At 73.2% G+C, this 115,343-nt stretch carries 93 protein-coding genes, 2 pseudogenes and 1 riboswitch (2 of these 96 only partly in view); of the genes and pseudogenes, 48 read left to right on the top strand and 47 right to left on the bottom strand.

The window, feature by feature from the left end; genetic code table 11:
* The 4 genes from OC439_RS04130 to OC439_RS04115 form a co-directional block, all read left to right on the top strand.
* Positions 1-523, top strand: the 3' portion of a protein-coding gene (locus tag OC439_RS04130; protein ID WP_262012413.1) for a succinate dehydrogenase cytochrome b subunit. Its footprint begins 161 nt before the window's first position; only the last 523 of its 684 coding nucleotides appear in the window; its start codon lies off the left edge, out of view; it ends in the stop codon at positions 521-523.
* 1 nt (position 524) lies between these two features.
* On the top strand, positions 525-2,459 hold the full coding sequence (locus tag OC439_RS04125) for a fumarate reductase/succinate dehydrogenase flavoprotein subunit (protein ID WP_262012270.1): 1,935 nt from the start codon (positions 525-527) through the stop codon (positions 2,457-2,459).
* Entirely contained in the window at positions 2,456-3,208 is a 753-nt protein-coding gene (locus OC439_RS04120; RefSeq protein WP_013285329.1) for a succinate dehydrogenase/fumarate reductase iron-sulfur subunit, read from the top strand. Before OC439_RS04125 ends, OC439_RS04120 begins: the two co-directional genes overlap by 4 nt.
* Before the next feature lie 135 nt (positions 3,209-3,343).
* Positions 3,344-4,051: a TetR/AcrR family transcriptional regulator gene (locus tag OC439_RS04115; RefSeq protein ID WP_262012269.1), complete on the top strand. Its 708-nt coding sequence runs from the start codon at positions 3,344-3,346 to the stop codon at positions 4,049-4,051.
* On the opposite strand, the gene OC439_RS04110 is transcribed toward OC439_RS04115, so the two are convergent.
* Genes OC439_RS04110 through OC439_RS04095 form a run of 4 tightly spaced genes read right to left on the bottom strand, consistent with a single transcriptional unit; the run spans position 4,037 to position 8,169 of the window.
* The gene (locus OC439_RS04110; protein ID WP_262012268.1) at positions 4,037-5,170 is read right to left on the bottom strand and encodes an acyl-CoA dehydrogenase family protein; all 1,134 of its coding nucleotides are present in this window, start codon (positions 5,168-5,170) and stop codon (positions 4,037-4,039) included. The genes OC439_RS04115 and OC439_RS04110 overlap by 15 nt on opposite strands.
* A gap of 22 nt (positions 5,171-5,192) precedes the next feature.
* Entirely contained in the window at positions 5,193-6,221 is a 1,029-nt protein-coding gene (locus OC439_RS04105; RefSeq protein WP_262012267.1) for an LLM class F420-dependent oxidoreductase, read from the bottom strand.
* Positions 6,221-7,381, bottom strand: coding sequence for a CaiB/BaiF CoA transferase family protein (locus tag OC439_RS04100; protein ID WP_262012266.1), 1,161 nt, complete (start codon positions 7,379-7,381; stop codon positions 6,221-6,223). Before OC439_RS04100 ends, OC439_RS04105 begins: the two co-directional genes overlap by 1 nt.
* Positions 7,378-8,169 (bottom strand): enoyl-CoA hydratase-related protein, encoded by a 792-nt coding sequence (locus OC439_RS04095; RefSeq protein WP_262012265.1) that lies wholly within the window; start codon positions 8,167-8,169, stop codon positions 7,378-7,380. Before OC439_RS04095 ends, OC439_RS04100 begins: the two co-directional genes overlap by 4 nt.
* Before the next feature lie 31 nt (positions 8,170-8,200).
* Between OC439_RS04095 and OC439_RS04090 the strand changes: the two genes are divergently transcribed.
* The gene (locus OC439_RS04090) at positions 8,201-8,881 is read left to right on the top strand and encodes a GntR family transcriptional regulator (protein ID WP_013285323.1); all 681 of its coding nucleotides are present in this window, start codon (positions 8,201-8,203) and stop codon (positions 8,879-8,881) included.
* 1 nt (position 8,882) lies between these two features.
* On the opposite strand, the gene OC439_RS04085 is transcribed toward OC439_RS04090, so the two are convergent.
* The gene (locus tag OC439_RS04085) at positions 8,883-10,373 is read right to left on the bottom strand and encodes an aldehyde dehydrogenase family protein (RefSeq protein WP_262012264.1); all 1,491 of its coding nucleotides are present in this window, start codon (positions 10,371-10,373) and stop codon (positions 8,883-8,885) included.
* 77 nt (positions 10,374-10,450) lie between these two features.
* Between OC439_RS04085 and OC439_RS04080 the strand changes: the two genes are divergently transcribed.
* The gene (locus OC439_RS04080) at positions 10,451-11,602 is read left to right on the top strand and encodes an acyl-CoA dehydrogenase family protein (protein WP_262012263.1); all 1,152 of its coding nucleotides are present in this window, start codon (positions 10,451-10,453) and stop codon (positions 11,600-11,602) included.
* Between the two features lie 55 nt (positions 11,603-11,657).
* On the opposite strand, the gene OC439_RS04075 is transcribed toward OC439_RS04080, so the two are convergent.
* Positions 11,658-13,805: a 3-hydroxyacyl-CoA dehydrogenase NAD-binding domain-containing protein gene (locus tag OC439_RS04075; RefSeq protein ID WP_262012262.1), complete on the bottom strand. Its 2,148-nt coding sequence runs from the start codon at positions 13,803-13,805 to the stop codon at positions 11,658-11,660.
* 9 nt (positions 13,806-13,814) lie between these two features.
* The gene (locus OC439_RS04070; protein WP_262012261.1) at positions 13,815-15,029 is read right to left on the bottom strand and encodes an acetyl-CoA C-acetyltransferase; all 1,215 of its coding nucleotides are present in this window, start codon (positions 15,027-15,029) and stop codon (positions 13,815-13,817) included.
* A 163-nt stretch (positions 15,030-15,192) separates the two neighbouring features.
* On the opposite strand from OC439_RS04070, the gene OC439_RS04065 reads away from it, so the two are divergent.
* Together OC439_RS04065 and OC439_RS04060 are read left to right on the top strand one after the other, a co-directional pair.
* Positions 15,193-16,395 carry a TetR/AcrR family transcriptional regulator gene (locus OC439_RS04065; RefSeq protein WP_262012260.1) on the top strand — a complete coding sequence of 401 codons (1,203 nt, stop codon included), beginning with the start codon at positions 15,193-15,195 and terminating at the stop codon, positions 16,393-16,395.
* Positions 16,396-16,458: 63 nt separating this feature from the next.
* Positions 16,459-17,652 (top strand): TetR/AcrR family transcriptional regulator, encoded by a 1,194-nt coding sequence (locus OC439_RS04060; RefSeq protein ID WP_262012259.1) that lies wholly within the window; start codon positions 16,459-16,461, stop codon positions 17,650-17,652.
* Between the two features lie 12 nt (positions 17,653-17,664).
* Here OC439_RS04060 and OC439_RS04055 read toward each other — a convergent pair whose 3' ends face one another.
* The gene (locus OC439_RS04055) at positions 17,665-18,882 is read right to left on the bottom strand and encodes an oxygenase MpaB family protein (RefSeq protein ID WP_262012258.1); all 1,218 of its coding nucleotides are present in this window, start codon (positions 18,880-18,882) and stop codon (positions 17,665-17,667) included.
* A gap of 153 nt (positions 18,883-19,035) precedes the next feature.
* Here OC439_RS04055 and OC439_RS04050 point away from each other — a divergent pair, with 153 nt between their 5' ends.
* Positions 19,036-20,007 carry an oxygenase MpaB family protein gene (locus OC439_RS04050; RefSeq protein ID WP_262012257.1) on the top strand — a complete coding sequence of 324 codons (972 nt, stop codon included), beginning with the start codon at positions 19,036-19,038 and terminating at the stop codon, positions 20,005-20,007.
* Here the strand turns inward: OC439_RS04050 and OC439_RS04045 are convergent.
* Both OC439_RS04045 and OC439_RS04040 read right to left on the bottom strand, forming a co-directional pair.
* The gene (locus OC439_RS04045; protein ID WP_262012256.1) at positions 19,915-21,777 is read right to left on the bottom strand and encodes an AMP-dependent synthetase/ligase; all 1,863 of its coding nucleotides are present in this window, start codon (positions 21,775-21,777) and stop codon (positions 19,915-19,917) included. The genes OC439_RS04050 and OC439_RS04045 overlap by 93 nt on opposite strands.
* 205 nt (positions 21,778-21,982) lie before the next feature.
* A complete protein-coding gene (locus OC439_RS04040) occupies positions 21,983-22,750 on the bottom strand; it encodes an SDR family NAD(P)-dependent oxidoreductase (RefSeq protein ID WP_262012255.1) in 768 nt (255 codons plus the stop codon).
* Positions 22,751-22,887: 137 nt separating this feature from the next.
* On the opposite strand from OC439_RS04040, the gene OC439_RS04035 reads away from it, so the two are divergent.
* The 7 genes from OC439_RS04035 to OC439_RS04005 all read left to right on the top strand — a co-directional run bounded on the left by OC439_RS04035 (position 22,888) and on the right by OC439_RS04005 (position 29,594).
* Positions 22,888-24,111, top strand: coding sequence for an oxygenase MpaB family protein (locus tag OC439_RS04035; protein ID WP_262012254.1), 1,224 nt, complete (start codon positions 22,888-22,890; stop codon positions 24,109-24,111).
* Positions 24,112-24,133: 22 nt separating this feature from the next.
* Positions 24,134-24,706, top strand: coding sequence for an isoquinoline 1-oxidoreductase (locus OC439_RS04030; protein ID WP_262012253.1), 573 nt, complete (start codon positions 24,134-24,136; stop codon positions 24,704-24,706).
* A gap of 74 nt (positions 24,707-24,780) precedes the next feature.
* Entirely contained in the window at positions 24,781-25,965 is a 1,185-nt protein-coding gene (locus OC439_RS04025; RefSeq protein ID WP_262012252.1) for a zinc-dependent alcohol dehydrogenase, read from the top strand.
* Positions 25,962-26,906: an SDR family NAD(P)-dependent oxidoreductase gene (locus OC439_RS04020; protein ID WP_262012251.1), complete on the top strand. Its 945-nt coding sequence runs from the start codon at positions 25,962-25,964 to the stop codon at positions 26,904-26,906. The genes OC439_RS04025 and OC439_RS04020 overlap by 4 nt, the downstream gene beginning before the upstream one ends.
* A 114-nt stretch (positions 26,907-27,020) precedes the next feature.
* Positions 27,021-28,166 (top strand): MBL fold metallo-hydrolase, encoded by a 1,146-nt coding sequence (locus tag OC439_RS04015; protein WP_262012250.1) that lies wholly within the window; start codon positions 27,021-27,023, stop codon positions 28,164-28,166.
* A 181-nt stretch (positions 28,167-28,347) separates the two neighbouring features.
* Positions 28,348-28,953: a sugar transferase gene (locus OC439_RS04010; protein WP_410054885.1), complete on the top strand. Its 606-nt coding sequence runs from the start codon at positions 28,348-28,350 to the stop codon at positions 28,951-28,953.
* Positions 28,950-29,594, top strand: a complete 645-nt coding sequence (locus OC439_RS04005) for an acetyltransferase (protein ID WP_262012248.1) — start codon at positions 28,950-28,952, stop codon at positions 29,592-29,594. The genes OC439_RS04010 and OC439_RS04005 overlap by 4 nt, the downstream gene beginning before the upstream one ends.
* 7 nt (positions 29,595-29,601) lie before the next feature.
* Here OC439_RS04005 and OC439_RS04000 read toward each other — a convergent pair whose 3' ends face one another.
* A complete protein-coding gene (locus OC439_RS04000) occupies positions 29,602-31,113 on the bottom strand; it encodes a deoxyguanosinetriphosphate triphosphohydrolase family protein (protein WP_262012247.1) in 1,512 nt (503 codons plus the stop codon).
* A gap of 49 nt (positions 31,114-31,162) precedes the next feature.
* Positions 31,163-32,623 (bottom strand): D-glucuronyl C5-epimerase family protein, encoded by a 1,461-nt coding sequence (locus OC439_RS03995; protein ID WP_262012246.1) that lies wholly within the window; start codon positions 32,621-32,623, stop codon positions 31,163-31,165.
* A 208-nt stretch (positions 32,624-32,831) separates the two neighbouring features.
* Here OC439_RS03995 and OC439_RS03990 point away from each other — a divergent pair, with 208 nt between their 5' ends.
* Both OC439_RS03990 and OC439_RS03985 read left to right on the top strand, forming a co-directional pair.
* Positions 32,832-35,264, top strand: a complete 2,433-nt coding sequence (locus OC439_RS03990) for a Tex family protein (RefSeq protein ID WP_262012245.1) — start codon at positions 32,832-32,834, stop codon at positions 35,262-35,264.
* A gap of 77 nt (positions 35,265-35,341) precedes the next feature.
* Positions 35,342-35,776 carry a hypothetical protein gene (locus tag OC439_RS03985; RefSeq protein ID WP_262012244.1) on the top strand — a complete coding sequence of 145 codons (435 nt, stop codon included), beginning with the start codon at positions 35,342-35,344 and terminating at the stop codon, positions 35,774-35,776.
* Here OC439_RS03985 and OC439_RS03980 read toward each other — a convergent pair.
* Positions 35,739-36,749: a DUF389 domain-containing protein gene (locus OC439_RS03980; RefSeq protein ID WP_262012243.1), complete on the bottom strand. Its 1,011-nt coding sequence runs from the start codon at positions 36,747-36,749 to the stop codon at positions 35,739-35,741. The genes OC439_RS03985 and OC439_RS03980 overlap by 38 nt on opposite strands.
* A 180-nt stretch (positions 36,750-36,929) precedes the next feature.
* Between OC439_RS03980 and OC439_RS03975 the strand changes: the two genes are divergently transcribed.
* Genes OC439_RS03975 through OC439_RS03965 form a run of 3 tightly spaced genes read left to right on the top strand, consistent with a single transcriptional unit; the run spans position 36,930 to position 40,485 of the window.
* Positions 36,930-38,060 (top strand): DegT/DnrJ/EryC1/StrS family aminotransferase, encoded by a 1,131-nt coding sequence (locus OC439_RS03975; RefSeq protein WP_262012242.1) that lies wholly within the window; start codon positions 36,930-36,932, stop codon positions 38,058-38,060.
* Positions 38,057-39,265, top strand: a complete 1,209-nt coding sequence (locus OC439_RS03970; RefSeq protein ID WP_262012241.1) for a glycosyltransferase family 4 protein — start codon at positions 38,057-38,059, stop codon at positions 39,263-39,265. Before OC439_RS03975 ends, OC439_RS03970 begins: the two co-directional genes overlap by 4 nt.
* The gene (locus tag OC439_RS03965) at positions 39,265-40,485 is read left to right on the top strand and encodes a glycosyltransferase (RefSeq protein WP_262012240.1); all 1,221 of its coding nucleotides are present in this window, start codon (positions 39,265-39,267) and stop codon (positions 40,483-40,485) included. The genes OC439_RS03970 and OC439_RS03965 overlap by 1 nt, the downstream gene beginning before the upstream one ends.
* Positions 40,486-40,539: 54 nt before the next feature.
* On the opposite strand, the gene OC439_RS03960 is transcribed toward OC439_RS03965, so the two are convergent.
* The 6 genes from OC439_RS03960 to OC439_RS03935 form a co-directional block, all read right to left on the bottom strand.
* On the bottom strand, positions 40,540-41,874 hold the full coding sequence (locus OC439_RS03960) for a glycosyltransferase (RefSeq protein ID WP_262012239.1): 1,335 nt from the start codon (positions 41,872-41,874) through the stop codon (positions 40,540-40,542).
* Positions 41,875-41,936: 62 nt separating this feature from the next.
* Positions 41,937-43,235 (bottom strand): lipopolysaccharide biosynthesis protein, encoded by a 1,299-nt coding sequence (locus OC439_RS03955; RefSeq protein ID WP_262012238.1) that lies wholly within the window; start codon positions 43,233-43,235, stop codon positions 41,937-41,939.
* Positions 43,236-43,258: 23 nt separating this feature from the next.
* On the bottom strand, positions 43,259-44,539 hold the full coding sequence (locus OC439_RS03950) for an O-antigen ligase family protein (RefSeq protein ID WP_262012412.1): 1,281 nt from the start codon (positions 44,537-44,539) through the stop codon (positions 43,259-43,261).
* A gap of 38 nt (positions 44,540-44,577) precedes the next feature.
* Positions 44,578-45,585 carry an SDR family NAD(P)-dependent oxidoreductase gene (locus OC439_RS03945; protein WP_262012237.1) on the bottom strand — a complete coding sequence of 336 codons (1,008 nt, stop codon included), beginning with the start codon at positions 45,583-45,585 and terminating at the stop codon, positions 44,578-44,580.
* Complete coding sequence (locus tag OC439_RS03940) at positions 45,582-46,520, bottom strand: NAD-dependent epimerase/dehydratase family protein (RefSeq protein ID WP_262012236.1); 939 nt, start codon at positions 46,518-46,520, stop codon at positions 45,582-45,584. Before OC439_RS03940 ends, OC439_RS03945 begins: the two co-directional genes overlap by 4 nt.
* On the bottom strand, positions 46,517-47,245 hold the full coding sequence (locus OC439_RS03935; protein WP_262012235.1) for a sugar phosphate nucleotidyltransferase: 729 nt from the start codon (positions 47,243-47,245) through the stop codon (positions 46,517-46,519). Before OC439_RS03935 ends, OC439_RS03940 begins: the two co-directional genes overlap by 4 nt.
* Positions 47,246-47,395: 150 nt before the next feature.
* On the opposite strand from OC439_RS03935, the gene OC439_RS03930 reads away from it, so the two are divergent.
* Entirely contained in the window at positions 47,396-48,325 is a 930-nt protein-coding gene (locus OC439_RS03930; RefSeq protein ID WP_262012234.1) for an NAD(+)/NADH kinase, read from the top strand.
* 6 nt (positions 48,326-48,331) lie between these two features.
* Here OC439_RS03930 and pgm read toward each other — a convergent pair whose 3' ends face one another.
* A complete protein-coding gene (gene pgm / locus OC439_RS03925) occupies positions 48,332-49,975 on the bottom strand; it encodes a phosphoglucomutase (alpha-D-glucose-1,6-bisphosphate-dependent) (protein WP_262012233.1) in 1,644 nt (547 codons plus the stop codon).
* Positions 49,976-50,010: 35 nt separating this feature from the next.
* Complete coding sequence (gene glgC / locus OC439_RS03920) at positions 50,011-51,243, bottom strand: glucose-1-phosphate adenylyltransferase (protein WP_262012232.1); 1,233 nt, start codon at positions 51,241-51,243, stop codon at positions 50,011-50,013.
* 102 nt (positions 51,244-51,345) lie between these two features.
* Here glgC and glgA point away from each other — a divergent pair, with 102 nt between their 5' ends.
* Positions 51,346-52,575, top strand: coding sequence for a glycogen synthase (glgA, locus tag OC439_RS03915; RefSeq protein WP_410054888.1), 1,230 nt, complete (start codon positions 51,346-51,348; stop codon positions 52,573-52,575).
* Here the strand turns inward: glgA and OC439_RS03910 are convergent.
* On the bottom strand, positions 52,536-52,991 hold the full coding sequence (locus tag OC439_RS03910; protein ID WP_262012230.1) for a type II toxin-antitoxin system VapC family toxin: 456 nt from the start codon (positions 52,989-52,991) through the stop codon (positions 52,536-52,538). The genes glgA and OC439_RS03910 overlap by 40 nt on opposite strands.
* Complete coding sequence (locus OC439_RS03905) at positions 52,981-53,220, bottom strand: AbrB/MazE/SpoVT family DNA-binding domain-containing protein (protein WP_262012229.1); 240 nt, start codon at positions 53,218-53,220, stop codon at positions 52,981-52,983. The genes OC439_RS03910 and OC439_RS03905 overlap by 11 nt, the downstream gene beginning before the upstream one ends.
* Before the next feature lie 61 nt (positions 53,221-53,281).
* Here OC439_RS03905 and OC439_RS03900 point away from each other — a divergent pair, with 61 nt between their 5' ends.
* The 7 genes from OC439_RS03900 to glgB all read left to right on the top strand — a co-directional run bounded on the left by OC439_RS03900 (position 53,282) and on the right by glgB (position 62,926).
* Positions 53,282-54,010 (top strand): class I SAM-dependent methyltransferase, encoded by a 729-nt coding sequence (locus OC439_RS03900; RefSeq protein ID WP_262012228.1) that lies wholly within the window; start codon positions 53,282-53,284, stop codon positions 54,008-54,010.
* Positions 54,011-54,086: 76 nt separating this feature from the next.
* The gene (locus OC439_RS03895) at positions 54,087-54,704 is read left to right on the top strand and encodes a TetR/AcrR family transcriptional regulator (protein WP_262012227.1); all 618 of its coding nucleotides are present in this window, start codon (positions 54,087-54,089) and stop codon (positions 54,702-54,704) included.
* Positions 54,701-55,930 (top strand): NADH:flavin oxidoreductase, encoded by a 1,230-nt coding sequence (locus OC439_RS03890; protein ID WP_262012226.1) that lies wholly within the window; start codon positions 54,701-54,703, stop codon positions 55,928-55,930. The genes OC439_RS03895 and OC439_RS03890 overlap by 4 nt, the downstream gene beginning before the upstream one ends.
* Before the next feature lie 32 nt (positions 55,931-55,962).
* Positions 55,963-57,678: a 3-ketosteroid-delta-1-dehydrogenase gene (locus tag OC439_RS03885; protein WP_262012225.1), complete on the top strand. Its 1,716-nt coding sequence runs from the start codon at positions 55,963-55,965 to the stop codon at positions 57,676-57,678.
* A gap of 101 nt (positions 57,679-57,779) precedes the next feature.
* On the top strand, positions 57,780-58,625 hold the full coding sequence (locus OC439_RS03880) for an SDR family oxidoreductase (protein ID WP_262012224.1): 846 nt from the start codon (positions 57,780-57,782) through the stop codon (positions 58,623-58,625).
* Positions 58,626-58,715: 90 nt separating this feature from the next.
* Positions 58,716-60,836 (top strand): alpha-1,4-glucan--maltose-1-phosphate maltosyltransferase, encoded by a 2,121-nt coding sequence (locus OC439_RS03875; RefSeq protein WP_262012223.1) that lies wholly within the window; start codon positions 58,716-58,718, stop codon positions 60,834-60,836.
* Positions 60,824-62,926 (top strand): 1,4-alpha-glucan branching protein GlgB, encoded by a 2,103-nt coding sequence (glgB, locus tag OC439_RS03870; RefSeq protein ID WP_262012222.1) that lies wholly within the window; start codon positions 60,824-60,826, stop codon positions 62,924-62,926. The genes OC439_RS03875 and glgB overlap by 13 nt, the downstream gene beginning before the upstream one ends.
* 240 nt (positions 62,927-63,166) lie before the next feature.
* Here the strand turns inward: glgB and OC439_RS03865 are convergent, their stop codons facing one another.
* Entirely contained in the window at positions 63,167-64,243 is a 1,077-nt protein-coding gene (locus tag OC439_RS03865) for an App1 family protein (protein ID WP_402808103.1), read from the bottom strand.
* Between the two features lie 82 nt (positions 64,244-64,325).
* On the opposite strand from OC439_RS03865, the gene OC439_RS03860 reads away from it, so the two are divergent.
* From OC439_RS03860 to OC439_RS03845, 4 genes are all read left to right on the top strand, one after another.
* Positions 64,326-65,930, top strand: a complete 1,605-nt coding sequence (locus OC439_RS03860; protein ID WP_262012220.1) for a hypothetical protein — start codon at positions 64,326-64,328, stop codon at positions 65,928-65,930.
* 16 nt (positions 65,931-65,946) lie between these two features.
* The gene (gene yaaA, locus OC439_RS03855) at positions 65,947-66,750 is read left to right on the top strand and encodes a peroxide stress protein YaaA (RefSeq protein WP_262012411.1); all 804 of its coding nucleotides are present in this window, start codon (positions 65,947-65,949) and stop codon (positions 66,748-66,750) included.
* 109 nt (positions 66,751-66,859) lie between these two features.
* Positions 66,860-67,507, top strand: a complete 648-nt coding sequence (locus OC439_RS03850) for a hypothetical protein (protein WP_262012219.1) — start codon at positions 66,860-66,862, stop codon at positions 67,505-67,507.
* A 96-nt stretch (positions 67,508-67,603) separates the two neighbouring features.
* Positions 67,604-68,527, top strand: coding sequence for a TAXI family TRAP transporter solute-binding subunit (locus OC439_RS03845; RefSeq protein WP_402808555.1), 924 nt, complete (start codon positions 67,604-67,606; stop codon positions 68,525-68,527).
* 7 nt (positions 68,528-68,534) lie between these two features.
* On the opposite strand, the gene OC439_RS03840 is transcribed toward OC439_RS03845, so the two are convergent.
* Positions 68,535-69,923: a sensor histidine kinase gene (locus OC439_RS03840; protein WP_262012217.1), complete on the bottom strand. Its 1,389-nt coding sequence runs from the start codon at positions 69,921-69,923 to the stop codon at positions 68,535-68,537.
* Between the two features lie 10 nt (positions 69,924-69,933).
* On the bottom strand, positions 69,934-70,590 hold the full coding sequence (locus OC439_RS03835) for a response regulator transcription factor (RefSeq protein WP_262012216.1): 657 nt from the start codon (positions 70,588-70,590) through the stop codon (positions 69,934-69,936).
* A gap of 84 nt (positions 70,591-70,674) precedes the next feature.
* Between OC439_RS03835 and OC439_RS03830 the strand changes: the two genes are divergently transcribed.
* Together OC439_RS03830 and OC439_RS03825 are read left to right on the top strand one after the other, a co-directional pair.
* Entirely contained in the window at positions 70,675-71,013 is a 339-nt protein-coding gene (locus tag OC439_RS03830; protein ID WP_262012215.1) for a DUF952 domain-containing protein, read from the top strand.
* Positions 71,014-71,080: 67 nt separating this feature from the next.
* Positions 71,081-71,623 (top strand): acyltransferase, encoded by a 543-nt coding sequence (locus OC439_RS03825; RefSeq protein WP_262012214.1) that lies wholly within the window; start codon positions 71,081-71,083, stop codon positions 71,621-71,623.
* A gap of 55 nt (positions 71,624-71,678) precedes the next feature.
* On the opposite strand, the gene OC439_RS03820 is transcribed toward OC439_RS03825, so the two are convergent.
* The 4 genes from OC439_RS03820 to OC439_RS03805 form a co-directional block, all read right to left on the bottom strand.
* Positions 71,679-73,427 carry a CDP-glycerol glycerophosphotransferase family protein gene (locus tag OC439_RS03820; protein WP_262012213.1) on the bottom strand — a complete coding sequence of 583 codons (1,749 nt, stop codon included), beginning with the start codon at positions 73,425-73,427 and terminating at the stop codon, positions 71,679-71,681.
* Positions 73,428-73,618: 191 nt separating this feature from the next.
* A complete protein-coding gene (locus OC439_RS03815; RefSeq protein WP_135239225.1) occupies positions 73,619-74,902 on the bottom strand; it encodes a nucleotide sugar dehydrogenase in 1,284 nt (427 codons plus the stop codon).
* Between the two features lie 3 nt (positions 74,903-74,905).
* On the bottom strand, positions 74,906-76,474 hold the full coding sequence (locus OC439_RS03810; RefSeq protein ID WP_262012212.1) for a glycosyltransferase family 2 protein: 1,569 nt from the start codon (positions 76,472-76,474) through the stop codon (positions 74,906-74,908).
* Complete coding sequence (locus tag OC439_RS03805) at positions 76,471-78,039, bottom strand: glycosyltransferase family 4 protein (protein WP_262012410.1); 1,569 nt, start codon at positions 78,037-78,039, stop codon at positions 76,471-76,473. The genes OC439_RS03810 and OC439_RS03805 overlap by 4 nt, the downstream gene beginning before the upstream one ends.
* A gap of 280 nt (positions 78,040-78,319) precedes the next feature.
* Between OC439_RS03805 and OC439_RS03800 the strand changes: the two genes are divergently transcribed.
* Positions 78,320-79,510, top strand: a complete 1,191-nt coding sequence (locus OC439_RS03800; protein WP_262012211.1) for a hypothetical protein — start codon at positions 78,320-78,322, stop codon at positions 79,508-79,510.
* 3 nt (positions 79,511-79,513) lie between these two features.
* Here the strand turns inward: OC439_RS03800 and OC439_RS03795 are convergent, their stop codons facing one another.
* A complete protein-coding gene (locus OC439_RS03795; RefSeq protein ID WP_262012210.1) occupies positions 79,514-81,427 on the bottom strand; it encodes a hypothetical protein in 1,914 nt (637 codons plus the stop codon).
* Positions 81,428-81,866: 439 nt separating this feature from the next.
* Between OC439_RS03795 and wecB the strand changes: the two genes are divergently transcribed.
* The 3 genes from wecB to OC439_RS03780 are packed head-to-tail and all read left to right on the top strand — an operon-like array spanning position 81,867 to position 86,519.
* Positions 81,867-82,952, top strand: a complete 1,086-nt coding sequence (gene wecB, locus OC439_RS03790) for a non-hydrolyzing UDP-N-acetylglucosamine 2-epimerase (protein ID WP_262012209.1) — start codon at positions 81,867-81,869, stop codon at positions 82,950-82,952.
* A gap of 34 nt (positions 82,953-82,986) precedes the next feature.
* Positions 82,987-84,399, top strand: a complete 1,413-nt coding sequence (locus tag OC439_RS03785) for a glycosyl transferase (protein WP_262012208.1) — start codon at positions 82,987-82,989, stop codon at positions 84,397-84,399.
* Complete coding sequence (locus tag OC439_RS03780; RefSeq protein ID WP_262012207.1) at positions 84,396-86,519, top strand: glycosyltransferase family 1 protein; 2,124 nt, start codon at positions 84,396-84,398, stop codon at positions 86,517-86,519. The genes OC439_RS03785 and OC439_RS03780 overlap by 4 nt, the downstream gene beginning before the upstream one ends.
* Before the next feature lie 61 nt (positions 86,520-86,580).
* Here OC439_RS03780 and OC439_RS03775 read toward each other — a convergent pair whose 3' ends face one another.
* The 5 genes from OC439_RS03775 to OC439_RS03755 all read right to left on the bottom strand — a co-directional run bounded on the left by OC439_RS03775 (position 86,581) and on the right by OC439_RS03755 (position 92,869).
* On the bottom strand, positions 86,581-88,173 hold the full coding sequence (locus OC439_RS03775; RefSeq protein ID WP_262012206.1) for a glycosyltransferase: 1,593 nt from the start codon (positions 88,171-88,173) through the stop codon (positions 86,581-86,583).
* Positions 88,174-88,271: 98 nt separating this feature from the next.
* Entirely contained in the window at positions 88,272-89,954 is a 1,683-nt protein-coding gene (locus OC439_RS03770; RefSeq protein ID WP_262012205.1) for a glycosyl transferase family 1, read from the bottom strand.
* Positions 89,951-90,982 carry a Gfo/Idh/MocA family protein gene (locus OC439_RS03765; protein ID WP_262012204.1) on the bottom strand — a complete coding sequence of 344 codons (1,032 nt, stop codon included), beginning with the start codon at positions 90,980-90,982 and terminating at the stop codon, positions 89,951-89,953. Before OC439_RS03765 ends, OC439_RS03770 begins: the two co-directional genes overlap by 4 nt.
* Positions 90,979-92,085, bottom strand: coding sequence for a DegT/DnrJ/EryC1/StrS family aminotransferase (locus OC439_RS03760; protein WP_262012203.1), 1,107 nt, complete (start codon positions 92,083-92,085; stop codon positions 90,979-90,981). Before OC439_RS03760 ends, OC439_RS03765 begins: the two co-directional genes overlap by 4 nt.
* Before the next feature lie 151 nt (positions 92,086-92,236).
* Positions 92,237-92,869, bottom strand: a complete 633-nt coding sequence (locus OC439_RS03755) for a TetR/AcrR family transcriptional regulator (protein WP_135239215.1) — start codon at positions 92,867-92,869, stop codon at positions 92,237-92,239.
* A gap of 155 nt (positions 92,870-93,024) precedes the next feature.
* Here OC439_RS03755 and OC439_RS03750 point away from each other — a divergent pair, with 155 nt between their 5' ends.
* The 4 genes from OC439_RS03750 (at position 93,025) to OC439_RS03735 (ending at position 98,024) form a co-directional block, all read left to right on the top strand.
* The gene (locus OC439_RS03750) at positions 93,025-93,927 is read left to right on the top strand and encodes an ABC transporter permease (RefSeq protein ID WP_262012202.1); all 903 of its coding nucleotides are present in this window, start codon (positions 93,025-93,027) and stop codon (positions 93,925-93,927) included.
* Positions 93,920-94,720 (top strand): ABC transporter ATP-binding protein, encoded by an 801-nt coding sequence (locus OC439_RS03745; protein WP_135239213.1) that lies wholly within the window; start codon positions 93,920-93,922, stop codon positions 94,718-94,720. The genes OC439_RS03750 and OC439_RS03745 overlap by 8 nt, the downstream gene beginning before the upstream one ends.
* A gap of 105 nt (positions 94,721-94,825) precedes the next feature.
* Positions 94,826-96,328 (top strand): bifunctional cytidylyltransferase/SDR family oxidoreductase, encoded by a 1,503-nt coding sequence (locus OC439_RS03740; protein WP_262012201.1) that lies wholly within the window; start codon positions 94,826-94,828, stop codon positions 96,326-96,328.
* Between the two features lie 19 nt (positions 96,329-96,347).
* Complete coding sequence (locus OC439_RS03735; RefSeq protein ID WP_262012200.1) at positions 96,348-98,024, top strand: CDP-glycerol glycerophosphotransferase family protein; 1,677 nt, start codon at positions 96,348-96,350, stop codon at positions 98,022-98,024.
* Positions 98,025-98,061: 37 nt separating this feature from the next.
* Here the strand turns inward: OC439_RS03735 and OC439_RS03730 are convergent, their stop codons facing one another.
* The 5 genes from OC439_RS03730 to OC439_RS03710 form a co-directional block, all read right to left on the bottom strand.
* Entirely contained in the window at positions 98,062-98,808 is a 747-nt protein-coding gene (locus tag OC439_RS03730) for an alpha/beta fold hydrolase (RefSeq protein ID WP_262012199.1), read from the bottom strand.
* Positions 98,809-99,071: 263 nt separating this feature from the next.
* Entirely contained in the window at positions 99,072-99,914 is an 843-nt protein-coding gene (locus OC439_RS03725) for a C39 family peptidase (protein ID WP_262012198.1), read from the bottom strand.
* A 193-nt stretch (positions 99,915-100,107) separates the two neighbouring features.
* Positions 100,108-100,250, bottom strand: a riboswitch (cyclic di-AMP (ydaO/yuaA leader).
* 307 nt (positions 100,251-100,557) lie between these two features.
* The gene (locus tag OC439_RS03720; protein WP_262012197.1) at positions 100,558-101,322 is read right to left on the bottom strand and encodes a hypothetical protein; all 765 of its coding nucleotides are present in this window, start codon (positions 101,320-101,322) and stop codon (positions 100,558-100,560) included.
* A 134-nt stretch (positions 101,323-101,456) separates the two neighbouring features.
* On the bottom strand, positions 101,457-101,801 hold the full coding sequence (locus tag OC439_RS03715) for a hypothetical protein (RefSeq protein WP_262012196.1): 345 nt from the start codon (positions 101,799-101,801) through the stop codon (positions 101,457-101,459).
* Between the two features lie 80 nt (positions 101,802-101,881).
* Entirely contained in the window at positions 101,882-103,099 is a 1,218-nt protein-coding gene (locus OC439_RS03710) for an acyltransferase family protein (protein ID WP_262012195.1), read from the bottom strand.
* Between the two features lie 156 nt (positions 103,100-103,255).
* Between OC439_RS03710 and OC439_RS03705 the strand changes: the two genes are divergently transcribed.
* The 3 genes from OC439_RS03705 (at position 103,256) to OC439_RS03695 (ending at position 106,689) form a co-directional block, all read left to right on the top strand.
* Positions 103,256-104,581 carry a polysaccharide pyruvyl transferase family protein gene (locus tag OC439_RS03705; protein ID WP_262012194.1) on the top strand — a complete coding sequence of 442 codons (1,326 nt, stop codon included), beginning with the start codon at positions 103,256-103,258 and terminating at the stop codon, positions 104,579-104,581.
* A gap of 40 nt (positions 104,582-104,621) precedes the next feature.
* On the top strand, positions 104,622-105,257 hold the full coding sequence (locus OC439_RS03700; RefSeq protein WP_262012193.1) for an alpha-ketoglutarate-dependent dioxygenase AlkB: 636 nt from the start codon (positions 104,622-104,624) through the stop codon (positions 105,255-105,257).
* Between the two features lie 94 nt (positions 105,258-105,351).
* Entirely contained in the window at positions 105,352-106,689 is a 1,338-nt protein-coding gene (locus tag OC439_RS03695) for a uracil-xanthine permease family protein (RefSeq protein ID WP_262012192.1), read from the top strand.
* A gap of 319 nt (positions 106,690-107,008) precedes the next feature.
* Here the strand turns inward: OC439_RS03695 and OC439_RS30260 are convergent, their stop codons facing one another.
* The 4 genes and pseudogenes from OC439_RS30260 to OC439_RS03685 form a co-directional block, all read right to left on the bottom strand.
* Entirely contained in the window at positions 107,009-109,333 is a 2,325-nt protein-coding gene (locus OC439_RS30260) for a DNA topoisomerase (ATP-hydrolyzing) (RefSeq protein WP_315985907.1), read from the bottom strand.
* A 441-nt stretch (positions 109,334-109,774) separates the two neighbouring features.
* Positions 109,775-110,548, bottom strand: a pseudogene (locus tag OC439_RS30255) (LAGLIDADG family homing endonuclease); the annotation flags it as partial.
* A pseudogene (locus tag OC439_RS30250) lies at positions 110,537-110,797 on the bottom strand (DNA gyrase subunit A); the annotation flags it as partial. The pseudogenes OC439_RS30250 and OC439_RS30255, both read right to left, overlap by 12 nt.
* A 32-nt stretch (positions 110,798-110,829) precedes the next feature.
* Positions 110,830-112,887: a type IIA DNA topoisomerase subunit B gene (locus OC439_RS03685; RefSeq protein ID WP_410054884.1), complete on the bottom strand. Its 2,058-nt coding sequence runs from the start codon at positions 112,885-112,887 to the stop codon at positions 110,830-110,832.
* 348 nt (positions 112,888-113,235) lie between these two features.
* Here OC439_RS03685 and OC439_RS03680 point away from each other — a divergent pair, with 348 nt between their 5' ends.
* The gene (locus OC439_RS03680; protein ID WP_262012189.1) at positions 113,236-114,492 is read left to right on the top strand and encodes a hypothetical protein; all 1,257 of its coding nucleotides are present in this window, start codon (positions 113,236-113,238) and stop codon (positions 114,490-114,492) included.
* Between the two features lie 78 nt (positions 114,493-114,570).
* On the opposite strand, the gene OC439_RS03675 is transcribed toward OC439_RS03680, so the two are convergent.
* Together OC439_RS03675 and OC439_RS03670 are read right to left on the bottom strand one after the other, a co-directional pair.
* On the bottom strand, positions 114,571-115,203 hold the full coding sequence (locus OC439_RS03675) for a class I SAM-dependent methyltransferase (RefSeq protein WP_262012188.1): 633 nt from the start codon (positions 115,201-115,203) through the stop codon (positions 114,571-114,573).
* Positions 115,203-115,343: the 3' end of an RrF2 family transcriptional regulator gene (locus tag OC439_RS03670; protein ID WP_262012187.1), read on the bottom strand. It continues 297 nt past the right edge of the window; the window shows 141 of its 438 coding nt (coding positions 298-438); its start codon lies beyond the right edge, outside the window; it ends in the stop codon at positions 115,203-115,205. The genes OC439_RS03675 and OC439_RS03670 overlap by 1 nt, the downstream gene beginning before the upstream one ends.

Here is a 115,343-nt window from a genome sequence, read left to right as displayed (position 1 = left end):
GGACATCGGCACGCCGCTGCTGCCGACGACGTGGTTCCTGTGGATCCAGCGCACCGTGCTCACCGTCGCCGTCCTCGGGCACATCGGCGCGGCCACCGTGCTCGCGATGCGATCCCGGGCCGCCCGCCCGGTCCGGTACGCGCACCGTCGCAAGATCCACGTGAACTACGCGGCCCGCACGATGCGCTGGGGTGGTGTGATCATCCTGCTCTTCGTGATCTACCACATCCTCGACCTGACCACGGGTCACCTGAACCCGCAGGGCGACCCGTCGAACCCGTACGGCAACGTGGTCGCGGACTTCGCGCCGGAGCGCTGGTACGTCACGCTCTTCTACACCCTCGCGCTGGTGGCCCTCGGCTTCCACCTGCGCCACGGCGCCTTCAGCGCGTTCCGCAGTCTCGGCCAGCAGACGCCGAAGGGCGAGCGCCGGGCCCGGATCGCCGCGCTCGTCTTCGCCGTCGCGCTCGTCGGCGGCTACCTGCTGGTCCCGTTCGCCGTGATCACCGGATTGGTGTCCTGACATGGATCTGTACCGCGAAGGCGACCCGATCGCCGACACCCGGGCCCCGGACGGCCCGATCGAGACGCGGTGGGAGCGCCACCGCTTCGAGATGAAGCTGGTCAACCCGGCCAACCGCCGCAAGATGACGGTGATCGTGGTCGGCACCGGCCTGGCCGGCGGCTCCGCCGCCGCCACGCTGGCCGAGCAGGGCTACCAGGTGCGGTCCTACTGCTACCAGGACAGCCCGCGCCGGGCCCACTCGATCGCCGCGCAGGGCGGCATCAACGCCGCCAAGAACTACCGCAACGACGGCGACTCGGTGCACCGCCTCTTCTACGACACGGTCAAGGGCGGCGACTTCCGCTCCCGCGAGTCGAACGTGCACCGGCTGGCCGAGGTGTCGGTGAACATCATCGACCAGTGCGTGGCGCAGGGCGTGCCGTTCGCCCGCGAGTACGGCGGCCTGCTCGACACCCGTTCCTTCGGCGGCGCGCAGGTGCAGCGCACCTTCTACGCCCGGGGCCAGACGGGTCAGCAGCTTCTGCTCGGCGCGTACCAGGCCCTGGAGCGGCAGATCGGCCTGGGCAACGTGGAGATGAACGCCCGCCACGAGATGCTCGAGCTGGTGATCGTCGACGGCCGGGCGCGCGGCATCGTGGTCCGCGACATGGTCACCGGCGAGATCAGCACCGAGATGGCCGACGCGGTCGTGCTCGCCACCGGCGGGTACGGCAACGTCTTCTACCTCTCCACCAACGCCAAGGGCTGCAACGTCACCGCCTCCTGGCGGGCGCACCGCAAGGGCGCGTACTTCGCGAACCCCTGCTACACGCAGATCCACCCGACCTGCATCCCGGTCTCCGGCGACCACCAGTCGAAGCTGACCCTGATGAGCGAGTCGCTGCGCAACGACGGCCGGGTGTGGGTGCCCAAGGCCAAGGGTGACCAGCGCAGCCCGCGGGAGATCCCCGAGGACGAGCGGGACTACTACCTGGAGCGGATCTACCCGTCCTTCGGCAACCTGGTCCCCCGCGACATCGCCTCCCGGGCCGCGAAGAACGTGTGCGACGAGGGACGCGGCGTCGGCCCGACCGGCCTCGGCGTCTACCTGGACTTCGCCGACGCGATCAACCGGCTGGGCCGCAAGGCCATCGAGGCCAAGTACGGCAACCTCTTCGAGATGTACGAGCGGATCACCGGCGAGGACCCGTACGAGGTGCCGATGCGGATCTACCCCGCCGTGCACTACACGATGGGCGGCCTCTGGGTCGACTACGACCTGCAGTCGAGCATCCCCGGCCTGTTCGTGATCGGTGAGGCCAACTTCTCCGACCACGGCGCGAACCGGCTCGGCGCCTCGGCGCTGATGCAGGGTCTGGCCGACGGCTACTTCGTGCTGCCGAACACGCTCGCCAACTACCTGGCCTCCGGCCCGCTGGACAAGGTCGACGCGAGCCACCCCGAGGCGGTCGCGGCGCGGACCGACGTCGAGGACCGGATCAAGCGGCTGCTGGCGATCAACGGCGACCGCACCGTGGACTCGTTCCACCGCGAGCTGGGCCAGATCATGTGGGAGCACTGCGGCATGGAGCGCTCCGAGGCCGGGTTGCGCAAGGCGATCGACGAGATCCGCGCGCTGCGCGAGCAGTTCTGGCAGCGGGTGCGCGTGCCGGGTGACGGCGAGGGCCTCAACCAGTCGCTGGAGAAGGCCGGCCGGGTCGCCGACTTCTTCGAGCTGGCTGAGCTGATGTGCATCGACGCCCTGCACCGCGAGGAGTCCTGCGGCGGCCACTTCCGGGCCGAGCACCAGACGCCCGACGGCGAGGCGCAGCGCGACGACGACCGGTTCGCCTACGTGGCGGCCTGGGAGTTCACCGGCACCGGTGAGCCCGTGCTGCACAAGGAAGACCTGACCTTCGAATACGTCCACCCCACGCAGCGGAGCTACAAGTGAACCTGACCCTGCGCATCTGGCGCCAGACCGGCCCCGAGGACAAGGGTCGGATGGTGACCTACCCGGTGCAGGACGTGTCCCCGGACATGTCCTTCCTGGAGATGCTCGACGTACTCAACGAGCGGCTCATCCTCGACGGCGAGGAGCCGGTGGCGTTCGACCACGACTGCCGCGAGGGCATCTGCGGCATGTGCAGCCTCATGATCAACGGTGAGGCGCACGGCCCGCAGCGCGGCACCACCGCCTGCCAGCTGCACATGCGGCAGTTCTCCGACGGCGACACGATCGACATCGAGCCGTGGCGGGCCCGGGCCTTCCCGGTCGTCAAGGACCTGGTGGTCAACCGCAACGCGTTCGACCAGATCATCGCCGCCGGCGGCTACGTCACCGCGCCGACCGGCAGCGCCCCGGAGGCGCACTCGGTGCCGGTGCCGAAGGCCGACGCGGACGCGGCGTTCGAGTCGGCTGCGTGCATCGGCTGCGGCGCCTGCGTGGCGGCCTGCCCGAACGGCTCCGGCATGCTGTTCACCGCCGCGAAGATCACCCAGCTCTCGCTGCTGCCGCAGGGCCAGCCGGAGCGCTACACCCGGGTGATCGGCATGGTGGACGCGCACGACGAGGCCGGCTTCGGCGGCTGCACCAACATCGGCGAGTGCGCGGCGGCCTGCCCGAAGGGCATCCCGCTGAACACCATCGGCCGCCTCAACCGGGACTACCTCAAGGCGACCGCCAAGCGCTCCGGTTCCTGACCGGACACCGCACCACAGACGCGACCGCCGCGTCCCGCATCCGGGACGCGGCGGTCGCGCTTGTCCAGGGGTACGCCCCGGCGATTGGTACGGTGAAGCGCCAACCGCGTCACCGTCTCTCCCGGGAGGGCACCCATGGCCCGGACCGCTCCCCCGCAGGCGTCCTCCCCCGAGGCGGGTAACGACGAACCGGCCGGCCCGCCGGAGTCGCTGCTGGAACGCGCCTTCACCGAGGCGTTGCACAGCGCCGACGACAGCGACGAGGTGGCGACCCGGATCCTCGACGCCGCCTACGAGCAGTTCTGCCGGATGGGCATCCGCCGCTCCACGATGGAGGACGTGGCCCGGCGGGCGGGCGTCTCCCGGATCACCGCGTACCGCCGGTTCGCCACCAAGGACCGGCTGGTCGAGCAGGTGGTCCGCCGCGAGTTCCGCCGCTACTTCGACCGGTTCCTGGTCGACATCCAGCAGGCGGCCACCGTGGGCGACCGGGTGGTGCTGGGCTTCGTCAGCGCGCTGGACGCGATCCGCCGCAACCCGCTGATCGGCGGGCTGATGAGCGTCGAACCGGACGTGCTCATCCCCTCGATGATCAGCGACGGGGGGCGCACGCTGGCCACCGTGCAGCGGTTCGTCGCCGGGCAGCTGCGCCGCGAGCAGCGCGCCGGCACCATCGCCGCCACAGTCGACGTGGAGGTGGTGGCCGAGCTGATGACCCGGCTGTCCTGCTCCTTCCTGCTCACCCCGAGCCATGTCATCGACCTGGACGACGCCGACGAGCTGCGGACCATGGCCCGCCGCTTCCTCGTACCCATGCTGGAGCCCGGCTCACAGGCCGAGTGACCGGCCGATCACCTCCTTCATGATCTCCGTGGTGCCGCCGTAGATGGTCTGGACGCGGGCGTCCAGATAGGCGCGGGCCACCGGGTACTCACGCATGTAGCCGTAGCCGCCGTGCAACTGGAGGCACCGGTCGACGACGCGCTGCTGCAACTCGGTGCACCACCACTTCGCCATCGCCGCCGTCTCCGCGCCCAGGTCCGGCGCGACCAGGCAGTTGTCCACGAAGACCCGGCCCAGGCGCAGCTCGGTGGCGAGTTCGGCGAGCACGAACCGGTTGTGCTGGAAACTGCCGATGGGACGGCCGAACGCCTGGCGCTGCCTGCAGTAGTCGAGCGTCTGCGCGAACACCGTCTCGGCGCCGGCGAGCGCCGCGACGGCTATCGACAGCCGCTCCAGCGGCAGGTTGCGCATCAGGTGGGCGAAGCCCTCCCCCTCGACGCCGAGCAGGTTGGCCGCCGGTACGCGGACGTCGAAGAAGAACAGCTCGGCGGTGTCCTGCGCCTTCTGACCGAGCTTGTCGAGGTTGCGGCCACGCTCGAACCCCGGCATGCCGCGCTCGGCCACGAGCAGGCTGATCCCCCGCCGCCCGGCGCCGGGGTCGGTACGGGCCACCACGATCACCAGGTCGGCCAGGATGCCGTTGCTGATGAACGTCTTCTGCCCGTTGAGGACCCAGTCGTCGCCGTCGCGTACCGCTGTGGTGGTGATGCCCGCCAGGTCGCTGCCCGCGCCCGGCTCGGACATGGCGACGGCGGTGACGATCTCGCCGGAGCAGAAGCCCGGCAGCCAGCGCTGCTTCTGCTCCTCGGTGGTCAGGTCGGTCAGATACGGGCCGATGATGTCGTTGTGCAGGCCGAACGCGGGCCCGCTCGCACCGGCCCGGGCGAGTTCCTCGGTCAGGACGGCGTGGAAGCGCCGGTCGGTGACCCCGGCGCCGCCGTACCGTTCGTCGACGAAGAAGCCGAGCAGCCCGGCGGCGCCGGCAGCCCGCCACACGCCGCGGTCGACGATGCCGTCGGCCTCCCAGCGCTCGTGGTGCGGAGTGATCTCCTTGTCGATGAAGGCGCGCACCAGTTCGGCGAACGCCAGGTGGTCGGCGGTGAAGATCGCGCGGTCCATGTGTGTCGGCTCCTCCCCTGCGCTATCGGGCCATGTCCGCGACGGCGGCGACGAGACGCCGGGGGTCCTCGCCCAGCGGCGCGACGTTGAGGATCGTCACGCCCGCGTCGCGGTACTCCTGGACCCGGTCGCGCACGTAGCTCTCCGGTCCGATCAGGCTGGTGCGTTCCAGCAGTTCCGCCGGCACCGCGGCGGCGGCCTCGGCCTTGCGGCCGGCCAGGTAGAGGTCCTGGATGCGGTCGGCCTCGGCTTCGTAGCCGTAGCGGCACAGCAGGTCGTGGTAGAAGTTGCGGCCCTTCGCGCCCATCCCGCCCACGTACAGGGCGATCAGCGGCCGGGCGAGGTCGCGCAGCCCGGTCACGTCCGGGCCGATCGCCAGCGGCCCACCGGCCACCACCTCCAGCGGCCCGAGGTCAGCCGGCCGTTTCGCCCGGCCGGCCGCCAGTGCGGCACCCCAGACGTCGCCCGCGCGCCGCGGGTCGTAGAGGAACGGCAGCCACCCGTCGGCGATCTCGGCGGTCATCCGGACGTTCCGGTCCCCGAGGCTCGCCACGTGGATCGGGATGCGGTCGCGGACCGGGTGGGTGAGGATCTTCAGCGGCTTGCCCAGCCCGGTGCCCTCGCCGGGCGGCAGCGGCAGCCGGTAGAGGCCGTCGTTCGTCAGCGTCTCGCGCCGCCACACCCGTCGGCAGATGTCGATCACCTCGCGGGTGCGGGCCAGCGGCCGGTCGTACGCGACGCCGTGCCATCCCTCGATCACCTGCGGTCCGGACGCGCCGAGCCCGAGGATGGCCCGGCCACCGGACATCGCGTCCAGGCCCGCGGCGGTCTGCGCCAGCAGAGCCGGGGTACGCGAGAAGATCGGCAGGATCGCGGAGCCGATGTGCACGCGGCTCGTCCGGGCGGCGAGGTAACCCATCACCGTGGGCGCGTCGAAGCCGTACGCCTCGGACACCCAGACCACGTCCAGGCCGTCCTGTTCCCAGGCGGCCACGTGGTCGGCGCCGCTTCGGGGGTCGGCGGCGTACGCCAGTGTCGTCCCGATACGCATCAGTGCGCTGCTCCCTGCTTCCGGCCGACGACGCCGTCGTCCAGCCACCGCGGTAGGTGTTCGCCCAGGCCCCAGTCGGTGAGGACGGGCTCGGTGTCCGCGCCGGGCGCGGGCGGCGGGCCGCCGACCCGGCCGGGTGTCCCGGAGAGGCGGGGTGCCACGGCGGGTTGCCGGACGCCGAAGTGCTCCTCGTATGTGCCGCGCGCGGCCAGGTGCGGGTGGCCCGGCGCCTCGGCCAGGGACAGCACCGGCGCGACGCAGGCGTCGGTGCCGTCGAACACCGCCGTCCACTCGGCGCGGGTACGGCCGGCGAACACCTCGGCGAAGCGGGCGCGCAGCACCGGCCATCCGGCCACGTCGTGCTGTGCCGGCAGGTCCGCTTCGGCCAGCCCGAGCAACCGCAGCAGTTCGGCGTAGAACTGCGGTTCCAGCGCGCCCACCGCCATGTGCCCGCCGTCGGCGGTGGCGTACACGTCGTAGAACGGCGCACCGCCGTCGAGCAGGTTGCGGCCCCGCTCGGGTCGCCAGGTGCCCTGCGCGAGCATCCCGGCGAACGGGGTGGTGAGGTGGGCCGCGCCGTCCACGATGGCGGCGTCGACGACCTGCCCACGGCCGGTGGCGGCGGCGACGTGCAGCGCGGCCAGGATGCCGACGACCAGGTAGAGCGAGCCGCCGCCGAAGTCGCCGACCAGGTTGAGCGGGATCTGCGGCGGGCCGCCGGCGCGGCCGATCGGGTGCAGCGCCCCGGCTACGGCGATGTAGCCGATGTCGTGGCCGGCGGCGCGGGCCAGCGGCCCGTCCTGTCCCCAGCCGGTCATCCGCCCGTAGACCAGGCCCGGGTTGCGGGCCAGCGCGGCCTGCGGGCCGACGCCGAGCCGCTCGGCCACGCCGGGACGCCAGCCCTCGATCAGGATCGCGGCCCGGCCGGCCAGCGCGAGGACCACCTCGGCGCCGTCGGGGTGCTTCAGGTCCACCACGATCGAGCGCTTGCCCCGGTTGAGCAGGTTGCGCCCGGGGTCGCCGGCCGGGAGCGCGCCGGGTTCCGGCCGGTCGACCCGGACCACGTCGGCGCCGAGGTCGGCGAGCAGCATGGCGGCGAACGGGCCGGGTCCGATGCCGGCCAGTTCCACGACCCGGACGCCGTCCAGCGGGCCGCTCACGCGCCGCCCCGGGGGGCGAAGCGGGGTGCGCGGCCCTGGGCCCGGCTGAGCAGGGCCTCACCGAAGTCGGCACCGGCCAGGGACTCGACCATGAGCCGGATCGCGTCGGCGGCGGCCTCGGCGGCGCCGGTCTCCAGGCCCGACCACACCTGCCGCCGGATCACCGCCATGGACGCCGGTGAGCAGTGCTGCGCCAGGGCCGCGGCGTAGGCTTGTGCCTCGGCCAGCACCTCGTCGCGCGGGAGCACGCGTTGCACAAGTCCGATCCGGAGCGCCTCCACCGCGTCGACCTTGCGGCCGGACACCAGCAGGTCCAGCGCGGCGCCGACGCCGATCAGCCGGGGCAGCAGCCAGGCGCTGCCGTACTCGGCGACGAGGCCGAGCCGGCTGAACGAGGTGGACAGGCGCGCCTCCGCCGCCATGAACCGCACGTCGGCGTAGAGCGCGTGGACCAGGCCGAGGCCCGCCGCGCCGCCGTTCACCGCCGCGACGATCGGGGTGCCGAGCGTCAGCGGCAGGTGCGGCGGGAAGCCGAACTCGCCCGCGAGCAGGTCACGGTTGCGCTCGTCGAGCAGCGCGGCGAGTGCCTCCGGGTCGGCACCGGAGCAGAACCAGTCACCGGAGCCGGTGACCACTACCGCCCGGATCTCCGGGTCGGCGTCGGCCGCCACCAGGGCCGCGTAGTAGTCGCGGAACATCTCCAGCGACATCGCGTTGCGCCGGTCGGGCCGGTCGAACCAGATGGTGCGGACGCCGTCGGCGGTGGCGGCCCGCAAGCCGGCGCCCATCGTGACATTTGACATTTGATACCCTTAACTGGTGGCGGACCGCGGCAGGATCCAGAACGTCTCTCAGCCCCAGCTCTCCGAGACCGTGGCGAGCCTGCTGCGCGACCGGATCATGTCCGGCCAGCTGCGCCCCGGCGAACGCATCCGGCTCGAAGAGGTCGCCCAGGAGACCGGGCTGAGCATCACACCGGTACGCGAGGCGCTGCTGATGCTGCGCGCGGAGGACATGGTCGAGCTGCAACCGCGCCGCGGGCACGTGGTGGCGCCGCTGTCGAGGCAGGACATCATCGACGTGTTCAGCCTCCAGGGCCACATCGCCGGTGAGCTGGCCGCCCGGGTCGCCGTCAGCATCACCCCGGAGCAGCTCGACGACCTGCGGCAGCAGCACGAGCGGCTGCGCCGCGCCGCCCAGGCCCGGCAGGTCAGCCGGGTCGAGCAGCTCGAATACGAGTTCCACCGGCGGATCAACCGGCTCGCCGACGCGCGCAAGCTGTCCTGGCTGCTGCGCACCGTCACCCGCTACACGCCGTCGCGGTTCTACGCCGCCGACGCGGAGTGGCGAGCCGGCATGGTCGCCGATCACGAGGCGCTGCTCGACGCGCTCGCGGCGGGCGACCCGGAGGCGGTCCGGCCGGTCATGGCCCGGCACTTCACCGACGGCGCGGAGCGGCTGGTCAAGCACCTCGACGGCCTGGGCGTGTGGAACGAGTGAGTCACCGGCGGCCATGACGCCACGCGAACATCGCCAGCGAGCGCTTCATCGCGGCGGCGGACGGCTGAAGCGTCATCACCTCGATCAGCGGGCGGAACCGCTGCCACGTCACCGATCGCGCCCGGGCGAACTCGCGCAGGCCGTCCGCGCCGTGGACCCGCCCGAACCCCGAGTCGCCCACGCCGCCGAAGGGCAGTGACGGCACGCCCGCGTACCCCAGCACCGAGTTGACCGACACCGCACCGGCCCGCAACCGCCCGGCGAGCGCCAGGCCACGACGGCGGTCGCGGGTGAAGATCGAGCCGGAGAGCCCGTAGCTGGTCGCGTTCGTGCGGCGTACCGCCTCGTCGGCGTCGGCGACCGGGTTGACCACGAGCACCGGGCCGAACGTCTCCTCGGTGACGGCGGTGCTGTCCTCGGGCACGTCGGTCAGCACGACCGGCTCCACGAACGGCGGCCGCACCGAAGCCGCGTCACCGACCACCGCCCGGCCGCCCCGGTCGAGCGCGTCGGTGACGTGGCGCCGGACGACCTCGGGCTGGGTGGGCGTGGTCATCGGCCCGTACGGCGCGTCCGGCTCGGCACCCGGCCGGACCTGCCGCGCCAGCTCGGTCAGCGTGGCCAGGAACGGCTCGTAGACGGACCGTTCGACGTAGACGCGCTCGACGCCGGCGCAGGTCTGCCCGGCGTTGCCCAGGCCGCCGAAGACCGCCGCCTGCGCCGCCGCGTCGAGGTCGGCGTCGGCGGTGACGATCAGCGCGTCCTTGCCGCCGCCCTCGATCACCACCGGGGTCAGGCTCTCGGCGCAGGCGGCCATGACGGCGCGCCCGGTCGCTGCCGAGCCGGTGAACGCGATCTTGTCGACCGAGGCGCGGCACAGCGCGGCGCCGGTCGTGCCGTCTCCGGTGACCACCTGGAGGACCGGATGGTCGGGAAGCAGCTCGTGCCAGCGCTCGGCCAGCCACACCCCGACGCCCGGGGTGAACTCGCTGGGCTTGAACACCACCGCGTTGCCGGCGGCGAGCGCGTGCGACACCGCGCCCATCGGGGTGTAGACGGGGTAGTTCCACGGGCCGATCACGCCGACCACGCCGTACGGCACGTACTCGACGGAGGCGGCCTGGTTGAACGCGAGCAGGCCGGAGGAGACCGAACGCCGCCTGAGCACCCGGGCGGCGTGCCGGGCCGCCCAGTCCAGGTGCTCGACGGCGAGCATCACCTCGAGCTGGGCCCCGGCGAGGCTCTTGCCGGTCTCGCTCCGGACGATGCCGGCGAGTTCCTCGATGCCGCTCGCGACCGCCGCCTTGTACGCCAGCAGATGGCGGCGGCGCTGCTTGGCGTCCAGACCGGCCCACCAGCCGGCCGCCTCGCGGGCCCGCGTCACGGCGGCGCGCACGGCGGCGTCGTCGGCGAGGTCGTAGTCGGCGCGGTGCTCACCTGTCACCGGGTCGACGACGCTCAGCCGGCGAGGGTGCTCCACGAGGGACGTCATCGGGCAGCCTCCTGACATTTGATATTCGATAGTCTAGCCTTGCTGTCAATCCCTGCTGACGCGCTGGAGGTACCGCGGTGGAGTGGAGCGACGAGCAACGATCCCTGGTCGAGGCGGTGCGGGACTTCTGCCGCCGCGAGGTGGGCACCCGCGAGCAGCGGCAGAAGCTCACGAACGGCGGCCGGGAACCGCACAGCCCGGAGCTGTACCGCAGGATGGCCGACCTCGGCTGGCTGGGCCTGTCCCTGCCGGAGGAGTTCGACGGCGGCGGCGCCGGCATGACGGAGCTGTGCCTGTTCCTGGAGGAGACGGCCCGCGCGATGGCTCCGATCGGCGGCTTCACCACCTCAATCATCGTGGCCGCCACCTACCAGCGGTTCGGCACGCCGGCGCAGAAGAAGCTGATCCTGTCCGGGGTGGCCCGCGGCGTCATCGAGGCGGTCGCGATGTCCGAGCCCGAGGCCGGCTCGGACGTGGCGAACCTGAGCTGCCGCGCCGAGCGCACCGACGACGGATACGTCGTCAACGGCCAGAAGACGTGGTGCTCGAACGCCCACCTGGCCGAGCACATCCTGCTGGTCGCCCGCACCTCCGGCCGGGCCGGCGACCACCACGGATTGACCATGTTCCTGGTCCCCGCCTCGGCGCCCGGCCTGACCGTCTCCGGCATCGACACCATGGGCGGCCGGGAGGTGAACGACCTCTACTTCACCGACTGCGTGCTGCCCGCCGACGCCGTGGTCGGCGAGGTCGACAACGGCTGGCGGCAACTGATGGCCGGGCTCAACATGGAACGGCTCATCCTCGCCAGCGTCATGCTCGGCACCGCGCAACGGGCGTTCGACGACGTCGTGGAGTACGTGAAGAACCGGCGGCAGTTCCGCCGGCCGATCGGATCGTTCCAGGTGCTCCGGCACCGACTGGCCGACCTGGCCACCGAGATCGAGTGCGCCCGGCTGCTCGTCTACGACACCGCCGCGAAGGCCGACAAGGCGCCCGACACGGTGCTGCCCCGGGAGAGTTCGATGGCGAAGCTCAAGGCCACCGAGACCGCCCGCCGGGTCGCCCTGGACGCGATGCAGATGATGGGCGGCTACGGCTACACCACCGAGTTCGACATGGAGCGCCTGGTCCGCTCGTCGATCGTGTCCACCGTCTACGGCGGCGCCAGCGAGATCCAGCGCGAGATCATCGCCAAGACGTACGGCCTGTCCGAACAGATGTCCTGACACGAAGTGGCCCGGCCGGTGAGGGGCATACCCACCGGCCGGGCCGCGTCGTCGTCTACTCGAACCGCTCGCCCCGCTCGGCCATGGCGACCAGCAGCGGCGGCGGATCGAACCGCTCGCCGTAGCGCTCGGCCAGCACCCGGGCGCGGGCCACGAAGCCCGGCAGCCCCCCGTCGTACTGGTTGACGTACTGCAGGACGCCGCCGGTCCAACTCGGATAGCCGATCCCCAGGATCGAGCCGACGTTGGCGTCGGCCACCGAGGTCAGCACACCCTCGTCCAGGCACCGCACCGACTCGATCGCCTCGATGAAGAGCATCCGCTCCTTGAGGTCCTCGAACGGCGTGTCCAGGTTCGTGCCGCCGAACTGCTCCCGCAGGCCCGGCCAGAGCCCGGCCCGCTTGCCGTCTCGGTAGTCGTAGAAGCCGGCGCCGCCGGAGCGTCCGGTCCGGCCGCACTCGTCGATCATCCGGTCGATCACCGCGTCGGCGGCGTGCGGCTGCCAGGTGCCCCCGGCGGCCACCGTCGCGGCGGCCGTCTCCAGGCGGATCTTCCGGGGCAGGGTGAGGGTCAGCTCGTCCATCAGCGCGAGGACCGGCGCGGGATACCCGGCCTGACTGCTGGCCTGCTCGATGGTCGCCGCCGGGATGCCCTCGGCCAGCATCGCCACGCCCTCGTTGGTGAACGTGCCGATGACCCGGCTGGTGAAGAATCCCCGGCTGTCGTTGACGACGATCGGCGTCTTGCGCAGCTGACGGACGACACCCAGCGCCCGGCCCACCGTGGCCTCGTCGGTCCGCTCCCCGCGGATCACCTCGACCAGCGGCATCTTGTCCACCGGGGAGAAGAAGTGCAGCCCGACGAACTCCTCCGGCCGGCTGACGCCCTCGGCGAGCAGCGTGATGGGCAGCGTGGAGGTGTTGGAGGCGATGAGCGCGTCCGGCGCGACCTGCTCGATCTCGGCGTACACCTTGTGCTTGAGCGCCGGGTCCTCGAAGACCGCCTCGATCGCGAGGTCGACGCCGGCCAGGTCGGCGAGGTCGCCGGTGGCGTGGATGCGGCCCAGGATCTCGTCCCGCTTCTCCGGCGTGGACCGGCCCCGGGCGACCGCCTTGTCGAGCAGGCCCGCCGAGTACGCCTTGCCGCGCGCCGCACCCTCGGCGGTGACGTCCTTGAGCACCACCCGCATGCCGGCGCGGGCGCAGACGTACGCGATGGCGGCGCCCATCATGCCCGCTCCGACGACGGCGACGCTGCGTACCGGCTGGTGGTCGCCACCGGCGGTGCGGGACCGGGCGGCCTGGAGGTCGAAGAAGAGCGCCTTGATCATGTTCTTGGCGATCTGGCCGGTGGCCAGCTCGGTGAAGTACCGCCCCTCGATCGTGAACGCGGTGTCCAGGTCGACCTGGGCGCCCTCGACGGCGGCGGCGAGGATGTTGCGCGGCGCCGGGTACGGCGCGCCCTTGAGCTGCTTGCGCAGCAGCGCGGGCATGGCCGGCAACTGCATCGCGAGTCCCGGGCTGGACGGGGTGCCGCCGGGCATCCGGTAGCCCTTGCGGTCGTACGGCTGGGTGGCGTCCGGGTTCGCGGCGACCCACTCGCGGGCGGCGGCCATCAGGGCGTCCCGGTCGGCGGCGAGTTCGTCGACCAGTCCGTGCGCGAGCGCGTCCTGCGGCCGGCGGCGCTGGCCGCGCAGCAGCCAGTCGGTCAGCGCGGCGGTGACGCCGAGCAGCCGGACGGTACGCACCACGCCGCCGCAGCCGGGCAGCAGGCCGAGCGTGACCTCGGGAAAGCCGATCTCGATGCTCGGGTCGTCGAGCACGATGCGGTGATGGCAGCCCAGGGCCAGCTCCAGCCCGCCGCCGAGGGCGGAGCCGTTGACGGCGGCGACGACCGGACGGCCGAGCGTCTCCAGCCGGCGTACGGCCTGCTTGAGCGCGGCCGCGTCGGCCGCTGACGCCTCGGCGTCGGCGGGCGTGAGCCGTACCAGGGTCTCCAGGTCGCCGCCGGCGAAGAACGTCTTCTTGGCCGAGGTGACGATCACGCCGGTGATCCGGTCACGCTCGGCCTCGAGCCGGTCCACCGTGGCCGCCAGGCTCTCGCCGAACTCCGCGTTCATCACGTTCGCCGAGCGGCCGGGGTGGTCGAGGGTGAGCAGCACGATGCCGTCGTCGCCGTGCTCCCACCGGACGGTGTTTGCCATTCGTGCTCCTCAGATTCGTTCGATCACGGTCGCGATGCCCATGCCGCCGCCCGCGCAGAGCGTGGCCAGGCCGTAGCGGCCGCCGCGTCGTTCCAGTTCGTCGACGAGCGTGCCGAGGATCATGGCGCCGGTCGCGCCGAGCGGGTGGCCCATCGCGATCGCCCCACCGTTGGCGTTGACGATGTCCGGGTTCAGGCCGAGGTCGGCGACGAACCGCAGGACCACCGCGGCGAACGCCTCGTTGATCTCGACCAGGTCGAGGTCGTCGACGCCGAGGCCGGCCCTCGCCAGCGCCTTGCGGGCGGCCGGTGCCGGGCCGGTGAGCATGATGGTGGGGTCGGCGCCGCTGAGCGCGGTGGCCACGACGCGGGCGCGCGGGGTGAGACCGGCGGCGGCGCCTGCCGCCTCGCTGCCGATCGCGACGAGCGCGGCGCCGTCGACGATGCCGGAGGAGTTGCCCGCCGTGTGGACGTGCTCGATCCGCTCGACCCAGTGGTACTTCTGCAACGCGACCGCGTCGAAGCCGGCCTTCTCGCCGATCTCGGCGAACGAGGGGCGCAGCGCGCCGAGGCTCTCCGCCGTCGAGTCGGCCCGGATGTGCTCGTCCCGGTCCAGCACGGTGAGCCCGTTGCGGTCGCGGACCGGCACCACGGACCGGGCGAAGTAGCCGTTCGCCCATGCCTTCGCGGCCCGCGCCTGCGACTGGAGCGCGTACGCGTCGACCGTCTCCCGGTCGAAGCCGGCGATGGTGGCGATGAGGTCGGCGCTGATGCCCTGCGGCACGAACCCGGTGGTGAAGTTGACCTCCGGGTCCAGTGCCCACGCCCCGCCGTCGGAGCCCATCGGCACCCGGGACATCGACTCGACGCCACCGGCGAGGACGAGATCCTCCCAGCCGGAGCGCACCTTCTGCGCGGCGATGTTCACCGCCTCCAGGCCGGAGGCGCAGAAGCGGTTGAGCTGGACGCCGGCCACCGTGTCGGGCAGGCCGGCGGCGACGGCGGCGGTCCGGGCGATGTCGGCGCCCTGGTCGCCGAGCGGGGACACCACCCCGAGCACGATGTCGTCGATCAGCGCCGGATCGAGGCCGGGCATCCGCCGCAGGGTCTCCTCGATCAGGCCGGTGATCAGCGAAACCGGCTTCACCCCGTACAGCGATCCGGTCGGCTTGCCCCGCCCGCGCGGCGTACGCAACGCGTCGTAGATGAACGCATCGGTCGTCATGCCAAGCTCCTCATTGCTCACCCGCATGCGAATTTCGCCTAACTTTTCTTGAGCCTGCTGCCGCTTGTCAAGAAGCGTCAGGCGCTGCCCGGCTTCAACCTCGGCGACGGAAACCGCCGAGGGGCGCCACGGGATCCGCGCGAGGGGGCGCTAACGTGTAGCTGTGCGACGAGCAGCAGGCGACACCGCCCCGGCACCGGCCCGGCGGCCCAAGGACCGCAAGGCCCGGATCGCGCTCGCCGGGGCCGAGCTGTTCTGCGAGCGGGGCTACCACGGCGTCTCGGTGGACGAGATCGCCGCCGCCGTCGGCATCAGCGGGCCGGCCGTCTACCGGCACTTCCCGAACAAGTACGCGATCCTCGTGCACGCCACCCGGGAGGTCGTCGGCGCGTTGCTCGCCGCGACCGGAGAGCCGGCGGCGAGCAGCGCGGAGGGGCTGCTCGACGAACTGCTGCGCGCGCTCGCCGAGGTCGCGGTGAGCAGGCGGCGGGTGGCCGGGCTGTACCAGTGGGAGGGCCGCTACCTGACGCCCGAGCACCGGCAGGAGTTCGGCGCGTCGATGGCCACGCTCGTCGGCCGCGTCGCCGCGCCGCTGCGCGAGCTGCGCCCCGAGCTGACCGCCGCGCAGGCCGACCTGCTGGTGAACGCGGCGCTGAGCGCGTTCGGCAGCGTGACCACGTACCGGACCGCCGGTGCCGACACCGAGCACCTGCTCACCCGGGTCGCCTGGACGCTGCTGCGGACCGACGCGCCCACGGTGCCGCCCCGGCGGCGTACCGCCCCGCAGGACACGCCCGCCACCGGGCCGGTGCGCCCGGTCTCGCGGCGCGAACTGCTGCTCGTCGAGGCCATGCGCCTGTTCCACAGGCACGGTTACCACGCCGTCGCGGTGGAGGACATCGGCCGCGCCGCGGGCATGCAGGCCTCCAGCGTGTACCGCTACTTCCCCGGCAAGGCCGACCTGCTCGCCGCCGCCTACTACCGGGCCACCGACCGGCTCACCGGGGCCACCACCGCGGCGATCGCCGAGGCGGCCGACCCGGCCGACGCGCTGCACCGGGTGGTACGCGCGTACGTCGACTTCGCCTTCGGTCAGAGCGATCTGATCGCGGTGTACCTGGCGGAGAACAACAACCTGCCGGACCGGGACCGCCACCAGTTGCGCGGCGCGCAGCGGCTGCACGTCGAGGAGTGGGTGGGCCTGGTCCGGGCGGTACGACCGGACCTGCCGGCCGGCGACGCCCGTGTGCTCGTGCACGCCGCGCTGAACGTGGTCACCGACGTGGGGCGGCTCGGCCGCTTCGACCGCACCGCCGGCTACGACGACCAGACCGCCCGGCTCGCGCTCGCCGTCCTGCACGCCTGACCGGCGTCACCGCGAGCGCGCGGGCGGCGTGAGGCGCTGTGGTTGACTGACACCCATGGTTCCGTGCCCGTCCGCGTCCGCCCGGACGACCCGGTGACCACCGGGCCGGCCGCGGCCACCCGGCCCCGCAACCGCAGACAGGTCATCGTCGAGTCGGCCGGGCAGGTGTTCAGCGAGCGGGGCTACCACGGCGCCTCCATGGAGGAGATCGCCGCGGCGGTCGGGATCAGCGCACCAGCGCTGTACCGGCACTTCCCGAACAAGTACGCGTTGTTCGCCGAGTGCGCCAACGTCATGGTGGACAACCTGGTCGGGGCCGTCGACGAGTGGCCGCCGGACGCGGCGCTGGCCGACGTGCTGCTGGCCCTCACCCGGGTCACCGTCGCGCACCGCGCCTCCGGCGGCCTATACCGGTGGGAGGCCCGCTACCTCGGCCGCGCGGACCGCCACCTGCTCCGCGCGAAGTTCGGCCACGTCGTGGGCCGGGTGACCGAGATGGTACGGCGGGAGTACCCGCTGCCCGACGAGCGGCTGCGGGCGGTGGCCGCGCTCGGTGTGATCGGCTCGGTGACCATGCACCGCACCTCGATCGCCCAGCGCCGGATCGAGGATCTGGTGCTGCGGTCCGCGATGCGGGTCGTAGCCACCGATCCGACCACCGCCGCCGGGACGGCGCGGCTGGTCGAGCTGCCCGCCCAGCCGGTGCCCCGGACGCGACGCGCGGAGATCCTGGCCGCGGCCGTGCCGCTGTTCGCCCGGGACGGCTTCGCCACCGTCACCAACGCGCAGATCGCCCAGGCGGTGGGGCTCGCACCGTCCGCGATCTACCGCCACTATCCCGGCAAGGTGGACATCCTCGTGGCCGCCTGCCTCCAGGCGGCGGAACTGCTCGCGCAGGCGGTGGACCGCAGTCTCCAGCGGGCGGCCGACCCGCGGCAGGCGGTCGTCGCGCTGGCGGCGGCGTACGTGGCCTACTGCTTCGAGCACAACACCCTCAACAGCGTCGCCGAGGCGGAGGTGGCCGGCCTGCCGGACGACGTACGGCGTCCGCTCATCCTCGCCCAGCGGGAGCACATCGCGGTCTGGGAGCAGCAGTTGCGGGCGGTCCGGCCGGACCTGGACCGGCGGCAGGCCCGGCTGCTCGTGCACGCCGGGTTCGGCGTGGCGGTGGAGGCCGGGCGCGCCCTGCGCTGGCAGGACTCGCCCGGCCACCGGGACGCGGTCACCGCGCTGGTCACCGGCGCCCTGACGCTGTGAACCGGCACGGACTCAGGTGCCCGGCCGGTTGATGACCGGGATCGTGATCGGGGTGTGCGACGCGGACGAGCCGTTGTTGAGGAACAGCATCGCCAGCCCGCGGATGAACCTGTCGAACAGGCCGAACGTCTCCGGCATGAGCGGCGAGAGCCCTTCGCGGAACATCACGTACGTCGGCCAGCCGGCCTCGATCACGCCCCGGGAGATGTAGTCGCGGGGCAGCCGCAGCCAGTCGCCGATCCGGTCGGTGAGCACGTAGCGCGCGAACTCCCGCTGGAATCCCCGGGTGACGCCCAGATCCACCGAGGACGTCAGGTTCAGCAGGATGTCGGCCAGGTCGATGCCCTCGGGCGTCGGTGCGAGGAGCGGGGACAGCGCGTACCGGGACTGCTCCTCGGCGGCGGCCCAGCTGTTCGGGATGAACTCGTCGCGGACCCCGAGCAGATGCAGCGCGACCTGCCACATGTGCAGGTAGGCCTCCTCCTCCGCGGCCGACATCCGCAGTCCCCAGCGACGCCAGTCGAGCAGCTTGCGGTGCACGTACGTGCCGAGGCTGTGGAAGGTGATGAGGATGTCGCCGTTGCTGATCGGGATCGGGTGGTCGGTGACGCCGCGCCACGGCGCGGACCGCGGCAGCAGGTGCCGTACGGCCGCGTGGGTGAGCCGCGTCTTGTGCGAGGTGACCACGAAGCTGCCGGTGGCCTTGAACGCGTCGGGAGCGCTCAGGTCGTACCCGTAGGTGAAGGTCTTCGCGGCGCGCGACTTCATGTCCGCGCCGCCCTCGGACCAGTAGACGTTGCGGGCCTCGCGCGGGATCACCGTGCTCATGATCCCGCTGCCCAGGCCGTAGAGCAGGAACAGGTACATGCTCATGCGCTTGTTGAACTGGGCGGCGCGGTCCAGCTTGGCCTGGTCGGCCCAGGACGGCAGCGTGTTGACCCGCCGCAGGTAGGTGGTGAGCGCCGGGGGCAGGCCGGCGGGCAGCGCGTCGCCGTTGCGGATCCAGGACGCGAACGCGGTGTTCACCGCCGGGATCTGACCGGCGTCCAGCATCGAGGCGACGAGCGGGTCGGTGTCGTCGTCCCAGACGTCCCACGGGTCGGTGACCGTGTCGGTCCCGGCGATCGAGCCGGACGACGACCACGCCCACGCCTTCGGGGCGTCCGCCACCGCTACCAGTCCCAGCGCGGCGCCGAGCGTCAGGACGCTTCGTCTACTGAGATTCTCCATTAGCACCACTTCCCGGTTTCGACCGGACATCACCCTGAGCACCGGCTCGTGAGGTGCGCACAAGCAGGTTTCGAGTTATCCGGGGATGTGATTTTCTATTAACATAGAGGAGCTTGACTACATCGGCAAGGGTGGACGGTGGGGGTGGTGGCGATGGCTCGTGAGGGGCGGTACCGCTGGTTGCGCCGGATCGAGACGCTCGATCCGGTCCGCGACCACCACGAGATCTACCGGCTCTCCGCCGGGTACGAGTTCCCCTTCGACTACCAGCGGGCGCTGGAGGTGGCGCTGCTGCGCACGTACTGCGTGCCGAGCATCTCCGCGCTGCTCGACGCGACAGGCGAGTTCCGGCTGCGGGCGCAGCAGCGCTACGACGACACCGCGCTGCTGATGGCCGAGCTGCTGGAGCACGGGTACGACTCGCCGCGCGGCCGGGAGGCGCTGCGGGTGGTCAACCGGGCGCACGGCCGGTACGCGATCTCGAACGACGACATGCGGTACGTGTTGTCCACGTTCGTCTACGAGCCGATCGACTGGCTGGACCGGTACGGCTGGCGCCCGCTGCACGAGCACGAGCGGCTGGCCGCGTTCCACTACTACCGCGCCGTCGGCGCGCGCATGGGCATCCGGGACGTCCCGGCGGACTTCGACGCGTTCCGCGCCTTCAAGGACGCGTACGAGCGGGAGACGTTCCGCCGCACGCCGAGCAACGAGCGGGTCGCGGCGTACACGCTGGACCTGTTCGCGTCCTGGTACCCGGCGCCGCTGCGCCCGGCCGCGCGGCTCGCGGTGCGCGCGCTGCTGCCGCCCGAGATGCGGGCCGCCTTCGGGCTGCCGGCCGCGCCGCGACCGCTGCCCGCGCTGGTCGGCGGTGCGCTGCGTGCCCGGGCCGCCGTGGTGCGGCTGCTGCCCGCGCGGACCGTGAGCCGGCTGACCCGCGCGCCGCGCAACCGCACCTATCCCGGCTACCCGCGGGGGTACCGGCCCGCCGACCTCGGCGCGCCGCCACCCCCGCCCGGCATCGACCCGGCGCTACTGGGTGACGGGCTCCGTCGCCGCGTCGCCCGGCCGGTAGAGGGCGTCGATCCGGTCGCCGTACCTGTCGACGATGACCCGGCGCCGTAGCTTCAGCGTCGGGGTCAGCTCGCCCGACTCCGGCGTCCACGCCGACGGCAGCACCTGGAACGTCTTGACCTGCTCGGGCCGGGCGAGGCGCGCGTTCGCCGCGTCCACGGCGGCCTGGATCTCTGCCAGCAGCACCGGGTCCGAGGCCAGCGCGGGCAGCCGCGGGTCGCTGACGCCGTGCGTGCGCGCCCACTGCGGCGCGACCTCCTCGTCTAGCACGATCAGCGCCGTGACGTACGGCCGCCGGTCGCCGATCGCGACCGCCTGACCGATGAGCGGGTGCGCCCGCAACAGGTTCTCGATCTGCGCCGGCGAGATGTTCTTCCCGCTGGACGTGATGATGAGTTCCTTCTTGCGGTCGGTGATGGTGAGGAAGCCGTCGTCGTCGAGCGCCCCGACGTCGCCGGTGGCGAGCCAGCCGTCCGCGTCGACGACCGGCTCGACGCCGCCGTCCTCGCGCAGGTAGCCGGAGCACACCAGCGGACCCCGGACGAGGATCTCGCCGTCGTCGGCGAGGCGTACCTCCATGCCCACGTTCGGCCGGCCGACCGTGCCGGTGCGGAAACAGTCGGGGGTGTTGAGGGTGGCGGTGCCGGTGGTCTCGGTCAGACCCCACACCTCCAGCACGTCGACGCCGAGCCCGGCGAGGAACCGCAGCACGTCCACCGGGATCGGGGCGGCGCCGCTGCCGGGCCAGGTCATGTTCTGCAGGCCCAGGGTGGCCTGCAACGGCCGCAGCACGGTGTCCCGGGCCTGCGCCACCCGGGCGGCAAGCTCGTCCGGCACCGGCTTCCCGGCGGCACGCAGCTCGTACGCCTCCAGTGTCACAGCGGTCGCGGCGGCGACGGCGGCGCGGACCGCGGGCTCGGCGGTGGCCAGGTGGGCCTGGACGCCGGCGGCCATCTTCTCCCAGACCCGTGGCACCCCGAAGAACGAGGCGGGGCCGACGGTGCGCAGCGCCGCGACGAGCTGCGTGGCGTCGGGGCAGATCGTCACGTGCCCGGCGCGGTGGATCGGGTTGTAGATGCCGAGGAACCGTTCGGCGATGTGGGCCAGGGGCAGGTAGGCAACAGTCGGCGCGTGGTCGGGGACGGACACCATCGCGTCCAGCGCCACCGCCTGGTAGATCACGTTGTGGTGGCTGAGCACGACACCCTTCGGGTTACCGGTCGTGCCGGACGTGTAGAGCAGCGTCACCGGCTGCTCGGGCCGGATCGTGCGCCAGCGCCGCTCGAAGGCGTCCGGGTCCGCCTCGCGTGCGGCCCGGCCGAGGGTACGCACGCGCGACAGCGGCACCGCGTCGGCGGCCGGATCGGCGGTCTCGTCCACCAGCACCACCCGCAGCAGGTCGGGCAGGTCGGCCAGGATCGGCCGCCAGCGCTCCAGTTCGGCCGGACCCTCCAGCACGAGCACCTGGGCGGCGCTGTGCCGGGCGAGGTAGCGCATCTGCTCGGCGCTGAGCGTCGGGTAGATCGTGGACGGCACCGCGCCCAGGTGGACCGCGGCGAGGTCGACGAGCCAGTGCTCGGTGCGGCTGGACATCATGATCAGCATGTGCCGCCCGGCCTCCAGGCCGATCTCGGCCAGGCCGGCGGACAGCTCGGCGACCTCGTCGCGCAGCTGCGCCCAGGTGCGGGTGTCGTCGCGGCCGAGCGTGGTCAGCGCGGGCCGGTCGGCGTACTCGGTGGCGTTGCGGTGCAGCAGCGCCGGGACGGTCAGGTCGGCGGCTTTCTTGGCGCAGTCCTCGGCGAGGACGTGGGCGGGGTCCATGGGCTACTCCTTCACACGCAACCGGGCCTGGTGGTGGCAGGGCTGGCCGCACCCCTCGCCGTGGTGCCCGCGCGGGTTTCCGCAGCCGATGGCAGCACTGTAAACGAGGGTTAACTTTCTGGGAAGGAGTGGCCTTGATCCGGCGTGGTATCGCGCCGAACCGGCAAGCTGGTGAAGAACGTGGACTAACCAAACGGCTCGCCGGTCACTGCGCGGTCCAGCCGCCGTCCACGTGCAGCACGCTGCCGGTGACGTAGCTCGCGGCGTCCGAGGCCAGGAACAGCACCGCGCCGACGACCTCCTCGGGACGGCCGAACCGGCCCATCGGGATGCGGTCGCGCAGCCGCTTCGACCACTGTTCGTGACCGCGCAGCCCTTCGGTCATCGGCGTCTCCAGGTAGCCGGGCGCCACCGCGTTGACGCGTACGCCCGCCGCCGCCCACTCCAGCGCCAGCGTTCGGGTGAGCTGCTCGACGCCGCCCTTGCTGGCGCTGTACGCGGCCAGGCGCGGGAAGCCGACCTGACCGTGCACGGAGGACATGTTGACGATGCTGCCCGCGCCCTGCTCGACCATGAGCGCGCCGGCCGCGCGGGCGCAGACGAACACCCCGGACAGGTTGGTGTCGATCACCTGCTGCCAGTCACCGAGACTCAGCCGCTCGCTGCGGTGCAGCGCCGGGCTGATACCGGCGTTGTTGACCAGGACGTCCAGCCGGCCCCAGCGCTGCCGGGCCAGTGCCACCACGGCGTTCGCGGCCGCCTCGTCGGCGACGTCCCCGGCGACCACAGCCGCCGTGCCGCCGCCGGCCGCGATCCGGTCCCGCACCTCGTCCAGCGCGTCCGGCCGCCGGGACTGGAGGATCACCGACGCGCCGGCCCGGGCCAGCCCCTCGGCGATCGCCGCGCCGACGCCCTGACTGGCGCCGGTCACCCACGCCACCTTGCCGGACAGCATCCCCTCGACCAGCGCCACCGTGGACTCCCCTCATCGCAAACCATCGACAGTTGTCGTCATGGGCCTTGTGGACACCGGTACCACGTGCTCTCATGTGATACACGGGCGCAACATTCGTTTCACCGTATCAGCGGCCTCGACCCCGAGGAGTGGACGTGGAACCGGTAAGCAGGCGCAAGATGTTGAAGGCCGGTGGGGCACTCGGCGCGCTCGGCGCGCTCGGCGTCGCCGCGCCGGCACAGGCCCGGTCGGCGTGGACCTGGTCTCCGACGGGATCAGTGGCCGGCGCCGGCGCGGGCGTGGACCCCCGCTGGGTGTGGGACGAGGAGGCCGACCCGCTCGTCGCCTCCCTCCTGGACCGGGGCGAGGCGCCACTTGTCAACCAACTGCTGCGGACGTGGACGAAGAACGGCCAGCCGCTGCCGTCCGGCCTCCCGGCGGACGTCCGCGCGTTCATCGAACGCGCCCGCGTGCTGCCGTCCTGGGTGGACCAGGGCAAGCTGGCCACCGCCGTGCGCTTCAACGAGAAGCGCGGCCTCTACCTCGGCGTGCTCTACGGCCTGGCCAGCGGCATGATGAGCACCGTCATCCCGAAGGAGGCGCGCGCCGTCTACTACTCCAAGGGCGGCGCGGACATGAAGGACCGCATCTCCAAGACCGCCAAGCTCGGGTACGACATCGGCACCGCCAACGCCTACCAGCCCGACGGCTCGATGATCGTGACCGCCGTGAAGACCCGGCTGGCGCACGCCGGTGTGCGTCACCTCCTGCCGCAGTCGCCCGAGTGGGCCGACGTCGCGCCCGAGGACATCCCGATCAGCCAGCGGGACATGATGGTCACCTGGCACAGCCTGCCGACCACAGTCATGCGGAAACTGACCGACTGGCGGGTGCCGATCCCCGCCGCCGAGTCGACGGCCTTCCTGCACCTGTGGCAGGTGGCCGCGCACATGCTCGGCATCAGGGACGAGTACATCCCGGCCACGTGGAGCGAGGCGAACGCCCAGGCGAGCGAGGTCCTCGACCCGATCCTGGCCCCCACCCGCGAGGGCAACGCGCTCGCCGACATCCTGCTCGGTCTCGGCAAGGAGATCGACGCCGGGCTGCTCAGCAAGCCCATCCTCGGCTCGTTCACCCGGTTCATGCTCGGCAACCAGATCGCCAACTGGCTGGAGATCCCGCGCGACCTGCTCTGGGACACGCTGCTGCGGACGAGCTGGGGCCCGTTCATCGCGGTCCGGGAGGCGCTGCTGCCGTTCCCGCTCGCACCGGAGTGCTACTGGCTGTTCGACGAGTTCCTCCGCAAGCTCGCCCTGCTGTTCCTCTCCGAGGGGCAGTCCATAAACATCGAGATCCCGCTCGGCAACCGCGAGTTCTGACCACCGCGTCGCGGTGGGCACCATGACCGCGCCCCTCCCCCCGTTCCTGGGGTACGTGCTCGCCGCGCCGGTCCTCGTGGCCGCGGCCGAACTCAGCGCCGCGTACCCGGCCGCCCGGACGCCGTCGCCGGACGTGGCCGGACTGCTCGGCCTCGGCGAGGTCATGACGGCGGCGGCCCTGCCCGGGGCGGCACTGATCTCCGTCGAGGTCGGCCCGGACGGGACCGTGTCGTTCACGCTGCCGCCGGACCGGTACGACGGTGACACCTCGGCCGCCGAACTGATCGCCGACGGGCTGTCGGTGCCGCGCCGGCGCGTCCGCGTGCCACCGCCACGGCCGGCAGCGGGCCGGACGCGTGGCGCACCCCATCCGGCCGTCGGAACCCGTACCCCGGTCCGGGTCGCCGTGGCGGTCGCCCGGCGGCGGCTGCTGGAGGCCGCGTCGGCGACGCTCGGCACGCCCGTCGGCTGCCTGCGGCTGACCGCCGGCGCCGTCACCGACCGCGCCGGCCGCCGCCTCGACATCGGCGCCCTCGCCGCCACCGCCGCCAGCACCAGCACGATCGCCGTGGCTGTCGACCTCACGCCACGGTGAGCGGCGCCGCCGATTCAACGGCCCGCTGCCGGGTAGCAGTCCGATGGACGGCACCGGAGAGGGGACATACAGGCATGAAGGCACTGACCTGGCACGGCAAGCGGGACGTCCGCGTGGAGGACGTCCCGGACCCCCGGATCGAGGAGCCGACCGACGCGATCGTCCGGATCACCTCGACCGCCATCTGCGGTTCCGACCTGCACCTGTACGAGGTGCTCGGGCCGTACCTGAAGCCCGGCGACATCCTCGGGCACGAGCCGATGGGCGTCGTCGAGGAGGTCGGGCCCGGCGTGACCCGGCTCAAGAAGGGCGACCGGGTGGTCGTCCCGTTCAACATCTCCTGCGGCTCGTGCTGGATGTGCGAGCGGCAGCTCTACGCGCAGTGCGAGACCACGCAGGTGACCAGCCAGGGCAAGGGCGCGTCCCTGTTCGGCTACACCTCGCTGTACGGCTCGATCCCCGGCGGCCAGGCCGAGTACCTGCGCGTCCCGCAGGCCCAGTTCGGCCCGATCAAGATCCCGGACAGCGGCCCGGACGAGCGCTGGCTCTACCTCTCCGACATCCTGCCCACCGCCTGGCAGGCGGTGAAGTACGCGGACACCCCGCCCGGCGGCACGCTCGCCGTGTTCGGGCTCGGCCCGGTCGGGCAGTTCAGCGCCCGGATCGGCCGCCACCTCGGCGCCGGCCGGGTGATCGGGCTCGACCTGGTGCCGGAGCGGCTGGAGATGGCCCGCCGCCACGGCATCGAGGTGCTCGACGTCAGCCAGCTCGACGACGTACCCGGCACGCTCATCGACCTGGTCGACGGGCGCGGCCCGGACGCGGTGATCGACGCGGTCGGCATGGAGGCGCACGGCGCGCCGCTGGGCAAGATGGCCCAGACCGCCGCCGGGCTGCTGCCGGACAAGCTGGCCCAGGCCATGACCGACAAGGCCGGCGTGGACCGGCTCGTGGTGCTGCACGCCGCGCTCAAGGCCGTGCGGCGCGGCGGCACCGTGTCGATCTCCGGCGTGTACGGCGGCGAGCAGGACCCGATGCCGCTGATGGAGATGTTCGACAGGGGCATCCAGCTACGCATGGGCCAGTGCCACGTGCGGCGCTGGGTCGACGAGATCATCCCGCTGCTGGAGCGCGACGACGACCCGCTGGGCGTCGAGGACCTGCGGACCCACCGGCTGCCGCTGACCGACGCGCCGCGGGCGTACGAGATGTTCCAGAAGAAGGAGGACGGCTGCGTCAAGGTCGTGCTCGCGCCGTGACCCGGACGGTGGTCGTCACCGGCGCGACCAGCGGGATCGGCCGGGCGACCGCCAGGGAGCTGGCGGGCCGCGGGGACCGGCTGGTCCTCGCGGCCCGCTCCCCCGCCACGCTCGACGAGGTGCGCGACGAGTGCCGGGCGGCGGGCGCGCGGGCGATCGCCGTACCGATGGACGTGACCGAGCCCGGCGCGGTGGCCGCGCTCGCCGACGCGGCGCAGGCCGAGTTCGGCCGCGTCGACGCCTGGGTGCACACCGCCGCGGTGATGTCCTACGGCCGCTTCGACGAGACCCCGGCCGAGGTGTTCGAGCAGGTGATCCGCACCGACCTGCTGGCCGCCGCGGCGGTGGCCCGGGAGGCGCTGCGCCGGTTCCGGGCCGCCGGTGGCGGCACGCTCGTGCTCACCGGCTCGGTGCTCGGGCACATCACCGCGCCCTACATGAGCGGCTACGTTGCCGCCAAGTGGGGCCTGCAGGGACTGGCCCGCACGCTCCAGCAGGAGGCGCGGGAGACGCCGGGCGTCGCGATCTGCCTGGTCAACCCGGGCAGCGTCGACACTCCCGTCTACCGGCAGGCGGCCAACTACCTGGGCCGGATCGGCCGGCCGCCACCCCCGATCGCCTCGCCCGAACGGGTGGCCCGGGCCATCGTCGGATGCCTCGACCGGCCGCGCCGGGAGGTGTCGGTGGGCCGCCTCAACGTGGTCATGCGCTTCGGGTTCACCGTCCTGCCCGGCATGTACGACCTGCTGGTCGGGCCGCTGATGCGCCGGGCCGGGCTGACCCGGCAGCCGGTCGCCGCGCACCAGGGCATCGTGTTCACGCCCAACCCGGCCGGTGAGGCGGTCCGGGGTGGGTGGCTGCCCGACGTGTCCCAGGTGGTCCGGGCCGTGGGCGGCCGCGCGGCGGCGGTGGCGTCCGCGGTACGCCGCCGGGTGCCCTGACCCTCGCGGCGAGTCGTCGCGCGGTCCGACCGTCGCCGCGGGCGGGCCGTCGCGTGGGCGGGCCGGGACGACTGTGGTTACCGTGTACGACGGGACACGGCGGAGGGGACGAACATGCGGGAACCGACGGGGCGGGAACCGGACCGGACGCGCGGCGGGCGGGTGTGGAAGCTCGCCGGGCTGGCCGCCGTCGCCGGGCTGGCCTGGGCGGCGCGGGACGTACCGGCGCAGCTCGGCGGCCGGCTCACCGGCACTCGGGCGGAACGGGCGGCCCGGTCACCGCGCTTCCGCGACGGCACGTTCCACAACCCGGCCGGCGCCAGCGCCACGATGGTCGCCGACCCGGGCCGCAACCTGCTCCGGGAGCTGGTCTTCGGCAAGCAGAAGCGGCGGCCGGGCAGCCCGGTGCCGCTGCTGCGCCCCGGCGCCGCGCCGGCCACCGACCCGGCGCGCGAGCTGAACGTCGTCTGGTACGGCCACGCCTCCACGCTCGTCGAGATCGAGGGACACCGGGTGCTGCTCGACCCGGTGTGGAGCGACAGGTGCTCCCCGTCCGGGCTGGTCGGCCCCCGGCGCATCCACGAGCCGCCGGTCCGCCTGACCGACCTGCCCCCGCTCGACGCGGTGCTGATCTCGCACGACCACTACGACCACCTCGACATGGAGACCGTCCGCACGCTGGCCGACCTCCAGTCCGCGCCGTTCGTGGTGCCGCTGGGCGTCGGCGCCCACCTGGCCCGCTGGGGCGTACCCGAGCACCGCATCGTCGAGCTGGACTGGTCGGAGAGCCACCGGGCCGGCGGGCTGACGCTCACCGCGACCGCCGCGCAGCACTTCTCCGGGCGCGGGCTGCGCCGCGACGGCACGCTCTGGAGCTCCTGGACGATCACCGGGGCGCACCGGAAGGTCTTCTACACCGGCGACTCCGGCTACTTCGACGGGTACGCCGCGATCGGCGCCGAGCACGGCCCGTTCGACCTGACGCTCATGCAGATCGGCGCGTACGACAGGGCGTGGCCGCACATCCACATGTTCCCGGAGGAGGCGGTCGCCGCCCACCTCGACGTACGCGGCGGACTGCTGGTGCCGGTGCACTGGGGCACGTTCAACCTGGCCCTGCACGACTGGTCCGAGCCGGTGGACCGGCTCTGGGCCGAGGCGAAGGCGCGCGACGTGCGGCTCGCAGTGCCGCGTCCCGGCGAGCGGGTGGTGGTGGACGAGCCGCCGGCGGTGGACGGCTGGTGGCAGTCGGTCGCCTGAGACGCGCCGAAAAAACCGGACAAGGCATTCTTCTGCGCATATTTGCGTACTCTGTTCGCTGACGAGTCAGCGGCCGGAGGACAGCATGCAGGTTCGCCTCTCCCCAGGCGTGGAAGATCTCCGTACACCCACCCCGCCGGCGAGTGGCGCCGCGGCCGTCAAGCGGGGCGTCGACGTTGTCGTGTCGGCCACGGCCCTGCTGGTGGCGGCGCCGGTCCTCGCCGTGGTCGCGGTCGCGGTGCTGCTCGGGATGGGCCGTCCGATCATCTTCCGGCAGCGGCGGATCGGCCGGCACGGCCGGGAGTTCACCATCCTGAAGTTCCGGTCCATGGCGGGCGGGGGCGACGGCTTCTCCCCGGGCGACGACCAGGCGCGGCTGACGCCCCTGGGGCGGTGGCTGCGGGCCACGAGCCTGGACGAGCTGCCCAGCCTCTGGAACATCCTGCGCGGCGACATGAGCCTGGTGGGCCCGCGCCCGTTCCCGACCAGCTACCGCGACCTCTACACACCGGAGGAGTTCCGCCGGCACGACGTCCGGCCCGGCCTCACCGGACTCGCGCAGGTCAACGGGCGCAACGCCCTGGGCTGGGCGGAGCGCTTCGCCTACGACCTGCACTACGTGGAGCACTGGAGCCTCCGGCTGGACGCCCGCATCCTGGCGCGGACCGCGGTGGCCGTACTCCGCCGGCAGGGCATCAGCGCGCCCGGCGCCGCCACCGCCCACGAGTTCCGCGGTACCGCCTCGGAGGAGGCGGTGGCGGCGACCGTGGGAAGCGGGTCCCGATGACCCTCGACCTCGTCGTCGTCGGGTGCGGTGGCCACGGGCGGGAGATCGCCCAGATCGTGGCGGCGGTCAACGACTCCTCGGCCCGGCCACCCTGGCGGCTGGTCGGCTTCGTCGACGACAACCCGTCCGAGCCGAACCGCAAACGCGCCGAGTCGTGCGGCGCCCCGTACCTCGGTACCGTGGCGGCGCTCGGGCAACTGTCGCCGGGTACCCACGTCGTCCTCGGCCTGGGCGACCCGAGGGTCCGGCAGAAGGTGGCAGCGCGGGTCGACACGTACGGTAGGCCGACGGCGAGCGTCGTCCACCCGGACGCCACTGTCGGCCCGGACCTGGTGTCGGCCGAGGGCCTCGTGGTGTTCGCCGGTGGCCGGATCACCACGAACGTCACCGCCGGACGGCACCTGCACGTCAACCAGAACGCCACGCTCGCGCACGACTGCGTGGTCGGCGACTACGTCTCCCTGCATCCGCTCGCGGCCGTGTCGGGCGACTGCCGCCTCGACACCGCCGCGTTGATCGGAGCGGGCGCCGTGGTGCTCCCTGGCCTGCGGGTCGGTACCGGTGCGACGGTCGGCGCCGGCGCGTGCGTGGTGCGCGACGTACCACCGCAGATCGTGGTCAAGGGAGTGCCGGCCCGCTGAGTGGTCCTCAGAGCACGAAGGCGTCCGTCCACAGCGCGCCGGAGCGGCCCGACAACGCGTCCAGCATGGCCACCGCCTGACCGTCGGTGAGCTGCGCGACGAAGTCGATGATCGCCCGGCCCCGGGCCCGGCCGATCCGGTCCGGGGTGCGCGGGTGAAGCTCCGCTTCGGCCAGCTCCACCAGGTCGTGCAGGCGGCGCGGCAGCCGGGACTCCTCGTCCGGGTCCAGCAGCCACTCCCAGAGCGCCTCCACCAGCGTGCCCAGCAGCCGGGCCTGGCCGCGCTGGTGCAGGGCCAGGTCCGGACGGGCCAGCACGAACCGGTGGTGCACGAACTTGAGCACCTGCACCTCGTGCCACTGCGCCTTGTCCAGCAGCACGTACCCGGAGCGGACGTGCGGCTCCGGGGTGACGGTGATGGCGTCCACGAAGCGGGTGGTCCAGCGGGCGGAGAACCGGGCGACGTACTGCTCCGCCTCGATCGAGCCGTCGAACGGCAGCGCGAGCAGCCCTTCCACCAGCTCCTCGCGGACGTGCTCGACAGCGGCGGCGAACGCCTCGTCGTCGGCGATCCAGCCGTCCTTGCGGTGCAGTTGCCGTCGCAGCCGCTCGATCGCGGCTCCCGGCCGCCGGCCCGCCGCCTCCAACGCGGGCGCGGTGATCGACCGCAGGTGCCCGCACTCGCGCTGCCAGGCCATCAGCTCGGCCGCCACCGCGCCCTGCTGGAGCACTCCGACGCGGTAGAAGTCCTCCACGTCGTGGATCGCGTACGCGATGTCGTCGGCGGTGTCCATCACCGACGCCTCGGGGGTCTGCTGCCAGTCCGGGATCCGCCCGGCGAACGGCTCCCGCGCCTGGCGCAGGTCGTCCAGCTCGGTGCGGTACGCGCCGAACTTCACCGAACCGCTCTCCGGGTCCTCCGGCGGGGCCGCCGCGCCCCGGGGCGCCGGTTCGAGGTGGCGCGGGTGCGGGTCGGGATGGTCGAGCCGGGTCCACGGATACTTCAGCATGGCCGCCCGGACCGCGGCGGTCAGGTCCAGCCCGGTGGTCGCCGCGCCGCGAATCTCGGTGCTGGTGACGATCCGGTACGACTGGGCGTTGCCCTCGAATCCGTCGGCCAGCCCGAGCCGCTGCCGGGCCAGCCGGTCGAGCACCCGCTCCCCCAGGTGCCCGAACGGCGGGTGCCCGAGGTCGTGCGCGAGCGCGGCGGCCTCCACCACCTCCGGATCGCAGCCGCCGAGCTTGTCCAGCAGGGCCCGGTGCGCCGGATCGGCGGTCAGCCGCTCGGCGATCGCGCGGGCCACCTGGGCCACCTTCAGGCTGTGGGTGAGCCGATTGTGCACGAGCAGCCCGGACCCGCCCGGGCTGATCACCTGGGTCACCCCGCCCAGCCGGGTGAAGAACGGCGAGCCGACGATCCGGTCCCGGTCGGCCCGGAACGGGCCGGCCGCCAGGTCGCCGAGCGCCCGGGCGCTGCCCCCGAAGAGCCGCCGGGCCCGCGGATCCGCAGGTGCCTCCATGATCGCCACGCTAGCGCAGCCGGCCCGGCCGGCGGGGCGCGACCTGTGCCTAGGCCAGCGGGGGCGCGTCCCCCAGCACCAGACCGGGGGCCGCCGGCAGCCAGTAGCCGAGGTAGGTACCGGCGGTGACCTGGTAGCTCAGGCGCCCGTTCACCCAGGCGCTGGCGCTGAGGAACGCGCCCGAGGCGCGCGGGAAGGTGACGGTCTTGGAACCGACGACCTGCCACCTGCTGTCGTACGCGTAGCCGGTGTAGGTGCCGGGCTCGACGGTCAGCAGCCGGGTGGGCGCGTACGTGTGCTCGACGAACTTCCCGGCGAGCCACCGGTTCTGCGCGTCCTCCGCCACGAACATGCCGGCGAACACCCCGTTCGCCATGCGGTAGTGCACGCCCCGGCCGGTCACCCGGACGCGCTGGTCGGCGGTGGCGGTGGAGAACCGGATCAGGTTTATCGACTTCTGCGCGACGACCCGGCCGGCGGCGTCGAACTGGTAGGCGACGTGGGAGCCGGGACCGAACCACACGATGCCGTCGACAGGCGGGTACGGGTAGTCGGCGCGCAGCACGTCGGCGTACGCGGCGAACACGCCGGCGTGGGTGAGCTGGTGCAGCGCGAGCATCTGCTGGGTGTGCACCTGGTGGTAGCTCGGGTAGGACCGGGCGCAGCCCACCGAGTACCGGCTGGCCCACTGCGGGACGCGCAGCGTGGCCGGCACGTAGCGCCGCACCGTCGTGGCCGTCCCGTCCATCAGGCTCACCGCCCGGCTGTCCCGGGTGATCCGCCAGTAGTCGTACACGCCGTAGAACGCGTAGATCATGCCGTTGAGGACCCGTTCCCCGCGCACCCCCGGGCTGTCCGGATACTCCTCCAGCCACAGGTAGCCGTCCGCGTCGGTCCAGCTCACCCAGGGCACCCCGAGCTGCGGTCCGAGGGTGAGGCTGAGGAACGTACGGTCCGCCGCCGTACGCCAGGTGGCGTCGCCGGTCACCTCGTACAGCCGGACGAACAGGCTGAGCAGCTCCCCCTGTGCCATGGCGCTGTACCAGGGCGCCTGGAGCACCAGCCCGGTGCACCGGGGCAGGTCGAAGGGGTACGAGTACCACCACGCGCCGCGGGACTCCACCTTGCGGTCCAGGTTCCGCCGCGCCTGCGCGATCGCCCGGTCGAGGAAGAACCGGTCGCCCGTGACCTGGTAGGCGTTGAGGTTGTCCAGTCCCCAGTCGGCCTGCACCACCGGGTGGTCGTACAGCGCACCCTGCCAGGTGAACAGCCGTACACCGGAGGCGTCGTGCGCAAGCGGGTCGGTCCGCGGGACTGTCATCTGTCGCGAGGTCGGTGAGACCGAGCCGGGCAGCAGGCGCGGCAGGTAGCCGTCCCGGGCGTACGCGGTGAGCGTCGCGCTCCGCCCGGGGAGTGCGGTGGCGGCCGCCGCGCCGGTCACCGGCGTCCCCGTCAGGCCGACGGCGAGCACCGCAGCCACCCACGCGCGCCAGGACAGCCGGATCCTCATGGGACCTCCAAGGTCGGGAGTGTCCTCCCATCCCAGCAACCGCATGTCGCTTTTGCCAGCCTCCTTTCATCATGCGTGGAATAGACGCACATAACATGAGTATTCGTGACTGTTACCTACCGTCCGGCGAGGCGGGCGGGCGCGCACGCCGGTCGCGGGCCGGGACGGCAGAATGCACGGGAACCCACCCGAGAAGGCGGATCAGATCGTGACCCAGTCAGTGCACCAGCGCATCGCCGAGGAACTCGGCGTCGCCGAACGGCAGGTCCGGGCGGCAGTCGAGCTGCTCGACGGCGGCGCCACAGTGCCGTTCATCGCCCGCTACCGCAAGGAGGCCACCGGCCTGCTCGACGACGCGCAGCTGCGCACGCTGGAGGAGCGGCTGCGCTACCTGCGCGAGCTGGACGAGCGGCGCGCGGCGGTGCTGGAGTCGATCCGGAGCCAGGGCAAGCTCGACGAGGCGCTGGAGGCGCAGATCCTCGCCGCCGACTCCAAGTCCCGCCTGGAGGACATCTACCTGCCCTACAAGCCGAAGCGGCGCACCCGCGCGCAGATCGCCCGCGAGGCGGGGCTGGAGCCGCTCGCGGACACGCTCCTGGCCGACCCGGCGCAGGACCCGAAGACGGTCGCCGCCGGGTTCGCCGACCCGGACAAGGGCGTCGCGGACGCCGCTGCCGCCCTGGACGGGGCGCGGGCCATCCTGATCGAGCGCTTCGCCGAGGACGCCGACCTGATCGGCACGCTGCGCGAGCAGATGTGGTCGCGGGGCCGGCTGGTCTCCCGGGTACGCGACGGCCAGGAGACCGCCGGCGCGAAGTTCGCCGACTACTTCGACTTCGCCGAGCCGTACCCGAAGCTGCCCTCGCACCGCATCCTCGCCATGTTCCGGGGCGAGAAGGAGGGCGTGCTGGAGCTGACCATGGACCCGGAGGCCGAGGGCGACGCCGACGCGGCGACCGGACCGAGCCGCTACGAGGCCGCCGTCGCCGGACGCTTCGGCATCAGCGACCAGGGACGGCCCGCCGACAAGTGGCTGGCCGACACGGTGCGCTGGGCCTGGCGTACCCGGATCCTCATCCACCTCGGCGCGGACCTGCGGATGCGACTGTGGCAGGTGGCCGAGGAGGAGGCCGTGCGGGTCTTCGCCACCAACCTGCGTGACCTGCTGCTGGCCGCGCCGGCCGGGGCGCGGGCGACGATGGGCCTCGACCCGGGCCTGCGTACCGGTGTGAAGGTGGCGGTGGTCGACGCCACCGGCAAGGTGGTCGCCACCGACACGATCTACCCGCACGAGCCGCGCCGGCAGTGGGACGCCTCGCTGCACACGCTCGCCACGCTCGCCGCCGCGCACGGCGTCGAGCTGGTCGCGATCGGCAACGGCACCGCCAGCCGGGAGACCGACAAGCTCGCCGGTGACCTGATCAAGCGGCACCCGGAACTGAAGCTGACGAAGGTGGTGGTCTCCGAGGCCGGCGCGTCGGTCTACTCCGCGTCCGCGTACGCCTCGCAGGAACTGCCCGGCCTGGACGTCTCGCTGCGCGGCGCGGTGTCGATCGCCCGCCGCCTCCAGGACCCGCTGGCCGAGCTGGTGAAGATCGACCCGCGGTCGATCGGCGTCGGGCAGTACCAGCACGACCTGTCCGAGGTGAAGCTGTCCCGCTCGCTCGACGCGGTGGTCGAGGACTGCGTCAACGCGGTCGGCGTCGACGTCAACACCGCCTCCGCGCCGCTGCTCACCCGGGTGTCCGGCATCGGCGCCGGGCTGGCCGAGAACATCGTGCTGCACCGCGACGCCAACGGGCCGTTCCGCACCCGGGCGGAGCTGAAGAAGGTGCCGCGGCTCGGGCCGAAGGCGTTCGAGCAGTGCGCCGGCTTCCTGCGCATCCCCGGCGGCGACGACCCGCTCGACTCCTCCAGCGTGCACCCCGAGGCGTACCCGGTGGTGCGCCGCATCCTCTCCTCCACCGGGCAGGACCTGCGCGCGCTGATCGGCAAGTCGGCCATCCTGCGCGGCCTGCGCGCGACCGACTTCGTCGACGAGACGTTCGGCCTGCCCACCGTCACCGACATCCTCGCCGAGCTGGAGAAGCCGGGTCGTGACCCGCGTCCGGAGTTCCGTACCGCGACGTTCGTCGAGGGCGTGGAGAAGATCAGCGACCTGACGCCCGGCATGGTGCTGGAGGGCGTGGTGACGAACGTGGCCGCGTTCGGCGCGTTCGTCGACGTGGGCGTGCACCAGGACGGCCTGGTGCACGTCTCGGCCATGTCGCACACCTTCGTCAAGGACCCGCGCGACGTGGTGAAGTCCGGCGACGTGGTGAAGGTCCGGGTGCTCGATGTGGACGTGCCGCGCAAGCGGATCTCGCTGACGCTGCGGCTGGACGACGAGGCGCCGGCCGGCGGGCGCCCGCCCGGCGGCGACGGCCGGCGCGACCGGGGCGGTCAGGGTGGCGCCGCTCCGCGGGCCGGCGGCCAGGGTCGAGGTGGCCAGGGCCGTGGCGGGCAGGGCAGCGGTGGCCAGCGGGGTGACCGGGGCGCGTCGCGCGGCGGCCAGCAGCAGCGGCCGGCGCGCGGTGGCGGCGGTTCCGCGCCGGTCAACGACGCCATGGCCGAGGCGCTGCGCCGCGCCGGGCTGGCCTGATCTCCTGGGGCGCGCTGTCGAGCTGACGTCACTGCGAACTCAGCTCGACAGCGCGCCGTGCGCGTACCCTCGCGGTCGTGGGTGGCGAGGACGACGAACGGTGGCGGGAACGACGACGCCACGCGGTGCGGGCGCACGCGGAGGCCGCTGCCCGGGAACGCGCCGCGGAGCAGGCGGAGGCCACGGAGCTGGTGGCCCGGTTCGCCGCCGAGGCGCTGCGGCGCGGGCTGCGCACCGACCGGCTGACCGCGACCGGCCACGACGGGCGCGGGCGTTACCGCACACGACTGACCGGGTGGTACGTGGACCGGGCGCACAGCCGCGCGGTGGACACCGACGGGCGCTTCTACCTGCTCACGGTGACGCCCGGCTTGCGCGCGTGGCTGTTCGGGGCCGACCCGCGGCCCAGCGCACCGCCGCTGGTGGTCGGCCGGGGCGGGCGCGACGGGGAATCGGTGCCGCTGGCGACGCTGCTCAGCCGACGTCTCGACGCGGGCGACGACTGGCGCTGAGGGCGGCCGGCCGCTGATCGGCCCGCTGCCGCGGCACCGGACGCGCGGCGCGCCGGGCGACGTGCCGCCACCAGCACAGCTGCACCACGAGCGTGAGCAGCCCGGCGAGCACGATCGCGGCCAGGTTGATCACCAGTTGGAGGGCCGAACCGGCCGCCTCGTGCCACACGCCGTACGCGGACGCGACCGCCACGTTCGCCGCCGCCGGCACCGTCGTCACCGAGATCAGCACGCCGACGAGCGACCCGGACTTCTTCGACGTCAGCGACAGCATGCCGGCGACTCCGGCGAGCAGGCCCACCACCCAGGACAACGCGTCCGGGCGCCAGATGAAGTCGGTCATGGGCCGCTCGGCCAGCAGCATGTCCCGGTCGACGAGACCGGCCGCGGTGAGCGCCCAGGTGCTCAGCACGGTGGCCACCATGGCGACGAGGAACCCGACCGTCAGCGCCTGCACCGAGCGGCCGACCACGCGGGGCTGCCGCCGCAGCAGCGCCACGCAGAGCGCGGCGAGCGGACCGAACTCGGGGCCGACCACCATCGCGCCGACGATCAGGATCGGCTGGTCGAGCAGCACGCCGATGCCGGCGATCATGGTGGCCACCACGATCAGGGCGAGGAACGTGCCGGTGAGCACCGTCTGCTCGCCGGTCTTCGCGGCGATCTCGTCCCAGACCACGGCGTCCTCGCCGTGCCCCGGCGCCTCCTCGGCGGCCCGGTCGGCCGCCTCGGACAGCGTCAGCTCCACGTCGTCGGCCGCGATCGCCCCGTGCGCCTCGACGCCCAGCTCTTGGAGCCGGCTCAGCACACCGTCGGCGCTCTCCCGGACGACGTCGCAGGTGACGTAGTCACCCGCGGGCTGGCGGGCGGCGCCGGGCAGCACCACGAGGTGCGTGACGCCGGGATCGGCGGCCAGCAGTTCCACGACCGCCGACGACTGGTCACTCGGCGCGATCACCCTCAGGTGCAGCACTCGGGGCTCCTGGCTCGTCGATTCCTGGCACGGCCGCCGAACTCTACTCGGTCGCGGCCCGATGGTGTGCTTTTCGGCACGAACCCGGCGTACGCCATCACCCCTCGGCAGGTCGTCCGTTTTACCGTCCGTGACCCTTCGATGCCACGACTGTGATCCCACCGCGGGGACGGAGGCTCGATGACCGGCCGGATCTACCTGTCCCCGCCCGATGTCGGGCCCCTGGAGGAGTCCTACGTGCTCCGCGCGATCCGCTCGGGCTGGGTCGCGCCGCTCGGCCCCGAGGTGGAGGCGTTCGAGCGGGAGGTCGCGCAGCGCGTCGGGACGGCTCACGCCCTGGCCCTGAACTCCGGTACGTCCGCGCTGCATCTGGCCCTGCTCGCCCTGGGGGCCGGGCCGGGAAGCGTGGTGGTGGCACCGACCATGACCTTCGCGGCGACCGCGAACGCCGCCGTCTACACGGGCGCCGAACCGGTCTTCGTCGACTGCGACCCGGCGACCGGCAACATGGACGTGACCGCGCTCGCCGAAATGCTCGACCGGCTGGGCCGGGCCGGCGAGAAGGTCGCCGCGGTGCTGATCGCGGACATGTTCGGCACCTGCGCCGACTACGACGAACTGCTACCGGTGTGCGAGGCGGCGGGTGTGCCGGTCGTCGAGGACGCCGCGCAGGCGCTGGGCGCGACCTACCGAGGGCGTCCGGCCGCCTCCTTCGGGCGGCTCAACGCGCTGTCGTTCAACGGAAACAAGATCATCACAACGTCCGGCGGAGGGATGCTGCTCTCCGACGACGACGCGTTGCTCGCCCGCTGCCGACACCTGGCGACCCAGGCACGCGAACCCGTGCCGCACTACGAACACGTCGACGTGGGTTACAACTACCGGCTCAGCAACCTGCTCGCCGCCCTGGGGCGGGCGCAGCTGCACCGGCTGGACGGAATGATGCGGCGCCGCCGGCTGCTCCGCGAGCGCTACGCCAAGCTGTTCTCCGGCGTTCCCGGCGTCCGGCTGCTCGGCGACGGGGACGAGGGCTCGAACTGCTGGCTGACCAGCATCGTGGTCGACCCCGAGCGGACCGGATGGCCGGCGGCGGACCTGGGGGCGCACCTGGCCGCGCGCGACATCGAGACCCGGCACGTGTGGAAGCCGATGCACCGGCAGCCGGTCTTCGCCGGGTGCCGGTCGGTCGTCACGGGCGCCGCGGACCGGCTGTTCGCCCAGGGTCTCACCCTGCCCAGCGGTTCCGCCCTGGACGACGACCGGGCGGCGCGGGTCATCGGTGCCGTCGAGCAGTTCCTGGACGCCCGGTGACGGCCGGCGCGGGCGCGCGTCCGCTGCGGATCGTCGTCCTGCTGAAGACGGACCAGGGCGGGCTCTGGATCCTCCCCCAGGTCGAGGAACTGCGCCGCCGCGGCCACCAGGTCGTAGCGGTCCTGCCGCGCGCCACCGGGCGCCTGACCGGGGAACTCCGGCAGCGAGGCGTCGAGGTGCACGACTCGCCGTTCGACTTCCGCTTCCGGCCGCGCCCGTCGACGCTGCGGGACCTGTGGCGGCTCCGCCGCCTGATCAGCCGGCTCCGCCCGGACGTCCTCAAGTACCACCTGTACGCGTCCGCGCTCGCCGCCCGCTTCGCGAGCCTGCGCCTGCCGCTGCGCCGCGTACACATGGTGGCCGGACCGCTCTACCTGGAGTCTCCGCTGATCAAGATCGTCGAGCGGGCGCTGTGGCGGCTCGACCACGTCACCATCTGCGGCACCGGCCACACCTCCGGCCTCTACGGCGCACTCGGGTGTCCCGCGCCCCGGCGCCCGGTCGTCACCTACGGCGCCAGGGCCGCGCACTTCGCCGAACTCGAGGGCTCGGCCGGCCGGCGGGAGGTGCGCGCCAAGGCGCGCGCCGAACTCGGCATCGAGGAGGACGCGTTCGTCGTCATCATGGTCGCCTACGTCTATCCGCCGCGCCGACTGGTCCACAAGGGCCGCGGCATCAAGGGCCACGACGTGCTGCTGGCGGCCTGGCGGGAGTTCCGCGCCGACCACCCGGACGCCCGGCTGCTCCTGGTGGGCGCCGGTTTCTCCCCGGCCGGAGAGACACACCGGCGCGAGCTGATCCGGCGCTTCGAGATCGACCGGGATCCGAGCGTGACGTGGTTGACGTCGGTGTCGGACGTGCGGGACTGCTACCGCGCCGCCGACCTGAGCGTCAGTCCCTCCCTCTCCGAGGGGCACGGCGCGGCCTGCGAGGCGGGAGCCTCCGGGGTGCCCAGCGTCGTCAGCGACGCCGGCGGCCTGCCCGAGACCGTCGACGAGACGACCGGGTGGGTGGTGCCGCGCAACGACGTGCCGGCGCTGGTCGCCGCGCTGCGGAACGCCCATCGGGAGTTCACCGACGGCCGGCTCCGTCTGCGCGGTGAGCGGGCCCAGCAGTTCGCCCTGCGGCACTTCGCCGACACGGTGGCGGCCGCCGCCGTCGCCGATGTCGTGGAGGCCACCTGCCGGACCGGCGGGAGACCCTGATGCGGGTCGTGGTGACGTCGGAGTCACGCTTCAGCCGGACCCCGGACGGTGCGGTGTGGGTCGAGGCCGGCCCGGACCACACGATCTGGCGGCGGTACCTGGTCGCCTTCGAACGCGTACGCGTCGCCGCCCGGGTCCGAGACGTCGCGCAGCGGCCGGCGGCCGCCTCCCGCGTCGACGGGGACGGCGTCGAGGTCTGGGCGCTGCCGTACTACGTGGGGCCACGGGGTTACCTGCTCGGGCGGCGGGCGCTCGCCGAAGCGGTGACCGCAGCTGCGGAGCCCCGGGACGCCGTGGTGCTCCGGGTGCCGTCGCCGATCGGCGCGCTTCTGGCCCGGGCGCGCAGCCGGGCCCGCCTTCCGTACGCGCTCGAGGTGATCGGCGACCCGTACGACGTGCTCGCCCCGGGGGTCGTGCGGCATCCGCTGCGGCCCCTGCTGCGGACGCTGTCCACGCGCACGCTGCGCAGGCAGTGCCGGGAGGCCGCCGCGGTGGCGTACGAGACGGAACGGCGCCTGCAGCTGCGGTACCCGACGCTGCCGACCACGCCGACGGCGGGCATCTCCAGCGTCGACCTGCCACCCGCGGCGTTCGTCCCGCACGCCCGGCCGCTCCGGCAACCGCCGGCGGAGCCGACGCTGGTGTCGGTCGGCTCGCTCGAGCAGCTCTACAAGGGCATCGACACGCTCATCTCCGCGCTGGCGCTGATGCCCGCCGACGGGCCGCGGGCCCGGCTCGTGCACGTCGGCGTGGGCGCCTACCGGCCCCACCTGGAGCAGTTGGCCGCCCGGTCGGGCGTGGCCGGCCGGGTGAGCTTCACCGGCGCTCTCCCCGACGCCGAGGCGGTCCGCCGGACGCTGGACTCGGCGGACCTGTTCGTGATGCCGTCGCGCACCGAAGGTCTGCCCCGCGCGCTCATCGAGGCGATGGCCAGGGCGCTCCCGGCCGTAGGTTCGACCGCCGGCGGCATCCCGGAGCTGCTCGAACCGGACTGCCTGGTGCCACCCGACGACCCGGCAGCTCTCGCCGCCACCGTCACCGCGATGCTCGCCGCCCCGGACCGGCTGGCGACGGCCTCGGCCCGCAACCTCGGCCGGGCCCGTGACTTCTCCGCCGAGACACTCGACGCCCGCCGGGCGTCGTTCTACCGGACCGTCGCCGAGGTCGCCGCCGGCCGGCCGGACCGGCGGTCACCGGTTCCACTGCGGTCCGGACGCTGACGTACGGCGCCGGCGCACCTTCGAGGTGCGCCGGCGCCCTGCGGCCGGGACCGCTCAGTGCACGTGGTGTCCCGGACGCACGTCCCCTCGGGTCACGCCTCGGAGGATGTCGAGGTAACGGCCGAGCTGGTCCTCACGGAACAGTCCGTCGAGCGCGGTCGCCGGCACCGCCGGCACCCGTCCGGTCCGATCCTTCGCGGCCAGCCACTCCCGCAGCCGGGCCGCGATCGCGGCCGGATCGTTCGCCACGACACCCGCGCCGCGATCACGCAGCAGGCGTGCGGCCACGCCGTCCGCGAAGCCGAGCAGGAGGACGGGACGGCGGGCCTGGAGGTAGTCGAAGATCTTGCCGGTCATCGTGCCGGCGTCCCGGGGGTCGTTCCACATGAGCAGCACGAGCGCGTCCGCGTCCGCCTGGATCCGCCACGACTTCTCCGGCGAGACCTGGCCGAGGAGGGTGACGGAGTCGGTCACGCCGGCTCGTTCGGCGGCGGCGCGGACGATGCCGTGGTCCTCCCCCGCGAAGATCATATGCACCTTCGCGGCGTCCGGCCCGAGCAGGGCGATCGCGTCGAGGAGAGGACCGGGGTCACGCTTGCCCGGATAGATGTAACCGGTGTGCGCGAGCGTGAGTGTGCCGGACGGCACCTCGACACCGGCCGGGGCCGCGGGTGCGGGCCGGCGGTCGATGCCGTTCATGACCACGTGCGTCCGAACCCCGAACGTGCGGCGGATCGTCTCGGCCAGCGGCTCCGAGATCGTCACGCACGCTGCCACGGTACGCAGCACCCGGCGTTCCAGCCGCTCGTCGACAGCTCGGCGCAGCGGCGTCCGTACCCAGTGGTCGTTGCCGACGGACCACAGATCCCGGTAGTCCGCGACCCAGGGCACCCGGAACCGCCGGGCGAGCGTCGCGGCCACGACGAACCCGGAGAAGGGCGGGCCGGACACGAGGATGACGTCCGGGCGCCAGCCCGCCGCGAACCTGTCGAACTCGCGCACCGGCGGCCGGATCCAGTTGAGCTGCGGGTCCGGCAGCAACAGCTCCGTGCCGGCCCGGACCAGCAGCCGTCGGGCGCCCGCGCGGGTCCGGCCGAGCCGGGAACTCACGGGTGCCGGGCCGCCCGCCGCCGAGCCGCGCCCGCTGCCGCCGGGCCGGGGAAGCCGCGGTGCCGGTGCGATCCGGATCAGCCGGTCCTCGGGCACCGGGACGGGAGCTGCGCCCTGGTCCGTGCCGACGGCGGTGAGTACCCGGACGTCCCACCCCTGTCGCGCCGCGTACGCCGCGAGGGCGGCGGGGCGGCGGGCGCCGACGGTCTCCGCCGGTGGGAAGTGGTACGAGACGATCAGTAGGCGCGGAGCCGGCTCCGGGTAAGGGTCGTTCGTCATAACGGGGTAAACCATTCCTTCCGGTACAAGGACATGACGACGAGGAGCGCGGCAGGGCAGCCTCAGCTCTGCGGGACGAGTCGCGGCGCGGGACGAGGACGGCCGTGGTCGCGTCCGGCCGCCGTCACGACGCGCAGCGACATCAGCCACCCGACCCCGTACGCCAGCGCGCCGGACACCCCGAACGCCCACACCGCGGTCAGCGGTGACCCGCCGGCCAGCGCCACCACCGAGACGGCACCGGCCACCACCACGACCCGGCCCGCGTCCCAGACGAGCTGGAGAGCCTGGCGTTCGTACACCACGAGCGTCTGCGACAGTGGCGAGACGACGAGCTGAGCCGCCATGAAGACGGCCAGGGCCTGGGCGTAGACACCGCTGTTGTGCCACTGCGCGCCGAAGACCAGGCTGAAGGCCGTCGGAGCGCCGATCACGACGAGGAGCGCGCCGGGACCCGCGATCACTGCCAGCTTCCGGCTGGCGCCCAGGAAGACGCGCCGGCCGCCCCGCGGCTGTTCCCGCGCGATCCGCGCGATCTCCCCCAGGTAGACCTGCGCCACCGCGGAGGCCACGAGCGCGGCGGGCATGGCGATCATCCGCTGGGTCAGTCCCAGCCAGCCGGCCACCGCCGAGCCGTACCAGTAGGCGATGAGCAGCACCGGCAACTGCGTGCCGAGGATGTTGAGCAGGCCGGACGGAGCCAGCAGGAAGGGAAACCGCCGGTAACGGCGCGCCACCGCCAGCAGGCGAGGCCGCCGCCGAGCCGTCCGGGCGGTCGCGTCGCGTCCCCCGACGCCCCGGAGCAGGACCGCGGCGGCCGCGACCTGACCGAACCCGAAGCCGAGCGCCAGGCCACCGGGACGAAGCCCCGCCACCCCCGTCCCGACCTGGGTGACCACGACCGCCAGGGCCTGCAGAAGATTGCGCCGGCCGATCACACCGTAACGACGATGCCGCACCGCGAACTGGTTGAGCACCAGGACGACGCCCATCGCCGCGGCGGAGGGCGGCACCACCCAGAGCCAGTGGACCAGCTCGGGCTGACCGAACCAGGCGGCCACCCGGTCGCCCACCAGCAGGACCAGGACCGATCCCAGGATCGCCGTACCCGCAGCCGCGGCGAGACCGAGCCGCACCAGAGCCCGTGCGTCCTCCTCCCGTTCCGGCAGCGGAACCGCCATCTCGAACCGGAGCGCGGCCACCGTGCCCACGATCACCACCAGTGCGGCGATCACCGCGAGGACGCCGAAATCGACAGGGCGGTAGAGCCTCGCCAGCAACGGCGCCGCGGCCAGCGCCAGGAGCTGACCGCCGGCCGATCCGGCGGCGATGCCCACCACTCCGCGCCGCCCGCTCGACATGGCGAGCCGCCTGGCACGCCACCTCACCCAGGGACACCCGGCCGGTCGGCCGGCCGCGTCCGCCCGGCGCGGACCGGCACACCGGTGCGCAGCGTCGCGCCGGCCATCACGAGCACACCGAGAGCCAGTGCGGCGAAGAGCGGACGGCCCGCGTTCACGTCACCGGACGTCGACACCGCCACCACGTTGAACGCCAGCACCGCCAGGACGAACCCGGCGACCGGGTCACGCCGGGTCGCGCGCCAGAGCCCCGCGGCCACGACGAGAGTGGCCAGGATGAAGGCCCCGCCCACGAGCCAGCCCGCCTCGGCCGGCAACTCCAGCCAGAGGTTGTGCGGGTAGTTGTGCACCAACATGCCGGAGTAGTCGGACCAGTTGCCGTAACCGACCCCGCCCGGATGCTCGGCGATCATCGGCACGCTGACGTCACGCATCTCCGCCCGGGCGGTGCCGAACATCTCCTCGCTCGGGTCGACCAGGAGCGCGTACACCCGGGGCGGCAGCAGCGACGGCATGGCGATGACGGCCAGCACCAGGGCACCCATCAGGCCCACGCCGACCCACTCGCGCCGGCCCCGCCGGAGCTTGAGGCGGAACCCGGCCAGCACCAGGACGAAGAGGGCGACCACGGTGGCCAGGAGCGGCCCCCGGGAGCCGGTCGCGAACAGAGCGAGGCCGAGCAGCACCGCCAGGCCCGCCGCCCACCAGGCCGCCACCCGCTTCTGCAGGTAGAGCCAGGTGAGAGCGACGAGCGCACCCCCGATGGCCCGGGCCAGCCAGATCGGGTTGGAGCCGAAGCCGTCGGCCCGGCCGTCCTGCGGATCGCCGGCGAGCGTGGCGATCGCGAGCACCACCCCGGACAGCACGAACACGGCGGCGAACATCTCCACGTCACGTCGTCCGCGCAGCACCGCCACCGCCAGCGTGGCGAACATCGTCAGCGTCAGGAGCAGCAGGAACTTCTGCCGGCCGTAGTCGGTCTCCGGGGGGTGCAGGAAGCCCGGCAACGCGAGGACACCGAAGACCACCAGAACCCAGAAGATCACCGTGCGGGCCCGGGAGGACGGACGGAGGAGCTCGTGCAGGACCAACGGCACCGCGAGCACGACCGCGGCGATGAGGAATCCGCGGCCGACCTCACGCGTGAACTGGTCGAAATTGAGCAGCAGCACCACGGCGGTGGCGCGCAGCACCCCCGAGACGAGACCACCTGTTCGCCGTACCGGTGTCTCCGGCCGGGCGGGCCCGGCGGCGCCGCGAACCGTACCGATCGCCGACGACCGCCGGTTGTCCTGCATCACCATCACGTTCGAGCCTCCTGCGGCACCGAGCTGGGAACCCGTCACACCGCTCGGTCGGAGCGGTAGCGCGCGAGGTTGGCCGGATCAAGGAACCACTCGACAGTCGCCTTGAGTCCCTCGTCGATGCTCGTGGCCGGCTGCCAGCCGGTCCGCGCCCGGAGCAGGCCGGCGTCGCCGAGCAGGCGCTCGACCTCGGACTCCGCGGGACGGAGCCGGGACTCGGAGACCACCACCTCCGGCTGGACGCCGAACATCGCGGCGATCTTGCGCACCAGGTCGCCGATCGAGGTCTCCCGGCCGGTCGCGGCCTGGAACACGCCACCCACGACCGCCTCGTCGGGCGCGGTGCCGACGGCTCGGAAGGCCGCCACGGTGTCCGTCACGTAGAGCAGGTCGCGGGTGGTACGCAGCGCGCCGAGCCGGACCACCCCGCCGTCCTTGGCCAGTTGGCTGATGATGGTGGGGATGACCGCCCTGGTGGACTGGCGCGGGCCGTACGTGTTGAACGGCCGGAGGGTGACCACCGGCAGGCCGAAGCTGAGGTGGTAGCTCTCGGCCAGCTTGTCCGCACCGATCTTCGAGGCCGAGTACGGCGACTGCCCGCGCAGCCGGTGCTGCTCGGTCATCGGGACCGTGGTGGCCGTCCCGTACACCTCGCTGGTGGAGGTGACGACGACCCGGCCCACGCCGGCCGTCCGCGCGCTCTCCAGCACGTTGAGCGTGCCGGTGATGTTGGTGTCCACGTAGGACTGCGGTGCCAGGTACGAGTACGGGATGCCGCCCAGCGCGGCCAGGTGGTAGACGGTGGAGGCGCCGTCGACCAGCCGCTGCACCATTCCCCGGTCACGGATGTCCCCCGCCACGACCTCGACGCCCGCCAACTGGTCCGGGTCGAAGGTGTCCAGCCAGCCGTGCGATCCGGCGCCGTTGTAGTGCACGAGGGCGCGTACCGGGTGGCCCGCGGCGACGAGGGCCTCGACCAGGTGGGACCCGATGAAGCCACCGGCTCCGGTCACCACCACCGGGCCGCCGGACGAGTGTGCCGTCATGGTTCGCTCCTCCTCTGCGCCGGTCCGGCGGTGACCGGTACCGGGTCGGTTCCACGAGCCGGTGCCGCCTGACTCCACAGCGCACCGACCGAGTCGTACAGGTCGTGTTCGGGGACCCATCCCAGGACCGAGGCGGCCCGGCCGACGTCGGCGCGCATCCAGCCGACCTCGGCGGAACGGGGGGACGGTGGGCGGTCCTCCCGGACGCGGACCGGCCGGCCGGCGACCGAGACCAGCAGGTGGACGGCGTCGCGCACCGGCACCGCCCGGCCGCTGCCCACGTTGAGGACACGGGCCCCGGGGGCGGTGACGGTCACGGCCCGCCTGACCGCGGCGGCCACATCCCGGACGTCGACGAAGTCCCGGTACGCCCCGAGCGGACCGGTACGCAGGTCCTCGCCGGGCGCGAGGCGGGCCAGCAGCGCCGCCACCCGGCCGAGCAGTGTGGTGCCGGGCATGCCGGGACCGACGGGGTTGAACACCCGGAGCACGACCGCGTCCACCCGGCCGGCGGCGGCCGCCAGCTCCATGAGCCGGGTCGCCGCCGCCTGGCTCACGCCGTAGGCGCTGACCGGTGCCGGGGGAAGGTCCTCGGTCGCCGCGGTGCCGAACGGCACCGGACCGTACTCGGCCGCGGAGCCGAGACGGACCAGCCGTCCGCCGGGCGCGGCGTCGGCGACCGCGTCCACCAGCTTGGCGGTCGCCGTCGTGTTCGCCCGGACGAGATCCTCGGCCGCGCCGCTCACCGCGCCCGCGCAGCTGACCACGGCGTCCGGCCCGACCCGGTCGAGCAGCGCCCGCAACGCCTCCGGCGTCGCGGTGACCAGATCGCACTCGCCGCGCGACGGGCACACCACCTCGGCTGCGGTCGCCAGTTCCCGTCGTACGTGAGCGCCGATGAAGCCGGAGGCGCCGAAGAGGAGGACGCGCATCATGCCCCGGCCGGCGCGCCGGCGGGCAGAAGCACGTCCCGCAGCTCGGCGAAGCAGCGGTTGGCCTCGTCGTAGTCCTCGGGGCGGCCGATGTCCAGCCAGTAGCCGTCGAACTCGTAGCCGGCCGGTGGTTCGCCCCGGCCCAGCAGGTCCAGCACCAGCTGGTCGAACCCGAACGGCTGCCCCGCCGGGTAGTGGGCGATGGTGTTCCGGGAGAGCCCGTAGACACCCATGCTCACCCGGTAGTGCAGGACGGGCTTCTCGGAGAAAGAAGTGATCTTGTCGCCGGCCAGCTCCAGGACCCCGAAGTCGATCTTCACGGTACGCCGGTAGGTGGCGACGGTCAGCGGTGCGCCCGATCGCGCGTGGGTGGCCAGCAGGTCGGCGTAGTCGAGGTCGGTGAGCACGTCGCCGTTCATCACCAGGAAGTGCTCGGGCAGGCGGTGCCGGATGCCGAAGAGCGGGCCGATGGTGGACAGCGGCCGGTCCTCCTCGACGTAGTCGACGGCCAGGCCGAACCGGGAGCCGTCGCCGACGAAGGCCCGGATCAGCGCGCCCAGGTGGTTGATCGCCAGGGTGACGTGGGTGAAACCGCGAGCCGCGAGCTGGCGCAGCACGATCTCGAGGATCGCGTGGCTCTCCCCGATCGGCACGAGCGGTTTCGGCAGCGTGGAGGTGTAGGGACGCAGCCGGACCCCCGCGCCGCCCGCCATGATCACAACATGCATCGACTCTCCACTCGTTCCCCACGCCCTACCTCGCGTCCAACGAGCCGGACCGGCACCCGGGTACGGAAATCACCTGTTCGGGGCACCTCCCCCGCTTCACGCCTCCGGGTAAGCCCGGCGGGTGGCACGCCGCTGTGATGAGCTGTAGCGGTGGCGGGAGATGTGCTGGGGCTGGTGCTGCATCCCACCCGGGACGTCTCCGAGGTGGTGGGGATCGTCGCGGACTGGGCGGCCCGGCACCGGATCACCCTCGCGGTACGCGCCGAGGACCGCGCCCGCGTACCGGCGGCGGTGGAGGCGATCGCGGCGGACGGGCTGGCCGACCGCTGCGACGCGCTGATCAGCATCGGCGGCGACGGCACCATGCTCGGCGCGCTGCGGATGGCCGTCCGCGACCCGAAGCCGGTGCTCGGCGTACATCTGGGCCGGGTCGGCTTCCTGGTCGAGGTGGAACCGCCGGATCTGCCCCGGGCGCTGGAGCGGCTGGTGGAGCACGACTTCACCGTCGAGTCGCACGCCTGCCTGGCCTGCGACGTCTGCGGCGACGACGTGGTGGCGTTCAACGACATCGCCCTGGTCCGGCAGCCCGGCGCCGGGTTCGTCACGGCCACCCTGGCGGTGGACGGCCAGCGGTACGGCTACTACCGCTGCGACGCGCTGGTGGTGAGCACGCCGACCGGCTCGACCGCGTACAGCTATGCCGCGGGCGGGCCACTGATCTCACCGGCCACTGAGGCGATGGTGGTGACGCCGTCCGCGCCGATGGCCGGGATCTCCCGCTCGGTGCTGCTCTCCGCGCACGAGACGGTGCACCTGGAGTTGCGGGCGGACTCGGCGCCGGTGGCGGTGGAGATGGACGGCCTGCTGATCCGGCAGGCGGCGACCGAGGGCTCGGTGCACATCCGGTACGTCAAGGACGCCGGCCGGGTGGTCCGCCTCGACCCGCGCCGCTACCAGGAGCGCAACCAGCTCAAACTGAGCCTGCTGGACCTGCCGCTGCTCCCGGACCAGCTGCGGGAGCTATTGCCGGACGGGTTGCGGGAGCAACTCAACCGCCGGGAGCTGCCCCCGCCCCGCTGAGCCGGGTCAGGCGGTGGCGAGCACGCCGTCGACCAGCGCCTTGGCCTCCTCCTGGATCCGGGCCAGGTGCTCCGGGCCCTGGAACGACTCGGCGTAGATCTTGTAGACGTCCTCGGTGCCGGACGGGCGGGCGGCGAACCAGCCCGACTCGGTGGTCACCTTGAGCCCGCCGATCGCGGCGCCGTTGCCGGGCGCGGTGGTGAGGATCGCGGTGATCGGCTCACCCGCCAGCTCGGTGGCGGTGACCTGCTCCGGCGACAGCTTCGCCAGGACGGCCTTCTGCGCCCGGTCGGCAGGCGCGTCGATCCGGGCGTACGCGGGCGCGCCGAAGCGGTCGGCCAGCTCGGCCCAGTGCTCGCTGGGCGTACGGCCGGTGGTGGCGATGATCTCGGCGGCGAGCAGGCAGAGCAGGATGCCGTCCTTGTCGGTGGTCCAGGTGCCGCCGTCGCGGCGCAGGAACGACGCGCCGGCGCTCTCCTCGCCGCCGAAGCCGACGGTGCCGTCGAGCAGGCCGGGCACGAACCACTTGAACCCGACCGGCACCTCCAGCAGCGGCCGGCCGAGGTCGGCCGCGACCCGGTCGATCATCGAGGAGGAGACGAGCGTCTTGCCCACCGCCGCGGCCGGGCCCCACTGCTCCCGGGTACGGAACAGGTGGCCGATCGCCACGGCCAGGTAGTGGTTGGGGTTCATCAGGCCGCCGTCGGGCGTGACGATGCCGTGCCGGTCGGCGTCGGCGTCGTTGCCGGTGGAGACCGCGTAGTCGTCCCGGGCGGCGATCAGCGAGGCCATCGCGTTCGGCGAGGAGCAGTCCATCCGGATCTTGCCGTCGCCGTCGAGCGTCATGAACCGCCAGGTCGGGTCCACGAGCGGGTTGATCACGGTGAGGTCGAGGCGGTGCCGTTCGGCGATCTCACCCCAGTACGCCACGCTCGCCCCGCCCATCGGGTCCGCGCCGATGCGCACCCCGGCGTCGCGGATCGCGTCGATGTCCAGCGCGGCGGGCAGGTCGTCGACGTACCGGGCGAGGAAGTCGTACTCCCCGGTGGTCTCGGCGGCGCGCGCCCGCGCGTACGGGATGCGTTTCACCTCCTTGAGCCCGGCGGCGAGGATGGCGTTCGCGCGGTCCTGGATCCACTTCGTGGCGTCGGTGTCGGCGGGCCCGCCGTGGGTGGGGTTGTACTTGAACCCGCCGTCGGACGGCGGGTTGTGCGACGGGGTGATGACGATGCCGTCGGCGAGGCCGCTGGTGCGCCCCCGGTTGTGGGTGAGGATGGCGTGCGAGACGGCGGGCGTCGGGGTGTAGCCGTCGCGGCTGTCGCGCAGCACGGTGACGTCGTTGGCGGCGAGGACCTCCAGCGCGTCGGCCTCGGCGGGCGCGGAGAGCGCGTGGGTGTCCCGGCCGAGGAACAGCGGCCCGGAGAGGCCCTGCTCGCGGCGGTAGTCGCAGAGCGCCTGGGTGACGGCGAGGATGTGGTCGGAGTTGAAGGCGTTGCGCAGGCTGGACCCGCGGTGCCCGGAGGTGCCGAAGGAGACCTGCTGCGCCGGGTCGTCCGGGTCCGGGTGCTCGGCGTAGTAGGCGGTGACCAGCCGGGGCACGTCGACCAGGTCGTCGGGCTGGGCGGGCCGGCCGGCACGGGGGTGGGCCACTGCGGGATCCTCCTCGGTGATGCGGTGGGGACTGCTCAGGGCTCGACGCGCTGGCCCTTGCCGATGACGACGATGCCGTTGTCGGACACGGTGTAGCGCTGGCGGTCCTTCTCCAGGTCGACGCCGATCTCGGCGCCCTCCGGGACGTGGACGTTCTTGTCCAGGATCGCGCGCCGGACGACCGCGTGGCGGCCGATCTGGACACCCTCCATCAGCACGGCGCCGTCGACGTGCGCCCAGGAGTGCACCTTCACCTTCGGCGCCACGATCGAGTTCTCCACCAGCGAGCCGGAGATCACCGAGCCGGGCGACACCATCGAGCTGACCGCGCGGCCCACGCGCTCGCCCCAGGCGTGCACGAACTTGGCCGGCGGGTACGGCGGCTGCTCGGTGTAGATGGGCCACTCGAAGTTGTAGAGGTTGAACACCGGGTGCACGTTGATCAGGTCCATGTGCGCGTCGTAGAACGAGTCGAGCGTCCCCACGTCCCGCCAGTAGCCGCGGTCGCGGTCGGTGCTGCCGGGCACCTCGTTGTCCTTGAAGTCGTAGACGTTGGCCTCGCCGCGCTCGACGAGCATCGGGATGATGCTGCCACCCATGTCGTGCTTGCTCGTCTTGTCCGCCGCGTCGCGCTCGACCGCCTCGCACAGCGCCCGGGTGGTGAACACGTAGTTGCCCATCGAGGCGTAGATCTCGTCCGGCGCGTCGGGCAGCCCTACCGCGTCGGTGGGCTTCTCCCGGAACGCGCGGATCCGCTTGCCGTCCTCGCCGACCTCGATCACGCCGAACTGGTCGGCCATCGCGAGCGGCTGCCGGATGCCCGCGACTGTCACCGCGGCCCCGGAGGCGATGTGGTCGTCGACCATCTGCCGGGGGTCCATCCGGTAGATGTGGTCGGCGCCGAAGACGATCACGTAGTCGGGCTGCTCGTCGTTGATGAGGTTGAAGCTCTGGTAGATCGCGTCGGCCGAGCCGGCGAACCACCACGGGCCGCGGCGCTGCTGCGCGGGCACCGGCGTGACGTAGTTGCCGAGCAGCGTCGACATCCGCCAGGTCTTGGTGATGTGGCGGTCCAGCGAGTGCGACTTGTACTGGGTCAGCACCACGATCTTGAGGAAGCCGGCGTTCGCCAGGTTGGACAGGACGAAGTCGACCATGCGGTACATCCCGCCGAAGGGGACGGCGGGCTTCGCCCGGTCGGTCGTCAGGGGCATCAGGCGCTTGCCCTCCCCGCCGGCCAGGACGATCGCGAGCACCTTGGCAGCCATGCTCAGACGCTAACGACCCGGACCCGACTTCACCACTCGGACGCCCACACTTGCCACCGCGTGCGACGTGGCGCTCTGCACTAGGGTGCGGGCATGGCACCGATGCGCGTCGACCTGCTCACCCGCGAGTACCCGCCGGAGGTGTACGGCGGCGCCGGTGTGCACGTGGAATACCTCGCCCGTGAGCTGCGCCGCCTCGCCGACGTGCGGGTGCACTGCTTCGGCGCGCCGCGCGACGAGAAGGGCGTCACCGCGTACGCCGAGCCGGCCGCGCTCGCCGGCGCCAACGCCGCGCTGCGCGTCATGGGCGTCGACCTGGAGATGGCCGCCGGGACCGCCGGCACCGACGTGGTGCACAGCCACACCTGGTACGCCAACCTGGCCGGGCACACCGCGAAGCTGCTGCACGGGGTGCCGCACGTGGTGACCGCGCACAGCCTGGAGCCGCTGCGGCCGTGGAAGGCCGAGCAGCTCGGCGGCGGGTACGCGCTCTCCTCCTGGTGCGAGCGGACCGCGTTCGAGGCGGCCGACGCGATCATCGCGGTGAGCGCGGGCATGCGGCGCGACGTGCTCACCGCGTACCCGGCGGTGAACCCCGACCGGGTACGCGTGGTCTACAACGGCATCGACACCGCGCAGTACGCCCCGGACCCGGGCACCGACGTGCTCGACCGGCTCGGCATCGACCCGGCGCGGCCCAGCGTGGTCTACGTCGGGCGGATCACCCGGCAGAAGGGCCTGCCGTACCTGCTGCGGGCGGCCCGGGAACTGCCCGCAGACACCCAGCTGGTGCTGCTCGCCGGCGCGCCGGACACCCCGGAGATCGCAGCCGAGGTGGAGGGTCTCGTGGCGGAGCTGCGGGCCACCCGGTCCGGGGTGATCTGGGTGGCGGCGATGCTGCCCAAGCACGAGGTGATCCAGGTGCTCACCCACGCCACGGTCTTCGCCTGCCCGTCCGTCTACGAGCCGATGGGCATCGTCAACCTGGAGGCGATGGCCTGCGAGACCGCAGTGGTGGCGACTGCCACGGGCGGCATCCCGGAGGTGGTGGCCGACGGCGAGACCGGGCTGCTGGTGCCGATCGAGCAGGCCGGCGACGGCTCCGGCACGCCGCTGGACCCGGAGCGTTTCGTGGCCGACCTGGCCGCGCGCATGAACGAGCTACTGGCCGACCCGGACCGGATCGCGGCGTTCGGGGCGGCTGGGCGGCGGCGGGCGGTGGAGCACTTCTCCTGGGACGCGATCGCCCGTCAGACGCTCGAGGTGTACCGCTCGGTGGGGGTGCAAGGAGGTCAGTCGTCGGGTGCGATCAAGGTCAGTCCGGGAAAGTAGCTGCGGTAGCGGCTGCTGTCGCGGGTCAGCAGACGGTAGTGGCAGACCGCTGCGTGAGCGCCGATGTAGAAGTCGGCGATCGGCGAACGCTTGGCACCCCCACGCGACCGGTACCGCACGTACGCCTTGCCGGCCAGGAAACCGGCCGGGTAGGGCAGTTCCTCGCGAAGGAAGTCGGCGGCCGGCAGCGCGTCGTCGAGGTCCTCCACGCGCGCGAAGCGCACGGACACCTCCGCGTAGACGATCGGGTTGATCACCAGAAGGCCGGCATCACGAGAAGCGGCCAGGGCGTCGCCGGACCAGTCCGCCCACTTCGGGTCGTCGGTGAAGATGTCCAACAGGACATTCGTGTCGACGAGGGTCGCGACCGTGTCGGTGGCTCGGCCTGCCACGGCCCGGACCCGCTCACTCGCCACGGAGCAGTTCCATCAGCTCGTCCGTCGACATGCCCTCGACTTCTCGAGCAGCGCCGCGCCCACGCATGTGTCGGACCAGGCGTCGCCCACGGGTTTCCGCGTCATCGACGCGCACGATGCGTAGGGCACCGCCCTCCTCGATCACGTCCACCTCGTCGCCCTCGTGCAGATTGAGCCGAGCGCGCAGCTCAGCCGGGATGGTCACCTGCCCCTTGCTGTTCAACCTCATCGCGGTCCTCCGGTCACGTAATACAGATGATACGTGTCACAAGCCTGGGTAGGGTCGCCGGATGCCCGATGCGATCTTCGCCCATCCGCGTCTCGCGCCGGTCTACGACGCCTTCGACCCCGACCGGGACGACCTGGCCGCCTACGTGACGCTCGCCAGTGAGCTGGGCGCGCGCACGGTGCTCGACGTGGGCTGCGGGACCGGGTCGCTGGCGGTCCTGCTGGCCCGGCACGGGTACGCGGTCGTCGGCGTCGACCCGGCCGGGGCGTCCCTCGACGTCGCGCGGGCCAAGGACGTGGCCGGCGCGGTCCACTGGATCCACGGCGACGCCACGGCGCTGCCCGCGCTCAGCGCCGACCTGGCCACGATGACCGGGAACGTGGCGCAGGTCTTCCTGACCGACGCCGACTGGGGACGGACGCTCCAGAGCATCCACGCCGCGCTCCGACCGCAGGGGCATCTCGTCTTCGAGACCCGGCGTCCCGACCATCGCGCCTGGGAGGAGTGGGCGACGGACACCGGCCCGGTCATCCGATCCGTCCCGGGCGTCGGGCGGGTGGAACGGCGTTTCCGGGTCACCGCGATCGACCTGCCGTTCGTCTCCTTCCGCTTCACCTACCGGTTCCTGCCCGACGGGACGGTGGTCACGTCGGACTCGACGCTGCGGTTCCGCGACCGCGACGACGTCGAGTCGAGCCTGACCGCCGCCGGATACCGGGTGCTCGACGTGCGGCAGGCGCCTGATCGCCCCGATCGGGAGTTCGTGTTCGTCGCGCAGCGGACGGGCTAGAGGCGGAGCGCGCGGTCACGTCGCCGGGCGGTCGCCGATTATTGACGCTTCCCGACAAAAATGCTTCACTGGCCGCATGGCCTCGGACAACCCGCCCGCGCGGCGCCGACGTGGCCGGCCCACGGTGCTCGATCCCGAAGCGGTCGGCACCGCGGCCCTGCGGCTCTGGGCGGAGCGCGGCTACGGCGCCACCGGCTGGGACGACCTCTCCGCGGCCACCGGGATCAGCGCCCGCACCCTGATGCGGCACTTCCCGTCCAAGGCCGCCCTCGCCTGGGTGGGGGTGCCCGCCGCCACGCGGCGGCTGACCGAGACGTTCCGCGCGCTGCCCCTCGACGTCCCGCTGTCCGACGCGCTGCGCGCCGCCGTGGTCGCCTCCGTCTCCGACGACGCGCTCGTGCTCAGCGCGGGCGGGTACTGGATGCGGGTCGTCGCCGAGGAACCCGAACTGGCGGACGCCTCCGCCCGCGCCTACGCGCCCTGGACCGAGGCCCTCGCCCGGGAGATCGCCCGGCGTCGACCGGGAGCGCCGAGCGCGATCTGCCACGCCGTCGCCACCGCGTACCGCGAGGCGGCCCAGGCCGCGCTGTACGACTGGGCCCGCGGCGGCCCCGACGGCTCGCCGGCCCACGCCGTCGACGCCCTGCTGCGTCTGCTGGACATCCGCATCACCACACCCGAGGAAGCCCCGTGACCACCACGCGCCCGATTCCCGACCCGCTCGCCCCCGCCACCCTCGGTCCGGTTCGCCTGCGCAACCGGGTCGTCAAGTCCGCCACCTTCGAGGGGGCGACCCCGGACGCCCTGGTCACCGACCGCCTGATCGAGTACCACACCGCTGTGGGCCGCGGCGGCGTCGGCATGACGACTGTCGCCTACCTCGCCGTCGCGCCCGAGGGGCGTACCGAACGGGGCCAGGTCTACTGGCGGCCCGAGGCGTTGCCCGGGCTGCGGCGGCTGACCGAGGCGGTGCACGCCACCGGCGCCAAGGTCAGCGCCCAGATCGGGCACGCCGGGCCGGTGGCCAACTCCCGCTCGAACGGGCTGCCCTCGCTGGCCCCGTCGGCGCGGTTCAACCCCCTGGCGATGGGCTTCGACCGCGCCGCGACGCACGACGACATCCACCGCGTCGTGGCCGCACACGGCAGCGCCGCCGCGGCGGCGCGCGAGGTGGGCTTCGACGCCGTCGAGGTGCACCTGGGCCACACCTACCTCGCCGGATCGTTCCTGTCGCCGAAGCTCAACCGGCGCCGCGACGAGTTCGGCGGTGCGCTGGCCAACCGCGCCGAGTTCCCGCGCCGGATCCTGGCCGCCGTCAAGGAAGCAGTCGGAGACGACGTGGCCGTCATCGCCAAGATGAACATGAGCGACGGCGTACGCGGCGGTTTCGACCTCGACGAGTCGATTCCGTTCGCCCGGACGCTGGAGGCCGACGGGCACCTGGACGCTCTGGAACTCACCGGCGGGTCCTCGCTGCTCAACCCGATGTTCCTGTTCCGGGGCGACATCCCGCTCGCGGCGATGGCCGCGCCCCAGCCGCCGCTGCTACGGCTCGGGATGAAGACGTTCGGCCGGTTCCTGTTCCGCGACTACCCCTACCAGCCGCTCTACTTCCGCGACCTCGCGCTCCAGTTCCGCCGCGAGCTGTCCATGCCGCTGATCCTGCTCGGCGGCGTCACCGACCTCGACGGGATGCGCACGGCCATGAGCGACGGCTTCGAGTACGTCGCGATGGCCCGCGCCCTGCTCCGGGAGCCGGATCTGATCAACAAGATCAGCCGTGACGCCACCACCCGGTCGCGCTGCACCCACTGCAACCTCTGCGCCGCCAGCATCTTCACCGGCACCCACTGCCCCCTGGACGCCGAGGGGACGACGGCGCTCGTCGCCGCCGGTACCCGGCCCGTCGTCGCCCCGTAGCAAGTCGTCGCCCCGTAGCAAGGAGTTCCCCGATGCCCGTACCCCGGCAGCCCGGGCCGACCTCGGTCGACCTCGTCGTGATCGGCTCCGGCACCGGCCTCGCCGCCGCGCTCAGCGCCCACGAGGCCGGCCTCTCCGTGGTGGTCGTGGAGAAGTCGCGCTGGGTCGGCGGCTCCACGGCGCGCTCCGGCGGCGCCTTCTGGATCCCCGCCAATCCGGTGCTGGCCGCCGAGGGCTCCGGGGACACGTCCGAGCGCGGCGCGGCCTACCTGGAGGCCGTCGTGGACGGCTCCGCGCCCGAACAGCGCTGGCGCAGCTTCCTCGAACACGGCACCGCCACGATCGAGATGCTCACGCGGACCACCCCGATGCGGTTCCTCTGGGCCCGCGGCTACTCCGACTACCACCCGGAGCTGCCCGGCGGCACCGCCGAGGGCCGTAGCTGCGAGTGCCGCCCGCTCGACCTGAAGGTCCTCGGTGCCGACCGCGCGCGGCTGCGTCCCGCCGTCCTCTCCGCGCCCGTGCCCATGCCGGTCACCGGCGCGGACTACAAGTGGCTCAACCTGATGGCGAAGACCCCTGTTCGCGCGCTGCCCCGCATCGTGAGCCGCCTCGCCCAGGGCCTCGGCGGCCTCGCGCTCGGACGCGAGTACGCCGCCGGCGGCCAGGCCATCGCCGCCGGCCTGTTCGCCGGCGTCCGCCGCGCCGGCATCCCGGTGTGGACCGAGACGGCGCTGGAGCGGCTCCTGGTCGAGGGAGACCGGGTCGTCGGGGCCGAGCTGCGCCACGGGGAGACGACGTTCGCCGTACGGGCCGAGCGAGGTGTCGTGCTCGCCACCGGCGGCTTCGACCACGACCTGCCGCTGCGGCACGTCCACCACCACCGCGACCTGGGCGACTGGAGCCTCGGCGCGGACAGCAACACCGGCGACGGGATCCGCGCCGCCCAGGAGGTGGGCGCCGGCACCGACCTGATGGAGCAGGCGTGGTGGTTCCCCGCCGTCGCGCCGGTCGGCGACGCCGCGCCGTCGGTGCTCCTCGCCGAGCGTTCCCTGCCCGGGTCGCTCATGGTGGACGGCACGGGCCGCCGGTTCGTCAACGAGTCCTGCGACTACATGACGTTCGGGCAGCGGGTGCTCGGCCTCGCCCGCGAGGGCGGGGCGCTGCCGGCCATGTGGCTGGTCTTCGACCAGCGGTACCGCAACAGCTACGTCTTCGCCGGCACGCACTTCCCCCGCGCCCCGCTGCCGAAGTCCTGGTACGCGGCGGGCATCGCGCATCGCGCGGGCGCCCCGGGTGACCTCGCCCGGTCGATGGGCGTGGACGCCGACGCGTTGAGCGCCACCCTGGCGCGGTTCAACCAGCTCGCCGCCACCGGCGTCGACGACGACTTCGCGCGTGGCGCCAGCGCGTACGACCGCTACTACGGCGATCCGACGGTGACGCCAAACCCGAACCTGCGGCCCCTGGCCGGCACCCTGTACGCCGTCCGGGTCGTCCTGTCCGACCTCGGGACCTGCGGTGGGATCCGGGCCGACGGCCTCGGCCGGGCGCTGTCCGACGCGGGGACACCGGTCCCCGGGCTGTACGCGATCGGCAACGCCGCCGCCAACGCCTTCGGCAGCACCTACCCGGGGGCCGGGGCGACCATCGGCCAGGGCCTGGTCTACGGCTACGTCGTCGGGCGGCACGCGGCGGGCAGGCTCCCCGCCGCCGACCGGGCCGAGGGCCGCCGGACGGCGGAATAGGCACGGTTTCGCCGCACCCGGGGCCGCCCGGCGTGCCAGCATCCGGCAGGACGCACGGGGCCGACCCGGACCGACAGTCGGCGAAGCGGAGAGGAACCGACATGGGTACGTACGCGGTGACCGGCGCGGCCTCCGGCATGGGCCGGGCGTCCGCCGAGCGGCTGCGGCGCGACGGGCACACAGTCGTCGGCGTGGACCTGCGGGACGTGGAGGTCGTCGCCGACCTCTCCACGCCGACCGGGCGCGCGGCGGCGGCCACCGAGGTGCTGGAGCGCGCCGGAGGGCGGCTCGACGGGGCGGTCTGCGCCGCCGGGCTCGGCGGCATCCCCGGCCGGGACCGGCTCGTGCAGCAGGTCAACTTCTTCGGCGTGGTGGAGCTGCTCGAGGCGTGGCGACCGGCGCTGGCCGCCGCCGGCAACAGCAAGGTCGTGGTGTTCGGCTCGAACTCCGTCACGCTCACCCCGATGGTGCCGGAGCGCGCCGTGCGGGCCCTGCTCGACCGCGACGCCGACCGGGCGCTGCGCGTGGTGGGGCGCTTCGGCAAGCGCTCGGCGCCGTTCGCGTACGCGAGCTCGAAGCTGGCGGTGACGCGGTGGGCACGCCGCGCCGCGATCTCGCCGGAGTGGGCCGGCGCCGGCATCCGGGTGAACGTCCTGGCCCCCGGCATCATCGCCACCCCGCTGTTGGAGGAGCAGATCGCCCGGGGCGAGAAGGAGGCGGTCGAGGGGCTGCCGGTGCCGATCGGCGGGCGCGGCAAGCCGGCGGACGTCGGCGAGTGGGTGGCGTTCATGCTGTCGCCGGCCGCCGACTTCCTCTGCGGTTCGGTGATCTTCCTGGACGGCGGCTCGGACGCCTACTTCCGCACCGACGACTGGCCCGTCTCCACCGGGCCGGCCGGGGTGCTGCGCTACATGCGGCGTGCCAAGGCGTGGCGGGCCCGGCGCTGACCCGGCAGGCCCGCCCACCCGGGCGGGCGCGTCGCCGTGGAAGCAGCGCGCAACCGAGCGCGAGAGGATCTCGCGCAGTAGGTTGAGCGGGTGACTGGACGGTTCCCGATCGAAGACGTCTCCCCCGTCGTCTCCTGCGGTCGCTACCCGGCCAAGGCGGTGGTCGGCGAGGTCGTGCCGGTGTCGGCACGGGCCTATCGCGAGGGCCACGACGCGCTCGGGTGCAACGTGGTCTGGCTCGGCCCGGACGGCGCGGCCCGCCCGTTCACCCGGATGCGTCCGGGCGAGCCCGGGCAGGACCGCTGGCACGCCACCATCCGCCCGGACGCGGTGGGCCTGTGGCGCTTCGCCGTGGAGGCGTTCGGAGATCCGTACCTCACCTGGCAGAACGCTGTCACCAAGAAGCTCGCCGCCGGCCAGGGCGCGGCCGAGCTGGCGAACGACCTGGCCGAGGGCGTCCGCGTACTGACCGCCGCGCTCGACCTGGTGCCGAAGGCCGACCGGGATCGCGTACGCGAAGCCGTGCGGGCCCTGGCCGACGACGACCTGGACCTGCCGCGGCGGGTGAGCGCGGCGCTGGATCTGGCCGACCTGCTCTGGGCGCACCCGGTGCGTGAGCTGGTCACCACCGGCGAGGAGCGCACGCTGTGGGTGGACCGGCCGCGGGCGCTCTTCTCCGCCTGGTACGAGTTCTTCCCCCGCTCCGAGGGCGCGATTCCCGCCACAGTCGACGCGCCCGCGCGTTCCGGCACGTTCGCCACCGCGATCGAGCGGCTGCCGGGTGTCGCGGCGATGGGTTTCGACGTGCTCTACCTGCCGCCGATCCACCCGATCGGCCGGGTCAACCGCAAGGGCCGCAACAACGCGCTCACCGCCGGGCCGGACGACGTGGGCTCGCCGTGGGCGATCGGCGCGGCCGAGGGCGGCCACGACGCCATCCACCCCGACCTGGGTACGCCGGAGGACTTCCGCGACTTCGTCGTCGCCGCCGCCGAGCAGGGGCTGGAGGTGGCGATGGACCTGGCGTTGCAGTGCGCGCCGGATCATCCGTGGGTCACCGAGCACCCGGAGTGGTTTACCACCCGGGCCGACGGCAGCATCGCGTACGCGGAGAACCCGCCGAAGAAATACCAGGACATCTACCCGCTGAACTTCGACAACGACCCCGAGGGCATCCGGGCCGAGGTGCTGCGGGTGGTGCTGCACTGGGTCGGCGAGGGCATCAAGATCTTCCGGGTGGACAACCCGCACACGAAGCCGTTCGACTTCTGGCACTGGCTGATCGCCGAGGTCAAGAAGGTCGACCCGGACGTGCTGTTCCTGGCCGAGGCGTTCACCCGGCCGGCGATCATGCATGGGCTCGGCAAGGTCGGCTTCACCCAGTCGTACACCTATTTCACCTGGCGTACGACGGCGGCCGAGATGCGGGAGTACTGCGAGGAACTGGTCGCCTCGGTCGACTGGATGCGGCCGAACTTCTGGCCGAACACGCCGGACATCCTGCACTCGTCGTTGCAGCACGGCGGCCCGCCGATGTTCAAGATCCGCGCGGTGCTGGCGGCGCTGCTGTCCCCCTCCTGGGGCATGTACGCCGGGTTCGAGCTGTTCGAGCACGTGGCGCGGCCGGGCGCAGAGGAGTACCTCGACAACGAGAAGTACGAGCTGCGGCCCCGGGACTGGGACGCCGCGCTGGCGCAGGGCCGGTCGCTCGCGCCGTTCATCACCACGCTGAACCGGGTACGCCGGGACAACCCCGCCCTGCACCGGCTGCGCAACCTGCGGTTCCACGACATCGACAACCCGGCGCTGCTGTGCTGGTCGAAGCACGACCCGGAGACCGGCAACACGGTGATCGTGGTCTGCTCGTTCGACTCCCGCGAGGTGCAGTGGGGCAACACCACGCTCGACATGCCGGCGCTCGGCCTGGACTGGCACGAGCGGTTCACCGTGCGCGACGAGCTGACCGGCGCCGAGTACGACTGGGGACAGCGCAACGCGGTGCGCCTCGACCCGTACCTGCAACCGGCGCACGTGCTCACCGTGCGCCGCCCGGCCGCACCCGAGCCGACGCAGCCGGCCGCGCCGACCGCTGCCGAGCCGGAGCAGCCGGCCGCGCCCGACCTCACAGTGGAAGACGTACCCGCCGACCTCTCCGGCGGCACCGCCCCGACCGCACCGGCCGACAAGGACGACGCCCGATGGACCAGCTGATCACCGGCGAGGTACACGACCCGCACGCCGTGCTCGGCGCACATCCGGCCGACGGGAGCACCACGATCCGGACGCTGCGCCGGGGCGCGGGCGAGGTGGCGGTGCTCGCCGGCGGCGAACGGCACCCGATGAAGCGGGTCCACGACGCCGGTGTCTTCGAGGCGGTGCTCCCCGGTGAGGTGCTCGACTACCGGGTCGAGGTGGACGGCACCACGCACGACGACCCGTACCGTTATCCGCCCACGCTCGGCGACCTCGACCTGCACCTGATCGGCGAGGGCCGGCACGAGCGGCTCTGGGCGGCGCTCGGCGCCCGTGTGTTCGACGAGGGCGTCGCGTTCACCGTCTGGGCGCCGAACGCCCGCGCGGTGCGGCTGATCGGCGACGTGACCGGCTGGGCGCCGGACGACGGGTGGCCGATGCGGTCGCTCGGGTCCAGCGGCGTGTGGGAGATCTTCGTGCCCGGCATGCCGGTGGGCAGCCGCTACAAGTACCGCATCCTGGGCGCCGACGGCCGGTGGCGGGACAAGGCCGACCCGATGGCCGCGCGCACCGAGGTGCCGCCGGCCACCGCGTCGGTGGTGCACGAGTCACGGTACGAGTGGGGCGACGCGGACTGGCTCGCGCGCCGGTCCCGGCAGGCGCCGCACCAGGAGCCGATGAGCGTGTACGAGGTGCACCTGGGCTCCTGGCGGCCCGGCCTCGGCTACCGGGAGCTGGCCGAGCAGCTCACCGCGTACGTGCTGGAGATGGGCTTCACCCACGTGGAGTTCCTGCCGGTGATGGAGCACCCGTTCGGCGGCTCGTGGGGCTACCAGGTCACCGGCTACTACGCGCCGACCGCCCGCTTCGGCGACCCGGACGACTTCCGCCACCTCGTCGACCGGCTGCACGCCGCCGGCATCGGCGTGCTCCTGGACTGGGTGCCGGCGCACTTCCCGAAGGACGAGTGGGCGCTCGCGCGCTTCGACGGCACCCCGCTGTACGAGCACCCCGACCCGCGTCGCGGCGAGCACCCCGACTGGGGGACGTACGTCTTCGACTTCGGCCGCAACGAGGTCCGCAACTTCCTCGTCGCCAACGCGCTCTACTGGCTGGACGAGTTCCGCATCGACGGGCTGCGCGTGGACGCGGTGGCCTCGATGCTCTACCTGGACTACTCCCGCTCCGACGGGCAGTGGGCGCCGAACGTGCACGGCGGCCGGGAGAACCTGGAGGCCATCGCGTTCCTCCAGGAGGTGAACGCCACCGTCTACCGGCACCACCCGGGCGTACTGATGATCGCCGAGGAGTCCACGGCGTGGCCCGGCGTCACCAAGCCGACCTCGGAGGGCGGGCTCGGGTTCGGGTTCAAGTGGAACATGGGCTGGATGCACGACACCCTGCTCTACACCTCGAAGGACCCGATCTACCGGCAGCACCACCACCATCAGCTCACGTTCTCGCTGGCGTACGCGTGGAGCGAGAACTACGTGCTGCCGATCAGCCACGACGAGGTGGTGCACGGCAAGGGGTCACTGGCCGGCAAGATGCCCGGCGACACCTGGCAGCGGCTGGCGACGGTGCGGGGGCTGCTGGCGTACATGTGGGCGCACCCGGGCAAGCAACTGCTGTTCATGGGCTGCGAACTGGCCGACGACAGGGAGTGGAGCGAGGAGCGGGGCCTCGACTGGTACCTCACCCACGATCCGGCCCGCGCCGGCGTGCAGCGGCTGGTGGCCGACCTGAACCGGGTCTACCGGGCCAGCCCGGCGCTGTGGGCGCAGGACACCGACCCGGCCGGCTTCCGCTGGATCGCCGGGGACGACGTCGCCAACAACGCGGTGTCGTTCATCCGGATCGCCCCGGACGGGCAGACGCTGGTGTGCGTGGCGAACTTCTCCGCAACCCCGCTGGAGGACTACCGGATCGGCCTGCCGGCAGCAGGTCCGTGGACCGAGGCGCTGAACACCGACGCCCACCACTACGGCGGTTCCGGCGTGGGCAACCTGGGCGAGGTGCACGCGGAGAACGTGCCGTGGCACGGCCTGCCCGCGTCGGTGGCGCTGCGCGTGCCGCCACTGGGCGTCCTCTGGCTCCGCCCGGCCTGAGGCGGCGCCCGGTGGTCAGCCGACCCGATCGGCGACCGGTCCGCACCGCACCCTGCTCCCGGTCGGCAGATCACCCTCGCCGGTACTACCCGGGCCGGCGGGAGGTTCTCGGTTTGAGCGTTATGACTCAGAGGCATATTTATGCCTCTGAGTCATCACCGTCGCGGGAAGTAGTTTCCTGGGGCGTGACTACGCACCGTGTTGAGCGACCGCCCGTCGCCGCGGGCGCGACCGCAGGAGTCAGACCAGGTCGGCTTCTCGGAGGAGCTTCCAGAGGCCGGCGCCGTCGGGGGCGCTGAGCCACTTCTGGCCGATCGGGCCCGATGACGACCGGCCGGCCGGCGCGGGCAGGCTGCCTGCCAGCACCGACTGGGTCGGGGACAGCCGCCGGATCGCCACCCCGGCCACGTTGTCCGGGTGCGCGGCGGCGAACTCGCGGTAGATCTCCGGGTCGTGCTGCCCGTCGTCGCCGATCAGCAGCCATCGCACCTCGGGGAACTCCCGGGAGAGCCGGGCCAGCGTGGCCCGCTTGTGTTCCCGGCCGCTGCGGAACCACCTGTCGGCGGTCGGCCCCCAGTCGGTGAGCAGCAGCGGCCCGGCCGGGTAGAGGTGGCGGGACAGGAACCGGGTGAGTGTCGGCGCGACGTTCCAGGCGCCGGTGGACAGGTAGAAGACCGGCGCGCCCGGGTGGGCGGTGGCCAGCCGCTCGTACAGCACGGCCATGCCGGGCACGGCGGTGCGGGCGTGCTCGTCCAGCACGAACGTGTTCCACGCGGCGAGCAGCGGCCGGGGCAGCGCGGTCACCATGACGGTGTCGTCGATGTCGGAGAGGATGCCGAAGCGCACCGCCGGGTCGAGGACGCGGACCAGCGCCTCCACCGGCTCGGCATCGGCGACGCTGAGGCGTACGCAGCCCCAGCCGGGGGCGAAGTCGGCCTCGATCACGGTGTCGACGAAGCCGCTGCGGTCGGCGGTCACCTCCTGGCGCACGCCGTCGGCCTCGATCGTCACCTTCACGTGCTTGGCGGGCAGCGTGGCGAAGCTGCGCCAGCCCCGCACCTTGTCCAGCCGGCCCCGGCGCCGGGTGTCCGGACGCCCGAGCAGCACGCGGCAGAGCACGCGCGCCCAGCCGGGGGCGCCGTAGCCCGCGTACGCGATGATGTTGGGCTGCCACCCGGTGCGCCGCAACCGGCGCTCCACCAGGCCGTGCACGGCGTCCTCGAAGCGCGCGGCGCGGTGCAGTTGCGGAACGGCAAGCTGGTCCGGTGGTGTGGGCGGCACACGGCAACAGTGCCACAACCGGACCGGCCGGGCCACGCGAGTGATCCACGCCGATCCGACCCGGCGGCGGGCGCCGCCGTGACAGACTGCGGTCGGGACGACGACGGGGGCGTTTGTCGTGTCGACGACGAAGCGGGACCGGGTACTGCCACGTCCGGACGCGCCGGCGCTGGTGGCGCTGCTGCTCGGCGCCGCGGCTGTCGGCTACCGGCTGGTGCTGACACTGCTCACAGTGCCCGCGTCGAACAGCGACGAGGCCACGTTCGGCCTGGCCGCGCTGCACATCGCCGGCGGTGGTGAGCGGCCGGTCTTCCTCTACGGCCAGCGCTACATGGGCGTGCTGGAGTCGTACCTGGCCGCGCCGCTGGTCGGCTGGGCCGGGCCGAGCTGGCCGCTGCTGCGGCTGCCGCTGCTCGCGCTCTTCGCGGTCTTCCTGTGGCTGGCGTACCGGCTGACCCGCCGCCTGTTCTCCCCCTGGCTCGCGGTGGTCGTGGTGGGCCTGCTCGCGCTCGGCTCGGAACGGGTGGTCCGCGACCAGCTCACCGCCGTCGGCGGCCGTCCGGAGGTGAAGCCGGCGGTGCTGGCGATGCTGCTGCTCGCGGTGGCCCTGGGCGACCGGCGGGTCCGGCACCACTGGCTGGCCACCGGCGCGTTCGGGCTGCTCGCCGGGCTGGCGCTGTGGTCGGACTGGCTGATCGCGCCGTACCTGCTGGTAGCCGCCGTGGTGCTCGCGGTGGCAGTGCCCCGGGACCTGATCGGCTGGCCGGGCGTGCTGCTGGTCGTGGGCTTCCTGGCCGGGATCGCCCCGATGGTCAAGGACAACCTCGTCGCGCCACCCGGGCAGGACTCGCTGTCGGTGTTCCGCGAGATCAGCACCAAGGAGGGGGTCGCGCCTTCGCTCGCCGAGCGGCTGCGCGGCGGGCTGCTGGAGGGGGTGCCGCTGGCGTCGGGCATGTGCCCGATGGACGGCTGCGCGCGCTGGGCGCAGTGGTTCGGCGTGCTCTATCCGGTGCTGCTGGTGGCCGCCGCCGCGCTCGGCGTGGTCGCGTACCGCCGGGCCGCCGACCACGCCGCGCGGGTCCGGGCCGTGGCGATCCTCGCGCTGGTCGTGGGCGCGGCGCTGACACTTCTGGCGTACGTGCGCAGCCCGCTCGCCGCGACCGACCCGCTCGGCAACGCCCGCTACCTGTCGGTGCTCCAGATCTCGCTGCCGGCCGTGCTGTGGCCGCTCTGGCTGGCCGCCGCGCACGCGGTGCGGGGCACCGCCGGACGGGCGGCCCGGCTGGGCGGCGCCACGGCGGCGGTGGTGCTGGCCGCGCTGACCGCCGCCACTGTCGCCGGGACCGTGGCGTTCCTGCCCGGCGTGCCGGGCGTACGGGACGAGGAGCGCACCGCCCGCCGCCTGGCCGACACGGTGCGGCAGGCCGGTCTGCACGAGGTGTACGGGGACTACTGGACCTGCAACCGGCTGATCTTCAACACCGGGGAGACCGTCGCCTGCGGTGTGCTCGACGGCGCGCTCACGCCCGGGCAGAACCGCTATCCGGCGTACTGGCAGCGGGTGGCGCGCGCGGACCGGCCCGGGTACGTGCTGGCCGTCGACTCCCCCGCCGAACGCACCCTGCGACGGCTGCTGGGCGACCGTGCCGACGCGGCGGTGGTGGCCGAGGTGGGCGGCAGTCGCGTGTACCACCCCGACCGTGCCGTGCGACCGTGGCGCTGACCCCGGCCCGTACGCTGTGCCGGTGCTCATCCTGCTGCCCCCGTCGGAGGGGAAGGCCGAGGCCGGCACCGGCCGCCGGCTGGACCTGTCCCGGCTGTCCCTGACCGAGCTGAACCCGGCCCGGGAGGCGGTCCTGACCGCGCTCGTCGACCTGTGCTCCGGGCCGGACGAGACGGCGGCCCGGACCGCGCTGGGCCTCACCGAGGGGCAGCGCGGCGAGCTGCGGCGCAACGCCCGGCTGCGCGAGGCGGCCACCGCACCGGCCGGTCGGCTCTACACCGGGGTGCTCTACGAGGCGCTCGGCCTGGACACGCTGCCGCCCGACGCGCAGCGGGCGGCCCGCCGCCAGGTGCTGATCAGCTCCGGCCTGTGGGGCGCGGTACGCCTCGCCGACCGGATCCCGCCGTACCGCTGCCCGATCGGGGCGCGGCTGCCGGGGCTCGGGGCGCTGTCGGCGTACTGGCGGGAGGCGCTCGGCCCGGTGTTGGAGCCCGCCGCCGGACGCGGTCCGGTGCTGGACCTGCGGTCCGGCGCGTACGCAGCCACCTGGACGCCGCGCGGCGTGCTCGCCGAACGCACGGTGACGGTACGGGTACTGCACGAACGGACCGTGGACGGCACGCCGGCCCGGTCGGTGGTGAGCCACTTCAACAAGGCCACGAAGGGCCGGCTGGTGCGGGATCTGCTGCTCGCCGACGCCCGGCCGCGTACCGCCGACGCGCTGGTGGGGGCGCTGCGGGAGCTGAAGTACACGGTCGAGGAGGCGCCCCGGGCGGCTGGGCGGCCCCGGCAGGTCGACCTGGTGGTCACCGAACTCTGAGCCGCGGGCTTCCCGCAAATTTTGCTCAAGGCTGGGGCGCATCGGTTCCCGGTCCGGCGCTCGGCAGCGACGGTAGAGGTACCCCGACTCTGACCGAGGAGCCGCGCCGATGCTCACCACGCTGCTCGACCGCCCGCGCCCGTCGCCGCCGCCGCTGGACTGGCTGACCCTGACCGACGCCTTCGAGGTCGCCTGCATGGTGCGTTGCACGCCGCCACCGGCCGCCGACGTCCGCCGTCTCGACTCCGGACCGCACCGGGGCGGGATCGCCGAGTTCAACCGCGAGGACGCGGCGCAGCGGATGCGGCAGCTGCTGGGCCGCCTCGACGTGCCGGTGGAGCACGAGCTGACCACCGGTGGCCTGCGCCGCCGCTACGAACTGCACCGGCTGTCGGTGCCGCCGCAGCGCCGGGCGGCGTACGCGAATCTGCTGACCGCGGGCTGGCGGCAGGGCCGCCGGGAGCTGCTCGGCGGACCGTTCCCGGGCGCCTCGGCGGCACGCCGGCTGTGGCGGCCCCGGCTGGCCGCGGCGGCCTGGCGGGCCGCGCTGCTCGCCGGTGGCCGGCACGTCCGCCGGCACTGCCTCGGCATCCGGCTCGCCGACCGGGACCTGGCGGCGGTGCTGGTACGCGGCGCGGCGCTGCTGGACGTGCCGGCGGCGCTGCGGCCGGGCTCGGGCTGCTTCCTGGTGGTGGTGCCCAACGGCGAGCACCGGGAGCGGATCACCGAGAGCGCGGAGCTGGCCCCGGCGAGCTGACCGCCCGGCCCGGCCTGCTGCGGTACGCGCACCGCGTGGGCTTGCGCCCCGGCGGGTGCACGGCGCAGAGTGCAGCCCGTGAGCCGACACTGGCCTGTGCGCGCCGCCGCCCCGCTCGTGCTGGTGCTGCTGCTCGTCGCCGGGCTGATCGGATGCCGGGACGAGCCGTCCGAGCCGACCCGGATCCGCATCGCCACCGGCAGCCCGACCGCCGTCTACCACGCCTTCGGCCAGTCGCTCGCCGCGCTGCTCAACCGGGAGGTGCCCGGCGTGCGGGCCGAGGTGGTGGTCACCGCCGCGTCGGCGCAGAACGTGCGGCTGGTCGGCGCCGGGGAGGCGGAGCTGGGCTTCACCCAGGCCGACGTGCTGCCACCGCGCGAGCCCGAACATCCGTCGGTGCTCGCGGTGGCCCGGGTCTACGACGACCTGCTGCACCTGGTCACCCGCGCCGGCGGGCCGATCCGCACGCTCGACGACCTGCGCGGGCGGCGGGTGTCGGTGGGCGCCGACGGCTCCGGCACCGAGATCACCGCCAGCCGCCTGCTGGCGGTGGCGCAGCTCGGCGGCGACCGGGTACGCCAGGAGCACCTGGGGCTGGACGACTCGGTGGCGGCGCTGCGGGAGGGGCGGATCGACGCGTTCTTCTTCTCCGGCGGGCTGCCGGTGCGCGGCGTCGCCGAGCTGGCCCAGCGGACCTCGCTGCGGATCGTGGACCTGGGCGACTGGACCGAGCCGCTGCGCCGGGCGTACGGGCAGGTCTACGTGACCCGGGACGTGCCGCGCTCGGTGTACCGGGCCGACCCGGTCAGCACGGTGGCGAACCCGAACTACCTGATCGTCCGCGCCGACCTGCCCGCCGCGCTGGTGCGGGAGGTGACCCGGCTGCTGATGGACCGCCGGGCGGAACTGGCCGCCGCCCACCCGGCGGCGGGACGGATGAGTCCCCGGTCGGCGATCGTCACCACCCCGCTGCCGCTGCATCCGGGCGCGGCGCAGTGGTACCGCGCCGCGAAGCCCTGACGCCCGATCAGCACCGGACCGGCACGTCGGCGGGCGCCGGGAACCACAGCTCTGCGACCAGGCCCCGGGGATCGCCCTGGCGCATGGTGAGCCGGCCGTCGGAGGCGTCCACGAGCACTGCCGCGATGGTCAGCCCCAGACCGGCGCCGTCGACGTTCTGCGCGTCCGGCGCCCGCCAGAACCGCTCGGTGGCCTGGTCGAGCTGACTCGCCGTCATGCCCGGACCGGTGTCGCTGACGGTCAGCACCGTCCCGCCGCCGGCGGCGCGTACGGTCACCGTCACCTCTCCCCCGGTGCCGCTGAACTTCACCGCGTTGTCGATCAGGGCGTCCAGCGCCTGGTCGATGGCGGTCGGCACGGTCCAGGCGTACACCGGCGCGTCCTCGGCGTCGAGGCGGAGCGTGACCTCGCGGTGCCGGGCCAGCGGCAGCCAGGCCGTCACCCGGGAGGCGGCGGTGGCGGTGGCGTCCACAGTCACCCGCTGGTTCTCCTCCCGCTCGGCGCGGGCCAGGGTGAGCAGCGCGTCGAGCACCGTGGCGAGCCGGTCGGTCTCCTCCAGCGCCAGCCGGTGCTCGGCGCGCCCGTCCGGGTCGGTCAGGCTGGGGCCCAGCTCCTCGACCCGCAGGCGCAGCGCGGTGAGCGGATTGCGCAGCTGGTGGCTGGCGTGCGCGACGAAGGCGCGTTGCCGGTCCATCACGTCGGACACCGCGTCGGCCATGTCGTTGAAGCTGGTCGCCAGCCGGCGCAGTTCGGGCGGCCCGAGTCCGGCGCGGACCCGCGCGGCGCGGCGGCCCTCGGCGATCTCGTGGGTCACCGCGTCCAGCTCGGTGACCGGGCGCAGCACCCAGCCGGCCAGCCCGAACGCGGTCGAGACGCAGGCCAGCACCGCCAGCAGGCCGATGCCCGCCAGCAGCAGCCACCACACGGTGACCGTGCGACGCAAGCCGTCCGCCGGGCTGGTCGTGACCACGGCGCCGAGCACCTCGCCGCCGTCGTTGATCGGCACCGCCGTCACCACCGGCCCGCCGACCCAGGGCCAGACCGACTCCGGGCCGCTGAACTGCTGCCCGGACAGCGCGGTGTCGAGCGCCGGGCCGGTGCCCGCGTCCGGCTCCCACCCGGACGAGGCCACCACGGTACGGCGGTCCCGGTCCACCACTGCCGCGCCGATGCCGTAGAGCGCGTCGTAGGCGGCCAGTTCCCCGTCGAGCGGGCCGGGACTGCCGCCCCGCAACGCCGGCCCGGCCAGCGAGGCGAAGCGGGTGGCGTCGGCGAGGCGGTCGGCGCGTACCCGGTCGGTCTCCCGGGTCGCGAGGGTGGCCGCCAGCGGGGTCTCCAGGGCGATCAGGACCAACACCATCAGCAGCAGGTAGCTGATCACCAGCCGGCGGCGCACGGCCCCCTCCTCACGCGTCGCGGAGCCGGTAGCCGACCCCGCGCACGGTCTCCACCAGCGTCGGGTCGCCGAGCTTGCCGCGCAGCGACCCGACGTGCACCTCCACGGTGTGCCGGTCGGCCCAGGTGGTGCCCCAGACGTCGAGCAGGATCCGCTCGCGCGGCACCGCCACCCCCGGCTGGCGCGCCAGGGACAGCAGGATGTCGAACTCCTTGCGGGTGAGCGTGACGTCCCGGCCGGCCACCGTCACCGTCCGGCCGCCCACGTCGATGCGGACCGCGCCGGCCTCGATCAGGCTGCGCTGCGGCGCGGTGTGCGCGGCCCGGCGCAGCACCGCCTCGATCCGCGCCTGCAGCTCCACCATCGAGAACGGCTTCACCACGTAGTCGTCGGCGCCCAGCCGTAGCCCCAGCACCCGGTCGCGTTCCTCGCCGCGCGCGGTCACCGCGATGATGCCGAGCCGGCTGCTGCGCCGCCGCAGCTCGCGGCACAGGTCGGTGCCGTCGCCGTCGGGCAGCCCCAGGTCGAGCAGCACCAGGTCGCAGGGGGCGGCGGAGAGCGCGGCGGCCACCGTCGCGGCGTGTTCCACCTGGTAGCCGCGCCGGGTCAGCGCGGACGACAACGCCGCGGCGACCCGGCGGTCGTCCTCGACCAGGAGGATCCGCACCCGTTCCCCCCTCGACTCGACGTGTTGCCCTGCGAATGGTGGCAGACGCGCCGCCGGGACGCGAGGCCGCTCTAGGCTGCTGCCGTGATCTACAAGATTCTCACCGACGACGAGTGGGCGCGGGCACGGGCGGACGGGCGGTTCGCCGGCACCGCGATGGACCGGCAGGACGGCTACGTCCACCTGTCCGCCGCCGACCAGGTGGTGGAGACCGCGCGGAGGTTCTTCGCCGGGGTCACCGGCCTGACGGTGCTCGCGGTCGACGAGTCCCGGCTCGGCGACGCGCTGCGCTGGGAGGAGTCCCGCGGCGGCGCGCTGTTCCCGCACCTGTACGCGGCGCTGCCGGTGGACGCGGTGGTCGCCGCGCACCCCCTGCCGGCCGACCGGCCCGCCGCCGACGCGGTGGCCGAACTGCTCGGGTGAGCGCTCGTTATGCTGCGTCGAGCCCGCCCGACGGCGCGACGCGCCCTGGCATGTGATGCGAGTTGAGATGACTGACAGCAACGACCGGTCCGCCTCCGTCTTCGTCCACCCGACGGCCGACGTGGAGTCCGGCGCCCAGGTCGGTGACGGCACCAAGGTCTGGCACCTGGCGCACATCCGGTCCAGCGCCCAGGTCGGCGCCGGCTGCGTGATCGGCCGCAACGTCTACGTCGACGCGGGCGTCACCGTCGGCGACCTGGTGAAGATCCAGAACAACGTCTCGGTCTACCAGGGCGTGACCATCGAGGACGAGGTGTTCGTGGGCCCGTGCGCGGTGTTCACGAACGACTTCCGCCCGCGCGCCCAGAATCCGGACTGGACGATCACCCCGACGCTGGTGCGCCGGGGCGCGTCGATCGGCGCGAACGCGACGCTCGTGTGCGGCATCGAGGTCGGCGAGTACGCGATGATCGCGGCCGGCTCGGTGGTGACCCGCGACGTCAAGCCGTACCAGCTGGTGGCCGGCAACCCGGCCCGCCCGAAGGGCTGGGTCGACGCCAAGGGCGAGGTCGTCTCCCGCGACGTCGACAACCCGCCGCAGCAGGGCTGACCGGACGAACAGGGGCGACGACCGCGCCGGTCGTCGCCCCTGTCGTCGGTACGCCTCAGCCGCAGAGCCGGCCGATCTCGTCCCGGAACCGGTCCATCGGGTTCGACCCGGCCGGTCCGAGCAGGTACTCCTTCAGCTCCCGCCGCGCCCCGGTCATCGGGTCGTCGCCGGCCCGGGTCACGTCGAGGATCTTCGCCAGCTCACCGCAGTCCGCCGAGAGCAGGTACGCGGCCCGCGCGGTCGGGAACTGCCGCCGGAACTCGTCCTCGGGCAGGCCGGCCGGGTTGGCCACCACGTACGGACGCTCGCTCTGCACGAAGTCGGAGACCACGCTGGACACGTCGCTGACCAGCAGGTCGGTGACGTTGAAGCAGTCGAACAGCCCCGGCGTGCGTCCGGTGACCACGAGGTGCGCGGCGCCGTCCAGCGACGACGGATCGGTCTCGCCGCCGGCGGCCTTGATCCGGGCCACGATCCGCTCGTGCACGGCGCGGGCCTTGGGCGAGCGCGTGCCGGTCAGCGGGTGCGGCTTGTAGATCACCCGGACGTCCCCGGCGGCGAGCAGGCCGGACACGATCCGCTCGCCCATCAGCACCAGCGAGGTGTGGTACGGGTCGTCGTCGAGCCAGCCCTCCCAGGTCGGCGCGTACAGCACCGTGAACCGGTGGTCGGCGGCGCCGGAGCCGAACGTGTGCACCCCGGCGAGCTGCGGGCGGCCGACCTCCACGATGTCGCGGTCCAGCACGCCGACGTCGGCCCGGGCGTACCGTTCCCGCCCGGCCGGCCCGGCCACCCACACCTCGTCGTACACCTTGCTGTACGGGTTCACGCTCGCCTGCTTGTCGCTGTCGCCGTGACCCACGAAGACGTGCTTGACGCCCGGCTCCCGCAGCAGGTGGATGTTGGCGCCGACGTTCGCCGCGTACAGCGCCACGCGCAGCGAGCTGAGGTCCAGGTTCATGAAGTCCACGCCGGCCGGCACGCAGATGACCGGCAGCCGGGTGTCGGCGAGCTGCTCGAACGCGTCCGCGGCGCGCAGCAGCACGACGGCGCGGCGGCCGGTCGCCTCCACCGGCGCGAGCCACATGTTGGCCTGGTAGACGTCCTTGGCCGGGCCGGCGAAGTAGAGCGCCACCTCGGGCCGCTCCCGGGCCATCCAGTCGTGCACGGCGGGCAGCACACCCGGGGCCCCACCCCGGCCGCGCAGCGCGGTGAGCGCCAGCACCGCGGCGGTGACCAGGCCCACGGCGAGCGTGGCCAGGCCGGTGACCACCACCGGAGCGACCCGGTCGAGCGCGGCGGCCACCACTGCTGCCGGCACCAGCAGCACGTTCAGCAGCGGCATGCGCAGCCCGGCCAGCCGCCGCGCCCAGGCCGGCGGCACCGGGACCCGCCGCAGCGCGCCGAGGTCGATGTTGCGGGTGTACGCCGGCGGGTCGACCCGGCCGTCGATCACCTTGGTCACCGCGTTCGTGGCGACGGCCACAGTCCACAGCGCGGCGGGCAGCAGCAGGACGGCGACGGTGCCGGCCACACCGGGGCGCACCGCGGCGATCACCAGCAGGGCCACCGACAGGTCCCGCACCAGCCGACGGAAGATCTCGCCCAGACCGGCCTTGTCCAGCAGCTCGGCGGTCCCGGTGTGCCGCCCGGTCAGGGCCAGCTCACCGGCGACGGCGACCACAGCGGCCACCGCGTACGGGACCACCAGGCCGAGGACTCCGGCGAGGACCATGACCGCGTAGCCGAGAAGCGTCGCGCCGACCGCGGCGAGACCCTGCTGGCTGCGTACTCTGCTCAACAACGAACGCTCCCTGTCTGCCCCGCCGATGTCGGTCCGAGTCGATCTCCGACGGCTGCGACCCTAAACGGATCACGTGACACAAGTATTGCCGGGGTGTCCGGCAGGTGAACCCCGGACGGCGTCATGACGATGACGGCATGCGACGGGCCCCGGCCGTCCGAGAACGGCCGGGGCCCGAGAAACCGCTGGGGTCAGCCCCCGATGACCACCCGGCGCACGCCGGTCCAGCGCGCCGGGTCGGTGACCCGGCGGCCGTCGACAAGCACCGTCACGCCCGGCAGGTCGGCCGGGGCGAGGGTGCGGTACTCCGCGTGGTCGGCCTGGATGACGGCGGCGCCGACCGGCTCGCCGTCGTACCCGGGCAGGCCGTGCGCGACCAGCTCCTCGTTCGTGTACATCGGGTCCGACACGTACGGCACCGCGCCCCGGCGGCGCAGCGCCTCCACGGTCGGGAAGACGCCGGAGAACGCGGTCTCCTTCACGCCACCCCGGTAGGCGGCGCCCAGCACCAGCACGCCCACCCCGGTCAGGTCGCCGTACGCGGCGGCGAGCAGGTCGACCGCGTACTCCGGCATGGCCGCGTTGGCCTCACGCGCCGAGCGGACCACGGTGGCCGCCGGGTCGTTCCACAGGTACATCCGCGGGTAGATCGGGATGCAGTGGCCGCCGACGGCGATACCCGGCGAGTGGATGTGGCTGTACGGCTGCGTGTTGCACGCCTCGATGACCTTGGTGACGTCCACGCCGACGGTGTCTGCGAAGCGGGCGAACTGGTTCGCCAGGCCGATGTTCACGTCCCGGTAGGTCGTCTCGGCGAGCTTGGCCAGCTCGGACGCCTCGGCCGAGCCGAGGTCCCACACGCCGTTGGGGCGGTCCAGGTCGGGGCGCTCGTCGAAGTCGAGCACCGCCTCGTAGAACCGGACGCCGTGCGCGGCCGACGCCTCGTCGATGCCGCCGACCAGCTTCGGGTAGCGGCGCAGGTCGGCGAAGACCCGGCCGGTGAGCACCCGCTCCGGGCTGAACACCAGGTGGAAGTCGGTGCCGGCGGTCAGGCCGGAACCCTCGGCGAGCATCGACGCCCACCGGTTACGGGTGGTGCCGACCGGCAGCGTGGTCTCGTAGCTGACCAGCGTGCCCGGCTTCAGCCCACGGGCGATGGCCCGGGTGGCGTCGTCCATCCAGCCGAAGTCCGGCACGCCCTCGGCGTCCACGAACAGCGGCACGACCACGACGACCGCCTCCGACTCGGCGACCGCGGTGGCGGTGTCGGTGGTGGCCGACAGCAGGCCGGCGGCCACCGCCTCCTTGAGCTTGACGTCCAGGTCGGCCTCACCCGGGAAGGGCACGGCACCGTCGTTGACCAGCTGGACGACCCGCTCGGAGACGTCGGCGCCGATCACCCGGTGCCCCTTGGACGCGAACTGCACGGCCAGCGGCAGACCGATCTTGCCGAGCGCGACGACGCAGATGTTCATGAACTACTTTCCTCCAGAGGGCCAGATTCGGCGCAGGCGGGCAAGGAACCGACCGGGGGTCACCGGCGTGATCGCGACGATCACCTGGCCCTTGTGGTTCGTGGTGGGCGTGACGAGGTGCCAGCGGACACCGCGCCGGGCCACCAGCCGGGGTGCGGCGACAGGGCGGTCGGTGCGCAACGGCGCCGAGCCCGTCCCGCCCAGGGCGGAGACCTCGGCGCGTACGATACGACGCTCCCCTGTCCCCGCGACGACCGCCAGCAACCGGTCCACCGCGAAGTCCGTCCGTACGACGGTACCGGTGCCGGACGCCTCGACCGACGTGACACCCGTCAGATCGCCCACGCTGACCCGCAGCGCCTCCGCGTTCAGCTCGGCCAGCTCGGCCCAGCGGCTGCGCGCGGTGACCACCAGGGCCCGGGCCCCGGCGGCGTCGCGTCCCCAGGCCAGCCCGGTCGCGGTCAGCTTAGCCAGTATCGCGGCGGCGCGGTCGGTGACGTCGTACCAGTCGTCCGGGTAGCCGAACGCCGGGTCGCGGAAGCCGACCTGGCCGGCGTACCAGCGGTCACCCTCGATGATCACCTCGGGCAGCGACCGGTCGGCGTGCTGGCCGACGATCGTGCGCAGCGCGTCGAGGTCGCCGTCACGCGCCACCGCGACCCGCAGCCGCTCCTCGGGTGCCATCCGGGCGGTCACCCCGTCGGTCAGGTACGCCTCGGCGAGCTTACGGATCCGGTCGTGGACCTGCCGCTGCACGTCCGGGGAGAGGGCGAGGAACTCCGTGCGGAGCAGCTTCGCCACCTCCCAGGTGAAGTGACGCACCAGCACGGCGTCCCGCCGCGGGCCGGGCTCGATCAGCCCGGCGACGAAACCGACGAGTTCCTCGGCGCAGCGCAGCCGCTCGGAGAACCGGCTGGCGTACGTGATGTTCTGGGCGTTGTCCCGCTTGACCGCGTAGTAGTACTCGTAGTCGCCGAGAACCGACACCTTCTTGGCCCGGAAGCACGCCTCCAGCGTGAACGGCTGGTCGCTGCCCATCGGCATGTCCGTGCGGTACCGCAGGCCGTACCGCTCGATCAGGTCCCGCCGGAACAGCTTGGTGTTCGACAACGACCAGGGCAGGTCGCTGCCGAACAGGTCGAGCCGCTCCTGGGTGGTGGCGTAGACGGCCTGGTGCACGTAACGCTTGTTGGTGCCGACCATCCGGCCCAGCACCACGTCGGAGTCCCACCGGTCGGCGGCGTCGACCAGGCGCTCCAGCGCCTCCGGGCCGAGGTGGTCGTCCGAGCCGATGAAGAAGACGTACCGGCCGCGGGCGTGGTCGAGCGCCACGTTGCTCGGCGCCGCCGGACCGCCGGAGTTGGCCTGGTGCAGCACCCGGACCGTGCCCGGGTACCGCTTGGCGTAGCGGTCCAGTTCGGCGCCGCTGCCGTCGGTGGAGCCGTCGTCGACGGCGACGACCTCCAGCCGGTCCAGCCCGATGGTCTGCCCGACGAGCGAGTCCAGGCAGGCGGTCAGGTACGGCATGGTGTTGTAGACGGCGACCACCACTGTCACGTCCGGCCCGCTCACGCCCCCACCTCCACCTGCGCCGGCTGCACCGGTGCGTGCGCCGCCGGCGCCGGCCGGGGCGGTGCGTCCGGCAGCAGCCGCGAGTAGACCTCGTCGAGCACCCGCGCCTGCGCCTCCCACGTCCAGCCGGCCAGCAGGCCCGGCCGGTCGTACGCGGCGCGGTACCGCTGCGGGTCGGCGAGCACCGCGGTGACCGCGCGCACGAAGTCGGCCACGTCCTCGGCGCGGAACACCTCGCCCTGACCGGTCTCCCGGACAGTCTCGGCCATGGTGCGCACGTCGGACACGACCAGCGGCAGACCGGCGTGTGAATACTCGAAGAACTTGGTGATCAGCGCGATCTCGTGGTTCGGCCAGTGCTGGATCGGGATGACGCCGACCTGCGCGCCGCTGAGGAACCGGACGACCTGGTGGTGCGGCACGTACGGCAGCACGTGCACCCGGTCCGCCACGCCCAGCTCGCCGGCCCGGGTGACCAGGCCCCTGACGTACGCCGAGTCGGGCTTGTTCACCACGAACGCGACGTGCGCGCCGGGCAGCCTCGGCAGCGCCTCGACCATCACGCCGAGGCCGCGCTTGGCGGCGGCCACCCCGCTGTAGACCAGCAGCGGCTCGTCCGGCCCGAGCCCGCAGCGGGCACGGATGTCCGGCACCGGCTCGGCCGGGTCGGCCGGCAGCTCGTCCACCGCCGGTGCGTTCAGCACGACCGCCGGCCGTTCGGCCAGCCCGTGCTCGGTGCGAAGCAGGTCGGCCAGGCCACCGGAGACGGTCATGGTGGCGTCGGCGTACGGCACGTACTCCCGCTCGTGCGCCACGTTGCCGGGCAGCCAGCGGGCGTTGTCGCGCCACGGCTGCACGCCGGGGAGGTATTCGTGGGCGTCCCAGAGCAGGGCGATCCGGCGGCCCTTCGCGGCGGCCCGGACCTTCGCGCGGGCGCCGACGCCGAGCATCCGGAAGTCGTTGGCGTGGATCAGGTCCGGCGCCAGCTCGTCGACCACCGGGCCGTAGGCCAGCTCGTAGTCCCACAGGCCCGGCTCCAGGCGCCGCCACGCGCCGTCGCCGCGCAGCCCGCGCCAGAACATCGTGTACGCGCGGTCCCAGGGGCCGTCCAGCTTGCGGCCCTTGCGGGCCCGGGTGAGCTGACGGTTGCGGAAGCCGACCCACTTGCGGGTCAGGCCGGACAGCTTCTCCTCGGCGCGCAGCGCGGCCCAGGGCAGCCCGCCCGGCCGGCCCGCGCCGGACTCGCGGGCCGCGACGGTGAGCGCCGCCCGGCGTACCGCCAGGTCCGCGCGCCAGGCCTTGACCGCCTGGGTACGGTGCGCCGCGATGCCGCTGGGCGGATAGGCGAGCGGGTGCCGCAGCCAGGCCCGGCGGAACTCGTGCCGACGGCGGGCCAGCGGCTCGGGCATCGGCACGAGGCGTACCTCGGCGGCGCCGAGGCGCCAGCTCTGCGGGCTGCCGACCGGCGCCCGGCCGAGCAGCACGACGTCCCAGCCGGCGTCGGCGGCGGACCGGGCCGCCTTCTGCACCCGGGAGTCACCGATGACCCCGTTGTCCACCAGCATCACGACCCGTCCCCGGGTGCCCGCCGCTGCGGTCGTGCCGTCAGATCCCATTCCTGCCCGTTTCGTCGTCGCCAGCACCGCGCCCGCGGACCCGAGCGAGTCTACGACAGCGGATCGGGCCCGGACGCCCGCCGCCGCCGGTGCCCCCCGACCTGCTGTGACTGTTGCTACCCTCCACCCTGTCCAACGACCGGCGCCCGCTCCGGGTCGTTCGCCGGGTCGCCGGCCGCGCCACGCGGGCCCTCGGCCAACCGCAGCTCAGCGCGAACGGGACCGCACAATGGACGTGGTGACCACCGAGGAACCCAGCCGGCCCGCACCAGCCCCGGCGACCGAGCCGGCCACAGCCGATCGCACCCGGCCCGGCCCCGTCCGGCGGCTGCGCGACGCCGCCCGCGACGCGGCGCCCGCGCTGGCGGTCTACGCGGTGATCCGGCTGATCGGCGTGCTGGCCGTGTACGTCTGGGCGCGCTCGCTGAACCTCTCCCCGGTACGCGAGCTGACCCTGTCCGACGCGACGTACTACCTCGCCATCGCCCAGCGGGGCTACGACGGGTACGAACGGGTGCAGAGCGACATGGCGTTCTTCCCGCTCTACCCGGCCCTGATCGGGGTGGTGGAACGGGTCACCCCACTCGGCCCGCGTACCGCCGGGCTGGCAGTGGCCGCGCTGGCCGGCCTGGCGGCGGCCTGGGCGCTGTACGCGATCGGCTCGTACCTGCACGACCGGCGCACCGGCGTGGTGCTCGCCGCGCTCTGGGCCGCGCTGCCGCACGCCGTCGTGCAGTCGATGGCCTACAGCGAGACGCTGTTCACCGCGCTGGCCGCGTGGACGCTGTACGCGCTGCTGCGCCGGCACTGGCTGACCGCGGGCGTGCTCTGCCTGTTCGCCGGCCTGACCCGCCCCACCGCCTCGTCGCTGATCCCGGTGGTCGGCCTGGCCGCGCTGCTGGCCGTGGTCCGGCGCCGGGACGGCTGGCGGCCGTGGGTGGCGATGCTGCTCGCCCCGGCCGGCTGGCTCGCCTACCTGGCCTGGGTGGGCGTCCAGACCGGGCGGCCGGACGGCTGGTTCCACATCCAGTCCGCCGGCTGGCGCAGCCACTTCGACTTCGGCGTGGACACGTTACGGCGGGGCCGGGAGGTGCTGGCGGTGTCCGCGACGCCGCAGATGCTCGTGGTGAGCCTGGTGCTCCTGCTGGCGCTGACGTTCTTCGTGCTCAGCGTGATCGACCGCCAGCCCTGGGAACTGCTGCTGTTCAGCGGGCTGATGCTGGTCACCACGCTCGGCGCGGCGGGCTACTACCACTCCAAGGCGCGGTTCCTGGTGCCGGCGTTCGCGCTGCTGCTGCCGGCCGCCGTCGGCCTGGCCCGGGCCGGGCGGGCCCGGGCCGTCACGGTGCTGGTCGCGCTCACCGCGTTCTCGACCTACTTCGGCGGCTACCTGCTGCTCATCTGGACCAGGTCGCCGTGACGCTCACCGGGTGAGCGGGCGGACGTCCCACAACCAGACGTCCGCCACCCGCTGCCCCGGCCCGTAGAGCGCGTCGAGCACCACCTTGAGGTCGTCGTGGCGGCGGGCCCGGTCCGGCAGCGCCACCGCGTCGGCCTTCCAGTGCCGCACGTCGGCGCGGGCCTGCTCGACGTCGGCCGGGCCGACAGCGGTGTCCCGCTGGCCCCGCGACACGGCGGTGAGCAGCTTCGCGGTCGGCTGCGGCTCGACGCCCCACCGGCCGGTGTTGTCGGTCTTCGAGACCGGCCCGAGGAAGTACCCCTCCGGTACGGCGAAGCCGGCCAACGCGGCGGAACTCCAGTACAGCGACGTCATGCCGTCGACCGGGACCGGCACCAGGGTGCGGCCGGGGGCGACGTGCTCCTTCCAGACGCCGGCGGTGACGAAGTCCGGCACCGGGTTGCGCCCGCGCGCCTCCAGCGGGGTGGGCAGGATCGGCAGCAGCGCGGCGAACAGCGCGACAGCGGCCAGGCGGGGCACCAGCCGGGACTGGCCGGGCTCGTCCGCCCGTACCCGGGCCACCCGGTCGCCGGCCACCGCGAACAGCACGCCGAGCGCCACCGTGGTGATCAGCGCGAACCGGGACACCACCACCGAGTCGAACACCGGCAGCTCGGACACCAGCGCGAACGGCGCCGGCACGTCGGTGCGGCGGGTGCCCACGGTCCAGGTGGTGCCGATCGAGAAGACCGCCGAGATCAGCGCGACCACGGCGAGCACCCGGACCACGATCTCGCGGCGCAGCCACAGGGCGGCGCCGATCGCGAGGATCACCACCGACCAGCCGTAGAAGCTGGCCTGCTCGGTGGTGTTCGGGCCCCAGCGCAGGGCGCTGGTGGGGCTGCCGGCCACGGACTCGGTGGCGTACCGCACGAACGAGCCGAGGGTCAGCGCGTAGACGTCCGGGTCGCCCGGGTGACCGACCCGGTGCTGCGGGCCGGCGAACTGCATCCACAGCGGGTACGCGGAGGCCGCACCGACGAGCACGCCGGTGATGGCGAGCCCGCCGAGCATCGGCCCGGCCCGGCGCAGCGCCTCGCGCGGCCGGAAGATCACGTAGCCGACGACCATCATCAGGCAGCCGAGCGCGGTCAGGAACAGGATCTCCAGGCTCACGAAGAACTGCGCCACCACGAGCGCGCCCAGCACCAGGCCGTTGCGCACCGGGCGGCCGTCCCGGGCCAGCCGGATCACCTGCCAGAGGATGAACGGCACCAGCCACTGGGCGGTGATGTGCGGGTGGCCGTTGCTGTGCGACACCAGCGCCGGCGCGAACGCGCAGAACAGGCCGCCGGCGAAGGCCGCCGCCCGGGACGAGACCAGGTTGCGCGACAGCACGTGGTACCAGGCGTACGCGGTGCCGGCCAGGTTGAGCGTGATGAACAGCAGGTACGCGAACGGCGCGCCGAACAGCAGGGTGACCGGGGACAACACCAGCCCTGGTAGCTGCATGCCGACGTTCGTCATCAGGTTCACGCCGTCCGGGGCGTTCTGCAACGAGGTGAAGAACGGGTTCTCCAGGTTGCTGACCGCGTGCGCGGCGTACGCCAGCATCCACTCGTTGAAGCCCTGGTCGTTCGGGCGGCTGCCGAGCAGCCGTCCGTCGGGGTTCACCCAGCCCCGCGCCGTCACCCAGAACGCGCCGGCCAGGTAGATCGCCGCGACCAGCAGATCCGGCCGCATCCGGTGCCACCGCCCGGGGCGGCCGGCACTCTCCGCCGCGGCGGTCTCCGGCTGCGCCTGCTGCTGCGGCGCGGCGTCGGCGGGCCGGTCCGCGCCGTCGGCGGTCGGCGGCTTCGCGGTCTCGTCGGTGGCGTCGGCCACCGATCCACCGGCGTCTGCGGTGCGGGTACGGGTCTCGGGCCCGGGGGCGGTCATGGCGCCGTAGTGTACGCAAGCCGGGCTGCGGGGCCGGGCCAGGCTCGCCCGGCCCGGTGAAGACTCGGCGACGATCCCCCGGCGGCGGGACGTACCGGCGGTGACCGGGCCGTGCCGCGGCGGCCGCGAGCAGCCGGGCGGGCGCCCGCCGGACCGGGGCGATCCGGCCGGTTCGGTTAGGCTGGTCCCTCGTGTCCCGTTCCACGCCACCGGTCACCGTGCTCCCCGTCGGGGCGGCGGCGTCCGGTGACGGCGGGTGGCCCGGCCCACCATCGCGTACCGGCCGCGTCCGCGTACGTCGTCCGGCGGCGGGTGGGGCACTACTATTCCTAGGGCCTGCGGGCACCGGCCCGGCCACCCGGCCGGGGTCCACGGCCTCCCGACTCGGGCGGCGGCCGGTCCGCACCGAGAATCCGTCGCAGATCACGAGGAGTCACGTGTGAAGGTCGTCAGCATCGTCGGCGCCCGACCGCAGTTGGTGAAGCTGGCGCCCATCGCGGCGGCGTTCGCCGAGGACGGGTGCGAGCACGTGATCGTGCACACCGGCCAGCACTACGACGCCGACCTGTCCGACGTCTTCTTCTCCGGCCTCGGCATCCCCGACCCGGACGTGCACCTGGGGATCGGCTCCGGCAGCCACGGCGTGCAGACCGGCAACACGCTGGCCGCCCTGGACCCGGTGCTCGCCGCCGAGGCGCCGGACTGGGTGCTGGTGTACGGCGACACCAACTCGACGTTGGCCGGCACGCTGTCGGCGGTGAAGCAGCACCTGCGGGTGGCGCACCTGGAGGCCGGGCTGCGGTCGTTCAACCGGCGGATGCCGGAGGAGCACAACCGGGTGCTCACCGACCACGCCGCCGATCTGCTGCTCGCCCCCACCGAGGAGGCCGTCCGGCACCTGGCCACGGAGGGCCTGGCCGCCCGTACCGAACTGGTCGGTGACGTGATGGTGGACGTCTGCCTGCGGGTCCGCGACGACGTGGCCCGGGGCGGGCAGCCCCGCCCGGCGCTGCCCGACGGCATCGACCCGGACGCGCCGTACCTGCTCGCCACGCTGCACCGCGCGGAGAACACCGACGACCCGAAGCGGCTCGCCGCGCTGCTCGACGCGCTCGCCGACCTGCCCGTGCCGGTCGCGCTGCTGGCCCACCCGCGGCTGGTCGCCCGCGCCGACGAGCACGGGCTGAAGCTGACCCGGGGCGCGCTGCACGCCGGCCGGCCGCTGCCGTACGCCGCGATGGTGGCCGCCGTGGTCGGCTCCGCCGGCGTGGTCACCGACTCGGGCGGCCTCCAGAAGGAGGCGTACCTGTTGGACCGGCCGTGTACCACGCTGCGCACCGAGACGGAGTGGGTCGAGACGCTCGCCGACGGCTGGAACGTGCTCGTGCCGGATCCGCGCGAGCTGGGCGCCGACTGGGCGGCCACCGCGACGCGTCCCGCCCCGGAGGCGCCGCGCGGCACCCCGTACGGTGACGGCCGGGCGGCCCGGCGGGTCGCCGAGACGCTGCGACGGCACCTGGCATGACGACGCGCTCCCTCCTCACGATCGGTTATCAGCGATGACCAACCACACCGTCCCGCTCCCCCGCTCGCGCAGCGGGAAGCGGCCGCACGCCATCTACCTCGCGATCGGCTTCCCGCCCGCGGCGAAGAGCAGCGCGTACCGGCTGCGCGAGACGGCGAACCAGTTCGTCGCCCAGGGCTGGGACATCACCGTCATCACGATCTGCCAGCAGGCGTGGGAGCGGGAGTACGGCCTGGACCACACGCTGTCGGAGAAGGTCGACCCGCGGGTGCGGGTGGTCGAGCTGCCGCTGATCCGGGAGGACCTGGAGACCGACATCAGGGCGTTCTCCGAGGAGCGGTCGCTGGACCCGGCGGGCTGGATCAAGCGGCTGCGCAAGCGCGAGCAGCAGGCGTTCCCGGAGCCGGTGTTCGGCGGCTGGCGGTACGAGCTGGAGAAGGCGGTGCTGCGGCTGCACCGCGAGCACCCGGCCGACCTGCTGCTCGCCTCCTGCGCCCCGTACGTGAACCTGGCGGCCACCCGGAAGCTGTGGGAGGAGCACAAGGTCCCGTACGCGGTGGACTTCCGCGACGGCTGGTCGCTCGACGTGATCGGCGGCGGCGAGGCGTTCACCCGCGACTCGGTCTCCGGCCGGTGGGAGTCCACGGTGCTGGAGAACGCGCTCGCGGTGTGGTGCGTCAACGACCCGATCGCCGGCTTCTACCGGGAGCGGTACCCGCACCTGGCCGACCGGGTGCACGTGGTGCGCAACGGCTACGACGAGGACAGCCTGCCGGACATCTCCGGCCGCTCGCCGGACCCGGCGGCCGGGCTGACCTTCGGCTACCTGGGCTCGGTCAACTTCAGCCCGGCGTTCCTGGAGTCGGTGCTGGACGCCTGGCGCATCGCCCGGCGCGACGACCCGCTGCTGGCCCGCTCCCGGTTCGAGGTGCGCGGGCACATCGGCGCGGGCGCGTCGCGTGAGGCCAACCGGCACATGGACCTGCTCAAGGAGGCCGCCGCTGACGGGGTCAGCTTCGGCGGCCCGGTGCCGAAGGCGGAGCTGGCGGCCACGTACGGCTCCTGGGACGCGCTGGTGCTGATGCTCGTCGGTGGACGGTTCGTCACCTCCGGCAAGGTGTACGAGTTCATGGCCAGCGGCCTGCCCGTGCTCTCCGCCCACGACGTCGACCACGACGCCAGCAACGTGCTCGCCGGCCATCCGCTGTGGACCGGGGCGGTCGGGCTCGACCCGCACCGCCTCGCCGGCTCCTTCGTGGAGGCCGGCCGGCTCGCCCTGAAGGCGACCGACGCGGACCGGGCCGCCGCCCGGGACCTGGCCCGCCGTTTCGCCCGGCCCGCTGTGCTCGCCCCGGCGGTCCGCCGCCTCACCGAACTCGTCCGGCCCACCGGCGCCGGCGCGGCCACCCCGGCCACGACCTCCTCGACGGGAGATGCCCGACAGTGACCACAGTGCTCATCGTGGCCGCCGCCGCACCGAAGCAGCCGGCCGTGCTGATCGAGGCGCTGGAACGTTTCCGCAGCCGCGGCGCCCGCGTCACGGTGGCGTGCTTCTTCGACAGCGAGGAACTCCCCGTCGACCCGGCGCTGGCCGAGGTGCGGTCGTTCGTCGTACCCGCCGAGAAGCGCGACGCCCGGCTGCGGCGGGCGCTCGGCCGGGCGCAGGCCAACCGCAAGATCTGGCTGCACGCGCAGCGCCACGCCTGGCTGCGGCAGCGTTTCCGGTCCGCCGACCTGCTGGTGGCGCTGGACCCCCGGTCGGTCTACACGGTGTGGGAGATGGCCCAGCGCAACACCCGGGCCGGTGCGCACTTCGGGCTCGTGCCGGCGCAGCGGGCGCTCGACGCGCCGCGTACCGAGCCGGTCGGCAAGCGGCTGGAGCGGCAGGTCGCGGCGGCCGCCGGCATCGGCACCCGGGGCGCCAAGCGGGCGGCGGTGGAGACGGTGCGCACCACCGTCCAGAAGGCGACCGGCCAGCGGATCATGAGCAACCCGGCCGGCGCCTGGTTCTGGTCCCGCGCGGTGGCCGCGCCCCGCGTACCGGACCGGCTGCGCAGCAAGCTCGCGGTACGGCTGCACGACAGCGCGGTCAAGGCGGGCCGCCCGGCGGTCGCCGCCCGGACCGCGGCGGCCGCGGTCAGCCGGATCAACAGCGCCGCCACCCGCGCGGACGTGCTCACCAAGGCCGCGCAGGGCGAGCTGGCCCTCGGGCACGTCCCGTCCGGCCTGCACGACGCGATCCGCGCCCAGCTCGCGCTGGCCGACGCCCGGCTGGCGAAGGACCCGAAGAAGGCCGCCGCGGCGGTGTCGCGGGCGTGGAGCCTGGCGTCCAACCGGGTGCTGCACTTCGACCGGCTCTCGTCGCCGATGAGCGACGACCCGGGCGCCTTCCTGGCGCCGTTCCGGGAGAGCGCGGCGGCCCGGAAGCTGTCCGAGCCGCGGGGCCGGCTCGCCCCGGCCGCCCCGGCGCCCACCGACCGGCCGCTACGGCTGCTGGTCACCACGCTGATCAACGACAACTTCCTCCAGGAGATCCTGGAGCGCTACCGGGGCATGCCGAACGTGGAGGTCCGTTTCCTGGACCTGTACGAGGACCCGGTGACCCGTCCGCTGGCGCTCAGCGGCAGCACCGTGATGGAGCACCTGCTCGGCGCCGAGTCGACGTACGGGGCCAAGATCGAGGAGTGGCTGCGGCCACACCTGGACTGGGCCGACACCGTCTTCGTCGACTGGTGCCAGGCCACCGCCGCGCTGTTCACGCTGCACGACCCGGGGACCGCCCGGATCATCGTCCGGCTGCACAGCTTCGAGGCGTTCAACTTCTGGCCGCACCTGGTGGACTTCTCCCGGGTCGACGACGTCGTCTTCGTCTCCGAGCACCTGCGGGACCTGTCCACCGCGGTGCTGCCGCAGCTCACCGGCGAACGCGCCCCCCGGCTGTGGGTGGTCGACAACGCGATGGACCTGCAGCGCTACCCCCGCGCCAAGCCGGCCGACGCCCGGTTCACGCTGGGGCTGGTCGGGTTCAGCTCGGTGGCGAAGGATCCGCGGTGGGCGATTGACGTCCTGCGGAAGCTGCGGGAGCACGACGAGCGGTACACCCTGACGCTCATCGGCAGCAACTTCAACAACCGGACCAGCAAGCCGGCGAAGGACTACGGCCGGCTGCTCGCCAAGGATCTGGCCGAACTGGAGCCGCTGGGCGCGGTCCGGCGCTACGGGCAGACCGACGACGTGCCGGGCGCGCTCCAGGAGGTCGGCGTCATCCTCAGCACCTCGGTGCGGGAGAGCTTCCACTGCGGTCTGGTGGAGGGCGCGGCGAGCGGCGCGGTGCCGGTGGTGCGGGACTGGCCGTTCTTCGCCGGCAAGCCGCACGGCGCCCGTACCCTCTTCCCCGCCGACTGGATGGCGGACACCCCGGCGGAGGCGGCGGAGCGGATCCTGGCCGTCACCGCGACCGAGCAGGCGTGGGTGGAGGCCGGCCGGGCCGCCTCGGAGCACGTGCTGAAGACCTGGGACTGGGCCGTCACCCAGGCCGACTACGACCGGCTGCTGCTGGGCGACTGAGCAGGCGCAACGAGTGCGGGGCCCGGCCGGTCGGCCGGGCCCCGCTGTCGTTCTCCGCCGGTCAGCGCACCGGCACCGCCGTCCGCTGGTTCGGCACCGCCGTGACGGCGGTGTCCGCCTCCGCCGGCCGCGCCGGCCCGGGGTGGTTCGGCAGCAGCCGGGTGTAGACCTCGTCCATCACCCGGGCCTGCGCCTCCCAGGTCCACTGCTCCAGCACGCCCGGCCGGTCGTACGCGGCCCGGTAGCGCTGCGGGTCGGCCAGCACGGTACGCACCGCCCGGACGTAGTCGTCCAGGTCCTCGGCCCGGAAGACCTCGCCGTGCCCGGTGGCCCGGGTCGCCTCGGCCATCGTCCGCACGTCGCTGACCACCATCGGCAGGCCGCCGTGGGCGTACTCGAAGAACTTGGTGATCAGCGCGATCTCGTGGTTCGGCTTGTGGTGGATCGGGATGACGCCGAGGTCGGCCGGGGCGACGAACGCGGACACCTGCCAGTGCGGCACGTACGGCAGCAGGTGTACCCGGTCGGCCACGCCCAGTTCGGCGGCCAGTTCCTCCAGCTCGTACATGATCGGGGCCTTGCCGTTGGGGTGCACCGAGACCAGCGCGACGTGCGCCTCGGGCATCTCGGTGAGCCCACGGATCATGATGTCCACGCCGCGCGACGGGTTGATGCCGCCGCAGTAGACGAGCAGCGGCGTGCCGGCGTCGATGCCGCACATCGCCCGGATGTCCGGCACCGGCGTGGCCCGCTGTTCCGGCGTGAGCGACCGCGGCGGCGCGTTCAGCACCACGGCCGGCTGCTCGGGCAGGTCGTGGCTCTCCCGCAGCAGGTCGGCCAGGGTGGACGAGACGGTGATGACCGCGTCGGCGTACGGCGCGTGCTCCCGCACGTAGGCGATCTGGGCGGGCAGCCAGCGCAGGTTGGCCGGGCGGCCGATGATGCCGGGGACGAACTCGTGCGCGTCCCAGAGCAGCTTGACGTCGCGTCCGCCGGCCCGGGCCCGCATGACCGCCCGCGCGCCGACGCCGAGCATCCGGAAGTCGTGCGCGTGGATCAGGTCCGGCCGCAGCTCGTCCACCACCGAGGCGAAGGCCAGCTCGAAGTCCCACAGTTCCGGGTCCAGCCGGCGCCAGGCCCGGTCACCGTGCACCCGCTGCCAGAACCGCAGCGCGGCGCGGTCGAGCCGCGAGTCCGGGTTCTGCTGGCTCTCCTGGAGCCGCCGCAGCTGCGCGGAGCGGAACTTGACCCACCGGAACATCGTCTTGTTGAGGAAGTACGGCGCGGCCAGCCGGGCCTTGCCGGCCAGCTCGGCGAGGCGGGGCCCGCCCGCCGCCCGGTTCACCTTGATCTCGGAGAGACGGAACGTCAGGTCGTCCCGGCGGGCCCGCAGCGTGTTCAGCCGCCGCTTGGCGTCCGGTCCCGGCTTGTAGGCCAGCGGGCGGCGCAGCAGCGCGCGGCGGTACGCGACCGGGTGGGTCAGCCGCCGGGGCATCCGGATCAGGCGGACCTCGGCGTCGCCGATGCGCCAGGTGTCCTCGGTCGCCGCGCCCTTGAGGATGCCGACCAGGATCACCTCCCAGCCGGCCTCGGCGGCGGAGCGGGCGGCCTTCTGCACCCGGGAGTCGCCGTGGACCCCATTGTCGACCAGCATCACCACCCGTCCCCGGGTCGGTCGGGCATCGCTACTCGGGACAGCTTGCATCGGGTGCTTCTCCTCGTTGGCGGGGCGGTGCACGGACGGTCGGCGGGTCACCGGAGGAAGGCGTCGAATGCCTCGGCGGTCCGCCGGCCGTCGTGGTGGTCACGGACGTAACGGGCGCCCTCCGCGGCCAGGGCGACCGCGGCGGGCCTGTCGTCGAGCAGCGACTCGATCGTCTTGACGAGCGTGCCGGGTGTGGCGTTGGCGATCGGCGGCTGGACCCCGGCGGCCCGGTGCGGTCCTTCACTCACGTACGCCACCACGACCTTGCCGGCGGCCATCCCCTCACAGGAGAAGGTGCCGTAGCTGCCCATCACCAACTGGTCGACCACGATGTCGCAGTCCTGCACCAGGCGGCGCATCTCGCTGTGCGGCAGACCCTCCACCAGGCGCAGTTCGATGATCCGTCGATCGTGCAGCTCCTGCAACCGGGGCAGGAGCCGATCGGTGCCCTTGGTCCAGCGGTTGGACGGGGCGTGCAGCACCACCGGCCGGGTGCGTTCCAGCACCGGGCGGTCGCAGGCCCAGGCGTCCACGTCCACGATCAGCGGCGCCCAGGTGGCGAACGGCACGTCGTCCAGCAGGTCCGGCGTGGTCACGAAGAACGGCAGGCCGCTCTCCTCGGCCGTACGCCGGTTCTTCTCGGCCACCACGGTGAGCCGCTCGCGCAGGTCCTCCGGCGCGTCCCGGAACGCGGACTCGGCATGCCGTTCCAGGTGCGCGCCGGGGTGGCGGATCTCACTGCCGTGCGCCAGCAGCGCGACCTTGAGGCGGGCCCGGCGCAGCGCGGGCAGGTCCGCGGCGATGTCGTCGCCGTTGAGCCGGCCGAGCACCGGACGGAACGCGTCCACGATCAGGTGCGTGTAGAAGCCGAGCACCCGCGCGGCCTGCTGCATCTGCACGTCGAGCCGGTGTTCGCCGGGGAAGTGCAGATACCGGTCGGCCGGGTAGCGGTAGGTGGCCGGTGGCTTGGCTACGACCAGCTCGATGCCGACGTCCGCCCGCGCGGCGCTGATCGCCACCGCGAGGGCGGAGAGCTGCCCGGCGTAGTTCGCCGTGCCCAGGCCCAGCCGGACCGGTCCGGCGCCGAGCGCCCGCCACCGGCCCGGGGTGCCGGCCTCGACCGGCTCGACCGCCGGCTCCTGCGGCTCCGGCGCGTCGTCGTCGCCCCGCTGCCAGGCCCGTTCCACCGCCTTGGCGAAGGAGGGCACCGAGCCGGGCGCGTAGAAGTCGCCGGCCCGGTGGCGGGCCAGGTGCTCGCGGACCACCCGGTTGTCGGCGGCGACCACCCGCAGCCCGGCGGCGAGGCAGGTGTCGAGGAGCCCGAGACCGGCGTCCGGCGCGAACCCGAACACGGCCACGTCCCCCGAGGCGAGGAACGCGGCCGTCATCGTGCGCGGGCGCGGCACCGGGTGGACCCGGCGCCGGGCCTTGCCGGCCCGGCGGACCAGGTCCTGGGCGGCCGCCTGCTCCGCCGGGTCGCAGAGCAGTGCCAGGTGGAACTCGGGCAACCGGGCCAGGGCGCGCAGCACGCCGTCCAGCGCCCGGTCACCGGTGATCCCGCCGGCGTGCACCAGCAGCGGCGTGCCGGCGGGAAGTTCACACAGTTCGCGTACCGAAGGGGTCTCCCAGGGGCGCGTGCCGGCGGCGGCCCGGCGGAGCGCGATGCGCCACCGCCGGGGAATCCGCCGCCGCACCGCGGAGACCGTCCGCCGCACCGGCGCCGGGCTCATCGCAGTGCCGGCTCCGCGTCGTTGCCGCTGGCCGCGACGGACACGACCTTGCCGTCGGCGGACGACTCCAGCAGGGCGGCCGCGACCTGCACGGTACGCAGACCCTGCCGCAGCGTGACGATGTCGCTCTGCTTGCCCTCCACCGCGTCCCGGAAGCGCTCGTGCTCGACCAGCAGCGGCTCGCGCTTCGGGATGGCGTAGCGGACCATGTCGCCCTCGGCCACGCCGCGGAACGCGCGCAGCGCCTCCCACTCGGTGTCGATGGCGGCGTTGGCGTAGAACGTCAGGTCGGCGGTGAGCGTGTCGGCCACGAAGCAGCCCTTGTCACCGGTGACCACGGTGGACCGCTCCTTGAGCGGGCTGAGCCAGTTCACCAGGTGGTTGACCATCGTGCCGTCGGAGAGCTGGCCGACCACCGCGACCATGTCCTCGTGCAGCCGGCCGCTTCGCGAGACGGTGCGGGCGGCGACCGAGGCGTACTGCCGGCCGGTCACCCAGGCGGTCAGGTCGATGTCGTGGGTGGCCAGGTCCATCACCACGCCGACGTCGGCGATCCGGTGCGGGAACGGGCCCTGGCGCCGGGTCACGACCTGGAACACCTCGCCCAGCTCGCCCGCCTCCAGGCGGGTCCGCAGGCTCTGCAGCGCCGGGTTGTAGCGCTCGATGTGGCCGACGCCCGCGACCAGGCCGGCGTTCTCGAACGCCTCGACCAGCCGGGTGGCCGCGTCGACGGACTGGGCCAGCGGCTTCTCGATGAGCGCGCAGACGCCGTTGGCGGCCAGCTCCATGCCGATCGGCTCGTGCAGCGCCGTCGGGCAGGCCACCACCGCGTAGTCGACACCGAGGGCGAGCAGGTCGCTCAGCTCGGGTACGACAGGGGCGCGCAGCGTGCCGGTCACGTCACCGGCCGGGTCGACCACGCCGACCAGCTCGACACCGTCCAGGTTGGACAGCACACGGGCGTGGTTGCGCCCCATCGCGCCGAGGCCGATCAGGCCGGCCCGCAGCTTCCGTCCGCCGTCGCTCATCGGGCACCGCCGGCCAGGTTCGCGCCCTCGGCGATCCGCTCCAGCTCGGCCTGGCTCAGCGACGGGTGCACCGGCAGCGAGACCACCTCGGCGGCGGCCCGCTCGGTCTCCGGCAGGTCCCACGCGCCCGGCTTGCCGTCCACGAGGTACGGCTTGAGCCGGTGGATCGGAGTCGGGTAGTAGACCGCGTTGCCGATGCCCAGCTCGGTGAGGCGGGCCTGGGCGGCGTCCCGGTCGCCCCGCACCCGCACCGTGTACTGGTGGTAGACGTGCTTGGCGCCGTCGGCGACCGGCGGGGTGACCATGCCGGTGATCGCCGAGTCGAGGAACTTGGCGTTGGCGCGGCGCTGCTCGGTCCACTCGGCGAGCTGGGTGAGCTGCACCCGGCCGATGGCGGCGGCCACGTCGGTCATCCGCATGTTGGCGCCGACGATCTCGTTGGCGTACCGCTGCTCCATGCCCTGGTTGCGCAGCAGCCGCAGGGTGCGGGCGAGGTCCGCGTCGGCGGTGGTGATCATGCCGCCCTCGAGGGAGTGCATGTTCTTCGTCGGGTAGAAGCTGAAGCAGCCGGCGGTGCCGAAGGCGCCGACCGGGGTGCCGTTCAGCTCGGCGCCGTGCGCCTGCGCGGCGTCCTCGACCACGGCGAGGCCGTGCTGCTGCGCGATCTCCATGATCCGGTCCATCGCGGCCGGGTGGCCGTAGAGGTGCACCGGCATGATCGCGACGGTCTTCGGCGTGATCGCCGCGGCGACCGCCTCCGGGTCGACGCAGAAGCTGCCCGGCTCGATGTCCACGAAGACCGGCTCGGCGCCGACCAGCCGGACCGCGTTGCCGCTGGCGGCGAAGGAGAACGAGGGGACGATGATCTCGTCGCCCGGGCCGAAGCCGAGCGCCATCAGCGTCAGCTGGAGCGCGGAGGTGCCGGAGTTGACGGCGACGCAGTGCCGGCCGCCGACCAGGTCACCGAACTCCTCCTCGAACGCCGCGACCTCGGGGCCCTGCACGACCCGGCCGCTCCGCAGCACCCGGACGGCCGCCTCGATCTCGGCTTCGCCGATGATCGGCCGTGCGGGGGGAATGAACTCTGGATGCGGCCCGGCCATGGGGCTTCCTCCTGTCGACGCGTGGTTCATGGGAGACATTTCGGGGGATGGTACCGCTCTGTCGTGAAAACCAGCCGTTCGCACTGATTGTCCGACCGGTTGTGACCTTCTGTTCATGATCGGCGACGGACCTCCGGGGGTGGCCCGGGGCTCACACTTCCACCTCGTCGCGCACAGGCTCAACGCATGCTACCCGCAGGGCGGCGACGATCGCGGCCGCCATCCGGGGCACCTCGGCGGGCTCCAGCGGGGCCCGGGAGATCGCCATCCGCCAGTAGACCGGACCGACGATCAGATCGACGGCCGCCCGCCTGTCGGTGGCCGGGGACAGCTCGCCGCGCTCGACCGCGCGGCCGATCAGGATCCGGCCCACCGCCTGCTGGTAGTCGTCCAGGGCGGCCTGCAACTTCTCCGCGATCTGCGGGTTGCGGGCCGCCTCGGCCAGCAGGTCCGGGATGATCTGCGCGGCCAGCCGGTGACGCAGTGCACGCGCCATCACGTGCAGCAGGATCTCCAGGTCACCGAGGAGGCTGCCGGTGTCCAGCAGCGGGATGTTCCGGCCCGCCACCGCCGAGACCATGTCCAGCACCAGATCGAGCTTGGAACGCCAGCGGCGGTAGATGGCGGTCTTGCTCACACCGGCCCGGCGGGCCACCGCCTCGATGGAGAGGCGACCGTAGCCGACCTCGGCCAACTCCTGCATCACGGCGGCGCGGATGGCACTGGTGATCTCCCCGCGCAGCACCGCCGCGCCGGCCGGAGCACGCCTCTTCTCGGTCGTCACGTGGAACAATGTAGCGCAACGACGGTACGGTTGCGTCCCGACGTTCGGTGGACTACCTTCCATGCAGCAGCGAGGCGGCTCCTCCCCGCCCGGCCACGCTGGATCTCATTCACCGCACTGCTCCCCATCAGCACGAAAGATCGGAGCGCCTGAACATGGCCAACACCGCGGTGGCCGACCCCGAATCCGGACTGACCCGGGCCCAGCTGGCCCAGCGGTACGGGCTACGGGTGGCCGGGGAACGACCCGCCCTGGGTGAGTACGCCCGCCGGTTGTGGGCGTACCGGCACTTCATGACCGCGTACTCGCGGGCGAAGGTCGCCTCCTCGCTGAGCAACACCCAGCTCGGCCAGCTCTGGCAGGTGCTGACACCGCTCACCAACGCGGCCGTCTACTTCCTGATCTTCGGCGTGATCCTGGGCCAGCACCGGAACGTGCCGAACTTCATCGCGTACCTGTGCACGGGCGTCTTCATCTTCATCTTCACGCAGACCGCGGCCTCGAACGGCGTCAGCGCGATCACCGGCAACCTGGGCCTGATCCGGGCGCTCCAGTTCCCCCGGGCGGCGCTGCCGATCACGGTCACGCTGGTGCAGCTCCAGCAGCTGCTCATGTCGATGGTGGTGCTGGCCGGCATCGTACTCGTCACCGGCGAGCCGCTCACCTTCCGCTGGGTCCTGATCCTCCCGATGCTGCTGCTCCAGACGATCTTCAACGTCGGGCTGAGCATGGTCATGGCCCGCCTCGGCTCCAAGGTCACCGACCTCAAGCAGGTCATGCCGTTCGTGATGCGCACCTGGCTGTACGCCTCCGGCGTGCTCTACCCGGTGACGCTCATCCGCGAGCACCTGCCGAACTGGGCGGCGAACATCCTGGAGTGGAACCCGCCGCTGGTCTTCATCGAGCTGGCCCGCTACGCGCTGCTCGACTCGCACCAGGCACACCTGGTGAGCTCCCCGGCGAAGCTGTGGGCGCTCGGGGTGTTCTGGGCGGTCGTGATGGGCGCCGGCGGGTTCGTCTACTTCTGGCGCGGAGAGAAGGAGTACGGCCGTGGCTGAGCAGACCCTGCCGTTGAACGCCGGCCCGGTGACCGACTCGGGCCGCGTCCCCACAGTGGTGGTGGACGACGTGCACGTGATCTACCGGATCCACAAGGGCGCGACCGGCGGCACCACACCGGTCTCCGCGCTCAAGCGGATCGTCTCCCGCACCAAGGCGCCGAACATCCGCGAGGTGCACGCGGTCAAGGGCGTCAGCTTCACCGCGTACGAGGGTGAGGCGATCGGCCTGATCGGCAGCAACGGCTCCGGCAAGTCCACACTGCTGCGGGCCATCGCCGGGCTGCTCCCGCCGGCCCGCGGCGCCGTCTACACCCAGGGCCAGCCGTCGCTGCTCGGCGTCAACGCCGCGCTGCTCAACGACCTGTCCGGTGAGCGCAACGTGGTGCTCGGCTGCCTCGCCATGGGCATGCACCCGGACGAGGTCAAGAAGATCGCCCCGGAGATCATCGAGTTCTCCGGGATCAACGAGCGCGGCGACTTCGCCTCGCTGCCGATGCGCACCTACTCGTCCGGCATGGGCGCCCGGCTGCGCTTCGCGATCTCCTCGGCGAAGAAGCACGACGTGCTGCTCATCGACGAGGCGCTGGCCACCGGCGACCGCAAGTTCCGGGTCCGCAGCGAGCAGCGGGTCCGCGAGCTGCGCGACAGCGCCGGCACCGTCTTCCTGGTCAGCCACTCGATCGGCTCGATCCGGGACACCTGTGAGCGGACCATCTGGCTGGAGAGCGGCGTCCTGAAGATGGACGGCCCCACCAAGGAGGTCTGCGACGCGTACGAGAACCAGAAGTAGCGCGTCGGAGCGCACCGCACCGGGTTTCCGCCCGGAGCGGTGCGCTCCCGCGTACGCGTTAAGGTTTTCGGACCCATCCCCTTTCACCCAGAGTGAGGTACGGCAATGACGCAGGACCACACCACCGCACCGGACGCCGCGCCGGCGAGCCCGGCACCCTGGCGCCCCGCGCGTACGGTGGCCGTGATCCTCGCCGGGGGGACCGGTACGCGCCTCGGGCTGGGCATCCCCAAGCAGCTCCTCAAGATCGCCGGTAAGCCGATCATCGAGCACACCCTGGCCGTCTTCGAGGCCGCGCCGGAGATCGACGAGATCATCGTGCTGATGGCCACCGGTCACGTCGACGACGCGCGGCGCATCGTCGCCGACGCCGGCTTCCGCAAGGTCACCAAGGTGATCGAGGGCGGCGAGACCCGCAACGACACCACCCGGATCGCGCTCGACGCGGTCGGCGAGGGCGACGTCAACATCCTCTTCCACGACGCGGTCCGCCCGCTGGTCAGCGCCCGGATCGTGCGCGAGTGCGTGAACGCGCTCTGGACGTACTCGGCTGTCGACGTGGCCATCCCGTCCGCCGACACGATCATCCAGGTCGACGCGGACGACTGCATCACCGACATCCCGGTGCGCTCCCGGCTGCGCCGCGGCCAGACCCCGCAGGCGTTCCGCTCCGGCACCATCCGTGAGGCGTACCGGCGCGCCGAGGGCGACCCCGACTTCGCCGCCACCGACGACTGCGGCGTGGTGCTGCGCTACCTGCCCGGCACGCCGATCAAGGTGATCGACGGCTCGGACGAGAACATCAAGGTCACCCACCCGGTCGACGTGCACCTGGCCGACAAGCTGTTCCAGCTCGCCGCCGCGCAGGCGCCCCGGCTGACCGACCACCGCAGCTACGCCGAGGAGCTGACCGGCCGGACCGTCGTGGTCTTCGGCGGCAGCTACGGCATCGGCCACGACCTGGCCGAACTGGCCCGCTCCTACGGCGCCCAGGTCTTCCCGTTCAGCCGCTCCACCACCGGCACGCACGTCGAGCGCGCCGAGGACGTGGCCGCCGCGCTGAAGACCGCCTTCGAGGCCACCGGCCGGATCGACCACGTGGTGGTCACCGCCGGCATCCTGGAGAAGGGCGCGCTGGCCGAGATGGACACCGAGACGATGGACCGTCTCCTGCACGTCAACTTCGTCGGCCCGGTCACCATCGCGCGCCAGTCCCTGCCGTACCTCCAGCAGACCAAGGGCCAGCTGCTGCTCTACACGTCCAGCTCGTACACCCGGGGCCGGGCCCGCTACGCGCTCTACTCGGCCACCAAGGCCGCGCTGGTCAACCTGACCCAGGCGCTCGCCGACGAGTGGGCCGAGTTCGGGGTACGCGTCAACTGCGTCAACCCGGAACGCACCGCCACTCCGATGCGGACGCGGGCGTTCGGCGAGGAGCCGGAGCACACGCTGCTCTCCTCCGAGGCGGTCGCGCAGGCGTCCCTGGACGTGCTGATCTCCGAGCTGACCGGCCAGGTGGTCGACGTGCGCCGGTCCCCCGGCGAGCAGGTGGCCGCCGTACCGGCCCAGCCGGGCCCGCATCGGTCCGAGCTGTCCGCCGACGCCTGAACCCGACGGGACGTACCAGATGCGTGGTGACCTGGTCCGCAAGCTGATCGCCCGGGGGCTGACCACCGGGCTGGCGGTGCTGGCCTTCCTCGTCGTGGCGCTCACCGGCGCCACCGGCTGGGGCCTGGCCCTGGCGGTCGCGGCGCTGGCCGCCACCGCCTGGGAGCGCCGCGTCCGGCCGTCCGCCGACGGGCTCGCCGAGACGGTGCTCGTGGCCGCCGGCATCCTGGTCGGCTACGCCCGGCGCCTCGACGACGGCTTCGACCCGGCGCTCACCGCCACCGCACTGGTGCTGCTCGGGCTGGTGCTGCTGGTCGGCCCGCTGCGGCAGGCCGGCGCGCTGGAGATCCGCGCGGCGAACCTCCCGGTCCGCACGTGGACACCAGTGGTCGCCGCCCGGCTCGGCGACGCGCTGCTGGTGCTGCTCGCCGTGGTGGCGCTCGCCGCCGCCCTGACGCTGCCCGCCTGGACGGCGCTGGTCGCCGCGCTGCTGGTCGGCGCCGGATGCGGGGCGGTCGCGCTGGACCTCGCCCGGCGCCGGTTCCGGCCGCCAGCCGGAGGTGGACCGGTCGGCCGGGCGCTGCGCCGCCACCAGCCCGAGTTCGTGCTGCACTTCTCCGCGCCGCCCGGCTCGGAATACCAGGTCACCATGTGGCTGCCGTACCTGGAACGGATCGGCCGCCCGTTCGTGGTGGTGCTGCGCGAACCGGAGCTCCTGCCCGCGGTGGCCGCCGCCACCCGCGCCCCGGTGGTCCTCTGCCCCACGCTGAAGGCGCTGGACGAGGCGCTGGTGCCCAGCCTGCGGGTCGCCTTCTACGTCAACCACGGCGCGAAGAACGCCCACCTGATCCGGTTCAGCCGGCTCACCCACGTGCAGCTGCACCACGGCGACAGCGACAAGGCCCCCAGCGCCAACCCGGTCTCGGCCATCTTCGACAAGATCTTCGTGGCCGGTCAGGCCGCGATCGACAGGTACGCCCGCGCCGGCGTGGAGATCCCCGCCGACAAGTTCGTCGTGGTCGGCCGTCCCCAGGTCGAGGCCATCGAGGTACGCCGGGAGCCGATCACCCCGGCGGCGCACCCGACGGTCCTCTACACCCCGACCTGGACCGGGCACCACGCCGACGCCAACTACTGCTCGCTGCCGGTGGCCGAGACGCTGATCCGCCGGCTGATCGACAGGGGTGCCGCGGTGATCCTGCGCGCCCACCCGTACACCGGCAAGAACCCGGCCTCGGCCCGTCAGCTCGCCCGGCTCACCGAACTGCTCGCCGCCGACCGGGCGAAGACCGGCCGGCCGCACCTGTTCGGCGCCGCCGCGAGCCGCGAGCTGACGCTCACCGAATGCGTCAACCGCGCCGACGCGCTGGTCTCCGACGTCTCCGGAGTCATCTCCGACTGGCTCTACTCCGGCAAGCCGTACGCGGTCACCGACACCGGCGCCGACGGCGAGCACTTCGTCGAGCGGTTCCCGCTCGCGGCGTCCGGCTACGTGCTGCGACGCGACATGTCCAACGTGGACGAGGTGCTCACCGACCTGCTGGACGCCGACCCGAAGGCGGCACAGCGCTGGGCGGCACGTACCCGTTACCTGGGCGACTTCCCCGCCGACGCCTACGCCGAGGCGTTCCTCTCCGCCGCCCGCCGGGAGCTGGAGCCCGACTGGGCGGTCCCGGGGCCGCGCGCGGCCCGCTAGAAGCGCGAGCCGGCCCGTCGCGGGCCGGCTCGCCCGCTCAGAGGTACGGGTCGAGCAGGGCGAGCACCGCCTCCGGGTCCTCGACGTGCGCGTTGTGGCCCAGCCCGGGCAGCGTCGCCACCGGCACGCCCAGTTCCTTGAGCTGCGCGTCGGTCACCATCGTGTCCGCCTCGCCGCGGGCCAGCAGCACCGGCACATCGGTGGCCGCCAGCAGCACCGGCAGCCGGGGCTCCCCGACCGCGAACGCGGCCGGGTCCATAGCGAGCCGCCAGCGGCCCTCCTCCCGCCGCAGTCCCGCCTCCACCACCGGGTGGTCCGGGGCGAACAACCCGGCGAGCCCGGACACCCGCAGGTAGCGGCGGGCCGCCTCGTCACGGGTGGCGAACCAGGTGACCGGCCGGGCGGCCAGTTCCGCCGACTTCGCCAGCTCGGCCGGAGACCAGACCGCCTTGATGCCGAGCCCGACCACCGCGTCGACCGGAAGCCCGCGCTGCCGGGCCGCGAGCGCCAGCGCCACCACCCCGCCGAGCGAGTGCCCGAGCAGCACCAGCCGGTCGTCGGGGCCGAGCCGCACCGGCCCGAGCCCGTCCACCACGCGCTGCGCCAGGGCCTCGAACGAGTAGCCGTGCAGCGGCGGCGACCAGCCGTGACCGGCCAGGTCGGGGGCGAGCCAGCGGCCGGGCCAGCGGCGCTCCAGCAGCGGCGCCCAGGGCAGCCACACCTCGCCGGTGGCACCCATGCCGTGCAGGAGAATCAGGTGCCGCTTCCCCGTCGCATCGCCCATTGGCGCAGTCTGCCACCGCCCGCCCCGGACACGCGAGACCGAACCCCGCCGACCCCCTCGCCGCGGCTCCGGCCGCCCACACGCCGCCCTCACCCTCGATCTTGGAGTTGTGGCACCTTCCATAGCGGGCGAGCCGGGCATACTGGGCGCCACAAGTCCAAGATCGGCGCGCCGAAGGGGGCCGCGCAGGGGCCGCGTGAGGGGCCGGGACGGGGAAGGCCGGCGCCCCGGGTGGGGTGCCGGCCTTCGGGGCTGTGGGACGGTCAGGCGGAGTAGCCGCGGCTGGCGATCCAGTGCGCCAGGTCGATCGTGGTGACCCAGTACGAGGGCAGCGACGGGTCGGCCGAGTCGGCGATCCGCACGGTCCGGCCGTCGTCCTTGTAGCCGACCACCGCGACGTAGTGGCCGCCCGGGAACGAGTGCCAGCCGCCGTTGGTGTCGGTGGCGGTACCGGCGACGTTCGCGACGACCCCGCGGCCGTTGCTGATCGCCTCGACCACGTCGGCCTGGAGGCGGTCCATCTGAGCCGGGGTGGCCGAGCCGGGAATCATGCGGGTCCGGTACGGGTTGCCCTTGACCTGCTGGTTGAGCACCCGGGTGGTGTCCTCGGCCGAGTTGGTGCCCATCTCGGTGGTGCCGAGAGGGCCGGCGAGCGCGTCCTGGCTGCGCTCGATGCCGGCGGCGCTGAGCGCGTTGCGCACCGCGGCCGGGCCGCAGTAGAAGTAGTTGATCTGCGCCTGGTAGTCGTAGTCGAGCGACTTGCTCGACGGCGGCTTCGGCTTGGCCTTGGGCGTGGTGTCCGGGTCGGCGGCGGCCTTCGCGGACGGGGAGGCGCTGGGCGAGGCGGAGGCACTGGACGACGCCTGCGGCACGGCGATGCGGGCCTCGCTGCGGCTGGCGGGCTGCTCGCCGAGGCGGGCGGCGCCGAGGTCGGCGACCGCGGCGGTGTTCTCCTGGACCGGGGCGTCGTCACCGGCGGTGGCGACGGTTCCGGCACCGGCGGCCAGCACGAGCGCGGCGGCCGATCCGGCGATGATCTGGTACGGGCGTTCGGTGACGATCCGTCGCAGCTGACGCTTCAGGTGGTGCTTCACGAAATCCTCCACGGGGCGTGAGCGGCACACGCCGGCCCGGCACGCGGAGGAACTCACACGTGCTGGCGGGGCCGGATGGCCGGGGGATCGGGAACGCCCGTGATGCCGGGCGCCCAGGGGGCGGTTGCCGGTCGCGCGTCAGGCGCGGACGGGCACCGCTTCGCCGTGGAGGCGGGGGGACGATCGAGGGGTGGGCAAGAGGGGTTACTCCTTCCGTGGCCGCCGACCGGGTTAGCTGACGGATTCGGGCGGGAAGTACGCCCTACCGCGGGCCGTGGGCTCGCGGATTCACCCCGATGGTGCTCATGGGTCCCCGGTTCGTGGAACACGATTAGGCGGGTCGGCGCGGCGTCGCCGTCGGCGATCGATTACCGCATCGGACGCGCCGACACTACCGGTGGGTATGTCCCCTGCCAAGCGCTCCCACCTGCGTAAACGTGATCCGCGGTAAGGGATTTCGGAACACCCGGTTACTGACTTCGCTCAATGGGACAAGCAGTTTCGACGGCGCCCGGCGGCGGAAAGCGGACAGACGGCGAGCACCCGACCGGCAATCGCGGGACTCGATGACCTGTTCTGCGCCCGGCGCCCGTTTCGACGGCCCGGGTGACCGGGCTCACCACATTCCGGGTAACGATTCGGTCGAGACGAGACCTCAGCCGACCCGGGCCGGGCGCCAGCGGGCGTTACGGACCGTAGCGGCCACCGGCTGGGCGCTCGCCGTCGCGCTCCGGTACGCCGGGGCGGGCCGCAGCGCCGCGGTGGCCGCGTACGCCTCGGCGGCGAGCGTCCGGGCGGCCTCGGCGGCCAGTTCGGCGTCCCGCCAGGCCGACCGCTCCCGCGCGGCGGCGCTCTCCCATCCGGCCCGGCGCCCGTCCCGGACGGTGCGGGCCAGCATGATCTCCTGCTCGGCCGGATGCCGGCGCGGATCCCATCCGTTGCGGCGGGCCAGCACGTCGGCGAGCTGACGGGCGGTCAGGTCGCCCCGCCAGTGCGCCGTCATGGCGGCGTGGTGCAGCCAGCGCTCCCGGGCCGCGTACTCGGCAGGGGTGCGCGGCGTGCGCGGGGCGGGCAGCGCGGCGGCACCGGCGAGGCGGCGGGCGGCGGCGTCCGCCTCGTCGTACGCGGTCCAGGCCCGGTCCGCCTCGTCCTGCGCGGCCAGCCACCGCTCCCGGCGGCGACGGGCCGTCTGGGCGGCTCCGGCGGCGGCCACCGCGACCTCCTCGGCGTACCGGATCAGGTCGTCGTGGCGGGCGGCGTCGGCGTCGGCCGGTTCGGGGGCGGCCTCCGGCACGGGGTCGCGTTCGGGCCGGGCGACGAGGGCGGCGAGCAGGCCGAGGGCGAGCAGCAGGAGGAAGGACCAGATGGCGGCGGCCTCGGGCACGGAGGTGAGGAAGTGGTACAGAGCGGTCTGGGACATGGTCGGCACCTCACGGGAAGGACCTGGCGGGAGGCCCGCACGATCTCGCCGGGGCGGGCCGGTAAGGCCACCAGGGCGGGTGCGGGAAATGACGTGCGAGTGGGTGCGGAGGACGGGCGCGGCCCGTGAGCGGGTCAGCGGGCGGGCGGGGCCCGCGGGCCGGCCGGTGCGGCGGCCCGTCCGGCCGGGACCGGCTGCGGCGCGGCCGGGGAGGCCGCCCGGGGCGCGGGCGCCGGCACCCCGGCGGGGAGGGCCTGCCGCTCGGCCACGCGGTCGGCTTCCGGCCGCGCGGTGGTCGAGGCGCCCGCGACCGGGTACGCCGAGACGGCGGCAGCCGGGGCCGGGGCGGCAGCGGCGACACCGGACGGCAGCGTGGCGGCGCCGAACGAGAAGGCGACGACCACGGCGAGACTGGCGAGCATCCGGGCGGTCCAGCGCGCCACCCACCACACGGGGCAGGTGAGCGCGATCGGAAGCACGGGTACAAATTACCGCCGAACCCCCACGAACGCACCGCCGCACGGCGTGTCGCGGATCGACCGGCCGGCGTGTGCGCGTGTCAGTCCGGGCGACGCCGCCCGGCGTACTCGATGTCCTCGGCCGGACCGGTGACGGAGGCCGCGCCCCCGTCGGCGGCCGGCCCGGCGGCGGCCTCGGTGGGCCTGCGCGGAGCCGGCACGGCCGGTGCGGGCGACGCCGCGCGGGCCCGGCGGGACGGGCCGAGCAGGCGCATCATCGGTGTCTCCACCCAGCGGTGCAGCGCGGCGGCCAGCGCGAGCGTGACCACCAGGAAGCCGAGCACCGCGAGCGGGCCGCGCCAGCCGGGCAGGCCGGTCCCCCAGTGCCCGGTCAGCCGCAGCACGGTGACCATGACCAGCACGTGCACCAGGTAGAAGGCGAACGACACCTCACCGAGCCAGACCATCGCCCGGGACCGCCAGGGAGTGGGCCGGCCGCGCACGTCGGCGTCCGCCGCGGCGGCGATGACCAGCAGGTACGCGACAGCGAGCAGCGCCGCCCAGAACTCGGCCGGGATCCACAGCGCGGCGACCACCCAGGTGGTGACGAACAGGCCGGTGGCGACGGCGAGGTTCGGGCCGCGCCAGCGGTGCCGGCGCATCAGCTCGGCGGCGGCCACCCCCATCCAGAACTCCAGCGACCGGGTCACCGGGAAGATCTGGGTGAACCACCACCGCTGCTCCTCCGGCACGAGTTGCTGGCTGGGCCACAGCGCCAGGATGAGCAGCGGCGCCGCGACCAGCACGGTCCGCAGCACGCCGGTACGGGCCCGGCGCAGCCACGGCACCACGAGCGGCAGGCACAGGTAGAAGGCCAGCTCGCAGGAGAGCGACCAGCTCACGTTGTTGACGCTGTAGAAGTAGCCGCCCAGCGGGATCCACGCCTGGACCAGGAAGAAGTTGGCGATCGCGGCCCACGGCACGACCGGGTCGGCGAACCAGGCCGCTACCGCAAGCGCCGCGACGAACGTCACCACGTGGTTCGGGTAGATCTTGGCGAACCGGCGGCGCAGGAACGTCCACGCGCGCTCCCCGTCCCGGTACGACCAGACCAGCACGAACCCGCTGAGGATGAAGAAGAACTCGACACCGGACAGGCCCAGGCTGAACGCCTTGTCGACCAGGGGCTTCAGGTGCGGCTCGGCGACGATCCCCATCGTCCCGGCGTGGAAGCCGAAGACGAGCAGCGCGGCGACCCACCGCAATCCGGTCAGCGACGGCAGTCGCGGGGCACGGGTGACGGTCGGCGCGCTGGTCATTCCGGGCACCCTACCCCGGGCAACCGGGACGTTCCCGGCGAGCCGACGTCCGGTCGGCTCCGCCGGGGCGGCGGATAGGATTTCCGTTCTGCACGCGCGGGCACCCACCCGGCTCCCGCCCGCACGCCGTGCCGTACGGAAGGTGAGCGAAACCGGATGCACCAGCGGATCCTGCTCCGCGCCCGCAAGGGCCCGTTCGACGTCCTCACGCCGGAGGAGACGTTCGCCGGCAACTGGATCGGCGACAACAGCGGCAACCTGGTCTTCAGCCACGCGGCGCACAAGCTGCTCGCCACCTCCACGGCCGAGATCACACCGACCCGCGTCCCGGCCGACCCGCGCCTCGCCGACGAGATCAACGAGCGGCACGACGTGTTCGTCGTACCGCTCGCCAACGCGTTCCGCCGCAGCTTCATTCACCGGCTCACGCCGCTGACCCGGCTTATCGAACGGCTGAAGATCCCGGTGGTGGTGCTCGGCGTCGGCGTGCAGACGAACGTCGACGGCGACCGCGAGTACCTGCGGCCGATCGACGAGCCGGTCCGCGCCTTCTGCAAGGCCGTGCTGGACCGGTCGCACAGCATCGGCGTACGCGGCGAGGTGACCGAGAGCTACCTCAACGCGCTGGGCTTCTCCGACGTGGAGCAGATCGGCTGCCCGTCGATGTTCCTGCACGGCGACACGTTCCACCTGGAGAAGAGCCGCCCGGAACTGACCGCCGACTCGAAGGTCGCGCTCACCATCTCCCCGTACGTCCGCTCGATGGCCTCGGTGGTCCGCCACCACCAGGAGCGCTACCCGAACCTCTGCTACGTGCCGCAGGACCTGCGCACGCTCGGCACCCTGCTCTACGGCGACGCGCCCGAGCACCGGGGCCAGAGCAGCGACATCCCGCTGCACACCTCGCACCCGCTGTTCGCCGAGGACAAGGTGCGCATGTTCGTCGACCCGTGGACCTGGATGTCGCACCTGTCCGGGTACGACTTCGCGTTCGGCACCCGCATCCACGGCACCATCACCGCACTCGTCGCCGGCACGCCCGGCTACCTGTTCGCGCACGACTCACGCACCCTGGAACTGGCCCGCTACTTCGGCATCCCGCACCGGATCATGCGGGACGTGCCGGCCGACGTCGACGCCGCCGACCTCTACGCGGAGGCCGACTACACGTCGCTCAACGACGGCCACAAGGCCCGCTTCGAGACCATCACCGCGTTCCTGCGCAAGCACGACCTCGGCACCTCGTTCGCCGACGGCGACAGCGCCGCGCGCTTCGACAAGCAGGTCGGCGAGACGGTGTTCCCGCCGGGCGTCGGGCCCGCCGCCGCCACCCCGCCGGCCGAACTGCTGACCCGCATCGAGCGGCTGCGCGACGAGAACGCGAAGCTCACCGCCACCATCGACGCACTGCGATCGCAGCAGCTCCGGGAGCGGATCAAGCAGGCCGTCCCGGGCACGGTCCGCCGGATGCTGCGGCGCTGACCGTCGTACGCCTGTTCGAGAGCGGGGTACGATCGGCTGCGTGTCCGACGCGTACCAGCCCTCGATGCTCGACCTGGCCGAGCAGGGCCCGACCCTGGGCCCGCTCGCCGGGGCGCTGCGCCGGCACGAGCTGAGCCGGGGCGCCTGGGTCGACCACCTGCCCGGCTGGGTACGCGGCTCCGACGAGGTGCTCGACACGCTGCGCCACGACGTGCCCTGGCGGGCCGAACGCCGCACCATGTACGACGCCGAGGTCGACGTGCCCCGGCTGCTCTGCTGGTACGCCGCCGGCCGCCCGCTGCCGCACCCGGTGCTCACCGCGGCCCGGGACGCGCTCACCCGGCACTACGCGCCCGAACTGGGCGAGCCCTTCGTCACCGCCGGCATGTGCCTCTACCGCGACGGCCGCGACAGCGTCGCCTGGCACGGCGACACCCTCGGCCGCTCCGCGCACACCGACACCATGGTGGCGATCGTCTCGTTCGGCTCCCCGCGCGCGCTGCTGCTGCGCCCGCGCGGCGGAGGCGGCGGCAGCCTGCGGTTCCCGCTCGGCCACGGCGACCTGGTGGTCATGGGCGGCTCCTGCCAGCGCACCTGGGAACACGCGGTGCCGAAGACCACCCGACCGGTCGGCCCCCGGGTCAGCGTCCAGTTCCGTCCCACCGGCGTCGCCTGAGCCGGGGCGGGACCACGTCCCGCCAGGGCACGTGCTAGAAACAACTCCCAGGGTCGATCACGCCCCCGTCACCCGATGACGCGAAGGGCGACCGATGACCCAGTCCCCCACCTCCCGCTGGTCCCCGTGGACCCTGCACGGCGACGGCCGCCAGGTACGCCCCGGCGACGTGGTCGCGCCCGACGAACGGCTCTCCTGGCCGCGCACCATCGGCGTGGGCGTGCAGCACGTGGTCGCCATGTTCGGCGCCACCTTCACCGTCCCGCTGATCACCGGGTTCCCGCCCGCCACCACGCTGCTGTTCTCCGGGCTCGGCACGCTGCTGTTCCTGCTGATCACCGGCAACCGGCTGCCCTCGTACCTCGGCTCGTCGTTCGCGTTCATCGCGCCGGTCCTGGCGGCGAAGACCGACGGCGGCATCGGCGCGGCCCTCGGCGGCATCGTCGTCGCGGGCGTCGCGCTGGCGCTCGTCGGCGTGGTGGTGCAGGTGGCCGGTTCCCGCTGGATCGACGCGCTGATGCCGCCGGTGGTCACCGGCGCGATCGTCATGCTGATCGGCCTCAACCTCGCGCCGGTCGCCTGGGACGGCGGCGGCTCCGGCACCGGCGTGAAGGCGCAGCCGCTGATCGCCGTGGTCACGCTCGTCGCGATCCTGCTCACCACCGTGCTGTTCCGCGGCTTCGTGGCGCGGCTGTCGATCCTCGTCGGCGTGGTGGTCGGCTGGGTGCTCGCCGCGCTCACCGGCAACCTCGACCAGCAGGCGGTCCGGGGCCTGCGCCAGGCGGCCTGGGTCGGTTTTCCCGAGTTCCACACGCCGAGCTTCGACGCGCGCGCCGTCGTGCTGGTCATCCCGGTGATCCTGGTGTTGATCGCGGAGAACGCCGGGCACGTCAAGGCGGTAGCCGCGATGACCGGTCGCAACCTGGACCGCGACATGGGCCGGGCGCTGCTCGGCGACGGCGTCGCCACCGTGCTGGCCGGGTCCGGCGGCGGTTCCGGCACCACCACGTACGCGGAGAACATCGGCGTGATGGCGGCGACCCGCGTCTACTCCACCGCCGCGTACTGGGTGGCCGGCGGCACGGCGATCCTGCTCGGGCTGTGCCCGAAGTTCGGCGCGCTGATCCTGACCGTCCCGGCCGGGGTGCTGGGTGGCGCCACCACCGCGCTGTACGGCCTGATCGCCATCCTGGGCGCCCGGATCTGGATCGAGAGCCGGGTCGACTTCCACGACCCGATCAACCTGTTCACCGCCGCGGTCGCGGTGATCATCGGCGCCGCCAACTACACGCTGACCGCAGGCGACCTGTCGTTCAACGGCATCGCGCTGGGCACTGCTGCCGCCCTGGTCATCTACCACGGCATGCGCCTGATCGCCCGCCTGCGCGGCACCACTCCCGAGTCCCGCCAGTCCCCCGAACCCGAACTCTGACCCCACCCGCCCCACCCGGTCCGCCCGCCGTTGCCCCGTTGATCATGAAGTTAGCGGCACAAATTGCCCGATTCACGCCCGCCAACTTCATGGTCAACAGGCGGTGGGGGGGGCGCGTTCAGGTCCCCCCGAGGGCCCGGCCGCCCAGTCCGCCAGGAGCGCCCGCTGCGGTGATCAAGGAGTTTGCGGTCGGCGAGGGCGTGAAAAGGCCGCCAACTCCTTGATCAACCGGATTGGGCGGGGGCCGGGAGAGGGCGCAGCGGCAAGGGCATGGCGGGGGCGGGCGCGTCGGGTGGCCGGGCCGCCCGCCCCAACCCCGTCAGTCGCGGTCGATGTGGTGGCCTACCACCGTCGGGCCTAGCATGACGGCGAAACCGGAACCGTCTCGGCGCGGGTCCGCTGGGGGCAGCTCCACCGGGTCGCCGGTGGCCGTCGCACCCACCGGCCGCGGGCCGATCCAGGCCACCGACAGCTCCAGCTCACCCTTGAGGAACCGCTGCGCGCGTACGCCGCCGGTCGCCCTCCCCTTCGCCGGGTACGCCTTGAACGGCGTCACCTTCACTGTCGCTCCGGTCGACGTGACCACCATCGGCTCACCGTGCTTCGCGTCGTCGGTACGGATCGCGCCGAAGAAGACCACCCGGGCGTCGCCCGGCAGGTTGATGCCGGCCATGCCGCCACCCTTGAGCCCCTGCGGGCGTACCACCGATGCGGCGAAGCGCAGCAGCGACGCCTCCGAGGACACGAACGCCAGCGTCTCGGCGCCGTCGGTCAGCCAGGTCGCGCCGACCACCTCGTCGCCGTCGCGCAGCGAGATCACCTCGAACTCGTCGGAGCGGACCGGCCAGTCCGGGGCGCACACCTTCACCACGCCCGCCCGGGTGCCGAGCGCCAGACCGGGCGACCCCTGCGCGGACGGGCCCAGCGGCGCGAGCCCGACCACCGTCTCACCCGGCTCCAGCGGCACCAGTTCCGCCGCCGACATGCCGCCGCGCAGCGACACCGTGCCGGACTGCTCCGGCAGCACCGGCAACGGCAGCACGTCGATCTTGAAGGCGCGGCCGGCGCTGGTCACCAGCAGCACGCGGCCGCGGGCGGTGGAGTGCACGATCGCGCGTACCGCGTCGTGCTTGACCCGGCCGCTGCGCCGGCGCGCCTCGGCGGCCTCCTCCGACTCGGCCGCGGTCCGCGCCACCAACCCGGTGGCGGAGAGGATGACCTGGCACGGGTCGTCGGCGACCTCCAGCGGACCGGCGGGCACCGAGGCGGCGAGCACCTCCTTGAGGTCGCCGTCGACGAGCGTCGTACGCCGCGGCGCGCCGAACTGCTTGACCACGGCGGCCAGCTCGTCGGAGACGACCTTCCGCAGCACCTTCGGGTCGTCCAGGATCTTCGACAGCTCGGCGATCTCGCCGCGCAGCTTCTCCTGCTCGGCCTCCAGCTCCAGCCGGTCGTACTTGGTCAGCCGGCGCAGCGGAGTGTCCAGGATGTAGCTCGCCTGGATCTCGGAGAGCTTGAACTTCTGCATCAGGCCGTCCTTGGCGGCCTGGGCGTCCTCGCTGGCGCGGATCAGCTTGACCACCCGGTCGATGTCGAGCAGGGCGATCAGCAGACCATCGACCAGGTGCAGGCGTTCCTCCCGCTTGCGCTTGCGGTACGCGCTGCGCCGGGTCACCACCTCGTAGCGGTGGGCCAGGAACACGTCGAGCAGTTCCTTGAGCCCGAGCGTGCGGGGCTGCCCGTCGACGAGCACCAGGTTGTTCACGCCGAAGGACTGCTCCAGCGGGGTGAGCCGGTAGAGGTCGGCCAGCAGCGCCTGCGGGTTCACGCCGACCTTGCACTCCACCACCAGGCGGGTGCCGTTCTCCCGGTCGGTGAGGTCCTTGACGTCGGCGATGCCGGTCAGCCGCTTGGTCTTGTTCACCTCGTTGGTGATGGCCGCGATGACCTTCTCGGCACCGACGCCGTACGGCAGCTCGGTGACGGTGATGGCCTGCCGGCCGCGGCTGCCCTCCAGCGGGCCGATCTCCACCCGCCCGCGCATGCGCACCACACCGCGCCCGGTCTCGTACGCGCGGCGCACCTCGTCCAGGCCGAGCAGCAGCCCGCCGGTCGGCAGGTCGGGGCCGGGCACGAACTCCATGAGCTTGTCGAGTGTGGCGTCCGGGTGGTTGATCAGCCAGCGGGCGGCCTGGACCACCTCGCCGAGGTTGTGCGGGATCATGTTCGTCGCCATGCCGACCGCGATGCCGGACGCGCCGTTGACGAGCAGGTTCGGGAACGCCGCCGGCAGCACCGTGGGCTGGGTCAGCGAGCCGTCGTAGTTCGGCTCGACGTCGACGGTGTCCTCACCCAGCTCGCCGACGAGCAGCATCGCCTCCCGGGACATCCGGGCCTCGGTGTATCGCGCCGCGGCCGGGCCGTCGTCCGGGCTGCCGAAGTTGCCGTGCCCGTCGATGAGCGGGACGTTGAGCGAGAAGTCCTGGGCCAACCGCACCATCGCGTCGTAGATGGCGGTGTCGCCGTGCGGGTGGTACTTGCCCATACAGTTGTGCACCACGCGGCCCTCCGCGACGAACGCGTGTTCGTCGGAGCCGACCTGGATATCGTACGTGGTGTCGGCAGGAATCCGCTCGACCGACATCACCCGTAGGAAGGATCGGCCCGAAAGTGCCTCGAGCCGTCTCGCGAGCGGAGACCCGATGCGCCGGAGTTTACGGATCCATCCATCCCGCTCGGCACGCCAGAGCGGGAATGAACGCTCCGACAGCGGCACGCCGTTACGGTCCTTGCCGTAACGGATCTGGCTACCCGCGCCCGAGAGTGATGATCGGAACGCCTTGCCGGCCTCGTCCCGGAACCAACCGCCCCCCTGGTGGGCGTCGGCGAATTCCTTGATCACCCGCGCGTACGGCAGCCGGTCGTTGCCCTGCTTGCCGCCGTACTGATAGGTCAGGTCCACCACCTTTTCCAGACCTGCGATCTTGTAACCGATCCGCACCCAGGGCAGCAGCATCTCGGCCAGAGCGGCGGCATCACGCCCGCTGAAGGACAGGCCGAGAAGGCGTTGAAAGCCGTCTCGCGCGCTGGTCCAGTAGTGCCCGTGCAAGCCCAGGTCGGCCAGCATGGAGTTGATCTGCCGCACGAGTGTCTCGCTGGTACTGACGAAGACGATCTCCCGGAAGCGCTTGCGGACATAACCGTCACCGTCGAAGAATCCGGCAAGGAAGGGGGCCCATGCCGAGCGGTTCTCGAGGACATCACTCGGCACACGCTTGGCACCGCTCAGCGGTCCCCCCGCTTCGAGCAGGCCCTCGTGCCTCGCGAACGTGACGATGTGCTGATCGCGGTGCCGCGGATCAGTCGCCGTCCTCTTGCCTCGGCTGACGTTGAGCCCGTTGGCGATCGCCCAACCATGTGCGACGTCGAGCGGTTCGACGTCACACATGTGCAGGCGCACACGACCGTCAGCCGAGCGAGCCCGGTCGACGGCGAAGCCCTCCGCCACCACCAGCCCACGGACGTAGTCGTAGGGAGTGCCGCCGGGGGCGGCGGCTTTCCTGCGGGCACCGCCGTACGCGAGCGTGAGGTGCCCGGTGAGTTCGGACGCCTCCACCCAACGAACGGACAGGTCCTCGTCGACCACGCGAAAACGCTGACCCGGCGTGACCGACATGGTGTGCCCGTTGTCCCAGGTGACCCGAACCAGCTCCGACTGCGGGTTTCGGTAGGCCGCGACGACCGGAGTGGCGACTCCGTCGCCGTCGAGCACCGTGTCGCCGACCTCGATCGACTCGATCGGCCGAAGACCGGTCGGTGTCGACACGAGCGTTCCCGCGACGAAGCAGTCGCCGACGATCCGGGCGCTCTTGACGTGGCTGCGGTCCGGCCGGTGGCCCTGCTCGTACATCGACCACAGGATGCGCCGGTGCACCGGCTTGAGCCCGTCGCGCGCGTCGGGCAGGGCGCGGGAGTGGATGACCGAGAACGCGTACTCCAGGTAGGAGTCCGAGACCTCGGTGACCAGCGGGTTGTCGAAGACGCGAGCGCCGGCCTGGTCGAAGGCGGCCAGGTCCGCCTTCGCGCGGTCGTCCTTGCGGCGTGCCATGGTGCGGTTTCCTTCCGAGACGAACCCGTTGGTCAGGCGTCGATGGCGTCGCGGTCGACCCGGTCGGCGGAGTCGATCAGCCAGTTGCGGCGGGGCTCGACCTTCTCCCCCATGAGCAGTTCGAGGATCCGCTCGGCGGCCTCGACGTCGTCGAGCGTGATCCGGCGGACCGCCCGGGTGGCCGGGTTCATGGTGGTCTCCCACAGTTCGTCGGCGTCCATCTCACCGAGGCCCTTGAAGCGCGGGATCGGCGTGACGATCTGCTTGCCGGCCTTCTCCAGCTTGCGGACCGTCGCCTCCATCTCCGCCTGCGTGTAGGTGTAGACGGTCTGCGGGTTGCGCCCCTTGGTGGTGATCTTGTGCAGGGGCGGCATCGCCGCGTAGAGCCGCCCGGCCTCGATCAGCGGCCGCATGTAGCGGGCGAACAGCGTGATCAGCAGGGTACGGATGTGCGCGCCGTCGACGTCCGCGTCGGCCATGATGAGCACCCGGCCGTACCGCAGGGTGGACAGGTCGAACGTCCGGCCGGAGCCGGCGCCGAGCACCTGCACGATCGCGGCGCACTCGGCGTTGTCCAGCACCTGCTGGAGGCTGGCCTTCTGGACGTTGAGGATCTTGCCGCGGATCGGCAGCAGCGCCTGGTATTCGGAGGACCGCGCGAGGCGCCCCGTCCCGAGGGCGCTGTCCCCCTCCACGATGAACAGTTCACTTCTCTCGATGCCCGCGGCCCGGCAGTCGACGAGCTTGGCCGGCATGGCCGCGCCCTCCAGCGCGGTCTTGCGGCGGGCGGCGTCCTTCTGCTGCTTCTGGGTGAGCCGGACCCGGGCCGCGTCGACGATCTTCTGGAGCACCGTGCGGGCCTCGGCCTTGGTGCGGCGGTCGTCCAGCCAGCTCTTGAGGTGCGCCTCGACCAGGCCCTGGAGCACCTTGGTGATGCCGGCGGTGGACAGCTCGTCCTTCGTCTGCGAGGTGAACTGCGGCTCCGGGATGCGCACGTGCACCACGGCCGTCATGCCCTCCAGGACGTCGTCCAGGGTGGGCGCGTCCTCCTTGGGCTTGAGCAGGCCGCGGGCGTTGCGGGCGGCCTCGGCGAGGGTACGGGCAAGCGCCCGCTCGAAGCCCTTGCGGTGGGTGCCGCCGTGGGCGTTGCGGATGGTGTTGGTGAAGCACTCGACGGTGCGCTCGTAGCCGGTGCCCCAGCGGAACGCCACCTCGACCTCGGCGCGGCGCTGCACGTTGGACTGCATGACGCCGTTGGCGTCGGCGGCGTTCTCCCGGTAGGTGCCCTCGCCGGTGACCAGCAGCGTGCCGGAGACCGGCCGGTCGCCGGCCGGGGCGAGGTATTCCACCATGTCGGTGAGGCCGTTGGGGAAGTGGAAGCTCTCCTCGACGCTCTGCTCGCCGGTCTCGTCGCGCAGCCGGTAGGCGACGCCGGGCACGAGGAACGCGGTGTTGCGCAGCTTGAGCCGGACCGTCCCGGTGTCGAGCGCGGCGCCGGTCTCGAAGTAGCGGGGGTCGTGCCACCAGCGGATCGAGGTGCCGGTGCGCTGGCCGCGCTTCATCGCGCCGACGATCTGCAGGCCGGGGCCGGGGGTGAAGGGCGCGTCCGGGCCGTCGCCGTCGAAGACGCCGGGTACGCCGTGGCGGAACGACATGGCGTGGACCTTGCCGCCGCGCCGGACGGTGACGTCGAAGCGGCGGGACAGCGCGTTGACGGCCGAGGCGCCGACGCCGTGCAGGCCGCCGGAGGTCTTGTAGCCGGAGCCGCCGAACTTGCCGCCCGCGTGCAGGCGGGTCAGCACCAGCTCGACGCCGGAGATGCCGGACTTGGCGTGCACGTCGGTGGGGATGCCCCGGCCGTCGTCGTCGACCTGGACCGACCCGTCGGCGTGCAGGATCACGTCGACCTTGGTGGCGTGACCGGCGACACCCTCGTCTGTCGAGTTGTCGAGGATCTCGTTGACGAGGTGACCCACGCCACGGCTGTCGGTCGAGCCGATGTACATGCCCGGGCGCTTGCGGACGGCGTCGAGGCCCTCCAGATGCGTCAGGTCGTCGGCCCCGTAGAGGGTCTCAGGCTGTGCGGTCAACTGGTCGTACTCCCAGGTCTCGGCGGTGTGGTGCCGTTCACCGTGTGATCCCCCCACGATGATCGCCGGGCGCGGCGCGCCGGAGCGAGCCTAGCCGGGTGCCCCGACAGGTCGGCGGCACCGGGGCGGTGCGTTGCGCGATCGGCCTGCCGTCCGGGTCCGTCCGGCGGTCGCGTACGGCGGTCCGGCGGGACGGGCGGGGTGTCCAGCCGGCACAACGACCCGGGCGCCGGATGTCTTCCCCGGTGAACGGCCACGGATGTCGGGCCATTGACGTCCGTCACACGCGCGTGATCTGATCGCCCTCCTGAAGAATCTTTCACATTTCGATGTCTTGGGAGGTCGGGCATGTCCGTGTTCCGTCGTTCCGTGCTCGCGGCGGCGCTGGCGCTCGCCACGGTGGCGTTACCCGCCGCCGCGGCGCCCGCCCGGCCCGCAGCCGCCGCACTGCCCACCGCCGCGGTGGCGCTGGGAGACAGCTTCATCAGCGGCGAGGGCGCCGGGGCGTACGCGCCGGTGGTGGACGTCAACGGGGTGGCCCAGGGCTTCCCCGGCTGGTCCGCCGCCAACGCCAACGCCTACTTCTGCCACCGCTCGCCGAACGCCTCGCTGTTCCAGGCCGACCTGCCCGGCATCTCCGCGCGGTTCAACCTGGCCTGCTCGGGCGGCCAGCCGTACGACATCGCCAGCGCCTCGGCGACCCGGACCAAGGGACGGCAGGTGGCCGCCCAGCTCGACCAGCTCCGGTCGGTGGCGCGGACCCACGACATCGACCTGGTGCTCGTCGGTCTCGGCTCGAACAACAGCTCGTTCACCTTCGGCAGCGTGGCGGAGAAGTGCGCCAACCGGTTCATCGCCGACGCGTGGACCGGCTGGTGGGAGTTCTGGGCGTACCTGGGCGGGCCGGTGGAGCAGAAGCCGTGCACGGACGCCGACCTGGGCACCGCCGCGCAGTTCGCCGCCGCCACCGCGGAGACCACCACGGCGCTGCGGCAGCTGCTCACCACGCTGGACCAGATCGACGCCGACGGGCAGCACCGGGTGGTGTTCCAGGACTACACGAACCCGCTGCCGTTCGAGCTGGACCAGACCTACTGGACCGAGGACAGCCGGGACGACACCCGGGACAAGTTCCGTGCGCTGGGCGCCGAGCGGTACGCGGCCGGCTGCCCGATCCACCGGGCCAGCCTGGCGCCCGGACACCGCTTCTCGCAGGGCCTCGGCACGCTCGTCGGCTCGGTACGCGGCACGCTCGCCGGCGAGTTCCCGCAGGACGACCTGGTCTACCTGAACGTGCAGCGCGCGTTCGACGGCGCCCGGCTCTGCGAGTCGACTGGTAGCCCGGGCAACGCCCTTGCCACCCCGATCCGGCTGATGGACGGCCCGAGCGGCACGTTCGTCACCAGCCTCTCCGGATACGACAAGCTCGACATCCAGCGCATCGCCAACGCCTGCGGCACGTACTTCCAGACCTGCCAGGAGTCGTGGCACCCGAACGCCGCCGGGCACAAGGTGCTCGGCCGGTGCCTGGCCGGGGCGGCGGCGACCGGCGCCCGTACCGTCTCCTGCGTCCGCGCCCCGGACGGCACGGTGAGCGTGAGCTGACAGCGATGGCCGGCGCCCCCGCACCCCGGGGGCGCCGGGCCGGGCCCGGCCGGAGCGCGAGCCCGGCCCGGCCCGGGGTCAGGCCCGGATCGCGGTTCCGAGCACGTGCGGCGAGGCCGGCGCCGGCAGCCCGGTCGGCGGGAAGCGGAACCGGTCCAGTTCGGTCACCGTGAACCCGGCGGCCCGGATCGCGGCGACCGTGTCCCGGGCGGTGTGGCATCCGGCGCAGAACAGCGGCCAGAGCGTGGCGTCGGCCAGGCGCTGGGCCCGGCGCAGGCCGGGCGTTTGCGCCACCACGTGTTCGTAGAAGCGCAGTTCGCCGCCGGGCCGCAGCACCCGCCGCGCCTCGCGCAGCGCGACCGCCTGGTCCGGCACCGAGCAGAGTACGAGCGACAGCACCACCGCGTCGGCGGCGCCGTCGGCGACCGGCAGCGCCTCGGCGAGACCGGCGGCGACGGTCACCGGGACCGGGGCGCCCGGCGCGGCGGCGCGGGCCAGCGCGCGCAGGCGGGGTTCCGGCTCGACGGCGAGCACCCGGCTGACCTGCGGCGGATAGTGCGCGAGGTTGCGCCCGTTCCCGGCGCCGACCTCGACCACCAGGCCGTTCAGCCCGGCGACGAGGCGGGCGCGGTGCCCGGCCATGCCGGCCTGGTCCAGGGCGACGCTGGCGCGGGCGAAGATCCGGGAGAAGATCGGATGGGAGACCGCCATCAGCGGCCGGCCGGTGGCGCGCCGAGGCTGAGCAGGAGCGGGCCGGCGGATCCGTCGACCAGGTCGCCGAGGCGTACCCCGTCGAGCACGGCGAGGAAGGCGGCCTGCGCGCGGCGCAGCTCACCGCGCAGCCGGCACTC

The organism is Micromonospora sp. Mcm103, assembly GCF_024519755.1.
GTDB lineage: Bacteria > Actinomycetota > Actinomycetes > Mycobacteriales > Micromonosporaceae > Micromonospora > Micromonospora aurantiaca.
This window is presented reverse-complemented; position numbering and strand designations above follow the sequence as displayed.

Excerpts from the sequence above, each read along its gene's own strand:
- OC439_RS04125 (WP_262012270.1), top strand. The coding sequence starts at position 525 with ATGGATCTGTACCGCGAAGGCGACCCGATCGCCGACACCCGGGCCCCG.
- OC439_RS04115 (WP_262012269.1), top strand. The coding sequence starts at position 3,344 with ATGGCCCGGACCGCTCCCCCGCAGGCGTCCTCCCCCGAGGCGGGTAAC.
- OC439_RS04110 (WP_262012268.1), bottom strand. The coding sequence starts at position 5,170 with ATGGACCGCGCGATCTTCACCGCCGACCACCTGGCGTTCGCCGAACTG.
- OC439_RS04105 (WP_262012267.1), bottom strand. The coding sequence starts at position 6,221 with ATGCGTATCGGGACGACACTGGCGTACGCCGCCGACCCCCGAAGCGGC.
- OC439_RS04095 (WP_262012265.1), bottom strand. The coding sequence starts at position 8,169 with ATGGGCGCCGGCTTGCGGGCCGCCACCGCCGACGGCGTCCGCACCATC.
- OC439_RS04085 (WP_262012264.1), bottom strand. The coding sequence starts at position 10,373 with ATGACGTCCCTCGTGGAGCACCCTCGCCGGCTGAGCGTCGTCGACCCG.
- OC439_RS04075 (WP_262012262.1), bottom strand. The coding sequence starts at position 13,805 with ATGGCAAACACCGTCCGGTGGGAGCACGGCGACGACGGCATCGTGCTG.
- OC439_RS04070 (WP_262012261.1), bottom strand. The coding sequence starts at position 15,029 with ATGACGACCGATGCGTTCATCTACGACGCGTTGCGTACGCCGCGCGGG.
- OC439_RS04055 (WP_262012258.1), bottom strand. The coding sequence starts at position 18,882 with ATGGAGAATCTCAGTAGACGAAGCGTCCTGACGCTCGGCGCCGCGCTG.
- OC439_RS04050 (WP_262012257.1), top strand. The coding sequence starts at position 19,036 with ATGGCTCGTGAGGGGCGGTACCGCTGGTTGCGCCGGATCGAGACGCTC.
- OC439_RS04045 (WP_262012256.1), bottom strand. The coding sequence starts at position 21,777 with ATGGACCCCGCCCACGTCCTCGCCGAGGACTGCGCCAAGAAAGCCGCC.
- OC439_RS04030 (WP_262012253.1), top strand. The coding sequence starts at position 24,134 with ATGACCGCGCCCCTCCCCCCGTTCCTGGGGTACGTGCTCGCCGCGCCG.
- OC439_RS04025 (WP_262012252.1), top strand. The coding sequence starts at position 24,781 with ATGAAGGCACTGACCTGGCACGGCAAGCGGGACGTCCGCGTGGAGGAC.
- OC439_RS04015 (WP_262012250.1), top strand. The coding sequence starts at position 27,021 with ATGCGGGAACCGACGGGGCGGGAACCGGACCGGACGCGCGGCGGGCGG.
- OC439_RS04005 (WP_262012248.1), top strand. The coding sequence starts at position 28,950 with ATGACCCTCGACCTCGTCGTCGTCGGGTGCGGTGGCCACGGGCGGGAG.
- OC439_RS04000 (WP_262012247.1), bottom strand. The coding sequence starts at position 31,113 with ATGGAGGCACCTGCGGATCCGCGGGCCCGGCGGCTCTTCGGGGGCAGC.
- OC439_RS03995 (WP_262012246.1), bottom strand. The coding sequence starts at position 32,623 with ATGAGGATCCGGCTGTCCTGGCGCGCGTGGGTGGCTGCGGTGCTCGCC.
- OC439_RS03975 (WP_262012242.1), top strand. The coding sequence starts at position 36,930 with ATGACCGGCCGGATCTACCTGTCCCCGCCCGATGTCGGGCCCCTGGAG.
- OC439_RS03965 (WP_262012240.1), top strand. The coding sequence starts at position 39,265 with ATGCGGGTCGTGGTGACGTCGGAGTCACGCTTCAGCCGGACCCCGGAC.
- OC439_RS03960 (WP_262012239.1), bottom strand. The coding sequence starts at position 41,874 with ATGACGAACGACCCTTACCCGGAGCCGGCTCCGCGCCTACTGATCGTC.
- OC439_RS03955 (WP_262012238.1), bottom strand. The coding sequence starts at position 43,235 with ATGTCGAGCGGGCGGCGCGGAGTGGTGGGCATCGCCGCCGGATCGGCC.
- OC439_RS03950 (WP_262012412.1), bottom strand. The coding sequence starts at position 44,539 with ATGGTGATGCAGGACAACCGGCGGTCGTCGGCGATCGGTACGGTTCGC.
- OC439_RS03945 (WP_262012237.1), bottom strand. The coding sequence starts at position 45,585 with ATGACGGCACACTCGTCCGGCGGCCCGGTGGTGGTGACCGGAGCCGGT.
- OC439_RS03940 (WP_262012236.1), bottom strand. The coding sequence starts at position 46,520 with ATGATGCGCGTCCTCCTCTTCGGCGCCTCCGGCTTCATCGGCGCTCAC.
- OC439_RS03935 (WP_262012235.1), bottom strand. The coding sequence starts at position 47,245 with ATGCATGTTGTGATCATGGCGGGCGGCGCGGGGGTCCGGCTGCGTCCC.
- glgC (WP_262012232.1), bottom strand. The coding sequence starts at position 51,243 with ATGGCTGCCAAGGTGCTCGCGATCGTCCTGGCCGGCGGGGAGGGCAAG.
- glgA (WP_410054888.1), top strand. The coding sequence starts at position 51,346 with ATGCGCGTCGACCTGCTCACCCGCGAGTACCCGCCGGAGGTGTACGGC.
- OC439_RS03905 (WP_262012229.1), bottom strand. The coding sequence starts at position 53,220 with ATGAGGTTGAACAGCAAGGGGCAGGTGACCATCCCGGCTGAGCTGCGC.
- OC439_RS03900 (WP_262012228.1), top strand. The coding sequence starts at position 53,282 with ATGCCCGATGCGATCTTCGCCCATCCGCGTCTCGCGCCGGTCTACGAC.
- OC439_RS03895 (WP_262012227.1), top strand. The coding sequence starts at position 54,087 with ATGGCCTCGGACAACCCGCCCGCGCGGCGCCGACGTGGCCGGCCCACG.
- OC439_RS03885 (WP_262012225.1), top strand. The coding sequence starts at position 55,963 with ATGCCCGTACCCCGGCAGCCCGGGCCGACCTCGGTCGACCTCGTCGTG.
- OC439_RS03880 (WP_262012224.1), top strand. The coding sequence starts at position 57,780 with ATGGGTACGTACGCGGTGACCGGCGCGGCCTCCGGCATGGGCCGGGCG.
- glgB (WP_262012222.1), top strand. The coding sequence starts at position 60,824 with ATGGACCAGCTGATCACCGGCGAGGTACACGACCCGCACGCCGTGCTC.
- OC439_RS03850 (WP_262012219.1), top strand. The coding sequence starts at position 66,860 with ATGCTCACCACGCTGCTCGACCGCCCGCGCCCGTCGCCGCCGCCGCTG.
- OC439_RS03825 (WP_262012214.1), top strand. The coding sequence starts at position 71,081 with ATGACTGACAGCAACGACCGGTCCGCCTCCGTCTTCGTCCACCCGACG.
- OC439_RS03815 (WP_135239225.1), bottom strand. The coding sequence starts at position 74,902 with ATGAACATCTGCGTCGTCGCGCTCGGCAAGATCGGTCTGCCGCTGGCC.
- OC439_RS03805 (WP_262012410.1), bottom strand. The coding sequence starts at position 78,039 with ATGCTGGTGGACAACGGGGTCATCGGTGACTCCCGGGTGCAGAAGGCG.
- OC439_RS03800 (WP_262012211.1), top strand. The coding sequence starts at position 78,320 with ATGGACGTGGTGACCACCGAGGAACCCAGCCGGCCCGCACCAGCCCCG.
- OC439_RS03795 (WP_262012210.1), bottom strand. The coding sequence starts at position 81,427 with ATGACCGCCCCCGGGCCCGAGACCCGTACCCGCACCGCAGACGCCGGT.
- OC439_RS03785 (WP_262012208.1), top strand. The coding sequence starts at position 82,987 with ATGACCAACCACACCGTCCCGCTCCCCCGCTCGCGCAGCGGGAAGCGG.
- OC439_RS03775 (WP_262012206.1), bottom strand. The coding sequence starts at position 88,173 with ATGCTGGTCGACAATGGGGTCCACGGCGACTCCCGGGTGCAGAAGGCC.
- OC439_RS03770 (WP_262012205.1), bottom strand. The coding sequence starts at position 89,954 with ATGAGCCCGGCGCCGGTGCGGCGGACGGTCTCCGCGGTGCGGCGGCGG.
- OC439_RS03765 (WP_262012204.1), bottom strand. The coding sequence starts at position 90,982 with ATGAGCGACGGCGGACGGAAGCTGCGGGCCGGCCTGATCGGCCTCGGC.
- OC439_RS03760 (WP_262012203.1), bottom strand. The coding sequence starts at position 92,085 with ATGGCCGGGCCGCATCCAGAGTTCATTCCCCCCGCACGGCCGATCATC.
- OC439_RS03750 (WP_262012202.1), top strand. The coding sequence starts at position 93,025 with ATGGCCAACACCGCGGTGGCCGACCCCGAATCCGGACTGACCCGGGCC.
- OC439_RS03740 (WP_262012201.1), top strand. The coding sequence starts at position 94,826 with ATGACGCAGGACCACACCACCGCACCGGACGCCGCGCCGGCGAGCCCG.
- OC439_RS03735 (WP_262012200.1), top strand. The coding sequence starts at position 96,348 with ATGCGTGGTGACCTGGTCCGCAAGCTGATCGCCCGGGGGCTGACCACC.
- OC439_RS03730 (WP_262012199.1), bottom strand. The coding sequence starts at position 98,808 with ATGGGCGATGCGACGGGGAAGCGGCACCTGATTCTCCTGCACGGCATG.
- OC439_RS03720 (WP_262012197.1), bottom strand. The coding sequence starts at position 101,322 with ATGTCCCAGACCGCTCTGTACCACTTCCTCACCTCCGTGCCCGAGGCC.
- OC439_RS03710 (WP_262012195.1), bottom strand. The coding sequence starts at position 103,099 with ATGACCAGCGCGCCGACCGTCACCCGTGCCCCGCGACTGCCGTCGCTG.
- OC439_RS03705 (WP_262012194.1), top strand. The coding sequence starts at position 103,256 with ATGCACCAGCGGATCCTGCTCCGCGCCCGCAAGGGCCCGTTCGACGTC.
- OC439_RS03695 (WP_262012192.1), top strand. The coding sequence starts at position 105,352 with ATGACCCAGTCCCCCACCTCCCGCTGGTCCCCGTGGACCCTGCACGGC.
- OC439_RS30260 (WP_315985907.1), bottom strand. The coding sequence starts at position 109,333 with ATGTCGGTCGAGCGGATTCCTGCCGACACCACGTACGATATCCAGGTC.
- OC439_RS03680 (WP_262012189.1), top strand. The coding sequence starts at position 113,236 with ATGTCCGTGTTCCGTCGTTCCGTGCTCGCGGCGGCGCTGGCGCTCGCC.
- OC439_RS03675 (WP_262012188.1), bottom strand. The coding sequence starts at position 115,203 with ATGGCGGTCTCCCATCCGATCTTCTCCCGGATCTTCGCCCGCGCCAGC.